The organism is Pseudomonas sp. G11 (genome assembly GCF_029457515.1).
Taxonomy (GTDB): Bacteria; Pseudomonadota; Gammaproteobacteria; order Pseudomonadales; family Pseudomonadaceae; genus Aquipseudomonas; species Aquipseudomonas gorinensis.
Window position 1 is genome coordinate 2,056,921 of the sequence record NZ_CP120377.1, and the last position, 113,178, is coordinate 2,170,098.

General features: G+C 59.1%; 106 protein-coding genes (1 of these 106 only partly in view). 58 read left to right on the plus strand and 48 right to left on the minus strand.

Translation table 11 applies throughout. The annotated features are described in order from the left end of the window. Positions 1-103: 103 nt before the first annotated feature. The 3 genes from P2T68_RS09420 to P2T68_RS09430 all read right to left on the minus strand — a co-directional run bounded on the left by P2T68_RS09420 (position 104) and on the right by P2T68_RS09430 (position 2,411). On the minus strand, positions 104-760 hold the full coding sequence (locus P2T68_RS09420; protein WP_277379276.1) for a Wzz/FepE/Etk N-terminal domain-containing protein: 657 nt from the start codon (positions 758-760) through the stop codon (positions 104-106). Positions 761-885: 125 nt separating this feature from the next. Next, entirely contained in the window at positions 886-1,083 is a 198-nt protein-coding gene (locus P2T68_RS09425) for a hypothetical protein (protein ID WP_277379277.1), read from the minus strand. Between the two features lie 140 nt (positions 1,084-1,223). Further along, entirely contained in the window at positions 1,224-2,411 is a 1,188-nt protein-coding gene (locus P2T68_RS09430) for an MFS transporter (protein ID WP_277379278.1), read from the minus strand. 492 nt (positions 2,412-2,903) lie between these two features. On the opposite strand from P2T68_RS09430, the gene mqo reads away from it, so the two are divergent. After that, positions 2,904-4,550 carry a malate dehydrogenase (quinone) gene (gene mqo, locus P2T68_RS09435; RefSeq protein WP_024074121.1) on the plus strand — a complete coding sequence of 549 codons (1,647 nt, stop codon included), beginning with the start codon at positions 2,904-2,906 and terminating at the stop codon, positions 4,548-4,550. A 77-nt stretch (positions 4,551-4,627) separates the two neighbouring features. On the opposite strand, the gene P2T68_RS09440 is transcribed toward mqo, so the two are convergent. Continuing rightward, positions 4,628-5,299, minus strand: a complete 672-nt coding sequence (locus P2T68_RS09440) for an NADPH-dependent F420 reductase (protein WP_277379279.1) — start codon at positions 5,297-5,299, stop codon at positions 4,628-4,630. 99 nt (positions 5,300-5,398) lie between these two features. On the opposite strand from P2T68_RS09440, the gene P2T68_RS09445 reads away from it, so the two are divergent. After that, a complete protein-coding gene (locus P2T68_RS09445) occupies positions 5,399-6,295 on the plus strand; it encodes a LysR family transcriptional regulator (protein ID WP_277379280.1) in 897 nt (298 codons plus the stop codon). Between the two features lie 203 nt (positions 6,296-6,498). Next, positions 6,499-6,828 carry a YXWGXW repeat-containing protein gene (locus tag P2T68_RS09450; protein ID WP_041160867.1) on the plus strand — a complete coding sequence of 110 codons (330 nt, stop codon included), beginning with the start codon at positions 6,499-6,501 and terminating at the stop codon, positions 6,826-6,828. An 8-nt stretch (positions 6,829-6,836) separates the two neighbouring features. Here the strand turns inward: P2T68_RS09450 and P2T68_RS09455 are convergent, their stop codons facing one another. The 4 genes from P2T68_RS09455 to P2T68_RS09470 form a co-directional block, all read right to left on the minus strand. Next, on the minus strand, positions 6,837-7,211 hold the full coding sequence (locus tag P2T68_RS09455; RefSeq protein ID WP_024074126.1) for a hypothetical protein: 375 nt from the start codon (positions 7,209-7,211) through the stop codon (positions 6,837-6,839). Between the two features lie 35 nt (positions 7,212-7,246). Beyond that, positions 7,247-7,390, minus strand: a complete 144-nt coding sequence (locus P2T68_RS09460) for a hypothetical protein (RefSeq protein WP_190300964.1) — start codon at positions 7,388-7,390, stop codon at positions 7,247-7,249. A gap of 57 nt (positions 7,391-7,447) precedes the next feature. After that, a complete protein-coding gene (gene ppnN, locus P2T68_RS09465) occupies positions 7,448-8,821 on the minus strand; it encodes a nucleotide 5'-monophosphate nucleosidase PpnN (RefSeq protein WP_277379281.1) in 1,374 nt (457 codons plus the stop codon). A 149-nt stretch (positions 8,822-8,970) separates the two neighbouring features. Next, complete coding sequence (locus P2T68_RS09470; protein ID WP_024074129.1) at positions 8,971-9,795, minus strand: aspartyl/asparaginyl beta-hydroxylase domain-containing protein; 825 nt, start codon at positions 9,793-9,795, stop codon at positions 8,971-8,973. Between the two features lie 375 nt (positions 9,796-10,170). Here P2T68_RS09470 and fabV point away from each other — a divergent pair, with 375 nt between their 5' ends. Beyond that, complete coding sequence (gene fabV, locus P2T68_RS09475; protein WP_024074130.1) at positions 10,171-11,364, plus strand: enoyl-ACP reductase FabV; 1,194 nt, start codon at positions 10,171-10,173, stop codon at positions 11,362-11,364. Between the two features lie 189 nt (positions 11,365-11,553). Then, positions 11,554-12,177, plus strand: a complete 624-nt coding sequence (locus P2T68_RS09480) for an HAD family phosphatase (protein ID WP_150293070.1) — start codon at positions 11,554-11,556, stop codon at positions 12,175-12,177. On the opposite strand, the gene P2T68_RS09485 is transcribed toward P2T68_RS09480, so the two are convergent. After that, complete coding sequence (locus P2T68_RS09485) at positions 12,174-13,079, minus strand: LysR family transcriptional regulator (RefSeq protein ID WP_069077374.1); 906 nt, start codon at positions 13,077-13,079, stop codon at positions 12,174-12,176. The genes P2T68_RS09480 and P2T68_RS09485 overlap by 4 nt on opposite strands. A gap of 103 nt (positions 13,080-13,182) precedes the next feature. Here P2T68_RS09485 and P2T68_RS09490 point away from each other — a divergent pair, with 103 nt between their 5' ends. Beyond that, positions 13,183-14,352, plus strand: a complete 1,170-nt coding sequence (locus P2T68_RS09490) for an aspartate aminotransferase family protein (protein ID WP_277379282.1) — start codon at positions 13,183-13,185, stop codon at positions 14,350-14,352. Positions 14,353-14,533: 181 nt separating this feature from the next. Here P2T68_RS09490 and punR read toward each other — a convergent pair whose 3' ends face one another. Further along, positions 14,534-15,448: a DNA-binding transcriptional activator PunR gene (gene punR, locus P2T68_RS09495; protein WP_024074135.1), complete on the minus strand. Its 915-nt coding sequence runs from the start codon at positions 15,446-15,448 to the stop codon at positions 14,534-14,536. Positions 15,449-15,570: 122 nt separating this feature from the next. Here punR and punC point away from each other — a divergent pair, with 122 nt between their 5' ends. After that, positions 15,571-16,767 (plus strand): purine nucleoside transporter PunC, encoded by a 1,197-nt coding sequence (gene punC, locus P2T68_RS09500; RefSeq protein ID WP_277379283.1) that lies wholly within the window; start codon positions 15,571-15,573, stop codon positions 16,765-16,767. Positions 16,768-16,821: 54 nt separating this feature from the next. Here the strand turns inward: punC and P2T68_RS09505 are convergent, their stop codons facing one another. Then, the gene (locus P2T68_RS09505; protein WP_150293074.1) at positions 16,822-17,655 is read right to left on the minus strand and encodes a nucleoside-binding protein; all 834 of its coding nucleotides are present in this window, start codon (positions 17,653-17,655) and stop codon (positions 16,822-16,824) included. A gap of 159 nt (positions 17,656-17,814) precedes the next feature. Between P2T68_RS09505 and P2T68_RS09510 the strand changes: the two genes are divergently transcribed. Beyond that, positions 17,815-19,317 (plus strand): nucleobase:cation symporter-2 family protein, encoded by a 1,503-nt coding sequence (locus P2T68_RS09510; RefSeq protein ID WP_024074138.1) that lies wholly within the window; start codon positions 17,815-17,817, stop codon positions 19,315-19,317. Positions 19,318-19,655: 338 nt separating this feature from the next. Here P2T68_RS09510 and P2T68_RS09515 read toward each other — a convergent pair whose 3' ends face one another. Both P2T68_RS09515 and P2T68_RS09520 read right to left on the minus strand, forming a co-directional pair. Further along, a complete protein-coding gene (locus P2T68_RS09515; protein WP_277379284.1) occupies positions 19,656-20,588 on the minus strand; it encodes a proline iminopeptidase-family hydrolase in 933 nt (310 codons plus the stop codon). A 93-nt stretch (positions 20,589-20,681) separates the two neighbouring features. Next, the gene (locus P2T68_RS09520) at positions 20,682-21,446 is read right to left on the minus strand and encodes a LuxR family transcriptional regulator (protein WP_024074140.1); all 765 of its coding nucleotides are present in this window, start codon (positions 21,444-21,446) and stop codon (positions 20,682-20,684) included. Between the two features lie 183 nt (positions 21,447-21,629). Here P2T68_RS09520 and P2T68_RS09525 point away from each other — a divergent pair, with 183 nt between their 5' ends. The 6 genes from P2T68_RS09525 to P2T68_RS09550 are packed head-to-tail and all read left to right on the plus strand — an operon-like array spanning position 21,630 to position 27,787. Then, on the plus strand, positions 21,630-22,517 hold the full coding sequence (locus tag P2T68_RS09525; protein ID WP_024074141.1) for a proline iminopeptidase-family hydrolase: 888 nt from the start codon (positions 21,630-21,632) through the stop codon (positions 22,515-22,517). A 3-nt stretch (positions 22,518-22,520) separates the two neighbouring features. Then, complete coding sequence (locus P2T68_RS09530) at positions 22,521-23,468, plus strand: ABC transporter permease (protein ID WP_024074142.1); 948 nt, start codon at positions 22,521-22,523, stop codon at positions 23,466-23,468. Next, positions 23,465-24,322: an ABC transporter permease gene (locus tag P2T68_RS09535; RefSeq protein WP_024074143.1), complete on the plus strand. Its 858-nt coding sequence runs from the start codon at positions 23,465-23,467 to the stop codon at positions 24,320-24,322. The genes P2T68_RS09530 and P2T68_RS09535 overlap by 4 nt, the downstream gene beginning before the upstream one ends. Beyond that, complete coding sequence (locus P2T68_RS09540; RefSeq protein WP_150055479.1) at positions 24,319-25,275, plus strand: ABC transporter ATP-binding protein; 957 nt, start codon at positions 24,319-24,321, stop codon at positions 25,273-25,275. Before P2T68_RS09535 ends, P2T68_RS09540 begins: the two co-directional genes overlap by 4 nt. Further along, positions 25,272-26,291 carry an ABC transporter ATP-binding protein gene (locus tag P2T68_RS09545; RefSeq protein ID WP_102624377.1) on the plus strand — a complete coding sequence of 340 codons (1,020 nt, stop codon included), beginning with the start codon at positions 25,272-25,274 and terminating at the stop codon, positions 26,289-26,291. The genes P2T68_RS09540 and P2T68_RS09545 overlap by 4 nt, the downstream gene beginning before the upstream one ends. Beyond that, positions 26,273-27,787, plus strand: a complete 1,515-nt coding sequence (locus P2T68_RS09550; RefSeq protein ID WP_024074146.1) for an ABC transporter substrate-binding protein — start codon at positions 26,273-26,275, stop codon at positions 27,785-27,787. The genes P2T68_RS09545 and P2T68_RS09550 overlap by 19 nt, the downstream gene beginning before the upstream one ends. Before the next feature lie 121 nt (positions 27,788-27,908). On the opposite strand, the gene P2T68_RS09555 is transcribed toward P2T68_RS09550, so the two are convergent. The 4 genes from P2T68_RS09555 to P2T68_RS09570 all read right to left on the minus strand — a co-directional run bounded on the left by P2T68_RS09555 (position 27,909) and on the right by P2T68_RS09570 (position 31,496). Continuing rightward, positions 27,909-28,649 (minus strand): YciK family oxidoreductase, encoded by a 741-nt coding sequence (locus P2T68_RS09555; RefSeq protein WP_024074147.1) that lies wholly within the window; start codon positions 28,647-28,649, stop codon positions 27,909-27,911. A gap of 76 nt (positions 28,650-28,725) precedes the next feature. Then, entirely contained in the window at positions 28,726-29,397 is a 672-nt protein-coding gene (mupP, locus tag P2T68_RS09560) for an N-acetylmuramic acid 6-phosphate phosphatase MupP (RefSeq protein WP_150293086.1), read from the minus strand. Positions 29,398-29,401: 4 nt separating this feature from the next. Further along, positions 29,402-30,100, minus strand: a complete 699-nt coding sequence (gene ubiG / locus P2T68_RS09565) for a bifunctional 2-polyprenyl-6-hydroxyphenol methylase/3-demethylubiquinol 3-O-methyltransferase UbiG (protein ID WP_024074149.1) — start codon at positions 30,098-30,100, stop codon at positions 29,402-29,404. A 70-nt stretch (positions 30,101-30,170) separates the two neighbouring features. Continuing rightward, complete coding sequence (locus tag P2T68_RS09570) at positions 30,171-31,496, minus strand: TRZ/ATZ family hydrolase (protein ID WP_069075513.1); 1,326 nt, start codon at positions 31,494-31,496, stop codon at positions 30,171-30,173. Positions 31,497-31,605: 109 nt separating this feature from the next. On the opposite strand from P2T68_RS09570, the gene mtnA reads away from it, so the two are divergent. The 17 genes from mtnA to P2T68_RS09655 all read left to right on the plus strand — a co-directional run bounded on the left by mtnA (position 31,606) and on the right by P2T68_RS09655 (position 53,454). After that, the gene (mtnA, locus tag P2T68_RS09575; protein WP_150056197.1) at positions 31,606-32,682 is read left to right on the plus strand and encodes an S-methyl-5-thioribose-1-phosphate isomerase; all 1,077 of its coding nucleotides are present in this window, start codon (positions 31,606-31,608) and stop codon (positions 32,680-32,682) included. Positions 32,683-33,105: 423 nt separating this feature from the next. Beyond that, entirely contained in the window at positions 33,106-35,760 is a 2,655-nt protein-coding gene (gene gyrA, locus P2T68_RS09580; protein WP_024074152.1) for a DNA gyrase subunit A, read from the plus strand. Positions 35,761-35,972: 212 nt separating this feature from the next. Beyond that, entirely contained in the window at positions 35,973-37,058 is a 1,086-nt protein-coding gene (gene serC / locus P2T68_RS09585) for a 3-phosphoserine/phosphohydroxythreonine transaminase (RefSeq protein WP_277379286.1), read from the plus strand. Then, positions 37,058-38,152: a prephenate dehydratase gene (gene pheA / locus P2T68_RS09590; protein ID WP_043047445.1), complete on the plus strand. Its 1,095-nt coding sequence runs from the start codon at positions 37,058-37,060 to the stop codon at positions 38,150-38,152. Before serC ends, pheA begins: the two co-directional genes overlap by 1 nt. Before the next feature lie 9 nt (positions 38,153-38,161). Continuing rightward, entirely contained in the window at positions 38,162-39,274 is a 1,113-nt protein-coding gene (gene hisC, locus P2T68_RS09595) for a histidinol-phosphate transaminase (protein WP_024074154.1), read from the plus strand. A gap of 28 nt (positions 39,275-39,302) precedes the next feature. Continuing rightward, on the plus strand, positions 39,303-41,513 hold the full coding sequence (locus P2T68_RS09600) for a bifunctional prephenate dehydrogenase/3-phosphoshikimate 1-carboxyvinyltransferase (RefSeq protein WP_277379742.1): 2,211 nt from the start codon (positions 39,303-39,305) through the stop codon (positions 41,511-41,513). After that, positions 41,510-42,199, plus strand: coding sequence for a (d)CMP kinase (cmk, locus tag P2T68_RS09605; protein WP_003172653.1), 690 nt, complete (start codon positions 41,510-41,512; stop codon positions 42,197-42,199). The genes P2T68_RS09600 and cmk overlap by 4 nt, the downstream gene beginning before the upstream one ends. A 120-nt stretch (positions 42,200-42,319) precedes the next feature. Further along, complete coding sequence (gene rpsA / locus P2T68_RS09610) at positions 42,320-44,005, plus strand: 30S ribosomal protein S1 (protein WP_024074156.1); 1,686 nt, start codon at positions 42,320-42,322, stop codon at positions 44,003-44,005. 158 nt (positions 44,006-44,163) lie between these two features. After that, positions 44,164-44,448, plus strand: coding sequence for a hypothetical protein (locus P2T68_RS09615; protein ID WP_024074157.1), 285 nt, complete (start codon positions 44,164-44,166; stop codon positions 44,446-44,448). 132 nt (positions 44,449-44,580) lie between these two features. Further along, the gene (ihfB, locus tag P2T68_RS09620) at positions 44,581-44,877 is read left to right on the plus strand and encodes an integration host factor subunit beta (protein WP_003218804.1); all 297 of its coding nucleotides are present in this window, start codon (positions 44,581-44,583) and stop codon (positions 44,875-44,877) included. Beyond that, the gene (locus P2T68_RS09625; RefSeq protein ID WP_346772497.1) at positions 44,874-45,128 is read left to right on the plus strand and encodes a hypothetical protein; all 255 of its coding nucleotides are present in this window, start codon (positions 44,874-44,876) and stop codon (positions 45,126-45,128) included. Before ihfB ends, P2T68_RS09625 begins: the two co-directional genes overlap by 4 nt. A 484-nt stretch (positions 45,129-45,612) precedes the next feature. Further along, complete coding sequence (locus P2T68_RS09630; RefSeq protein WP_277379287.1) at positions 45,613-46,647, plus strand: polysaccharide biosynthesis protein; 1,035 nt, start codon at positions 45,613-45,615, stop codon at positions 46,645-46,647. Positions 46,648-46,650: 3 nt separating this feature from the next. Continuing rightward, positions 46,651-47,769, plus strand: a complete 1,119-nt coding sequence (locus P2T68_RS09635) for a capsular polysaccharide biosynthesis protein CapF (protein ID WP_277379288.1) — start codon at positions 46,651-46,653, stop codon at positions 47,767-47,769. Between the two features lie 68 nt (positions 47,770-47,837). Further along, entirely contained in the window at positions 47,838-48,968 is a 1,131-nt protein-coding gene (wecB, locus tag P2T68_RS09640; protein WP_277379289.1) for a UDP-N-acetylglucosamine 2-epimerase (non-hydrolyzing), read from the plus strand. After that, complete coding sequence (locus P2T68_RS09645; protein ID WP_277379290.1) at positions 48,969-50,234, plus strand: glycosyltransferase family 4 protein; 1,266 nt, start codon at positions 48,969-48,971, stop codon at positions 50,232-50,234. It abuts the gene before it with no gap. A 115-nt stretch (positions 50,235-50,349) separates the two neighbouring features. Continuing rightward, complete coding sequence (locus tag P2T68_RS09650) at positions 50,350-51,363, plus strand: glycosyltransferase family 4 protein (RefSeq protein WP_277379291.1); 1,014 nt, start codon at positions 50,350-50,352, stop codon at positions 51,361-51,363. 96 nt (positions 51,364-51,459) lie between these two features. Further along, positions 51,460-53,454, plus strand: a complete 1,995-nt coding sequence (locus P2T68_RS09655; RefSeq protein ID WP_277379293.1) for a nucleoside-diphosphate sugar epimerase/dehydratase — start codon at positions 51,460-51,462, stop codon at positions 53,452-53,454. A 66-nt stretch (positions 53,455-53,520) separates the two neighbouring features. Here P2T68_RS09655 and P2T68_RS09660 read toward each other — a convergent pair whose 3' ends face one another. The 11 genes from P2T68_RS09660 to P2T68_RS09710 form a co-directional block, all read right to left on the minus strand. Beyond that, positions 53,521-54,738 carry a hypothetical protein gene (locus tag P2T68_RS09660; RefSeq protein ID WP_277379294.1) on the minus strand — a complete coding sequence of 406 codons (1,218 nt, stop codon included), beginning with the start codon at positions 54,736-54,738 and terminating at the stop codon, positions 53,521-53,523. After that, positions 54,731-55,528 carry a glycosyltransferase gene (locus P2T68_RS09665; RefSeq protein WP_277379295.1) on the minus strand — a complete coding sequence of 266 codons (798 nt, stop codon included), beginning with the start codon at positions 55,526-55,528 and terminating at the stop codon, positions 54,731-54,733. Before P2T68_RS09665 ends, P2T68_RS09660 begins: the two co-directional genes overlap by 8 nt. A 42-nt stretch (positions 55,529-55,570) precedes the next feature. Beyond that, positions 55,571-56,149, minus strand: coding sequence for an acyltransferase (locus P2T68_RS09670; protein ID WP_277379296.1), 579 nt, complete (start codon positions 56,147-56,149; stop codon positions 55,571-55,573). Between the two features lie 121 nt (positions 56,150-56,270). Next, entirely contained in the window at positions 56,271-57,254 is a 984-nt protein-coding gene (locus P2T68_RS09675) for a glycosyltransferase (RefSeq protein WP_277379297.1), read from the minus strand. Beyond that, positions 57,251-58,561: a hypothetical protein gene (locus tag P2T68_RS09680; protein ID WP_277379298.1), complete on the minus strand. Its 1,311-nt coding sequence runs from the start codon at positions 58,559-58,561 to the stop codon at positions 57,251-57,253. The genes P2T68_RS09675 and P2T68_RS09680 overlap by 4 nt, the downstream gene beginning before the upstream one ends. Further along, positions 58,558-59,490, minus strand: a complete 933-nt coding sequence (locus P2T68_RS09685; RefSeq protein ID WP_277379299.1) for an NAD-dependent epimerase/dehydratase family protein — start codon at positions 59,488-59,490, stop codon at positions 58,558-58,560. Before P2T68_RS09685 ends, P2T68_RS09680 begins: the two co-directional genes overlap by 4 nt. Continuing rightward, positions 59,490-61,205 (minus strand): thiamine pyrophosphate-binding protein, encoded by a 1,716-nt coding sequence (locus P2T68_RS09690; RefSeq protein ID WP_277379300.1) that lies wholly within the window; start codon positions 61,203-61,205, stop codon positions 59,490-59,492. The genes P2T68_RS09685 and P2T68_RS09690 overlap by 1 nt, the downstream gene beginning before the upstream one ends. 3 nt (positions 61,206-61,208) lie before the next feature. Beyond that, positions 61,209-62,522: a lipopolysaccharide biosynthesis protein RfbH gene (rfbH, locus tag P2T68_RS09695; RefSeq protein WP_277379301.1), complete on the minus strand. Its 1,314-nt coding sequence runs from the start codon at positions 62,520-62,522 to the stop codon at positions 61,209-61,211. A gap of 24 nt (positions 62,523-62,546) precedes the next feature. Beyond that, on the minus strand, positions 62,547-63,632 hold the full coding sequence (gene rfbG, locus P2T68_RS09700; RefSeq protein WP_277379744.1) for a CDP-glucose 4,6-dehydratase: 1,086 nt from the start codon (positions 63,630-63,632) through the stop codon (positions 62,547-62,549). Positions 63,633-63,634: 2 nt separating this feature from the next. Beyond that, positions 63,635-64,408, minus strand: a complete 774-nt coding sequence (rfbF, locus tag P2T68_RS09705) for a glucose-1-phosphate cytidylyltransferase (RefSeq protein ID WP_277379302.1) — start codon at positions 64,406-64,408, stop codon at positions 63,635-63,637. 12 nt (positions 64,409-64,420) lie between these two features. Next, positions 64,421-65,410, minus strand: a complete 990-nt coding sequence (locus P2T68_RS09710) for an FAD-binding oxidoreductase (protein WP_277379303.1) — start codon at positions 65,408-65,410, stop codon at positions 64,421-64,423. A gap of 502 nt (positions 65,411-65,912) precedes the next feature. On the opposite strand from P2T68_RS09710, the gene P2T68_RS09715 reads away from it, so the two are divergent. Next, a complete protein-coding gene (locus P2T68_RS09715) occupies positions 65,913-66,245 on the plus strand; it encodes a helix-hairpin-helix domain-containing protein (RefSeq protein WP_150055072.1) in 333 nt (110 codons plus the stop codon). Positions 66,246-66,259: 14 nt separating this feature from the next. On the opposite strand, the gene P2T68_RS09720 is transcribed toward P2T68_RS09715, so the two are convergent. Next, the gene (locus P2T68_RS09720; RefSeq protein ID WP_024074177.1) at positions 66,260-66,838 is read right to left on the minus strand and encodes a TetR/AcrR family transcriptional regulator; all 579 of its coding nucleotides are present in this window, start codon (positions 66,836-66,838) and stop codon (positions 66,260-66,262) included. A gap of 134 nt (positions 66,839-66,972) precedes the next feature. Between P2T68_RS09720 and P2T68_RS09725 the strand changes: the two genes are divergently transcribed. Together P2T68_RS09725 and P2T68_RS09730 are read left to right on the plus strand one after the other, a co-directional pair. Further along, entirely contained in the window at positions 66,973-67,617 is a 645-nt protein-coding gene (locus P2T68_RS09725; RefSeq protein ID WP_102624386.1) for a GntR family transcriptional regulator, read from the plus strand. Between the two features lie 15 nt (positions 67,618-67,632). Continuing rightward, positions 67,633-68,481, plus strand: a complete 849-nt coding sequence (locus P2T68_RS09730; protein WP_150055074.1) for a DUF1989 domain-containing protein — start codon at positions 67,633-67,635, stop codon at positions 68,479-68,481. Between the two features lie 8 nt (positions 68,482-68,489). Here P2T68_RS09730 and P2T68_RS09735 read toward each other — a convergent pair whose 3' ends face one another. Both P2T68_RS09735 and eat read right to left on the minus strand, forming a co-directional pair. Continuing rightward, positions 68,490-68,657, minus strand: coding sequence for a DUF2897 family protein (locus P2T68_RS09735; protein ID WP_012722955.1), 168 nt, complete (start codon positions 68,655-68,657; stop codon positions 68,490-68,492). 111 nt (positions 68,658-68,768) lie between these two features. Next, positions 68,769-70,133 (minus strand): ethanolamine permease, encoded by a 1,365-nt coding sequence (eat, locus tag P2T68_RS09740; RefSeq protein WP_024074180.1) that lies wholly within the window; start codon positions 70,131-70,133, stop codon positions 68,769-68,771. Between the two features lie 404 nt (positions 70,134-70,537). Here eat and kdpF point away from each other — a divergent pair, with 404 nt between their 5' ends. The 6 genes from kdpF (at position 70,538) to P2T68_RS09770 (ending at position 78,519) form a co-directional block, all read left to right on the plus strand. After that, on the plus strand, positions 70,538-70,627 hold the full coding sequence (kdpF, locus tag P2T68_RS09745) for a K(+)-transporting ATPase subunit F (RefSeq protein WP_003218754.1): 90 nt from the start codon (positions 70,538-70,540) through the stop codon (positions 70,625-70,627). 9 nt (positions 70,628-70,636) lie between these two features. After that, the gene (gene kdpA / locus P2T68_RS09750; RefSeq protein ID WP_069075534.1) at positions 70,637-72,331 is read left to right on the plus strand and encodes a potassium-transporting ATPase subunit KdpA; all 1,695 of its coding nucleotides are present in this window, start codon (positions 70,637-70,639) and stop codon (positions 72,329-72,331) included. Positions 72,332-72,336: 5 nt separating this feature from the next. Further along, complete coding sequence (kdpB, locus tag P2T68_RS09755; protein WP_024074182.1) at positions 72,337-74,400, plus strand: potassium-transporting ATPase subunit KdpB; 2,064 nt, start codon at positions 72,337-72,339, stop codon at positions 74,398-74,400. Between the two features lie 65 nt (positions 74,401-74,465). Continuing rightward, complete coding sequence (kdpC, locus tag P2T68_RS09760; RefSeq protein ID WP_024074183.1) at positions 74,466-75,011, plus strand: potassium-transporting ATPase subunit KdpC; 546 nt, start codon at positions 74,466-74,468, stop codon at positions 75,009-75,011. A 128-nt stretch (positions 75,012-75,139) separates the two neighbouring features. Next, positions 75,140-77,791: a sensor histidine kinase KdpD gene (locus P2T68_RS09765; RefSeq protein WP_024074184.1), complete on the plus strand. Its 2,652-nt coding sequence runs from the start codon at positions 75,140-75,142 to the stop codon at positions 77,789-77,791. Between the two features lie 38 nt (positions 77,792-77,829). Further along, a complete protein-coding gene (locus P2T68_RS09770) occupies positions 77,830-78,519 on the plus strand; it encodes a response regulator (RefSeq protein ID WP_041160871.1) in 690 nt (229 codons plus the stop codon). Between the two features lie 21 nt (positions 78,520-78,540). Here P2T68_RS09770 and P2T68_RS09775 read toward each other — a convergent pair whose 3' ends face one another. After that, positions 78,541-79,578 carry a patatin-like phospholipase family protein gene (locus P2T68_RS09775; protein ID WP_024074186.1) on the minus strand — a complete coding sequence of 346 codons (1,038 nt, stop codon included), beginning with the start codon at positions 79,576-79,578 and terminating at the stop codon, positions 78,541-78,543. A 215-nt stretch (positions 79,579-79,793) separates the two neighbouring features. Between P2T68_RS09775 and P2T68_RS09780 the strand changes: the two genes are divergently transcribed. The 3 genes from P2T68_RS09780 to P2T68_RS09790 all read left to right on the plus strand — a co-directional run bounded on the left by P2T68_RS09780 (position 79,794) and on the right by P2T68_RS09790 (position 81,765). Continuing rightward, positions 79,794-80,072: a hypothetical protein gene (locus P2T68_RS09780; RefSeq protein WP_024074187.1), complete on the plus strand. Its 279-nt coding sequence runs from the start codon at positions 79,794-79,796 to the stop codon at positions 80,070-80,072. A 44-nt stretch (positions 80,073-80,116) separates the two neighbouring features. Beyond that, complete coding sequence (locus P2T68_RS09785) at positions 80,117-80,878, plus strand: CHAD domain-containing protein (RefSeq protein ID WP_069075536.1); 762 nt, start codon at positions 80,117-80,119, stop codon at positions 80,876-80,878. Positions 80,879-80,967: 89 nt separating this feature from the next. Continuing rightward, positions 80,968-81,765 carry an acyl-CoA thioesterase domain-containing protein gene (locus P2T68_RS09790; protein WP_102625644.1) on the plus strand — a complete coding sequence of 266 codons (798 nt, stop codon included), beginning with the start codon at positions 80,968-80,970 and terminating at the stop codon, positions 81,763-81,765. Between the two features lie 8 nt (positions 81,766-81,773). Here P2T68_RS09790 and P2T68_RS09795 read toward each other — a convergent pair whose 3' ends face one another. The 5 genes from P2T68_RS09795 to P2T68_RS09815 form a co-directional block, all read right to left on the minus strand. Then, complete coding sequence (locus P2T68_RS09795; protein ID WP_102625643.1) at positions 81,774-82,136, minus strand: Mpo1-like protein; 363 nt, start codon at positions 82,134-82,136, stop codon at positions 81,774-81,776. A gap of 485 nt (positions 82,137-82,621) precedes the next feature. Further along, positions 82,622-83,029 (minus strand): Imm50 family immunity protein, encoded by a 408-nt coding sequence (locus P2T68_RS09800; RefSeq protein ID WP_102642603.1) that lies wholly within the window; start codon positions 83,027-83,029, stop codon positions 82,622-82,624. A gap of 2 nt (positions 83,030-83,031) precedes the next feature. Continuing rightward, positions 83,032-87,741: an RHS repeat-associated core domain-containing protein gene (locus P2T68_RS09805; RefSeq protein WP_277379304.1), complete on the minus strand. Its 4,710-nt coding sequence runs from the start codon at positions 87,739-87,741 to the stop codon at positions 83,032-83,034. A 198-nt stretch (positions 87,742-87,939) separates the two neighbouring features. Next, a complete protein-coding gene (locus tag P2T68_RS09810; RefSeq protein WP_024074195.1) occupies positions 87,940-89,421 on the minus strand; it encodes a methyl-accepting chemotaxis protein in 1,482 nt (493 codons plus the stop codon). Between the two features lie 96 nt (positions 89,422-89,517). Continuing rightward, the gene (locus tag P2T68_RS09815; protein ID WP_024074196.1) at positions 89,518-90,324 is read right to left on the minus strand and encodes a TatD family hydrolase; all 807 of its coding nucleotides are present in this window, start codon (positions 90,322-90,324) and stop codon (positions 89,518-89,520) included. 236 nt (positions 90,325-90,560) lie between these two features. On the opposite strand from P2T68_RS09815, the gene P2T68_RS09820 reads away from it, so the two are divergent. The 3 genes from P2T68_RS09820 (at position 90,561) to P2T68_RS09830 (ending at position 93,088) form a co-directional block, all read left to right on the plus strand. Next, positions 90,561-91,982: a transglycosylase SLT domain-containing protein gene (locus P2T68_RS09820; RefSeq protein WP_024074197.1), complete on the plus strand. Its 1,422-nt coding sequence runs from the start codon at positions 90,561-90,563 to the stop codon at positions 91,980-91,982. Between the two features lie 103 nt (positions 91,983-92,085). Then, positions 92,086-92,520, plus strand: a complete 435-nt coding sequence (locus tag P2T68_RS09825; RefSeq protein WP_024074198.1) for a DoxX family protein — start codon at positions 92,086-92,088, stop codon at positions 92,518-92,520. A gap of 259 nt (positions 92,521-92,779) precedes the next feature. Then, the gene (locus P2T68_RS09830) at positions 92,780-93,088 is read left to right on the plus strand and encodes a hypothetical protein (RefSeq protein WP_041160873.1); all 309 of its coding nucleotides are present in this window, start codon (positions 92,780-92,782) and stop codon (positions 93,086-93,088) included. A gap of 4 nt (positions 93,089-93,092) precedes the next feature. On the opposite strand, the gene P2T68_RS09835 is transcribed toward P2T68_RS09830, so the two are convergent. Genes P2T68_RS09835 through P2T68_RS09850 form a run of 4 tightly spaced genes read right to left on the minus strand, consistent with a single transcriptional unit; the run spans position 93,093 to position 97,473 of the window. Next, complete coding sequence (locus P2T68_RS09835) at positions 93,093-94,781, minus strand: Gldg family protein (protein ID WP_277379305.1); 1,689 nt, start codon at positions 94,779-94,781, stop codon at positions 93,093-93,095. A 15-nt stretch (positions 94,782-94,796) separates the two neighbouring features. Continuing rightward, entirely contained in the window at positions 94,797-95,522 is a 726-nt protein-coding gene (locus P2T68_RS09840) for an ABC transporter permease (protein ID WP_277379306.1), read from the minus strand. After that, complete coding sequence (locus P2T68_RS09845) at positions 95,519-96,442, minus strand: ABC transporter ATP-binding protein (protein WP_277379307.1); 924 nt, start codon at positions 96,440-96,442, stop codon at positions 95,519-95,521. The genes P2T68_RS09840 and P2T68_RS09845 overlap by 4 nt, the downstream gene beginning before the upstream one ends. A gap of 2 nt (positions 96,443-96,444) precedes the next feature. Then, positions 96,445-97,473, minus strand: coding sequence for an IS30 family transposase (locus tag P2T68_RS09850; protein ID WP_019818564.1), 1,029 nt, complete (start codon positions 97,471-97,473; stop codon positions 96,445-96,447). Positions 97,474-97,815: 342 nt separating this feature from the next. On the opposite strand from P2T68_RS09850, the gene P2T68_RS09855 reads away from it, so the two are divergent. Further along, on the plus strand, positions 97,816-98,991 hold the full coding sequence (locus P2T68_RS09855) for a hypothetical protein (protein ID WP_069075554.1): 1,176 nt from the start codon (positions 97,816-97,818) through the stop codon (positions 98,989-98,991). A gap of 126 nt (positions 98,992-99,117) precedes the next feature. Next, positions 99,118-99,591 carry a transcription elongation factor GreB gene (greB, locus tag P2T68_RS09860; RefSeq protein ID WP_041161124.1) on the plus strand — a complete coding sequence of 158 codons (474 nt, stop codon included), beginning with the start codon at positions 99,118-99,120 and terminating at the stop codon, positions 99,589-99,591. Between the two features lie 45 nt (positions 99,592-99,636). Here greB and P2T68_RS09865 read toward each other — a convergent pair whose 3' ends face one another. Continuing rightward, positions 99,637-102,147 (minus strand): ABC transporter permease, encoded by a 2,511-nt coding sequence (locus P2T68_RS09865; RefSeq protein WP_069075553.1) that lies wholly within the window; start codon positions 102,145-102,147, stop codon positions 99,637-99,639. Continuing rightward, complete coding sequence (locus tag P2T68_RS09870) at positions 102,147-102,830, minus strand: ABC transporter ATP-binding protein (RefSeq protein WP_024074206.1); 684 nt, start codon at positions 102,828-102,830, stop codon at positions 102,147-102,149. Before P2T68_RS09870 ends, P2T68_RS09865 begins: the two co-directional genes overlap by 1 nt. 10 nt (positions 102,831-102,840) lie before the next feature. Here P2T68_RS09870 and P2T68_RS09875 point away from each other — a divergent pair, with 10 nt between their 5' ends. The 3 genes from P2T68_RS09875 (at position 102,841) to P2T68_RS09885 (ending at position 104,853) form a co-directional block, all read left to right on the plus strand. Next, the gene (locus tag P2T68_RS09875) at positions 102,841-103,446 is read left to right on the plus strand and encodes an arylesterase (protein WP_277379309.1); all 606 of its coding nucleotides are present in this window, start codon (positions 102,841-102,843) and stop codon (positions 103,444-103,446) included. A 58-nt stretch (positions 103,447-103,504) separates the two neighbouring features. Beyond that, positions 103,505-103,798: a hypothetical protein gene (locus P2T68_RS09880; protein WP_016972348.1), complete on the plus strand. Its 294-nt coding sequence runs from the start codon at positions 103,505-103,507 to the stop codon at positions 103,796-103,798. Between the two features lie 86 nt (positions 103,799-103,884). Further along, a complete protein-coding gene (locus tag P2T68_RS09885) occupies positions 103,885-104,853 on the plus strand; it encodes a L,D-transpeptidase family protein (protein WP_024074209.1) in 969 nt (322 codons plus the stop codon). A 139-nt stretch (positions 104,854-104,992) separates the two neighbouring features. Here the strand turns inward: P2T68_RS09885 and oprI are convergent, their stop codons facing one another. After that, positions 104,993-105,244 (minus strand): outer membrane lipoprotei OprI, encoded by a 252-nt coding sequence (oprI, locus tag P2T68_RS09890; protein WP_024074210.1) that lies wholly within the window; start codon positions 105,242-105,244, stop codon positions 104,993-104,995. A gap of 611 nt (positions 105,245-105,855) precedes the next feature. On the opposite strand from oprI, the gene P2T68_RS09895 reads away from it, so the two are divergent. Continuing rightward, complete coding sequence (locus tag P2T68_RS09895) at positions 105,856-106,137, plus strand: GNAT family N-acetyltransferase (RefSeq protein ID WP_179179330.1); 282 nt, start codon at positions 105,856-105,858, stop codon at positions 106,135-106,137. Between the two features lie 79 nt (positions 106,138-106,216). Here the strand turns inward: P2T68_RS09895 and P2T68_RS09900 are convergent, their stop codons facing one another. Both P2T68_RS09900 and P2T68_RS09905 read right to left on the minus strand, forming a co-directional pair. Next, complete coding sequence (locus P2T68_RS09900; RefSeq protein ID WP_024074212.1) at positions 106,217-107,293, minus strand: 3-deoxy-7-phosphoheptulonate synthase; 1,077 nt, start codon at positions 107,291-107,293, stop codon at positions 106,217-106,219. 131 nt (positions 107,294-107,424) lie between these two features. After that, positions 107,425-107,859 (minus strand): PilZ domain-containing protein, encoded by a 435-nt coding sequence (locus tag P2T68_RS09905; protein ID WP_102625165.1) that lies wholly within the window; start codon positions 107,857-107,859, stop codon positions 107,425-107,427. On the opposite strand from P2T68_RS09905, the gene P2T68_RS09910 reads away from it, so the two are divergent. From P2T68_RS09910 to cysB, 5 genes are all read left to right on the plus strand, one after another. Continuing rightward, on the plus strand, positions 107,858-108,244 hold the full coding sequence (locus P2T68_RS09910) for a hypothetical protein (RefSeq protein ID WP_024074214.1): 387 nt from the start codon (positions 107,858-107,860) through the stop codon (positions 108,242-108,244). The two genes, P2T68_RS09905 and P2T68_RS09910, sit on opposite strands and share 2 nt — an antisense overlap. Beyond that, the gene (locus tag P2T68_RS09915) at positions 108,241-109,194 is read left to right on the plus strand and encodes a putative 2-dehydropantoate 2-reductase (RefSeq protein WP_277379310.1); all 954 of its coding nucleotides are present in this window, start codon (positions 108,241-108,243) and stop codon (positions 109,192-109,194) included. Before P2T68_RS09910 ends, P2T68_RS09915 begins: the two co-directional genes overlap by 4 nt. A 15-nt stretch (positions 109,195-109,209) precedes the next feature. After that, positions 109,210-110,127, plus strand: a complete 918-nt coding sequence (locus P2T68_RS09920; protein WP_024074216.1) for a 5'-nucleotidase — start codon at positions 109,210-109,212, stop codon at positions 110,125-110,127. A 70-nt stretch (positions 110,128-110,197) separates the two neighbouring features. Next, positions 110,198-110,698 carry a universal stress protein gene (locus tag P2T68_RS09925; protein ID WP_024074217.1) on the plus strand — a complete coding sequence of 167 codons (501 nt, stop codon included), beginning with the start codon at positions 110,198-110,200 and terminating at the stop codon, positions 110,696-110,698. A 105-nt stretch (positions 110,699-110,803) separates the two neighbouring features. Continuing rightward, positions 110,804-111,778: an HTH-type transcriptional regulator CysB gene (gene cysB, locus P2T68_RS09930; protein WP_017849520.1), complete on the plus strand. Its 975-nt coding sequence runs from the start codon at positions 110,804-110,806 to the stop codon at positions 111,776-111,778. A gap of 5 nt (positions 111,779-111,783) precedes the next feature. Here the strand turns inward: cysB and P2T68_RS09935 are convergent, their stop codons facing one another. Further along, positions 111,784-112,266 (minus strand): GreA/GreB family elongation factor, encoded by a 483-nt coding sequence (locus P2T68_RS09935; protein ID WP_024074218.1) that lies wholly within the window; start codon positions 112,264-112,266, stop codon positions 111,784-111,786. Between the two features lie 12 nt (positions 112,267-112,278). Continuing rightward, the gene (locus P2T68_RS09940) at positions 112,279-112,647 is read right to left on the minus strand and encodes a hypothetical protein (RefSeq protein ID WP_069075549.1); all 369 of its coding nucleotides are present in this window, start codon (positions 112,645-112,647) and stop codon (positions 112,279-112,281) included. Between the two features lie 132 nt (positions 112,648-112,779). Between P2T68_RS09940 and earP the strand changes: the two genes are divergently transcribed. Further along, positions 112,780-113,178, plus strand: the 5' portion of a protein-coding gene (earP, locus tag P2T68_RS09945; protein WP_024074220.1) for an elongation factor P maturation arginine rhamnosyltransferase EarP. The gene runs 735 nt beyond the window's last position; the window shows 399 of its 1,134 coding nt (coding positions 1-399); the start codon lies at positions 112,780-112,782; its stop codon lies off the right edge, out of view.

The following is a 113,178-nucleotide window of genomic DNA, read 5'->3' on the forward strand; positions in this document are numbered from 1 at the left end:
GAAAACGACTTTTTCCGCGAAATTGTTTATTGTTTTTATTGCTTCACTGTTGGCCGGTACTATTTATTACTTGATTAAAGAATTCGCGTAGTCGTTTTCACGATCAGACGGATGGTTGGTGCTGTCGTTTTAAAAACCTGCCTACTACGAATAAGCTGCCCAGGAAAAAACCTAGAAATGCGCCTAGAAAAGCGTATTTGTTCAGGCTTTTATTGTTGGCAGTTTTAACTTCATCGAGTGCATTGAAAGCACGCAGACTGTCCGTTGGCTTGAGGGTGGGAAGGTTGAGGGCGATTGCTTCAACGTTGGCTGCGCCCAGCGCAGATTGCAGCTGGCTGACAGCCAGTTGCTGAGTGGCAGCGCTGGCGGACGCGATGTACAGAACAGGCTCATTCTTGCCCGTCTTGGGCGCAGCCTCTTTCAGTGCGATGGATCTGGACGCCATGATTCCCATGGCGGTATAGAACGCATCGTTTTGTATGGAGCTGTAGAGCTTGGCTTCCGATGCTTGAGGGGGAACGATGGTCTGAGCGTCTTTGATCGGCACTTCTTTATAGAAACTATAAAGTGAAGGCTTGGTGATATAAGTGCTGGCAACCCATTGTTCGGGTGAGGTTGCATAGGCCCCTAGCGAAATGGCGACGCCCGCTAAAGTAGTGGCGATGATGGTTTTTTTACTTGTCCATAAAGAAAGAAGAATAGGCAACAAGTCTATTTCATCATTACAAGTACGCGTGTTTGGTTTCGTTAGACTGCTCACGAAAAATTCCTATTTTTACATTTTTCGAATTGTAAAATGAAAGTGTTCAATATGCCATTTTTGAATCTAAAAACTGAAAGATGTGAGCCATTCCTATTCAGCGGGAGCCTATTAACGGGCCCGGCTCATTCAAACCTGAAACCCGACTGCGGCTGATAGAAGTTTCCTGATTTCTGAGCACTCACCGGCATACGATCATCCGAACTGCATAATCGCTCACGTTTTGGCCAACCGGGATCTAAAAATGCGCTGAAGCGCGTCAAGGCCATGCTGATCATCGGTACGATGGCGCTGAGCGCCTGTTCAGGCCTCAGCACCAGCACGTGTTTTTCCCTGGGAGCCCAATCGCTTGATGGTCATAACCCCAGCAATGCCAAGTAAGGTGAGTAGTAGCTGCCGCCAGTACAGCTCGGGCATGCTGCACGACGACTGATAGCGCGATGGAGCGAGCGGGTGGGCTTTATTAGTGCCCACCCTGCATGCGCCGCGCGACCAGGTAAATGCCCAGGCCAACCAGTGCCGTTGCCGCGCCGATGTAGCCAGTACTGGTCCACCCATACCCAGCCGTAATCGCCATCCCCCCAAACCACGGCCCCAGTGCATTCGCCAGGTTGAACGCCGCGTGGTTCGACGCGGCTGCCAGGCTCGGTGCCTCATGGGCAATATCCATCAAGCGGATCTGCAACGGTGCGGCCAGCGACACCATGGTGCCCACCAGGCCCATGCTCAGCAGCACGCCCCATAGCGATGAGGCCGCGAAGGAGAAGAACAACAGCACCGCCATCGACCACACCAGAATCCAGCCCACCGCGCGAAACTGCATGCGATCAAACAGCTTGCCGCCGGCGATGTTGCCGATAATTCCACCGACGCCAAACGCCGCCAGGCCAAATGGAATCCATTGTGGCGAGACTTTGGTCACTTCCAGCATGGTCGGCGCCAGGTAGCTGAATACGCAGAACATCCCGGCAAAACCGATGGCGCCAATCGACAGCGCCATCCACACTTGGGGTTTGGTGAAGGCGCGCAGTTCCTTGCGCGGGTCGCTGCGTTGTTCGTCGTGGCGGTGGGGGACGAATTGCCAGACCAGGGCGATGGTGAGGAGGGCTATCACGCTGACCAAGGCAAATGCAGAACGCCAGCCCAGGTGTTGGCCGAGGAAGGTCGCGATGGGGTTGCCGAGCAGCATGGCCAGGGTCAGGCCCATCATGACCCGCGCCACGGCGCCGGCGCGTTTGTGGTTGGGCACCATGCTGGAGGCGACCACGGCGGCGATGCCGAAGTAGGCGCCGTGGGGCAGGCCGCTGATGAAGCGGAAGGCGACCAGCGAGCCGAAGGTCGGGGTGAAGGCGGTGGCGAGGTTGCCCAGGGCGTACAGGCCCATCAGCAACAACAGCATATGTTTACGCAGCAGCTTGGCGCCGAGGATGGCCAGCAGCGGTGCGCCGACCATCACGCCCAGGGCGTAGGCGCTGATGGCGTGACCGACCTGGGGTTCACTCAGGTTCAAGTTGCGGGCGATGTCGGGCATCAGGCCCATGATGGCGAATTCGCCAGTACCGATCGCGAAGGCGCCCACGGCCATGGCAGCTTCCATTTTGGCGGCACTGCGCGCGGGCAGCACGTGCCCGGGTGTTTGCTGGATAGTCATGGGTAACTCTATTGGGATGAACGGCACGAAGGACAGCCGCCGATGCTACGCAAGCAGCGACGAAGGTGTCTAGAACAGCCTTTTTTGACAGAGTTCAGTTTGATTAAACACCCTGTGACCCCACGTCGCGCTTGCCACGCTTGACAGCGGCGCGGCAAAACCCGCGATTTAGAGCTGTCAATTGGCCAAACGACGCATAAACGCCGTTTAGCGTGATATTCTGCGCGCCATCTTGGTCTGGTCTTTCCCCGGTACGTACACCCGTATACGTCCCGGCGGTCGGCTGTCGCCCAGGTAGCTGAAGCCAATAATGATAAGAAGTCAGCGCAGAAGGGACATAAAAGTGAGGTCGATACGTCGGCCTTGTGTGCCCACCCTGCGGTCTTGAAGTGAATGCGCAAACCCCTCGTGCGTTGCCTGGCGCAGCGTGAACGAGGGTTGCCCATCATCAGGGGCAGTGGGGCGGATGGCGTTTTATCATAGGTGCTACCGATGTTTAAGAAAGTAAACACGGCCCTGCTGGGGCTGGCTTTGTCGATGGGGATCACGTCCGTTCACGCGGAAGAGGCAAAGAAAGTCGATGTGCTGCTGATCGGCGGCGGCATCATGAGTGCGACCCTGGGTGTATGGCTCAATGAGCTGGAACCAGGCTGGTCGATGGAAATGGTCGAGCGCCTCGACGGCGTCGCCGAAGAAAGCTCCAACGGCTGGAACAATGCCGGTACCGGTCACTCGGCCCTGGCTGAGCTGAACTACACCCCGGAAGACAAGAACGGCAACGTTGAGATCCCGAAAGCGGTCGAGATCAACGAAGCGTTCCAGATCTCCCGTCAGTTCTGGTCCTGGCAGGTCCAGCAGGGCGTGCTGAAGAACCCGCGTTCGTTCATCAACTCCACACCGCACATGAGCTTTGTGTGGGGCGATGACAACATCAAGTTCCTCAAGAAGCGCTACGAAGCCCTGCAGGCGAGCCCGCTGTTCGCCGGCATGCAGTACTCCGAAGACCCGGCGCAGATCGCCAAATGGGTTCCGTTGATGATGGAAGGGCGTGACCCGAACCAGAAAATCGCGGCCACCTGGACCCCGATCGGCACCGACGTGAACTTCGGCGAGATCACCCGCCAGTTCGTCGCTCACCTGCAAACCACGCCGAAGTTCGACCTGAAACTGTCGAGCGAAGTGCAGGACATCACCAAGAACGCCGACGGTTCGTGGCGTGTCAGCTACAAAAACCTGAAAGACGGCACCAAGACTGAAACCGATGCCAAGTTCGTGTTCATCGGCGCTGGCGGCGGTGCCCTGCACCTGCTGCAGAAGTCGGGCATTCCGGAAGCCAAGGAATACGCGGGCTTCCCGGTTGGCGGCTCGTTCCTGGTCACCGATAACCCGGCCATTGCCGAGCAGCACCTGGCCAAGGCCTACGGTAAAGCTTCGGTTGGCGCGCCACCGATGTCGGTTCCGCACCTGGACACCCGCGTGCTGGATGGCAAGCGCGTGATCCTGTTTGGCCCATTCGCGACCTTCTCGACCAAGTTCTTGAAAGAAGGCTCGTACCTGGACCTGCTGACCAGCACCACCACCCACAACATCTGGCCAATGACCAAAGTCGGTATTCGTGAATACCCGCTGGTCGAGTACCTTGCCGGCCAACTGATGCTGTCGGATGACGACCGCTACAACGCCCTGAAAGAGTACTTCCCGAACGCCAAGAAAGAAGACTGGCGCCTATGGCAAGCCGGTCAGCGCGTGCAGATCATCAAGCGTGACGAAGAGCAGGGCGGCGTCCTGAAACTCGGTACCGAAGTGGTCAGCTCCGCCGACAACACCATTGCCGGCCTGTTGGGTGCATCGCCAGGCGCATCGACTGCGGCGCCGATCATGCTGACCGTGCTGCAGAAAGTGTTCAAGGACAAGGTTGCGACCCCTGAGTGGCAGACAAAACTGCACCAGATCGTGCCAAGCTACGGCACCAAGCTGAACGACAGTCCTGAAGCTGTTGCCAAGGAATGGGCCTACACCGCCGGTATCCTGCAACTGACCCCACCGCCTGCGATTCCGCAACTGACTGCTCCAAAAGCCACCGAGGCTGCCAAGCCTGCGGCCGCGCCGAGCAAGCCAGCGTCTGACCTGGCGCTGTAAGCAACGCCTGATATCAGGTAACGCTTAAAAAGCCCGCTGAACCGGTAACGGTCAGCGGGCTTTTTGTGCGCGGCTGTTTAACTGTGGGTGTGCTCCCGGCTGACCGGAGGCAGTTCAACCGTGCGCTCGGCCGCGGCCAGGGCCGTCCTCAACCCGGCCTTGTCCAGCGGCACGCAATACGCCGGTTTGGCGCGCTCGAACCGCCAGCTTTCATCCAGGTTGCCGGCGTCCACGGCATCGAAGCCCAGCTCGTCGAGTAAGCCGATCACCTGGGCTTTCGCGCCAGCATCATCGGCGGCCACCGGCAATGCGCGGCGGTCAGGGGCACCGTGGGGGCGGGCGTGCTCGGTCAGGTCGGTCGCGAAGATCGCATTGAACACCTTGACCACCTTCGAATGGGAAAAATGCTCGGCGAGCAGCCGGCTGGTGGTGGTTTCAAAACGGTCGAGCGCGGGGAAATGCCCGTCACGCTCGGGGTAGTAGTTGTTGGGATCCAATATTGTCTTGCCCTCCAGCCACTGCGCGGGAATGCTGCGGTAATGCTCAAACGGAATCGCCACCAGCACCACGTCACCGAACTGCGCGGCATCTTGCGCACTGCCCACTTTGACGCCGCGAATACCGCTGAGCACGCTGCTCATGGTCTGCGGGCCACGGGAGTTGCTCAGCATCACCTCATGCCCGGCAGCTAAAGCCAGCTGGGCCACGGCACGCCCGATAAAGCCCGCGCCAATCACGCCAATCTTCATGGTCTTGCTCCTTTTGAACAGGGGAGCCGTTATGATGATTGGCAACTGTTTGGCGATAAATAATTGTTATGGCGTGGGTGTTGTTACTGGGAGTAGGGAATGATGGACCGTCTATCCAGCATGAATGCCTTTGTGGTCGCCGCCGAGTTGGGCTCATACGCCCGCGCTGCCGAGCGCTTGAACATGTCGGCGCAGATGGTGGCCAAACACGTTGCCGCGTTGGAGCAGCGCCTGGGCGCGCGCTTGCTCAACCGCACCACGCGTCGACAAAGCCTCACCGAGTTGGGCAGCGCGTATTACGAGCGGTGCAAACATATCCTGACAGAGGCCGAGGCGGCTGATTCCCTGGCGCAGATCATGAATGACACGCCGCGTGGCAAGCTGAAAATCACCGCGCCGGTCACTTTCGGCTCCTACAGCCTGATGCCGCTGATTACCGCTTTTTTGCGCGATAACCCGCAGGTGCAAATCGACCTGCACCTCACGGATCGTTTCGTCGATTTGGTGGAGGAGGGCTATGAGGCGGCGTTTCGCATCGGCCCGCTGGCCACCACCGGTTTGACCGCCCGGCCACTGGCGCCTTACCGCCTGGTGGTCTGCGCGGCGCCGGCGTACTTGGCGGCCCGCGGCATGCCGCTGGCGCCGGCCGACCTGGAGCACCACGAATGCCTGGGCTACGCCTTCTGGTCACGCCCCGCGGATCGCGAATGGGTGTTTTACCAAGGCTCGACACCGCACACAGTGAAGGTCGCCAGCCGGTTGCAGATCAATGAAAGCCGGGCGTTGATGACAGCCGCGCTGGACGGTTTTGGCATCGTCCTGGGCCCGGAAGACTTTCTGCGCGCGGCATTGGCCAGGGGCGAGTTGGTGCAGGTGCTGCCGGACTTCGAGGCTCCCAGCCGGCCAATGCATCTGGTCTACACCGCCCACCGCCAGCGTACCGCCAAGTTGCGAGGGTTTGTCGAGGCGGTGCTGGAGCGTTTCGGCCCGGCATGAGGGCGAAGAGGTGCAAACGCCGCGGTGTTGCGGGTACGCCTGAAGCGACCGGCCGTCGCGTGCGCTTTTTGAGGCGAGTGGGTTCAGCAACCTGACAGACACCACCTGTTAAAAAAGAACCCAGGCCATGCAGGAGCGCGGCTGGAACCAGGGGGCATTTTTTACTGATACAGGTGTTGGGTGTTAGCGCCCGAGGGGTTTGTATGTTGTTACGTTATGCAGCATTGGCGGCCATGGTTGTCGCCGCATCCGGGTGTGTGCAAGAGCGTGTCGTGCATGAGCGGCGCCCGGTGCAACGTGAGTATGTCGAGGTGGTCGCGCCACAGCCGCCGCCGGTTCAAGTGATTGAAGTCGAGCCTGCGCCACGCTACGGCTATATATGGTCGCGCGGTTACTGGCGTTGGGACGGTGGGCGCTACGTCGCGGTGCATGGCCATTGGGAGCCGGTGCGCGAAGGCTATCGCTACGTGCATCCGCACTGGGTGCAACGCAATGACGGTTTCCACTGGCAGGTGGGTGGCTGGGTTCGCTGAAGCCCTGCCTAGGTCGGCTTCTTCGTACCCAGGAGCCGAACCTCCCGCAACAGTGCCGCCCCCAGTTGGTCGGTGCCCAGTTCCCGATAGCCCACGGCCTTGACCTCACCGTTTTCCTCGGCCTGGATGAGGATCACCGGGGTTTCCTTGCCGGTCGTTTCATCCACATGCATGGCGTACTGGGGAATATCCACTTTGATCGGGGTGCCCGCCGCCTGGCCTTTGACATTGATCAGGAAGGCGGCACACCCGCTGTCGACATCCGCACTCGTGGCGGAGCGGCCGCTGACAAAGCAGGTGGGCGGCAAGTCGGGCCAGGCGATGGTGTCAGCCAGGACGAGGGTCGGCGTCATGACCAGGGCTGCGAGAAGAAGCGTGCGCACGTGAGGCGTTCTCTGGATCAAGGGAAGATGCGGTTTTACCAAAGCCTGCTCGCTGCCGCAACGCTGCGATCGCGGGTGGGCAGCAGGGTCTCCAGTACCCGCCCCCACTCCACGATTGCCTGGGCCGCTTTCTGGATATGGGTGAGTCCGAACAGGTCAAACCCTGGACCGAACGTCACTCACACCCTTCCATCGGGTCCCCAGCGATACAAACCATGGCCGACCGCAGTGCCGGTTTATTGCACCACGCGGTAGCACGGCACATAGGCCGCGCCGCCTGGCAACTTCATGCGGTGCTGGGCGACGAAGGCCTGTAGCAGCTCGTCCAGCGGTTGCATGATGGCCGGGTCGCCGTGGATCTCGTACGGGCCGTTCTGTTCGATCAGGCGAATGCCCTTGTCCTTGACGTTACCCGCCACGATTCCTGAGAACGCACGGCGCAGGTTGGCCGCCAGCTCATGGGGCGGCAGCGTGTGGCTCAGTTGCAGGCTGGCCATGTTTTCGTGGGTCGGGTCGAACGGGCGCTGGAAGCCTTCGTCGATCTTCAACAGCCAATTGAAGTGAAACGCGTCGTTGCGCTCGCGCCGGAACTGCTTCACCGCCTTGAGCCCGGCGGTCATCTGGCGAGCCACTTCGGCCGGGTCATCGATGATGATCTGGTAGTGCGCCTGCGCTGCTTCGCCCAGGGTTGCGCCGACGAAGGCGTGCAGTTGCTGCAGGTACGGCGCGGCGTGTTTCGGCCCGGTGAGGATGACCGGAAATGGCAGGCCACGGTTGTCCGGGTGCATCAAAATACCCAGCAGGTACAGGAACTCTTCGGCCGTGCCGGCACCGCCTGGGAAGATGATGATGCCGTGGCCGACGCGCACGAAGGCTTCCAGGCGCTTCTCGATATCCGGCAGGATCACCAGCTCGTTGACGATCGGGTTCGGCGCTTCGGCGGCGATGATGCCGGGCTCGGTCAGGCCTAGGTAGCGCCCGCCGGTGATGCGTTGCTTGGCGTGGGAAATGGTCGCGCCCTTCATCGGCCCTTTCATTACGCCGGGACCGCAGCCGGTGCACACATCGAGGCTGCGCAGGCCCAGTTCGTGGCCGACCTTCTTGGTGTATTTGTATTCTTCGGTGTTGATCGAGTGCCCGCCCCAGCACACCACGATCTTCGGCTCGACACCCGGGCGCAGCGTGCGCGCATTGCGCAGCAGGTGGAACACGTAGTCGGTGATGCCCTGTGAGTTGCTCAGGTCGATGCGCTGGCTGTCCAGCTCGTTCTCGGTGTAGACGATGTCACGCAAGGCGCTGAACAGCATCTCGCGGGTGCTGGCGATCATTTCGCCATCGACGAACGCATCGGCCGGCGCGTTCAACAGTTCCAGGCGTACGCCACGATCCTGCTGATGAATGCGCACTTCAAAGTCTTTATAGGCGTCGAGGATGGTCTTGGCGTTGTCGATATGCGCGCCCGTATTGAGGATGGCCAGGGCGCATTGACGGAACAGGGTATAGATGCTGCCGGAGCCGGCTTCGCTCAGTTGCTGGACTTCACGTTGGGAGAGTGTTTCGAGGCTGCCCTTGGGGCTGACGGAGGCGTTGATGACTTGACGTTGGGGCATTCTGGTTCCTTGAAAGCGCAGCCACCGCGCCCTTCAGCGGGGCGATGGCTTGAGAATGGTGGGCGCCGAATTCGGTCGCACGAGACGGTTATTCTGGCCGCCTCGCGGGCAGGGCGCAAACACCGTCCAGCACCATCATGCCGCAGAACTTACTGAATCAGCTTCCAGTTTTTGTAGAAAACCCGACGCAGGGTGAATACCAGGCCGGCAAAACCCGCGATCACGGCGTTGAGGACCGAGGGCAGCAAGGTCGGCCGCACGATATCAATGAACAGGCAGTAACGTTTTGCGTCGTTCTTGTTGAAGGACGCATGCATCAACGTGTCATCGAAAATAAACAGCGGGTCGTCGTGCCAGTAATGCTTGTGCTTGCCGACCTGGATATACACGCCGTCATGGTGAGGCGCCGGCGCCATGTTGTAGAGCACCCGGAACATCATGCGCAGGGGCCCGAAGTGAAAGGACGTCGAGCGGTTTTCGTTGAACACCGAAACCCCGATGGTCTTCACGAACGGCAGCTTTTTACGCAGTTCCGGGATGTCCAGGGTGGTTTCGATCGGGCGGCCATACCACTGGAAAAACAGCATGCCGCGTTTCTTCTCGGCCATGCGCTCGTCCAGGTAGCCGATGATTTCATCCTTGTGGGCCATGGCATCGTTGATCACCTGTTGCAGGTCTTCACGCCAGGCGGGCGGCAGGTCGCGCATCGTGTAGACATGGCGATTGCGGCTGCTCAGCAGGTCGAACAGGGTGTTGAACGGCGCCAGCAGCCAGGTATTGCGGCCGCTGCCGATGAAGTATTTCTTGAAGGTATCGCGGTCATACAAGCCGTTACGCAGGAAGTCATAGACACCGCAGACCAGTACCAGGCCGAGAAAGACCGCCGTGGTCAGGGGGAACAGGAAAATAAACAGCAGCACGCCGAGCACCCAGGCGATCGACACTGCTTTCTTGCGTAACGCGGACTTGCTCATGAAACTCAGCTCCAGCTGGACGCCATTCGACAGGTACGGTTCCGTGGCTGCGAGTGGTGGGGTTTTGAAACATATTGAAACAACCCCGCCATGATAAGGCGTTATCAGTCGGTTGGGCGTTTTAAATATTGCAAAATTGTGAAGGGATTGAACAAATTTTCACGAATAGCGTTTGCTGCGAAAACGGCGCAGGACGCGTGGCGATACCCCGGACGTTAGCAGGGATGCGCAGAAAAGCGCGGCGCCGATTGGATTTTGTAAACAGAAGATTTGCGACTATCGTGACGCTTCGGTTTTTTGGACGTCATAGACCGGTACGATTGAAGTTGAATGGCCACCATTGGCCTTCGGCACCTTGGAAGAGGCAGAAATTTTATGATCATCAAACCGCGGGTTCGTGGCTTCATCTGTGTGACCGCTCACCCTGTTGGCTGTGAAGCGAACGTCAAGGAACAGATCGACTACGTGACTCAACACGGCGTCATCGAAGGCGGCCCGAAAAAGGTGCTGGTCCTCGGTGCTTCCACCGGTTATGGCCTGGCCGCGCGCATCAGTGCCGCGTTTGGCTGCGGCGCCGACACCCTGGGCGTGTTTTTTGAGAAAGAAGGCGAAGAGGGCAAGTTGAGTTCCGCCGGCTGGTACAACAGCGCCGCGTTCGAGAAGTTTGCCGTCGAAAAAGGCCTGTACGCCAAGAGCATCAACGGTGATGCGTTCTCCGACGAGATCAAGCGCCTGACCATCGACACCATTAAGAAAGACCTGGGCAAGATCGACCTGGTGGTCTACAGCCTGGCCGCGCCACGCCGTACCGACCCGCAGGGCGTGGTGCACAACTCCACCCTCAAGCCGATCGGCAAAGCCGTGACCCTGCGTGGGATCAACACCGACAAGGGCGTCGTGGTCGACACCACCCTGGAACCGGCGACCCAGGAAGAAATCGACGGCACCGTGAAAGTCATGGGTGGCGAAGACTGGCAGCTGTGGATCGACGCCCTGCGTGACGCCGATGTACTGGCCGAAGGCGCCAAGACCACTGCGTTCACCTACCTGGGTGAGAAGCTGACCCAGGACATCTACTGGAACGGTTCCATCGGCGAAGCCAAGAAGGACCTGGACAAGAAAGTCCTGACCCTGCGCGACAACCTGGCTGCGCTGAAGGGCGACGCTCGTGTGTCGGTACTCAAGGCCGTGGTGACCCAGGCCAGCTCGGCGATCCCGATCATGCCACTGTACCTGTCGTTGCTGTTCAAGGTGATGAAAGAGCAGGGCACCCACGAAGGTTGCATCGAGCAGGTCTACGGCCTGTTCAAGGACAGCTTGTACGGCAGCCAGCCGAAGCTCGACGCCGACGGCCGCCTGCGCGCCGACCTGGCCGAACTGGAGCCGAAGGTCCAGGACGCCGTGGCAGCACTGTGGAACCAGGTGACCGACGACAACGTCAACGAGATCAGCGATTTTGCCGGCTACAAGGCTGAGTTCCTGCGCTTGTTCGGCTTTGAGATCGATGGCGTGGACTACGAGGCTGACGTGAATCCGACCGTTAAGATCAACGGCCTGGTCCAAGCCTAAACACGCTCGAAAAAAATGTGGGAGCGGGCTTGCCCGCGATCGCGGTTTGTCAGTGCTGGATGTTTCGGCTGACACCCTGCAATCGCGGGCAAGCCCGCTCCCACATTCGTTGTGTGTTAAGCCTTTGCCGCTGCCGCCATCGATCTGCCAGACTCCATCGGCTATCAACTCACGCTAACGGAGGATCTGATGACGATTCGTGCAGTCGTTTTTGATTTTGGCGGTGTCCTGTTCGATTGGAACCCGCACCACCTGTACCGCAAGCTGATTGCCGACGATCACGAACGGCAGTGGTTCCTCGACACCATCTGTACCCAGGCCTGGAACACCGAGCAGGACGCGGGTCGTACCCTGGCCGAGGCTACGCGCAGCCTGGTCGCGCAATACCCCCAGCACGCAACCTTGATCACGGCCTATTACGACCGCTGGCATGAAATGCTGCGCGGCCCGTTACCGGAGGGCGTGGCCATTCTCGAGGCGTTGCATCACGCCGACATGCCGCTGTTCGGGCTCACCAACTGGTCGGCCGAGACGTTCCCCTATGCGCGGGCCAACTACCCGTTCCTGCAGTGTTTTCGCGACATCGTGGTCTCCGGCGAGTTGAAGCTGATCAAGCCGGATGCCGCGATCTATCACGCCAGCCTCGCCCAGGTGCGTGCCCACCTGCCGGATATCCAGCCGAGCGAAGTGGTGTTCATCGACGACGTCGCCGGCAATATCGAGGCGGCTGTCACCTTGGGTTGGCAGGGCATTCATCATGTGTCCGCCGAACGCACGGCCGCGCGCTTGCGGGAATTGGGCGTGGGCTTTTAGCGCGCCCACTGTTCCATGACGAAATCCACAAAGGCGCGCAACTTGGGCAGGCGATAGCGATCCTGGGGGTACAGCAGGTGCATGGGGCGGCTGGGCAGTTGGTAGGTGGTCAATAGGGCCACCAGCTTGCCGGTTTGCAGGTCGGGCTGCACCAGGGCATCCGGCAGCATAACGATGCCCATGCCTTGCACTGCGGCCTGGCGCAGGGCTTGCGAGCTGTTGATGGTCAACGAGCCCGATACTGGAATCTCCACCTCGCCCTCATCCCCGGTCATGCGCCACAGTTTGTCGGCGTTGCGCCAATCGTCGGTCGACGGGTAGGCGAATGCCAGGCAGTCATGCTGTTGCAGATGCTCGGGCACCTGTGGCATGCCGTGTCGCGCCAGGTAATCCGGCGAGGCGCACAGAGTCATGGTGTAATCCTGCATGGGCCGTGCGATCAAGCTTGAGGGTTCCAGTTCACCCAGGCGGATCGCCACGTCGAAACCGCTGTCGACCAGGTCCATGCGCTGGTTGCTGAGCACCACGTACAGCTTGATCTGCGGGTAGCGCCGGGAGAACTCGCTCAAGGCCGGTGCCAGGCGTTCGGTGCCGAAGGCGGGGGGCGCCGTGATGCGCAGGGTGCCGCGGGGGACGTCGCTGTGGGCCTGTTCGGCCAATTGCTCGGAGTCGGCCACCAACCCCAGCACTTCCAGGCAACGCTGGTAATACTGCCCACCGAACTCCGTCAGGCTTTGCTTGCGCGTGGTGCGCTTGAGCAGGCTGACTCCCAGCCGTTGCTCGAGCGCGCGCAGGTGGTTGCCGACCATGGTGGTCGACATTCCGCAGGCGTGGGCGGCGGCGGTCATGCTGCCGCTCTCGACCACTTTCACATACACCGACATCGCCTGGAATAAATCCATTATCAAGCCCTGGTTCAAAGTCATTGCAGGAAAGTGCAGTTTATCCAGCTCAGGTGGCTAACGATACTGGGATCGTCCCCACGATGCCCTGGAGCTTGCCACCATGACCGCCGCCTGCCTGATGACCACCTACCAACCCCTGGCCCTGAGCTTTACCCGTGGCTTGGGCACGCGCCTGTGGGACCAGCAGGGGCGTGAATACCTGGACGCGGTGGCGGGCGTGGCGGTGACCAACGTTGGGCACTCCCACCCAAAACTGGTAGCAGCCATCAGCGAACAGGCCGGCTTGCTGTTGCACACCTCCAACCTCTACAGCATCGACTGGCAACAACGACTGGCCCTGCGCCTGACCCGGCTGTCCGGCCTGGACCGCGCCTTCTTCAACAATTCCGGTGCCGAAGCCAACGAGACGGCACTGAAGCTGGCGCGCCTGCATGGCTGGAAAAAGGGCATCGAGCAGCCGTTGGTGGTGGTGATGGAAAACGCCTTCCACGGCCGCACCCTCGGCACCATGGCTGCCAGTGACGGACCGTCGGTACGCCTGGGCTTCCAGCGTTTGCCGGGGGATTTTCTCAAGGTGGGTTTTGGCGACCTGGCAGCCCTGGAGGTGCTGACTCAGCAGTTCGGCCCGCGGATTGCCGCTGTCCTGTTGGAGCCTATCCAGGGCGAAAGCGGCGTGATGGTCGCGCCGCCGGGTTACCTGAAAGCCTTGCGCGATCACTGCTCGCGCCATGGCTGGCTGATGATGCTCGATGAAATCCAGACCGGCATCGGACGTACTGGCGCTTGGTTTGCCTTCCAGCATGAAGGCATTGTTCCGGACGTGATGACCTTGGCCAAAGGCCTCGGCAACGGCGTGCCTATCGGCGCGTGCCTGGCTCGGGCTCACGTGGCCGAGCTGTTCACGCCGGGCAGTCACGGCAGTACCTTTGGCGGCAATCCGCTGGCGTGTCGCGTCGGCTGCACCGTGCTCGACATTATCGAAGAGCAGGGGCTGTTGCAGAACGCCGCGCAACAGGGGGAGCGCCTGCTGGCGCGGTTACGGGTGGAATTGAATGAGCACCCGCAAGTGCTGGCGATTCGCGGGCAAGGCCTGATGATCGGGATCGAGTTGGCCAGTCCTTATCGCGACCTGGCCCAGCGTGCCGCCCAGGAGCATGGGCTGCTGATCAATGTGACGCGGGGCAAAGTCATTCGGCTGCTGCCGCCGCTGACCCTGGAGGCCAAGGAGGTCGAGATGATCGTGCGCGCCATCACGCGTTTACTGGATTGAAATGGGATCTGATGCCCGTCAGTTAAGCGTACATCGCCAGCGGGCTTGCTCGCGAAAAACGTCAACGATAGCGCGTGCTTCCTGAATGGACGCGGCGCCTATGAGTTTTTCGCGAGCAAGCTCGCTCCTACAAAAAACCTTGACGGACTGGCCCCCCCCACACAACGGATCCCGGTGATCTTCAACGGTCACTCCCATTCAACCACTCCTGGTTCATCGTCTCGGTGTCGCCCAAGTACTCCAGCAACCAACGCATGGCGGGGGACACCTTGTTCTGCGCCCACGCCACGCACGACGGGCTGGCGGGGAAGGGGCGGCTCAATTGCAGGGCCACCAGTTCACCGCGTTCGATCCAGGGCAGCACTTGATGCGCTGGCGCCATGCCAACGCACAGGCCATCGCGCAGGCAGTCGATCGCCGAGGCCCAGTTAGGCACCACCAGGCGGCGCTGGTTGTCCAGGGTCCAGGTGTCGCGCTTGGGCAGGTTGCGTGACGTATCGGTCATGCACAGCGAGGCGAAGGGGCGCAGTTGGTCGTCATTGAGCAAGCCTTCGATGCCGGCGAGCGGATGCTGGCTGCTGACCACGCACAGCCAGTTCAACAGCCCCATGTCGCGAAAGGTGAAGTGACTGGCCACCGGCACCGCGCTGGTGGCGCCGATCACAATGTCGGTACGTTCATCGGCCAGGGCGTCCCACACGCCGTTGTACACCTCGTATTCCAGCAGCAATTCCACCTCGGGAAACTGTCGATAGAAATCCAGCACCAATTGCCGGCAACGCTGGGGTTTGACGATGGAATCCACCGCGACCTTCAACTGGCCGCTCCAGCCGTTGGCCACCTGCTGGCACAAGCGCCTTGTGCCGAGCATTTTTTTCATCACGCCCCGCGCTTCATCTATAAATAGACGGCCAGCGGGGGTGAGTTCGACATCGCGATGGCGCCGCACAAACAACGGCACGGCCAGCCACTCTTCCAGTTGGCGCACCGTATAGCTGATGGCCGATGGCACGCGGTGCAGTTCCTGGGCCGCAGCGCTGAAGCTGCCGTGACGCGCGACCGCATCAACTACATCCAGGGAGTATTCGGACCACATACACACTGCCTTCAAAAATATTGATAGATTTGTCCAATTATTATCGCTTCACAGGGATGTTGCCAGCTTCATAATGAGCGGCAGTCAGCAAATAGTTTGATGGCAGGATCTATAAGGCTTCAATGAAAAACTCTTTTGGTTTCACCTGGTATCTGGCGGGGCTGAGCATGCTCGGTTACCTCGCCATGGACATGTACTTGCCGGCGTTTGGCGCCATGGGCGAGCAATTGCAGATCGGCGCCGGCGCGGTGGGCGCCAGCCTGAGTATTTTCCTCGCCGGCTTTGCGGTGGGGCAGTTGCTGTGGGGGCCGTTGTCTGACCGACTCGGGCGCAAACCGATCCTGGTCACCGGCCTGAGCCTGTTCGTGCTGGGCTGCGCGGGGATGTTCTGGGTCGAGACGGCGCCGCAGCTGCTGGCCTTGCGCTTTATCCAGGCGATTGGCGTGTGTTCCGCCGCGGTCAGTTGGCAGGCCTTGGTGATTGACCGTTACCCAGCTGACAAAGCCCACCGTGTATTCGCCAGTATCATGCCGCTGATGTCATTGTCGCCGGCCCTGGCGCCGCTGTTGGGCGCGATGGTGTTGAATCACTTTGGCTGGCAGGCGATTTTCGCGGTGTTATTGGGTGTCTCGCTGCTGTTGCTGCTGCCTACGTTATTCCTACGTGCCTTGCCCAAACGCCCTGCCGCAGAGGGCGAGCCTGCGCGCCTGGGCTACGGGCAGTTGCTCGGCTCTCGGGTATTCACCGGCAACGTCATGATCTTTGCGGCGTGCTCGGCCAGTTTTTTCGCCTGGCTGACCGCGTCGCCCTTCATCCTCGGTGACATGGGCTACAGCCCCAATGACATCGGCTTGAGCTATGTGCTGCCGACCCTCGCCTTCCTGGTCGGTGGCTACAGTTGCCGCAGCGCCTTGCAGCGTTTCCAGGGCAAGACACTGTTGCCGTGGTTGTTGGTGGCCTATTGCATCAGCATGGTGGCGTTGTACCTGGTCGCCACCTTGACCGTGCCGACCCTGACCACCTTGCTGATCCCGTTCTGCCTGATGGCCCTGGTCAATGGCGCCAGCTATCCGATCGTGGTGGCGAATGCGCTGATGCCCTTTGCAGAAAATTCTGGCAAGGCCGCAGCGCTGCAAAACACCCTGCAATTGGGGCTGTGCTTTCTCAGCAGCCTGGTGGTGTCGTCGATGCTCGAGCAGCCGTTGTTGATCACGGCACTGGTGATGCTGGCGACTGCGCCGTTGGCGGTGCTGGGTTACTGGCTGGCGCGGCCGAAAGCAGGCCGCTCGGAACTGGTAACGGATCTGAACCTGAAGTGACACTGCGTTTCAGTCTGTGGGAGGGAGCAAGCCCCCTCCTGCATTTGACTCCCCCTAGAAGGTCACTTCCATATTCACCGTCGGCGTCGATGTGCGGCTGCCCCGGCCGCCATCCACACCGAATTTGTTATGCCAGTACTCGTAGCCCACCCCAAGGTACAGGTTCGGCTTAACACTTTTACCCGGCCGTACCGCCACCATCAGCGCGGTGCGTAGCAGGGTTTCGGCTGCGGTATCGCGGCCGTGGAAGTCCTCGCCCTTGTCTCCGACGTGGTTGATGAACCCCTGGAACCTGGCCCCATGGTTGCCGATCTCGAACGGGCGCATCCAGGTCAGGTTGAGCAGGTAAGTGTCGTCAAACGTGTGGTTTGACTCTTTCGCGCCGGGAATGCCGGTGTGGTTCCGTTCCTTGTAGTACATGAGGCTCAGGTCCAGCACGCCGACGGTGTTGAACTTCAAGGTCGGGCCGAGCACCAGTGCGCGTTTCCTGGCTGAGGCGAAGTTGTTGTTGCGGTTGGCATCGAAGCCCAGGGTGAAGGCGTAATCCTTGATCAACCCGGTACCCAGCGGCGTATCGAAGACGCGAGAGGCATACAACTGGTGCCGATACACCGCGTACACCTCACTGCCGCCGTGGTCGGTGCCCTTGCGCGGGTCGCGGCTGTCGGACAGGAACACATCCAGGTTCAGGAAGTGACTGCCGTACTGGTAGCCGCTGGCGTGGGTAAAGCTGTAGATGCGTTTACTGAATGCATCGGGGTTGTTCGGATTGGTGAACTGCTGGCCGTAGCGAAATCCTACGCTGTTGTTCATCCATTCCATCGCGACGGCCTCCCCACCGCCGAGGAGCGTCAATGCCACGGTTGCGCCCTGTAGTGCCTTTTTCATGGTTTTAGTGTCCTTTGGCGTTCTGGCTCATGTCGGCCGGATTGTTTTTGTAACGCCGATGGAGGGTATCTTGTTCGATTGATTGTATACAACTCTATGGACATCCAGTCCTTACATTGCATACAGTGGCCGCACAACAAAAACAGAGAACCCCTCACCATGACTATCCCGAAGGCGTCACCGCAGCGGCCGGAAGATGAGAATCTTGGCGTCGCCGCCAACCTGGCTTACGGCCTGCAGCATGTGCTCACCATGTACGGCGGCATCGTTGCCGTACCGTTGATCGTCGGCCAGGCGGCTGGGTTGTCGCCGGCGGATATCGGCCTGTTGATCGCCGCGTCGTTGTTTGCCGGTGGCCTGGCCACCTTGCTGCAAACCCTTGGCCTGCCGTTTTTTGGCTGCCAGTTGCCGCTGGTACAGGGCGTGTCGTTTGCCGGTGTGGCAACCATGGTGGCGATTGTCGGCAGTGATGGCGCTGGCGGGGTGCCAGCGATTCTGGGGGCGGTGATGGCGGCGTCGTTGATCGGGCTATTGATTACCCCGGTGTTCTCGCGGATCACCCAGTTTTTCCCACCGCTGGTGACCGGTATCGTGATCACCACCATCGGCCTGACCCTGATGCCCGTCGCGGCGCGGTGGGCCATGGGCGGCAACAGCCGCGCAGCCGACTTCGGCAGCATGCCGAACATCGGCCTGGCGGCGCTGACCCTGGTGTTGGTGTTGCTGCTGAGCAAGATCGGCAGTGCGACTATCTCGCGGTTGTCGATCCTGCTGGCGATGGTGATCGGCACGCTCATTGCGGTATTGCTGGGCATGGCCGACTTCTCCGGTGTCACCCAGGGGCCGATGTTCGGTTTCCCCGCGCCATTCCATTTCGGCATGCCGACCTTTCATGTGGCGGCGATCATTTCCATGTGTATCGTGGTGATGGTGACCCTGGTGGAAACCTCGGCAGATATCCTGGCGGTGGGTGAGATCATCGACACCAAGGTCGACTCCAAACGCCTCGGTAATGGCCTGCGTGCCGATATGCTGTCGAGCATGTTCGCGCCGATCTTCGGTTCGTTCACCCAAAGTGCATTCGCCCAGAACGTCGGCCTGGTGGCGGTGACGGGGGTGAAGAGTCGGTTTGTGGTGGCGACCGGTGGGCTGTTCCTGGTGATTCTCGGCCTGCTGCCCTTCATGGGGCGTGTCATTGCGGCCGTACCGACCTCGGTACTGGGCGGTGCCGGGATCGTGCTGTTCGGCACCGTGGCGGCCAGTGGTATTCGCACGCTGTCCAAGGTGGATTACCGCAACAACATGAACCTGATCATCGTCGCCACGTCCATCGGTTTCGGCATGATCCCCATCGCTGCGCCGAGTTTCTACGATCATTTTCCCAGCTGGTTCGCGACCATTTTCCACTCGGGCATCAGCTCGTCGGCGATCATGGCGATCCTGCTGAACCTGGCGTTCAACCACATCACCGCCGGTAACTCAGACCAGCAATCAGTGTTCGTGGCAGGGACGGAGCGCAGTTTGTGCTTCCAGGATGTGGCGGCCTTGCGCGAGGGGGATTACTTCAGCGGCGGCAAGTTGTTTGATGCACAGGGTCAGGAGATTCCACTGGTGGCGCAGGTGTCGAACAAAGCCGCGAGGCCGGAGACCAGCGACGTCTAGACGGTAGGAGGGGGGGGCGAGCTGCAGTGGCCAGTGGGCTAGTTGAGGCAAGTTGGCTGATTGTGGCGAGCGGGCATGTTGTGGCCAGCGGACTTGCTGTGGCGAGCGGGCTTGCCCTAATGCCGTTCAGTTAAGAGTACATCGCCTTCTGTAGGAGCGAGCTTGCTCGCGAAAAACGTCAACGATAACGCGTGTTTCCTGAATCAACGCGGCGCCTGTGAGTTTTTCGCGAGCAAGCTCGCTCCTACAAAAAAGCCTTAACTGAACGGCATTAGGGCAAGCCCGCTCGCCACAGGGATATTCCAATTTGCTGAGCGATGGCCCTGCACATTTTTACCTCAGCCAGCCTTGAGGGCTGTGTGCGGCGTCGAGCACGCCTCATCCAGGAACTTCACCACCGTGCCCATGCACGCCTGGCGCTCTTCCACATGGGGCATGTGGCTGGAGTCTTCAAACAGCGCCCAGCGCACATCCGCGATTTCGTCCAGGAACGGCTTGACCACCAGCGGCGTCGCCTCGTCATGCCGGCCGGAAATTACCAGGGTCGGCACCTTGATCGCCGACAGGCGGCCGATCACGTTCCAGTCCTTCAGGCTGCCAATCACGTGGAACTCGGTAGGGCCGCTCATGGCGTGGTACACCGTCGGGTCGGCATCGACCGCGGCGAAGGTGCGGGCTACCTCTTCAGGCCAGGGGTTGACCCGGCACACGTGCTGGTCATAGAAAATCCGCGAGGCGGCGAGGTATTCCGGGTCTTGGTAGGTGCCGGCCGTTTCATGCTTGAGCAGGGTTTCATGCACGCCTTCGGGCAGCAGTTTGCGCAGGCGGTTGGCTTCGCTGACCCAGGTGCGCATGCAGGTGGGCGAGTTGGCCGGGATGAAGGCGCGCAGGCCCTTGGGTTGCAGGATCGCATGCTCACTGCCGAGCATGCCGCCCCAGGATTGCCCGAGGATCGCGTAGTCATCGCTGATTTGCAGGTGGTCCAGCAGGTTGTTCAGCTCATCGAGGAACAGGCTGACGGTCCAGAAGGAGGGGTCTTTGTCGGGCAAGTGGGTGGAGCGCCCATTGCCCAGTTGATCGTAGTGGATCACGGCATGACCGCTGGCAGCGACGTCCTTGAAGGCGTCGACGTAGTCATGGGTGCAGCCGGGGCCCCCATGGATGATCACCAACGGTGTGCGGCCGGTGGTCAGGTCGCCAGTGATGCGGTACCAGGTCTGGTAAGCGCCAAAGGCCGCATACCCTTCGCGGATTTTTTCGATGAATTCCATTTCGTACCCTGCTCTGAAAAAAAGGATCAGGGACACGATAATCGGCACGCGATGTTTAGGTAACTAGCAAAACAGCTAGGTTTTGCCGAAGGTTCAGTCTTCCAGCAAGCGATAGTGGGTTGCGCGAACCACTGCCTGGACCCGGTTCTTTGCGCCTAATTTGTGCATCGCCGACGCCAGGTGCAGGGTGACCACTGCCAGGGAACGGCTCAATTGGGTGGCGATTTCGGCGGCGGTCAGGCCATCGGCGGCCCATTTCAGGCACTCGCGCTCACGTTTGGTCAGGCGAATATGCGGGTAGGCACGTAGCTCCTTGCTGAATAATGGGTAGGCCGCTTCCTGCAAGGCATGGGTAATCAGGGCGAAATCCGACAGAGTCTGCTGCGCATCCCGCAGCACCACGCTCGCCTTGCCGGTGCGCAGACCGGTCAGCGAGGCAAAGCCGCCGCGGGGCAGGTGGATCGGCACGCTGACGCCGCAGGTCAGCTGGCGGTCATGCAGGTAAGAAGACACGGGTGCGTGGCAGGGGTCGATGATCTGCTGCAGGGCGGTCTGGGCTTTGGCGTCATAGGACCAGACAAACGGCGAAACCGTGCTCAAGGCCAAGTGCTGCACGGGGTCGATCTGGTAGAACCCTTCGCTGCACCACAAGGCATGCCAGTCGGGCGGGGTGTTGCGCAATTCCAGCACCGAGGGGGTGATGAGCTCGCCATTGAGGTCGATGGGCACCGGGGTGTAGTCATACACCAGCGCATCGAAGCCCAACTGCTGGGCGAGGTCGAACGTATTGTCCATCTGTTCATCCAGGCTCCTGCCCGGCATCAGACGGTTATTGAACGCAGTTAGCTTGGCCAGCATCCGTTCTGCTCCCGAATTCATTTGAATCTCGACTTGCGGCAAGTAGAATGCCACGCCCCGGCGAAGGACTGCCAGGCCAAACCTATAAGAAATACTAGGTTATGGACACACGGCATCCTCGGTAGTGTTGGCCTGATTAACGGCCGCTACCCGCCAGGCCGATACAACACAAGGAATGTATGCATGTGGCGTGAAATTGCCCCCGACCAGCAGTACAACGTGCAAGTCGACGGCCATAACCTCGTGGCCTACAGCTTTGGTGACGGCGATGAGGTGCTGCTGTGCCTCAACGGCGGTCCTGGCCTGCCGTGTGACTACTTGCGTGACGCCCATGGCTGGCTCAAAGACCATAACCTGCGAGTGGTTGCATTCGATCAGCTTGGCACTGGCGCTTCAGCCAGACCGACCGATGTTTCCCTGTGGGAAATCCGCCGTTATGTCGAAGAAGTCGAAACCGTGCGCCAGGCCCTGGGCCTGGGCCGTGTGCATTTGCTCGGCCATTCCTGGGGCGGCTGGCTGGCGATCGAATACGCTATCCATTACCCCGCCGCCCTGAAAAGCCTGATCCTGGAAAACACCGTCGGCGACATCCCGCACCTGTCCCAGGAACTGGAACGCCTGCGCGGCGCCCTGGGCAGCGAAACCGTGGCGATGATGCAACGCCATGAAGCCATGGGCACCCTGGACCACCCGCAGTACCAGGCGGCGATCACCTTGCTCAACTACCGTCACGTGTGTCGTCTGGACGAGTGGCCGGCACCGGTCAAGCGCTCCCTGGATGACTGGAACATGGGGCCCTACGAAACCATGCAGGGGCCGAATGAATTTCTCTATATTGGCAACCTCAAGGACTGGAACCGCATCCCCGAGATGGCCGATTTCAAGATGCCGATGCTGATCACCACCGGTCAGCATGATGAACTGACCCCGGCCTGCGCCATGCGCATGAAGCTGGCGGCTCGCCACGCCGAGCTGCATGTGTTCCCCAACAGCAGCCATATGCCCTTTTATGAAGAGCCTCACGCGTACTTCCCGGTGCTGCTGGACTTTCTTGCTCGCCATCGAGGCTGACGAATGAACCTGGCGCGCTACCGTTTTGTACTGTCCCGGCCCCTGCAATTGTTGCCGGTGCTGTTTGGCATCAGCCTGATCACCTTTGTGCTGGTACGCTCGATTCCCGGCGACCCCGCCCGCGCGCTGCTGGGCTCGCGCAGCACCCCGGACGCCTTGCTGAAAATCCGCGCGCAGTTCGGCCTCGACCAGCCGTTGTGGCTGCAATATTTCTACTTTCTCAAAAACCTGCTCAAGGGCGACCTCGGCCAATCGCTGCTGTACAAGGTCGATGCCCTGAAGCTGATCGTCACCCGCATCGAGCCGACGTTGGTGCTGGTCCTTGGCAGCGTGGTGCTGGCGCTGTTGATCGCGATACCGCTGGCGACCTTGGCGGCGCGGCATAAAGGTGGCTGGGCCGACAACCTGATCCGCGTATTCACCACGGTCGGCCTGGGCATGCCGGCATTCTGGCTGGGCTTGATGCTGATCCTGTTGCTCAGCGTGCAATGGGGCTTGTTCCCGGTGTCGGGCTACGGCCGCACCTGGCTGGACAAGGCGCACCATATGGTCCTGCCATGCCTGACCATCGCCCTGGCGTTGTCCGCGGTGCTGGTGCGCAACCTGCGGGCGAGCATGTTGATGGAGTTGCAGGCCGACCATGTCACCGCCGCCCGCGCCCGGGGGTTGTCGGAGGCTGCGGTGTTTCGCCGGCATGTGTTACCCAATTCCCTGGTGCCGGCGGTCAACCTGCTGGCGGTGAACATCGGTTGGTTGATCAGCGGCACGGTGGTGATCGAAAGCCTGTTCGCCATTCCCGGCATCGGCCAGTTGCTGGTCCGTGGCATCTTTACCCGCGACTACATGGTGGTGCAGGGGGTGGCCATGGTGCTGGCCTGTGCGACGGTGGTGGTCAACTTTGTGGCGGATGTCGTGACCGTCGCCCTCGACCCACGGGTGAAAATGCAATGAACAGCCGCTCGTTGATTGTGCCCTGGCGCTTGCGCTTGCGGTTTGGCTTTCGCAATGGCCGGCTGACCGCCGCGTGGGGCCTGGCGATTCTGTTGGCGTGGTTTGCCTTGGCGCTGTTCGCGCCGTGGATCGCGCCCTATGACCCGATTGCGCAGAACACGGATCTGAGCCTGCTGGGGCCAAGCCTTGCCCATCCGTTTGGCACGGACAATTATGGTCGTGACATCCTTTCGCGGGTGATCTGGGGCGCGCGCATTGACCTGCAATTGGCCATTGTCGGGGTGATTTTCCCGTTCATGATCGGCACCTTTGTCGGTGCGGTTTCCGGCTACATCGGCGGGCGTTTCGACAATTTCTGCATGCGCGTGATCGACGTGGTCCTGGCGTTCCCGTTCCTCGTATTGATGTTGGCGATCATGGCCATCCTCGGCCCGGGCTTGAAGAGTTTTTATATCGCCATGGCACTGGTGGGCTGGGTGTCGTATGCGCGGCTGATCCGCTCGCAGATCCTGGTGCTCAAGGAAAGCGACTTTGCCCTGGCGGCCAAGAGCCTGGGCTTTGGCCACGGGCGCATCCTGTTTCGGCATTTGCTGCCCAACGCCCTGTTTGGCTCGATTGTGTTTTCCATGTCTGACGCCGTGCTGGTGCTGCTCAATGGGGCGGCGGTGAGCTACCTCGGCCTGGGTGTACAACCGCCGACCGCCGAATGGGGCACCATGGTGGCCGAAGGGCAGGCCTTTATCACCACGGCCTGGTGGCTCTGCACCTTCCCGGGCCTGGCCATCGTGACCCTGGCCATGGGCTTCAGCCTGTTGGCCGACGGTGTGGCGCAAGTGCTGGGGGATCGAACATGAGCCTGCTTCAGGTACAGGACTTGAGTGTGATCGCCCATAACGCCGGGCGTGATGTCACCCTGGTCGATCGTGTGTCCTTTGACCTGGCCGAAGGTGAAATCCTCGGCCTGGTGGGTGAAAGCGGCTCGGGCAAGACGATGGCCTGTCGCGGGCTGATGCGCTTGTTGCCGTCGCCCAACCTGCGGGTGCAAGGCGGGGCCGTGCGCCTGGCCGGCCGCGATTTGTTGCAGCTGGATGACGCCGGCATGCGCGCAGTGCGTGGCGGGCAACTGGGTATGATCTTCCAGAACCCCAGCAGCCACCTCGACCCGCTGATGCGCATTGGCGAGCAGATCGCCGAGGGTATTCGCCTGCATCAAGGTGCGTCGAAGAAAGACGCGCGCCTGCAAGCCATCGACGTGCTGCGCCAGGTGGGGATCCCTGATCCCCAGGCGCGGGTCGACAACTATCCCCATGAGTTTTCCGGCGGCATGCGCCAGCGCGCGATGATCGCCGTGGCCCTGGGCTGCAACCCGCAGGTGTTGATCGCCGATGAGCCGACCACGGCCCTCGATGTGACCGTGCAGGCGCAAATCCTGCGCCTGTTGCTGGACCTGCGCGACCAGCGTGGCCTGTCGATCATCATGATCACCCACGACCTCGGCGTGGTGGCGCAGACCTGCGACTCCATCGCCGTGATGTACGCCGGTCGCCTGTGCGAGCACGGCAGCAAATACGACCTGCTGGCCCACCCCCGGCATCCTTACACCGCTGGGCTGATCGACTGCCAGCCTGCCCACAGCAGCGGGCATGCGTTGCTGCGCACCATCCCAGGCCAGCCGCCGCTGCTGGATGCGTTGCCCGCCGGGTGTCGCTTCAACCCACGCTGCCCGCAGGTCGGCGACCTATGCACCCAGCAGCTGCCTGAAGGCTCGCGTGTGGCCTGTCACTATCCTTTGGGAGATCGGCCATGAGCCTGTTGCAGATCAAAGACCTGGAGGTGCGCTTTGCCGCGTCTGGCACTGGCGTGTTGGGTTTGAACAAGCAGTGGGTGAGGGCGGTGAACGGGGTATCGCTGAACCTGGCGGCGGGCGAGACCCTCGGCCTGGTGGGCGAATCCGGCAGCGGCAAGAGCACTCTGGGCCGTGCGATTCTGCACCTCAACCCGATCAGCGCCGGCCAAGTGTTGTTCGACGGTATTGATATGGCCCACGGCAGCGCCATCGATATCGCCCGGCTGCGCCATGAAACCGCGATGATTTTCCAGGACCCGTATGCCGCGCTGAACCCGCGCCACACCATTGGCGAAACCATTGCCGAGGTGCTGCGGGTGCAACGCAAGGTCCCCGCGCAACAGATTCCGGCTCGCGTCAACGAACTGCTCGACCTGGTCGGCCTGCGTCCCGAACTCGCCGAGCGCAAACCCGGCGCGCTCAGCGGCGGCCAGTGCCAGCGCGTGGGCATCGCCCGTGCGCTGGCGGTGGAGCCGCGTTTGATCATCGCTGATGAGTGTGTGGCGGCGCTGGATGTGTCGATCCAGGGCCAGATCATCAACCTGTTGCTGGAACTGCAACAGCGCATGAACCTGGCGATCCTGTTCATCGCCCATGACCTGGCCATCGTGCGCCGCCTGTGCGACCGCGTGGCGGTGATGTACCTGGGCAAGATCGTGGAGGAGGGCCCGGTGGAGGCGGTGTTCACTTCGCCGCGCCATCCGTATACGGCGGCGCTGATCCAGGCGATCCCGGAGATCGATCCGCATCGGCCATTGCCTACGGAACCCTTGCCGGGTGAGCCGCCCAGCCCATTGAATGTCCCCACCGGCTGTGCGTTTCACCCGCGTTGCCGGTATGCCAAGGCCCTGTGTTCCATGGTGTTGCCGCCGACCCATTTCCTGCACGAGCATCGGTACAGTTGCGTGCTTGAAGAACCGTTGACCCTTTCTGCCGTCCATAAACAAGGAGTTATGACATGCAATCCCGCCACTTGAAGTTGCTCGCTGCTGCGACGTTAACCGCCTGGTCCCTCACTGCCGGGCTGGCCCAGGCCGCCGGCGTACTGACCATCGGTTGCCGTGAAGACAGCACCACGTTTGACCCGATCAAAAGTGCGCAAAACCGCGACACCTGGGTATTCGCCAACGTCTACGACACCCTGGTGCGTGTCGATAACCTGGGGACCAAGATGGAACCGGGGCTGGCCGAAAGCTGGGATATCTCCAAGGACGGCCTGACCTACACATTCAAACTGCGCGAGGCGAAGTTCTCCGACGGCTCGCCGATCACCGCTGAGGATGCGGCGTTCAGCCTGTTGCGTATCCGCGACAACAAGGCTTCGCTGTGGAGCGACCCGTTCAGCCTGATCAATACGGCCAAGGCCACCGACCCCAAAACCCTGGTCGTGACGCTGAAAACCCCTGCGGTCGCCTTCCTCTCGCAACTCGCGTCGCCGACGGTATCGATCCTGTCGGAAAAAGCCATGACCAAGATGGGCGAAGACGCCTACGCGGAAAACCCGGTGACCTCCGGTGCGTTTACCGTGGACGAATGGCGCAAGGGCGATCGGGTGATCCTGAAAAAGAACCCGAACTTCTGGCAGGCCAAGAACGTGAGCCTGGATGGCGTGGAGTGGGTGTCGGTCACTGACGACAACACGCGCATGCGCATGGTGCAGAACAACGAGCTGGACACGGCGATCTTTGTACCGTTCTCCCGGGTGGAAGAGCTGAAAAAAGACAAGAACGTGGTGATCCACTCCGACCCGTCGACCCGTGAAGACCACCTGCTGATCAACCACGAGCACGGCCTGTTGGCCAAGCCGGAAGTGCGTCAGGCGCTGGACATGGCCATCGATAAACAATCGCTGGTGAAGACCGCCACTTACGGTCAAGGCACCGTGGCCTATTCCTACATTCCAAAAGGCTCGCTGTACCACTACGCCAACAACCTGCAGCGCCCGTATGACCCCGCCGCCGCCAAGAAGCTGCTGGCCGATGCCGGCGCCAAGGACTTGAAGCTCAACTATGTGGTCAACGCCGGCAACGAGGCCGACGAGCAGATTGCGGTGATCATCAAGGATCAACTGGCCAAGGTCGGCGTCACCGCCAACCTGCAGAAAGTCGACCCGACTCAAAGCTGGCAGATGCTGGTGGACGGTACTTACGATATTTCAGTGATGTACTGGACCAACGACATCCTCGACCCTGACCAGAAGACCACCTTCGTACTGGGCCACGACACCAACCAGAACTACATGACCCGCTACAAGAACGACCAGGTCAAGGCGCTGGTGGCCGCGGCCCGCATCGAGGCCGACCCGGCCAAGCGTGAGCAGATGTATATCGACCTGCAGAAACTGGCGAAACAGGATGTGAACTGGATCGACCTGTACTACAGCCCGTACATCAACATCTCGCGCAAGAATGTGAGCAACTTCCTGCAAAACCCACTGGGACGCTTCACCCTTGAGGAAGTGGTGAAAAACTAAGGCCCAGGGAACACCGCAATAGAAATGTGGGAGGGGGCTTGCCCCCGATGGCAGGGTGTCAGTCACTGTATCTGTGGCTGACCCACCGCCATCGGGAGCAAGCCCCCTCCCACATTTGGTTTTACTGCGCGTCGAACGCCTGCCCATTGATCCCGGTACTGTCCGGCCCCATCAGGTACAGGTACACCGGCATGATTGCTTCCGGTGCCGGGTTATCCGCCGGGTTTTCCCCTGGGTACGCCTGGGCCCGCATGCTGGTGCGCGTGGCGCCTGGGTTGATGCTGTTGGCCCGTACGGGCGCAACTGTGTCGAGCTCGTCGGCCAGGGTTTGCATCAGGCCTTCAGTGGCGAATTTCGACACGCCGTAAGCCCCCCAATACGCACGGCCCTTACGCCCGACGCTGCTGGAGGTGAACACCACCGACGCATCCTGGGACAGCTTGAGCAGGGGCAGCAGCGTACTGGTCAACATGAACATGGCATTCACGTTGATGTGCATCACCCGCATGAAGTTCTCGCCGGACAACTGCTCGATCGGCGTGCGTGGGCCGATGATCGAGGCGTTGTGCAGCAGGCCGTCGAGGTGGCCGAATTCTTTTTCGATCATCGCGGCCAGCTCATCGTATTGATGGGGCAGGGCGGTCTCCAGGTTGAACGGGATGACCACCGGTTGTGGGTGGCCGGCGGCTTCGATCTCGTCATACACCTGGGCCAGGTTGGCTTCGGTCTTGCCCAGCAACAGCACGGTGGCGCCATGGGCCGCGTAGGTTTTCGCTGCCGCCGCGCCAATCCCGCGACCCGCACCGGTCACCAGGATGACCCGGCCTTTGAGCAGTTCTGGACGTGCAGAGTAATCAAACATAAAAAGCCTCGACAGAATTCAGTAGGTTGCAAACACCCACATTGGATCTTCCTTAGTCAGTAGAGCGAGTGAGCCATCAGCAACTGCACAGCGCGTTATCCAGCACCTTGCGCAGTTCCAGCGGGTGATCCACTACCACGTCCGCGCCCCAGTGACGTGGGTTGTCGTCCGGGTGGATATAGCCATAGGTCACCGCTGCGGTGCGGGTGCCGGCATCGCGGCCGGATTCGATGTCGCGCAGGTCATCGCCCACGAACAGCACGCTGGCCGGGTCCAGGTCGAGCATCTTGCACGCCAGGATCAGCGGCTCGGGGTGCGGCTTGCTGTTCGTCACGTGGTCCGGGCAGATCAGCAACGCCGACCGCTCGGCCAGGCCCAGTTGCTGCATGATCGGTTCGGCAAAGCGCACCGGCTTGTTGGTGACCACGCCCCAGATCAGCTTGGACTTCTCGATGTCTTCCAGCAGCTCGGCCATGCCGTCGAACAACGCGCTGTGAATCGCGCAGCCCTTGAGGTAGCGCTCCAGGAATTCCTGGCGCAGCTCTTCAAAGCCTGGGGATTCCGGGTCCATGGCGAAGGTCACGGCGACCATTGCCCGTGCACCGCCGGAAATTTCATCGCGGATGTGCTGGTCGTTGACCGGCGCGAGGCCGCGGTCAGCGCGCATGGCCTGGCAGATGGCGATAAAGTCTGGCGCGGTGTCCAGCAAGGTACCGTCCATATCGAAGAGAACCGCTCGCAACTTCACAGGCTCACTCCTCGCGCAGGGTCTGGATCATGTAGTTGACGTCGACGTCGCTGGCCAGCTTGTAGTGCTTGGTCAGCGGGTTGTAGGTCAGGCCGATGATGTCCTTGACGGTCAGCCCGGCCTGGCGGCTCCAGGCACCCAGCTCGGACGGGCGGATAAATTTCTTGAAGTCATGGGTGCCGCGCGGCAGCAGCTTCATGATGTATTCAGCGCCGATGATCGCGAACAGGTAAGCCTTGGGATTGCGGTTGATGGTGGAGAAGAACACCTGGCCGCCCGGCTTGACCATGCGGAAGCAGGCGCGGATCACCGAGGACGGGTCCGGCACGTGTTCCAGCATCTCAAGGCAAGTGACCACGTCGAACTGCTCGGGCAACTCGTCGGCCAGGGCTTCGGCAGTGATCTGGCGGTATTCCACGCTCACCCCGGATTCCAGCTGGTGCAACTGGGCCACGGCCAGCGGCGCTTCGCCCATGTCGATACCCATCACGGTCGCGCCGCGCTGGGCCATGGCTTCACTGAGGATGCCGCCACCGCAACCGACATCCAGCACCTTCTTGCCGGCCAGGTTGACGCGCTCGTCAATCCAGTTGACCCGCAGGGGGTTGATGTCGTGCAGGGGCTTGAACTCGCTTTCGCGGTCCCACCAGCGGTGCGCCAAGGCTTCGAATTTGGCGATTTCGGCGTGGTCAACGTTGCTCATGGTGCATCCTCTAAAACTGATAAATCGGTTTGCCGGTGCTGAACGCACGGGTTCAGCAGCGGCGTTATGCTTAGTGCCCGCTGATGCGTCTACCCCAGGCAATGGCCGTGGCGGTCAACTGTTGTTCATCCATGCGGGTCAATTGCCGGTCGTCGAGCAACTGCTTGCCGGCGACCCAAAGGTGTTTCACGCAATCGCGTCCGGTGGCATATATAAGTTGTGAGACCGGATCGTAGATCGGTTGTTGCGCCAACCCTGAAAGATCGAAGGCCACGATATCCGCTGCCTTGCCGACTTCCAGCGAACCTATCTCGCTCTCCAGGCCCAGGGCCCGGGCGCCGTTGAGGGTCGCCATGCGCAGGGCGCGATGGGCGTCCAGCGCGGTGGCCGAGCCGGCAACGGCCTTGGCCAGCATTGCAGCCGTGCGGGTTTCGCCCAACAGGTCCAGGTCATTGTTGCTGGCGGCGCCATCGGTGCCGATGGCCACGTTGACGCCAGCCTGCCACAGACGCTCCACCGGGCAGAAGCCGCTGGCCAGTTTCAGGTTCGATTCCGGGCAATGGATCACGCTGGTGTTGCTTTCTACCAGCAAAGCCAGGTCATCCTCGCTGATTTGGGTCATGTGAACGGCCTGGAAGCGCGGGCCCAGCAGGCCGAGGCGGCCCAGGCGTGCCAGCGGGCGTTCGCCGGTCTGCTCCACCGCTTGTTGCACCTCATGCGCGGTTTCGTGCACATGCATATGGATTGCGGCGTCCAGCTCCTCGGCGATCACCCGGATCTTTTCCAGGTTGGCATCGCTCACGGTGTAGGGGGCGTGGGGGCCGAAGGTGATCCTGATGCGTGGGTGATGCTTGAGGTCGCCGAACAGCTCGATGCCCTGGCGCAGGGCTTCATCGGCGGTGCTGGCGCCGGGAATCGGGAAGTCGAGGATCGGAACCGCGATCTGTGCGCGCATGCCGCTGTTGTGCACGCATTCGCTGGCGACCTTGGGGTAGAAGTACATGTCCGAGAAACACGTAATGCCGCCCTTGAGCTGTTCGGCGATGGCCAGGTCGGTGCCGTCGCGCACGAAGGCTTCGTCGACCCACTTGGCTTCGGCGGGCCAGATGTGTTTTTCCAGCCAGGTCATCAGTGGCAAGTCGTCGGCCAGGCCGCGAAACAGGCTCATCGCCGCATGCCCGTGGGCGTTGACCAGGCCTGGGCTGAGCAGCATGCCCGGCAGCTCGCGGACTTCACGGGCCGAAAGCTTCAAGGCCGTCGCCCGTGGCCCGATAAAGGCAATGCGCCCATCGCGAATGCCCAGGGCATGCTCCTTGAGCACCACGCCGGCAGGTTCGACAGGTACCAGCCAGGTCGGCAGTAGCAATAAGTCGAGCGGGGCGGCAGTGGGGGTCATCGAAGGCTTCTTCCTGGGCAGCTATAAAAGAAGCGCGAAGTATACCCGAGCGTCCTGGCTGGCGGATCGCTATAATCGGCGGCTTTTGTTCATGAGAGCGGGGTGAGGGATGCGCGATCGACTGTTGGCCGCGGAGAAAGTGAAGGCCATCGATTGGCGTGATGGCGCACTGCACCTGCTCGATCAGCGTGTGTTGCCCTCGCGGGAAAGCTGGGTGAGCTGCTCCACGGTGGAGGAGGTGGCTGCGGCCATTCGCGCCATGGTGGTGCGCGGCGCCTCGGCCATCGGCATCAGCGCCGCCTATGGCCTGGTGCTCGCCGCCCGCGAACGCATCGCAGAAGGCGGCGACTGGCAGGCCGCGTGGGAAGAAGACTACGCACTACTGGCCGCGACTCGCCCGACCGCCTCGAACCTGTTCTGGGCCCTCAAGCGCATGCGCGACCGCCTGGACCGCGTCAAAAAGCACGCCGACCCGCTGGCGATGCTGGAAGCCGAGGCTATTGCAATCCATGAAAGCGATCGTGAAGCCAACCTTGTCATGGCCCAACTGGGCGTCGAACGGATTCGCAAGCACCAAGGCAATGCCCAGGCGATCCTGACCCACGGCAACGCGGGCGCGTTGGCGACGGGAGGCTTCGGCACGGCCCTCGGCGTGATTCGCGCGGCCTTCCTGGAGGGGTTGGTCGAACAGGTCTACGCCAACGAAACCCGGCCCTGGTTGCAAGGCTCGCGCCTGACCGCCTGGGAGTTGGCGGGCGATGGTGTTCCGGTGATGGTCAATGCGGATTCGGCGGGCGCGCATATTCTCAAGACCAAGGGCGTCACCTGGGTCGTTGTCGGCGCCGACTGTATCGCGGCCAATGGCGATGTGATCGGCAAGATCGGTACCTATCAACTGGCGGTGTGCGCCATGCACCACGGCGTACGGTTTATGGTGGTGGCGCCGAGCTCGACCCTCGACCTGATGATGGCGACCGGCGATGACGTGGCGCTGGAAGAGCGTGATGCCGATGAATTACTGGAAGTCGCGGGCCAGCGCTTCGCCGCCGATGTGAGTGCCTATAATCCGGTGTTTGACGTGACCCCGGCCGACTTGATCGATGTGATCGTGACCGAAAAAGGCATCGTCGAGCGTCCTGACACGGTCAAGCTGGCCAAGTTGATGTGTCGTAAACGCCTGCATTGATGGCTGCGGTGTTTGTGAAATGGCTATCGGGGGCAAGCCCCTCCCACACTTGAATGGTGAGCGCAGTCAAAATGTGGCAGGGGGCTTGCCCCCGATTGGCCCTGAAAGTCAATAAAACCCTCCGATCCGCCCTCAAAAAAAAGCACCACCCCATCTCTGAGCCCCTCTCGTCCTCTTCAAGCCTGTCATCCGTCAAATTACTAGTCTCCATGCGCATCAGGGGGATAGGTGCGTGGCGGCGATTGTGATAACATCCGGCGGTTTCCAGGGTCGCCCCGAGGGGGGATCCTTAACGCGCAGATCCGTGTCATAACTCGTTGATTTGTCGTAAGTCGTTGTCAGGCACCATGCCGGCAGCGACGAGCTTCGTTCGTCCCATATGGATGTGACGAGGTTTCACCCGAAAAAGGAATCAGGCTTCTCATGGGCGAACTGGCCAAAGAAATCCTCCCGGTCAATATCGAAGACGAGCTGAAACAGTCCTACCTCGACTACGCGATGAGCGTAATTGTCGGTCGGGCACTGCCTGATGCGCGCGATGGCTTGAAGCCCGTGCACCGGCGTGTGCTGTTCGCGATGAGCGAGCTGGGTAACGACTGGAACAAGCCGTACAAGAAATCTGCCCGTGTTGTCGGTGACGTGATCGGTAAGTATCACCCTCACGGCGACACCGCGGTGTACGACACCATCGTTCGGATGGCCCAGCCGTTTTCCCTGCGCTACCTGCTGGTAGACGGCCAGGGCAACTTCGGTTCGGTCGACGGCGACAACGCCGCGGCCATGCGATACACCGAAGTGCGCATGACCAAGCTGGCGCACGAGCTGCTGGCCGACCTGCATAAAGAAACCGTGGACTGGGTGCCGAACTACGACGGCACCGAAATGATCCCGGCGGTCATGCCGACCCGTATTCCCAACCTGCTGGTCAACGGCTCCAGCGGTATCGCCGTGGGCATGGCCACCAACATCCCGCCGCACAACCTCGGTGAAGTCATCGACGGTTGCCTGGCCCTCATCGACAACCCTGAGCTGACCGTCGATGAGCTGATGCAATACATTCCCGGTCCGGACTTCCCGACCGCCGCGATCATCAACGGTCGCGCCGGTATCATCGAAGCCTACCGCACCGGTCGCGGCCGCATTTACATGCGTGCCCGCTCGATCATCGAAGACATCGACAAGGTCGGTGGCCGCCAGCAGATCGTTATCACTGAGCTGCCTTACCAGCTGAACAAGGCGCGCCTGATCGAGAAGATCGCCGAGCTGGTCAAAGAAAAAAAACTCGAAGGCATCACCGAACTGCGCGACGAGTCCGACAAAGACGGTATGCGCGTGGTGATCGAGCTGCGTCGCGGCGAAGTGCCCGAGGTGATCCTCAACAACCTCTATGCCCAGACCCAGCTGCAAAGCGTGTTTGGTATCAACGTGGTTGCACTGATCGACGGCCGCCCACGCATCCTGAACCTCAAGGACCTGCTGGAAGCCTTCGTGCGTCACCGCCGCGAAGTGGTCACCCGCCGTACCGTGTTCGAACTGCGCAAGGCTCGCGAACGCGGCCACATCCTGGAAGGCCAGGCGGTTGCGTTGTCGAACATCGACCCGGTGATCGCCCTGATCAAGGCTTCGCCGACGCCGTCGGAAGCTAAAGAAGCGCTGATCAAGATGCCGTGGGAATCCAGCGCCGTAGTGGCCATGGTTGAACGCGCGGGTGCCGACTCTTGCCGTCCAGAGACCCTGGACCCGCAATACGGTCTGCGTGACGGCAAGTACTTCCTGTCGCCGGAACAGGCCCAGGCCATCCTTGAACTGCGCTTGCACCGCCTGACTGGCCTGGAGCACGAGAAGCTGCTGGCCGAGTACCAGGAGATCCTCAACCAGATCGGCGAGCTGATCCGCATCCTCAACAGCGCCGTGCGCCTGATGGAAGTGATCCGCGAAGAACTGGAAGTGATCCGTGCCGAATACGGCGATGTGCGCCGCACCGAAATCCTCGATGCGCGCCTCGACCTGACCCTGGGTGACATGATCCCGGAAGAAGAGCGCGTCGTGACCATCTCCCACGGTGGCTACGCCAAGACCCAGCCATTGGCTGCGTACCAGGCCCAGCGTCGTGGCGGTAAAGGTAAATCGGCTACCGGCGTGAAGGATGAGGACTACATCGCTCACCTGCTGGTCGCCAACAGCCACACCACGCTGCTGCTGTTCTCCAGCAAGGGCAAGGTGTACTGGCTGAAAACCTACGAAATCCCGGAAGCCTCCCGTGCCGCCCGTGGTCGTCCGTTGGTCAACCTGCTGCCGCTGGACAGTGATGAATACATCACCACCATGTTGCCGGTCGAGGAATACACCGAAGGTCATTTCATCTTCATGGCCACCGCCAAAGGCACCGTGAAGAAGACCCCGCTGGAATCCTTCAGCCGTCAACGCAGCGTGGGCCTGATCGCCCTGGAGCTGGACGAAGGCGACGTATTGATCAGCGCGGCCATCACCGATGGCGAGCGTGAAGTCATGCTGTTCTCCGACGGTGGCAAGGTGACGCGCTTCAAGGAATCCGACGTTCGCGCCATGGGCCGTACCGCCCGCGGTGTGCGTGGTATGCGCCTGCCGGAAGGGCAGAAGCTGATTTCGATGTTGATCCCGGAAGAAGGCAGCCAGATCCTCACTGCTTCCGAGCGTGGTTATGGCAAGCGTACGGCCATCAGCGAGTTCCCGGAGTACAAGCGTGGCGGCCAAGGCGTGATCGCCATGGTCAGCAACGATCGCAACGGCCGTCTGGTCGGCGCGGTCCAGGTGCTCGATGGCGAGGAAATCATGCTGATTTCCGACCAGGGCACCCTGGTGCGTACCCGCGTAGCTGAAGTCTCGAGCCTGGGCCGTAACACCCAGGGCGTGACGCTGATCAAGCTGGCCAAGGACGAAAAACTGGTCGGCCTGGAGCGTGTCCAGGAGCCGTCGGAAGTCGAAGGTGAAGAGCTGGAAGGTGAAGAGTTCGAAGGTGAGGTGATCGCAAGCGGCGATGACAACGTCGACGAGCCAACCCTCGACGCTGCCGCAGACGAAGAAGAACCGCAGGAATAAGCGGACATACAGGGGGCGGATGAAGATTCGCCCCCTTGTTGTTTGTCCCCTTTGAAATAACAACGCCGCCCCCTGTAGGAGCGAGCCTGCTCGCGAAAATCGTCAACGATAACGCGGGCTGCCTGATACGCCCTTGCGCTCTCGGGTTTTTCGCGAGCAAGCTCACGCCTACAGTGTTTGATTTCAGTCCCACCAGATCAGAGAGATTGGATGTGAGCAAGAGAGCCTATAACTTCTGTGCCGGTCCCGCGGCGCTTCCTGAAGCAGTCCTGCAGCGTGCGCAGGGTGAACTCCTCGACTGGCATGGAAAAGGCCTCTCCGTGATGGAAATGAGCCATCGCAGTGATGAGTTCGTGTCCATTGCCACCAAGGCCGAGCAGGACCTGCGCGACTTGCTGGACATCCCTTCCGACTACAAAGTGCTGTTCCTGCAAGGCGGCGCTAGCCAGCAGTTCGCCCAGTTGCCGCTGAACCTGCTGCCGGAAGACGGCACTGCCGACTATATCGACACCGGTATCTGGTCGCAGAAAGCCATTGAAGAGGCTTCGCGCTACGGCCATGTCAACGTTGCCGGCACCGCCAAGCCCTACGACTACTTCGCGATTCCAGGTCAGAACGAATGGAAGTTGTCGAAGGACGCGGCCTACGTGCACTACGTGCAAAACGAAACCATCGGTGGCCTGGAGTTTGACTGGGTGCCTGAAGTGGGGGATGTCCCGCTGGTGTGCGACATGTCTTCGGACATTCTTTCGCGCCCTATCGATGTGTCCAAGTACGGCATGATCTACGCCGGCGCGCAGAAGAACATCGGCCCGAGCGGCATCCTGGTCAACATCATCCGTGAAGACCTGCTGGGGCGTGCCCGCTCGGTGTGCCCGACCATGCTCAACTACAAGGTCGCGGCTGATAACGGCTCGATGTATAACACCCCGCCGGCGTTCGCCTGGTACCTGTCGGGCCTGGTGTTCGAGTGGCTGAAAGAGCAGGGCGGCGTGGCTGCCATTGGCAAGCTCAACGAAGAGAAGAAGCGCGTCCTGTACAACTTCATCGACGCCAGCGGCCTGTACAGCAACCCGATCAACCTGACCGACCGCTCGTGGATGAACGTGCCGTTCCGCCTGGCCGATGACCGCCTGGACAAGCCGTTCCTGGCCGGTGCCGACGCGCGTGGCCTGCTGAACCTCAAGGGCCATCGCTCAGTGGGCGGTATGCGCGCCTCCATCTACAACGCTGTCGACATCAACGCGATCAACGCGCTGGTGGCCTACATGGCAGAGTTCGAAAAGGAACACGGCTAATGTCTGAGCAAGAACTCAAGGCCCTGCGCGTGCGCATTGACAGCCTGGACGAGAAAGTCCTGGAACTGATCAGTGAGCGCGCGCGGTGCGCCCAGGAAGTGGCACGGGTGAAGATGGCGTCCCTGGCTGAAGGCGAAGTGCCGGTGTTCTACCGGCCTGAGCGCGAGGCCCAGGTACTCAAGCGCGTGATGGAGCGTAACAGGGGGCCGCTGGGCAACGAAGAGATGGCGCGGTTGTTCCGCGAAATCATGTCGTCGTGCCTGGCCCTGGAGCAGCCGCTGAAGGTGGCGTACCTCGGTCCCGAGGGCACGTTCACCCAGGCTGCTGCCATGAAGCACTTCGGTCACGCGGTGATCAGCAAGCCGATGGCCGCCATCGACGAAGTGTTCCGCGAAGTGGCCGCCGGCGCGGTGAACTTTGGCGTGGTGCCGGTGGAAAACTCCACCGAAGGCGCGGTCAACCACACGCTGGACAGCTTCCTCGAGCACGACATGGTGATCTGCGGCGAAGTCGAGCTGCGCATCCACCACCACCTGCTGGTGGGCGAAAACACCAAGACCGACAGCATCAGCCGTATCTATTCCCATGCCCAGTCCCTGGCCCAGTGCCGCAAGTGGCTGGACGCCCATTACCCGAATGTCGAGCGCGTGGCGGTGTCCAGCAACGCCGAAGCGGCCAAGCGGGTCAAGGGCGAGTGGAATTCGGCGGCGATTGCCGGTGATATGGCCGCTGGCCTGTACGGCTTGACGCGCCTGGCCGAGAAGATTGAAGACCGTCCGGACAACTCCACGCGCTTTCTGATGATCGGCAGTCAGGAAGTACCGCCGACCGGCGACGACAAGACGTCGATCATCGTCTCCATGAGCAACAAGCCTGGCGCGCTGCATGAGCTGCTGGTGCCGTTCCACGACAACGGGATTGACCTGACGCGCATCGAGACCCGTCCTTCGCGCAGCGGTAAATGGACGTATGTGTTCTTTATCGACTTCATCGGCCACCACCGCGATCCGCTGGTCAAAGGCGTGCTGGAGAAGATCAGTCAGGAAGCCGTGGCACTCAAGGTGCTGGGCTCTTACCCGAAAGCGGTTTTGTGAGGCTTTAACATGAGTGGCAACTTCCTCGCCCTGGCGCAGCCGGGCGTGCAACAACTGTCGCCTTACGTTCCGGGCAAGCCTGTGGACGAGTTGGCGCGTGAGTTGAACCTGGACCCGGCGAAGATCGTCAAGCTGGCGAGTAACGAGAACCCACTGGGTCCGAGCCCCAAGGTATTGGCGGCGATTCGTGAAGAACTGGCCGAACTGACCCGTTATCCGGATGGCAACGGGTTTGCCCTCAAGTCCTTGCTGGCGCAAAAGTGCCGGGTCGAGCTGAACCAGGTCACCCTGGGCAATGGTTCCAACGACATCCTTGAGCTGGTGGGGCGTGCCTATCTGGCACCTGGCTTGAACGCGGTGTTCAGCGAACACGCATTTGCGGTCTACCCGATCGTCACTCAGGCCGTCGGTGCCGAGGCGCGTGTGATTCCTGCCAAGGATTGGGGTCACGACCTGCCAGCGATGCTGGCAGCCATCGACGCCCAGACTCGCGTGGTTTTTATCGCCAACCCGAACAACCCGACCGGTACCTGGTTCGACGCGCAGGCGTTGAATGACTTCCTGCAAGACGTGCCTGAGCACGTGCTGGTTGTTCTGGACGAAGCCTATATCGAGTACGCCGAGGGCAGTGACCTGCCGGACGGCCTGGATTTCCTGGCGGCCTACCCGAACCTTCTGGTGTCGCGCACCTTCTCCAAGGCTTACGGCCTGGCGTCTCTTCGGGTCGGCTACGGCCTGTCGACGGCGGTCGTCGCTGATGTGCTGAACCGCGTGCGCCAACCTTTCAACGTCAACAGCCTCGCCCTGGCGGCGGCCTGTGCGGCGGTGCAGGATACCGAGTACCTGGAAGAAGGGCGCCGCACCAACGAAAGCGGCATGCTGCAATTGCAGGAAGGCTTCCGTGAGTTGGGCCTGGGCTGGATTCCGTCCAAGGGCAACTTCATCTGCGTCGACCTCGGCCAAGTGGCCGCGCCAATCTTCCAGGGCCTGCTGCGCGAAGGCGTGATCGTTCGCCCGGTGGCCAACTACGGCATGCCGAATCACCTGCGTATCACCATTGGCTTGCCGGCTGAAAACAGTCGCTTCCTGGAGGCGCTGGCCAAGGTTCTGGCTCGTGGTTGATGTCACTGCATTGCAACCTGTTGTGCCTATGATCGGTCGCCTGGTGGTGGTCGGCCTGGGTTTGATCGGTGGTTCCTTCGCCAAGGGCCTGCGTGAAAGTGGATTGTGTGGCGAAGTGGTGGGTGTGGACCTCGACCCGCAATCGCGCAAGCTGGCGGTAGAACTGGGCGTCGTGGATCGCTGCGAGGCGGACCTGGCGCTCGCGTGCCAGGGCGCGGACGTGATCCAGCTCGCCGTGCCGATCCTGGCCATGGAAAAACTGCTGGCGCTGTTGGCCGGCATGGACCTGGGCCAGGCGATCCTGACGGACGTCGGCAGTGCCAAGGGCAATGTGGTGCGTGCAGCGCAACAGGCCTTTGGCGGCATGCCGTCGCGTTTTGTACCGGGCCATCCGATTGCCGGTTCCGAGCAGAGCGGGGTGGAAGCCTCCAATGCGCAGCTGTTCCGCCGCCATAAAGTGATCTTGACGCCGCTGGAGCAAACCGACCCGGCCGCGCTGGCCGTGGTGGATCGTCTCTGGCGTGAGTTGGGGGCGGATGTGGAGCATATGCAGGTCGAGCGCCACGACGAAGTGCTGGCGGCGACCAGTCACCTGCCTCATCTGCTGGCGTTTGGCTTGGTGGATTCGCTGGCCAAGCGCAACGAGAACCTGGAAATTTTCCGCTACGCCGCGGGTGGCTTCCGCGATTTTACGCGGATTGCCGGCAGCGACCCGGTGATGTGGCACGACATCTTTCTCGCCAATCGCGAAGCGGTGTTGCGCACCTTGGACACCTTTCGCAGTGACCTCGACGCCTTGCGCGACGCGGTGGATGCCGGGGATGGCCATCAATTATTGGGCGTGTTCACCCGTGCGCGGGTGGCACGTGAACATTTCAGCAAGATCCTGGCGCGCCGGGCCTATATGGAAACCGCAGTGAACGCCGATGACCTGACTTTCATCGCCAACCCGGGTGGCCGCTTGAGCGGGCGCATCCGGGTGCCGGGTGACAAGTCGATCTCCCATCGTTCGATCATGCTCGGTTCGTTGGCCGAGGGCGTGACGGAAGTCGAGGGGTTCCTTGAGGGCGAGGATGCCTTGGCGACTTTGCAGGCGTTTCGCGACATGGGCGTGGTGATTGAAGGGCCGCACCATGGGCGCGTGACTATCCATGGTGTGGGGCTGCATGGCTTGAAGCCGGCGCCAGGGCCGATCTATCTCGGCAATTCCGGCACTTCGATGCGACTGCTGTCCGGCTTGCTGGCGGCGCAGCGCTTCGACAGCGTCCTGACCGGCGATGCTTCGCTGTCCAAGCGCCCGATGAGCCGCGTGGCCAAGCCGTTGCGGGACATGGGCGCGGTGATCGAGACCGGACCGGAAGGGCGTCCGCCGTTGACCATTCGCGGCGGGCAGACGCTGAAAGGCCTGGCCTATGCGATGCCGATGGCGAGTGCGCAGGTCAAATCCTGCCTGTTGCTTGCCGGGCTGTATGCCGAAGGTAAGACGTCGGTGACCGAGCCAGCGCCGACCCGTGACCATACCGAACGGATGCTGCGCGGCTTTGGATATCCGGTGGTGGTGGAGGGCGCGACGGCGTCGGTGGAATCAGGCCATGGGCTGACCGCTGCCCACATCGAGGTGCCGGGGGATATTTCGTCTTCGGCGTTTTTCCTGGTGGCGGCGTCGATTGCCGAGGGTTCCGAGTTGTTGCTGGAGCATGTGGGCATCAATCCGACGCGTACCGGTGTGATCGATATCCTGCGGCTGATGGGCGCAGATATCAGCCTCGAAAATCAGCGGGAAGTGGGCGGTGAGCCGGTGGCCGACCTACGGGTTCGTGCTGCTGTACTCAAGGGTATCGAGATTCCCGAGGCGCTGGTGCCCTTGGCGATCGACGAGTTTCCCGTGCTGTTTGTCGCCGCGGCTTGCGCCACTGGGCGAACCGTCTTGCGCGGTGCCGAGGAGCTGCGGGTCAAGGAGTCTGACCGCATCCAGGTCATGGCCGATGGTCTGCTGGCGCTGGGCGTGAAGTGTGAACCCACCCCTGATGGGATTATCATTGAGGGTGGCCCGATGGGGGGTGGTGAAGTCCATGCCCACGGCGATCATCGGATTGCCATGGCGTTCAGCGTGGCGTCCCTGCGGGCGACGGCGCCGATTCGTATCCGTGACTGCGCCAATGTAGCTACATCTTTTCCGAACTTTCTTACACTGTGTGCCCAAGTCGGCATCCGTGTTGCCCAAGAGGCTCAATTGTGAATATCAAAGCACCGGTGATTACCATCGACGGGCCAAGCGGCTCGGGCAAAGGCACGATCGCCGGCATCCTGGCCAAGCGCCTCGGCTGGTGCCTGCTGGACTCCGGCGCGCTGTACCGCCTGCTGGCATTTGCCGCACGCAACCATGGCGTCGACCTGACCAACGAAGAATCCCTGAAACTGCTGGCGGCGCATCTCGATGTGCAGTTCGTCGGCGCGACGGAAGGTCATCCGCAGCGCATCATCCTGGAAGGCGATGATGTGACCGACGACCTGCGTAATGAACAAGTCGGTTCCTGGGCTTCCCAGGTCGCCGCGCTGCCGGCCGTACGCGATGCACTGCTGCAGCGCCAGCGGGCATTCCAGGAGCCACCGGGCCTGGTGGCAGACGGTCGCGACATGGGGACCGTGGTGTTTCCTGAGGCACCGCTGAAGATTTTCCTGACCGCCAGTGCCGAGGAACGTGCTCGCCGCCGCTACTTGCAGTTGAAGGGCAAAGTCGATGGTGTTAGTCTGTCGAGTCTGCTAGATGAGATCCGTGCACGCGATGAGCGTGATACCCAGCGCGCAGTAGCCCCGCTCAAACCGGCGGCTGATGCCATACAGCTGGATTCCACGGAGTTGTCCATCGAGCAGGTGCTGGAACGCATCTTGAGTGAAATCGCCATTCGCGATATCGCCGGGTGATCAAGAAGGCCGCAGGGGACCAGTCATAGTCCTGCGGTGGCTTCTTTTAACTGAAACTGACCCACACCGTCTGGGGTGTGGAGATGGGCGTATTCTTCGCCCTTATCAACAGGAATTAAAATGAGCGAAAGCTTTGCGGAACTCTTTGAAGAAAGCCTAAAAACCCTGAACCTTCAGGCAGGCTCCATCATCACCGGTGTTATCGTTGATATCGATTACCAAGCTCGCTGGGTAACCGTTCACGCTGGTCTGAAGTCTGAAGCTCTGATCCCGCTGGAACAGTTCTACAACGATGCTGGTGATCTGACAATCAATGTCGGTGACGAAGTTCACGTTGCTCTGGACTCGGTTGAAGACGGTTTCGGTGAAACCAAGCTGTCCCGTGAAAAAGCCAAGCGCGCTGAATGCTGGATTGTTCTCGAAGCAGCCTTCGCAGCTGAAGAAGTGGTCAAGGGCGTTATCAACGGTAAGGTTAAAGGCGGCTTCACAGTCGACGTTAACGGCATCCGTGCGTTCCTGCCAGGTTCTTTGGTCGACGTTCGTCCAGTGCGCGACACCACGCACCTGGAAGGCAAAGAACTCGAATTCAAAGTCATCAAGCTCGACCAGAAGCGCAACAACGTTGTCGTTTCCCGTCGCAGCGTGCTGGAAGCAGAGAACTCCGCCGAGCGTGAAGCTCTGCTGGAATCCCTGCAGGAAGGCCAACAAGTCAAAGGTATCGTCAAAAACCTCACCGACTACGGCGCATTCGTCGACCTCGGCGGCGTGGATGGCCTGCTGCACATTACCGACATGGCTTGGAAGCGTATCAAGCATCCTTCCGAAATCGTCAACGTTGGCGACGAGATCGATGTCAAGGTTCTGAAATACGATCGCGAGCGCAACCGTGTTTCCCTGGGCCTGAAGCAACTGGGTGAAGACCCATGGGTTGCTATCAAAGCCCGTTACCCAGAAAGCACTCGCGTCACCGCGCGTGTAACCAACCTGACCGACTACGGCTGCTTCGCAGAGCTGGAAGAAGGCGTGGAAGGCCTGGTACACGTTTCCGAAATGGACTGGACCAACAAGAACATCCACCCTTCGAAAGTCGTACAAGTCGGCGACGAAGTGGAAGTTATGGTTCTGGACATCGACGAAGAGCGTCGTCGTATCTCCCTGGGCATCAAGCAGTGCAAATCTAACCCATGGGAAGATTTCTCTGGCCAGTTCAACAAGGGCGATAAAATCTCCGGCACCATCAAGTCGATCACCGATTTCGGTATCTTCATTGGTCTGGACGGCGGCATCGACGGCCTGGTTCACCTGTCCGACATCTCCTGGAACGAAGTGGGCGAAGAAGCTGTTCGTCGCTTCAAGAAGGGCGACGAGCTGGACACCGTTATCCTGTCGGTTGACCCAGAGCGCGAGCGCATCTCCCTGGGTATCAAGCAGCTGGAAAGCGATCCGTTCTCCGAGTACGTTCAAGAGAACGACAAAGGCGCAATCGTTAAAGGCATCGTGAAAGAAGTTGACGCTAAAGGCGCCATCATCACTCTCGCCAACGATATCGAAGCGACTCTGAAAGCCTCCGAAATCAGCCGTGACCGCGTTGAAGACGCGCGCAACGTTCTGAAAGAAGGCCAGGAAGTAGAAGCCAAGATCATCAGCGTTGATCGTAAGAGCCGCGTGATCCAGCTCTCCATCAAGTCGAAAGACGAAGTGGAAGAGAAAGAAGCTATCCAGAGCCTGAAAGCTGCTCCGGAAGCTGAAAAAGGCGAGACCACCATGGCCTCCCTGCTGCGCGAAGCAATGGCTAAGCAGAACTAAGTTCTGTAACGCTATAAAAAGGGGCGACTTCGGTCGCCCCTTTTTTTGCCTGAAATTTGTTGAATCAACCATCTAGAACCAAGACGTGTTGGCGGCGGTCTGAAGTGACTATAGTCTTCAGAAGCGATCCCCGTGTTGCTGACTCAATAAGGATTTGGATGAACAGGCTTATCGTCATATGTGCAGTGGTAATGCTTGCAGGCTGCTCCGCCACCAGCGCCAAGACCCACGCCAAGCGCGGTGCCAGCGGTATCGAGGTCGACTGCTCGGGCCTTGGCAACAACTGGGATAAGTGCGAGAAGCGCGCCGCCCGTGAGTGCAAGATGCAGGGCTACAAGGTGATCACCCGGTCCAGTGACGCCAAGGATGAGGGGGGTGACTATCTGTTCGGCTGGAACCCGGCAGGGGCGGTGACTCGGACGATGTTGGTGATCTGCAATTGAGGGCGCAATGGAGGTCTTGCGGCTGTTTATCCATCCTGGAGATAGTTTGATACATGGGCTGTTCAAATTCATCAAGTCATGCTAAAACCTTCGAAGCGCTTTTCCTAGCTGCTTGAAAAAGAAGGGAAAAATATGACGAAGTCGGAGTTGATCGAACGAATTGTCACCCATCAAGGGCTGCTCTCATCCAAGGATGTAGAGCTGGCTATCAAGACTATGCTTGAACAGATGTCGCAGTGCCTAGCTACCGGCGATCGGATTGAGATCCGTGGGTTTGGGAGCTTTTCGCTGCATTATCGTGCGCCTCGTGTAGGTCGTAATCCTAAAACAGGTCAGTCCGTCAGCCTAGATGGGAAGTTTGTGCCTCATTTCAAGCCGGGGAAGGAATTGCGGGATCGGGTGAATGAGGATGAGGAAGAGGGCGTTTGATCGACTTTCAGGAGAACGTGATGCTAAGAGCCAGGCGCTTTTTAGTGGTTGTATCTGTTTTATTCTTCGCGCTCGGCGTTGTTTTTTTTGTGCTGGAAAATCAGCAAGGTACGACACTGTCATTTTTCGGCTGGTCTACCGTTGAGCTGCCTGTTTCGGTTTTTACGACCTTGGCGCTAGTGGTGGGGATGATCATTGGCCCGATGTTGGGGTTGGTAGTCGGTCTTAAGAAAGCTCGCCCGAAGACCTGATGCGGTTTGCAGAATACTGTCCTTATGGTCTGGGTGGCCCAGTAGAAGGTCGAGGCGCCCATCCTGTTTTTATGAGAGGGGGCTTTTACTCGTTTAATGGGGTTATTGAGCTTCTATCTGTATGAAATATTTCGCCGTTCCAGGACAGTGGCCGGTCAGCGTTACTCCCCTTCGTGGTGCGGGGATCGATCCCCATCCTCCTCATTGCCTTTAAGGTATATTGTTACGCATCCTGCATCAGTGTTCGCTTTTGACTTTAAGGATGCAGGCCTTAAAATAGCCACCAATTTCCATGCCCTTCATTTTTAACTGCACCACACAAAGCTTATTTTTCGGCTGTTTGCTAACAAGCTTCGACGTTTTCCTTGAACCTCTTCACTGTTGAGCATTCCGGGGCGGCATGTTGGCTTTGTTGGTCTGCAGGCATTGAGGTGAGTGGCCGACTAGAAGCTTGTCGTGCTGTGCGTGTTGCTTAGGACTTAATATGTTCAGCGGAAAAACGCTTCTTATCACCGGTGGCACCGGTTCATTCGGCAACGCCGTCCTAAAGCGCTTCCTCGACAGTGATATTGCAGAAATCCGCATCTTCAGTCGCGATGAGAAGAAGCAGGATGACATGCGCAAGCGCTACGCCGACACCAAGCTCAAGTTCTACATAGGTGATGTGCGCGACTATCAAAGTGTGCTCAATGCCACGCGGGGTGTGGACTACATTTTCCACGCGGCCGCACTGAAGCAGGTGCCTTCCTGTGAGTTTCATCCGATGGAAGCGGTCAAGACCAACATTATCGGCACTGAGAATGTCCTGGAGGCCGCTATCCAGAACACGGTCAAGCGAGTGGTTTGCCTGAGTACCGACAAGGCTGTCTACCCTATCAATGCCATGGGTATCTCCAAGGCGATGATGGAAAAAGTTATGGTTGCAAAGTCCCGTAATGTGAATGATGCCAAGACCGTTATCTGCGGTACCCGCTACGGTAATGTGATGGCTTCACGGGGCTCTGTCATTCCTTTGTTCATTGAGCAGATTCGTGCAGGTAACGCACTGACGTTGACTGATCCAAACATGACTCGCTTCATGATGACGCTGGCGGATGCTGTCGATCTGGTGTTGTATGCTTTCGAGCACGGTCGCAATGGCGATCTTTTTGTTCAGAAAGCACCTGCTGCGACCGTCGAGACCTTAGCCAAGGCACTGACTGCAATGGTCGGCAGACCTGAGCACCCCATCCAGATCATCGGCACTCGCCATGGCGAAAAACTCTTTGAGGCGTTGTTGAGTCGTGAAGAAATGGCCTGCGCTGATGACAAGGGAGATTACTACCGCATTCCCCCCGATCTGCGTGACTTGAACTACTCAAAATTTGTAGAGCAGGGTGAAGAAAAGATCTCCCGTACCGAAGACTACAACTCCCATAACACTGAGCGGCTGGATGTAGCTGGCATGCAACAGTTGCTGCTCAAACTTGAGTTCATGCAAGCGATCCAGCGTGGCGAACTCGCTACGCCGGAGGAATGAGTGATGAAGGTACTGATCACCGGAGCCAACGGTTTTGTCGGCAAGAACCTGATTGCGCATTTGAGCGAGCGTAGTGATATCGAAGTTGTCGCATTTACCCGTGATAACAGCATCGCACAACTGCCAGCGTTGGTTGCCGAGGTGGATTTTGTATTCCACCTGGCAGGCGTCAATCGGCCGCAATCGTCCGATGAGTTCAAAGTGGGCAACACTGACCTCACGCTGGCGCTATGTGAGGCCATCAAGGAAAGTGGCAAGCTCACTCCGGTGCTCTACACCTCGTCGACGCAGGCTGGCCGTGATAATCCCTACGGTGTCAGCAAGTTGGCTGCTGAGCACGCATTGCACGATCTACAGGCGAACTACGGGGCCAGGGTGCATGTCCTGCGCCTGCCCAATGTGTTCGGTAAGTGGGCGCGACCTGACTACAACTCGGCCGTGGCGACTTTTTGCCACAACATCACCCGAGGCCTGCCGATCCAGGTCAATGATCGACAAGCGATGGTCAGCCTGGTTTACATCGACGATGTCGTCGACTGTTTTATCCAGATAATGGACTCGAGTCTACATCACGGCTCTGAGGCTCAGGTGAGCCCGGTTTACAGCATTTCCGTCGGGGAGCTGGCGGATCAGTTGTACGCGTTTCGCGACAGCCGCGACACGTTGATCAGTGAGGCCGTTGGTACAGGCTTGGTGCGAGCGCTCTACTCAACCTACGTCAGTTACCTGCCCGTAGAGCAATTCACTTATGACGTTCCGAAGTATGGCGACCCGCGCGGTGTTTTCGTTGAAATGCTGAAGACCAGGGACAGTGGGCAGTTTTCCTACTTCACCGCGCACCCTGGCGTCACACGTGGTGGTCATTACCACCACAGCAAGACAGAAAAATTTCTGGTAATCAAAGGCAAGGCCTGCTTCCGTTTTCGCCATATCGTATCGGGTGAATTCCATGAGCTGTTCACTCAGGGTGAACAGCCTCGGGTGGTGGAGACGGTGCCTGGTTGGACTCATGACATTACCAATGTCGGCGAAGACGAAATGATCGTCATGCTCTGGGCTAACGAGATTTTTGATCGTGAGCGGCCAGACACCTTTGTGATGCCGGTGGCTACTCAAGCTTGAGCATGGGTGCATCAGGCAATGCATGGTGCGAACAGCTCCGATGCCAATGATTCTGGAAGAGTGTTGAAATGAAAAAGCTGAAAGTTGTCACGGTCGTGGGGACTCGTCCCGAAATCATTCGCTTGTCGCGGGTGATTGCCAAGCTGGATGAACACTGTGAACACATCCTGGTGCATACCGGGCAGAACTACGATTACGAATTGAACGAGATTTTTTTCCAGGATCTCGGTATTCGTAAGCCCGATCATTTTCTCAATGCAGCGGGCGCGAGTGGTGCGCAAACGATCGGCAACGTGATCATTGCGGTGGACCAGGTGCTGGAAGAGGTGAAGCCAGAAGCCCTTCTGATTCTCGGCGACACCAACAGCTGCATGGCGGTGATTCCGGCCAAACGCCGTAAAATCCCGACATTTCACATGGAAGCAGGCAATCGCTGTTTTGACATGCGTGTTCCTGAAGAGATCAATCGCCGCATCGTTGATCACACCGCAGACATCAACCTGACCTATAGCAGCATCGCGCGTGATTACCTGCTGAGCGAAGGATTGCCGCCGGATAGGGTGATCAAGACCGGTAGCCCTATGTTTGAAGTGCTTAATTATTACCGTGATGGCATCGAAACGTCGGATGTACTAGGGCGGCTCAGTCTGGAAGCCGGCAAGTTTTTCGTGGTGAGTGCCCACCGTGAAGAAAACATTGATTCCGACAAAAACTTTATCAAGTTGGTCGGCGTGTTGAACACCGTTGCTGCCCAGTATGATTTGCCGGTGATCGTGACCACGCACCCTCGTACGCAAAAGCGCGTTGACGCGATGGGCGTAACCTTTCACAAGAATGTGCAATTGCTCAAGCCGCTGGGGTTCAAGGACTACAACAAACTGCAACTGACGGCCAAGGCGGTGCTATCGGACAGTGGCACCATCAACGAAGAGTCATCGATCCTCAATTTCCCTGCACTGAATCTGCGTGAGGCCCATGAGCGGCCTGAAGGGATGGAGGAGGCGGCGGTCATGATGGTCGGACTGGAAGTTGAGCGCGCCCTGCAAGGCCTGCAGCTCCTGGAAAGCCAGGCAACTGGGGCGGAGCGGACGTTGCGGTTGGTTGCCGATTACAGCATGCCAAATGTTGCCGAAAAGGTTGTGCGGATCATCCATAGCTATCGTGACTACGTTATGCGCACTGTATGGAAGCAATATTGATTGGATAGCCTCTCCCAGGAAAAACCACTGAAGATTCTGGTGGTGACCCAGTATTTCTGGCCCGAGAACATGCGTATCAACAACATGGTCGAAGGCTTTGTCGCCAAAGGTCATGATGTGACGGTGCTCACGGGTCTACCTAATTACCCGGAAGGGCAGATTTTTGCCGATTTTCGGAGTGATCCTACGCAGTTTTCCAATTATCAGGGAGCCCATGTGATCAGGGTGCCGATGTTGGTGCGAGGTAAGGGCAATTTCACGCTGGCCATGAATTACCTCTCGTTTTTCAGCAGTGCCTCAGTCATTGGCAGTTACAAACTGCGTGGTCAGTCGTTCGACTCCATCTTTGTGTATGGCGTGTCGCCTATCATGGGGGCGATCCCTGCTCTGTTGCTTGGGCGATTGAAAAGGGCTCCGGTACTCATATGGGTGCTGGATCTTTGGCCGGAAAGCCTTAGGGCGGTTGGGGTTGTCGAAAGCCCGAAATTGCTTGGACTGGTTGGCAAGGTGGTGTCCTGGATCTACAACCGTACTGATTACCTGTTGTTGCAGTCGCGTTCGTTTGACCAGAACGTCAAGGAGTACTGCACACGTGCAATTGGCGCCGATCGGTTGGTGTATTTCCCTAGTTGGGCCGAGGATGAGTTTTCCGGAGAGGTGCAGGGACCTTCGGATCTACTGCAGCGTGACGATGCCGTATTTACGATCCTTTTCGCCGGTAACATCGGCGATGCTCAGGATTTTCCAGCCATCATGGCCGCAGTCAAGGCTGTCGAAGCCGATCTGCCTGTACGCTGGGTGATTGTGGGGGATGGTCGGGCAAGTCAATGGCTGACCAAACATGTGGCGGAAAACCGCATGGACAACGTGATGCTGCTTGGTAGGCATCCCTTGGAAAAAATGCCGGCGCTGTTCGCCGTCGCGGACGCCTTGCTGGTTTCGTTGAGGACTAATGATGTTTTCGAGAAAACCATTCCAGGCAAGGTTCAGGCTTACCTGGCTTCGGGGAAACCCGTAATTGCCATGATTGACGGCGAAGCGGCCAAAGTCGTTGTAGAGTCCGGTGCGGGAATGGTGTGTGGTTCGGGCGATGCTCAAGGATTGGCGCGTATCGTGCGCACCATGGGCGTCTTACCCAAGTCCGAGCTTGAGAACATGGGCCTGCAGGGCAGACGTTACTACCTTGAGCATTTTTCCAAGGACACTTTGTTCGACCGTCTTGAGGCGCTATTTAGAAAAGCGACCTTGAGGCGTAATGATCGATGACCAGAACCCTTTGCTCATCAATGCGGTTCATGACGGCGAAGCGTTACCTGTGTAAAGCGCCTGTCAGGTCTAACCAGCCCTTTTGCCCGTATCTGTTTCAGGAATTGTTTGCGAAATGACCATCTGGTTTGTGTTTGCCGCAGTACTCCTAGCGTCGCTTCTGTTGACCTGGGTACTGCGTCGCTATGCTTTATCGCGTAGCTTGATGGACATTCCCAATGGTCGCAGTTCGCACTCTGTTCCCACGCCGCGAGGAGGGGGGGTCGCAATCGTGCTGACTTACCTGGTGGTGTTGGTGCTCGTGGCGCTTGCCGGCTGGGTCAGTTGGAGTGCTGCATGGCCATTGCTGGGGGCGGGAGTATTGATCGCCGTGGTTGGGTTTCTCGATGATCACGGCCATATAGCTGCCCGTTGGCGTCTATTGGCCCATTTCGGCGCCGCCATTTGGGCGTTGTGTTGGATGGGAGGGCTGCCCACGATCAGCCTGAGCGGGGTTGAATTGGACCTCGGGTGGTTCGGGCATGTGCTGGCGGCTCTGTATTTGGTCTGGATGCTGAACTTGTACAACTTCATGGATGGTATTGACGGCATTGCCAGCGTCGAGGCCGTCTGCGCTTGTTCAGGGGCGTGCTTGGTGTACTGGCTGACAGGACTGGAAAGTCTCATGCTCGCACCGATGTTGTTGGCGGTCGCCGTGCTTGGATTTTTGTACTGGAACTTTCCCCCCGCGCGCATTTTCATGGGCGATGCGGGGAGTGGCTTCTTGGGGGGCGTGATCGGCGTGTTGTCACTGCAAGCGGCCTGGGTGGCCCCTCAGATGCTGTGGGTGTGGCTGATTTTGCTGGGCGTATTTGTTGTTGATGCCACCTTCACCTTGGGGCGACGCCTGTTGCGGGGGGATAAGGTATATGAAGCGCACCGCAGTCATGCCTATCAGTATGCATCGCGCCAGGCCGGGCGCCACTTGCCAGTGACGCTGACGGTGATGGCGATCAATCTATTGTGGTTGCTGCCTATCGCTCTCTTCGTTGGCTTGGGCTTTGACGGTGTTATTGGGCTACTGGTGGCGTATGTTCCGCTTATAGTGTTGGCGATCAAGTTTCATGCGGGCGAGTTGGAAAAAGTGTGATTGTTGGTTGGGGCTGGTGTTTGAAAAGGTTGCTGCACACGTACGTGACTGCCATTTTTTGCTGGCAGTACTAGGGACTGAGGTATAAAAGGGTTTATGGATAGTCTACGTGCCCGATTAGTGGGCTTGCCGCGCAGGCATAAACGTTTCTTGCAAGTAGTGACCGACATCGTCCTGGTGTGGGGGGCACTGTGGCTGGCATTTGTCGTTCGCCTGGGGTTTGATGACCTTAACAATCCCTTCGTAGTTCATTTTTGGCTGTTTCTCAGCGCGCCGGTTATTGCCATCCCGCTATTTATCCACTTTGGCATGTACCGGGCGGTCATGCGTTATTTCGGCAATGACGCACTGATTGCAATCATCAAGGCCGTGAGCCTCTCTGCATTGTTGCTGGCGCTGGTGGTGTACTTGTACAGCAATCACCAGACGGTGGTGCCGCGTTCGATCGTATTCAACTATTGGTGGTTGAGCATGGTCATCATTGGCGGCCTGCGCCTGGCCATGCGTCAGTACTTTCAGGGCGACTGGTTTACCGCGGCGCAACACGTGCCGTTCACCAGTCGTGATGATGGTTTGACTAAGGTCGCTATTTACGGTGCCGGGGCTGCGGGTAATCAATTGGTGGCCGCCTTGCGGCTAGGGCGGGTAATGCGTCCGGTGGCCTTCATCGATGATGACAACGGGATCTCGGATCGCATCATCTCGGGGTTACAGGTGTACAAGCCCAAGCGGATCCAGCAGATGATCGATGAGACGGGCGCCGAAGAGCTGTTGCTGGCCATCCCGTCATCTACACGGGCTCGCCGTCGAGAGATACTGGGTTATCTGGAGGGATACCCGCTGCATGTGCGTAGTGTTCCCGGTTTCATGGATCTGGCCAGCGGTCGCGTCAAAGTCGATGACATCCAGGAAGTCGACATTGCCGACCTGCTGGGTAGGGACCCTGTACCTGCGCAGCCCGAACTGCTGGAGCGATGCATCAAGCACCGTGTCGTGCTGGTTTCTGGCGCGGGCGGTTCGATCGGGTCGGAGCTTTGCCGGCAGATTCTCACGCTGGAACCCACCAGCTTATTGTTGTTCGACCATAGTGAGTACAACCTCTACTGCATCCTTTCCGAACTTGAGCAGCGAGTTCAATCAGAATCGTTGAATGTGACGTTGCTACCCATCCTCGGTTCGGTGCGGCATCAGGACAAACTGCTGGAGGTCATGAACACCTGGTCAGTTGATACGGTCTACCATGCGGCAGCCTATAAGCATGTGCCCATGGTTGAGCACAATATTGCCGAGGGTATCCTCAATAATGTGATTGGCACCCTGAATACTGCGCAGGCCGCGTTGCGGGCGGGTGTCGAGAACTTTGTGCTCATTTCAACCGACAAGGCTGTGCGGCCAACCAACGTCATGGGCAGCACCAAGCGGTTGGCAGAGCTTGTGTTGCAAGCCTTGAGCAAGGAGTTGGCGCCGACGTTGTTTGGTGATGCATCGAATATCGCGCGCGTCAACAAGACCCGTTTCACCATGGTTCGCTTTGGCAACGTACTGGGTTCGTCAGGTTCAGTTATCCCGTTGTTTCATAAGCAGATCCAGGCGGGAGGCCCTTTGACGGTGACTCATCCGAAGATAACCCGCTATTTCATGACTATTCCCGAGGCGGCGCAACTGGTTATCCAAGCGGGCTCGATGGGGCAGGGGGGCGACGTTTTCGTGCTGGATATGGGTGAGCCTGTAAAGATCGTAGAGCTCGCAGAAAAGATGATTCATCTCTCGGGCCTGAGTATCCGCTCCGAGAAAAACCCGCACGGAGATATCCTGATTAGTTTCAGTGGGCTGCGTCCTGGTGAAAAGCTATATGAAGAGTTGTTGATTGGCGACAACGTGGCGCCAACCCGTCATCCAATGATCATGCGAGCCAATGAAGAGCTTCTGGGGTGGGAAGTACTCAAGGGTAGGTTGCAGGGGTTATTGACGGCTGTTGAGGAGGGCGATTTTGCGCTCGTCAGGCAACTCTTGAAAGACACCGTCAGTGGCTATAGCCCGGAAGGTGAAATCGTCGACTGGATGCACATTCAGCGACACCGCGAAGTCTGATCATCTTGTCAACGCCCTGATGGGCCTATGTGGGCCCATCAGGCGTCGCGTAAGGGAAAACTTTGGTTAAAGCTTCCAAAGCTTCTTGTTCAGTCTGAAGCTCGAAAGGTAGACGAACAGTCTCGATATGTTCATGAACCTATTAGGGCCTACGATGTAAAGAACAGCCTTTAGTAACGAGTTGATGACCTGAAGTTTTCCAGAATGATTTTGTGCATCACCAAACCCCGCCGATTTGTATGGCCCGCCTGTTTCGAACAAGTAGTTCTTTTTGGCAAATTGGTAGACGGGGCCGCTGGCATCGAAAGGCTCATGGCCAGCAGGCAGCTCATCCAGTACGCTGGCGTAGGCCCTTCTCAGCGTAGGCGAAATGTATTTCCCGTTGCTCATATAATCAAAGGCGTAGACTGCGCTGGAAGGAAAGGCTGAAAAGCTGGAGAGTCGTTCCTTGTAATAGAAACTGACTTCCAATAGGTCTTCACGTTTTTGCTCCCTTCCCGCAAATGCTCGCTTGCTCAAGAGCTCCGGATGTTTCTCGTCAAATGAACTGAAGTGGAAGAAAATCAACGGGAACTCCCCGTTTACCGTATAGCCTCCCTGGCCATCAGGGGACAGGGTGCGCTCATGGCTATTCCAAAAAGCCATGTTGTAGCCAAGATTGAACGATACGTGCAGGGTCGGGAAGAAGCATGGCGCGATGCTGACCCACTTCTGATCGGTCGATAGCCCGAATTGCGTTTCGAAATAGCAATGCTCCAGGCAGCGTTCATTCCACCACTGTAGAAAGCGTATCCCTTCTGGCGTATTGGAAACTGCGTAGAAGCCCAGGTTGAAGGAGCCAAAGCGAAGCATCCCGACATCACCCTCGACATGAGGCGTGACGTAGTGGGGCGTTAGAATGATGTCACGCTTACCGAGTTCGTCCCATAGGCCATCTAGGCGGCTGAATACGCACGTGTCGGGGTCAAGGAAGATAACCTTCTCGTGCTGCTCAAGCAGCTTCAAAGTGATCCAGGGCTTGAGGCTGGTGCTGAACTCCACGATGTCGTATTTGAAGGCGTAGTGCCGGACATCTGGCAATCCGATCTCTTCAACCCAATGGAACTCTGCCAGGTGAGTTGGGAGATCCATCTCGACCTTGCGATCAAAAATATAAATCTTCAGTTTAGGTTGACCGAATTTAACCAGCGACTCGGCCAGCACCAACGCTTTGGACAAGTAAGCTAAGTTACACACAGTAAAAATGGCTGAGCGCTCGACGGTCATGCCTTTTTCATCAGTCACGTTTAAATATTCCTAATGTATTGATTACCCTGACGAGGATCTGAGAAGTGCAATAGAGGGTCAGTAATCTTGTGATTCTGAGCGCGAAGCCGAACTGGCAGCTCATGAGCGCAGAAAAAATAAGTTTTAGGTTCGAGGATACCGTGTCTTTTATTCTGGACCATGAGTACGCCCGCATTGAATACGTGCGACCCGCAATACGGTAGCGGCTGTCAGCCTGCTCGGTGATATGGTCGAAGCCAGGTGTAGCTCCGCAGACGCCAATTCGGTAACCCTTGTTCAAGGAGTCCAGGCAGAGTTTATAATCCACGCTGTCGACAAAGTAGCTGCAATCCATCCAGTCAAGGGCTTTGAGTTTATCCAGGAAATAAAGACTGCCGCTGTTGATCAGTAGGGGCACGTCCCGTACTGACGCGCTTCCATCGGCCTTGAAAGCGATCGCGCTGAACGAATTGTAAGCGTCGAGGTTGTCGGTATAGTTTTTTTCGACATAGGTCAGTGTTTCTTCGTTGAATCCCGTGTCCTGATCAAAAAACAGAAGCGCCGAGTGGCCCCGCTGATAGGCATTGGCACATACTGTTGATATACCGATTCCCAGCCCCAGATTTTTACCACAGGTAAAATAGTGGATCTGCGGAGAATGTTCGGCAAATTCTCGCACGCTGGCATTATCAGGTGAATTGTCGAATATATAGACTTCAAACCCGTTTGCCGAAGTCAATTCAAGCCTGCGCAGTAATTCAACGCCGGCGTGATAGACAACAATCCCTACTGCAATCTTACGTGTCATGCCATACCTTTGATATGTGGAGCCGCCCGAACCAGGTCACGTTTAAACACTTAACCATTTGCTCTCTTTATCGCTCCATACTTTCACGACCCTAGCGGGGCTACCCACGGCGATGACGTTGCACGGGATATCTTTGGCGACGACGCTATTGGCACCGATGATAGACCCACTGCCAATGGAGGTGTTCGGCAATATGACGACATTGTCCCCGATCCATACGTTGTCGCCAATGGTCACAGGGCCACTGCTGGACAACTTTCGTTCGAAAGGTGTTTCGTAGGGGCTGGACTGGTCCTCCCCCGAGTATGAGCCGTGGGAGTGGTCTGTAATATGGATTTTGCTGCCCATCAAAACATTACTGCCGATGGTGACCCCATTACAGCACGCAATATGCAAGTGGTCGCTGGCAGAAAAATTCTCGCCAATTTCGATACAAGGTTGATAGGTGAAGCTGATGTATTGAGAGATGGCATGTAACCACAGCCCTTCACCAACTCTGAAGTTATTGCCTAATGTGATGTGTTCGAGGCCAAAAACCTTGGGGGCGCGGCCAAGGTACGCAAGACGCCCTGCTCTGGGCAAGATGCGAAGATGAATGAATGCACGCCATACCAATAGCATTCGACCTACCAGTAGCGGAATAATGAACAGATGGTGTTGCTTTAGTTTCTCAAGGACGTATGACACCGCAGTTTACTCGTGCTGGCATGCATTGACAGATAAAAGCTGAGTGCAAGGTAACCTAATCGCGTGGCGATGGGGGGGGATTACGCGTCCGCCGCAGGTACAGCTCGGCCAAGCCTTTGAGCAATGGTTGCGGAAAAACGGATATCACCATTACTATCCAGCCAGGGTAGTTCACCGCTAACCTCAAGACCTTCCGATACTCCCTGTAGACGCGGTAGTTTAACAACCCTCGCGACCTCAACGAAACCATGCCTTTGACAGTGAAAGCGCCTGACACTTCGCCAAAGCGCGTGCATGCCTTGAGCTTACTTGCGAGTGAATAACTGACAGGCAATGAGAGGATGAAGTTTACCCAACTAGTCAGGCCGATCTTGAAAATTTTGTCGGTGTGGGCCCAGCTGGTTTTGGTCAATCGCTGGTTTTCAAGTGACTTAATGGAGACTTGGTGTAGCCAGTGGATCATGAATGGGCGTCGTGCAATAGATTCGAAGATGATTCCCGTTTGTATGAAGTTGGAGTCGGTATAACGGGGGAAGTTGGCGCTCGCTATCATCGACTTATTATAGATCAGACAGCTCATGCAGCTCATCAAGCCGCCAAGATCTTCGAGTAATGTATCGGCATCCTGATAGGTGGTGCTTGGAATATCAATTTTCCCCACCAGATTGACCAGCACGGCATCGTATGTCTTATCGGTTGATAGCAGGTTCAAGACGGTTTCAATGTCTTTGGCATGGATTTTCGAAGTGTCACCTAGCAGCCAGGTGTATTCCGTAGTTGAAAGCAATAGTGCGTTTTGGAAGTTTAGGTCGGCTCCCAGGTTTTCACTGTTTCGTGAATAGTGCAGCAGGGGGTAATCGGCTTTCCACTTTTCAACGATCGTTGCCGTGTCGTCGGTCGAGGCGTTGTCCGATATAAATATTTGAATGTTGTGTTTTCTGAATGCTGGTATGTGCTCAGCCAAAGAACAGTCAAGAAAATCTGCACGGTTATACGTGGGCAGGGCGATCGATAACAACGGGTTAGGTTGCAGACTCATGGCGACGGCCTTTTGAATGATCGGAAAATCCAGTAAACCCATGGCAGGACAAGCAGGTAGGCACTGACGAAGCCGGAAAACAGGTATTCGAATGGAAGGTATTTTGCCGCCAGCCATGTCGTGATCGCCACATACAGCCCATTGCTCACCGATACCATCACGAGCGGCTCTTTTTTATGTGCTCTCATATAGATGGCCATCGCGTTGATGGTCAATTGCAGCAACCAGCCTACGCAGACCATCAACAAAGAGGGGGTCGGCAACAGACGGTTTTCTACGAGGGGATGGTCTTTCATAAACCAAGTGAAGGTAAACAGTGCCGCCATGCCTGCGACGTAAGTCATGATGGACAGCGAAATCCCTTTTTTGAAAATTCTATCCAGTTGCAGAGTATTGCTCTGCGCCGCGAAAATATTTATTTTTGGCGTGATAATGGTTATCCAGATATTGGCGATACTGAACATGGCCATACAAACAGCAATCGACAAGCCCACCTGGCCTGCTTGTACTGCGCCGTGATAGTTGAACGTGAGCGGTGTGAAAATCGATAGAACGAAGTATCCACTTATCCAGCTCAGTGCAAACCGCCACATGAGCGGCATGATTTCCTTGAACCATGGATGGCTATTTAGCCTGGCCAGCCTATACAGTTGACTGAGCATGGCCTTGTAGCGACGAAGGATGATCACGGAACCGGCCAGCGCGCTTGCCAATAAAGAAAGGGCCAGTGCATACAGGTTGGCGCCGGTGATCAGCAGACCGACGCTGACTAGGACACTGATGATGCTGATGTGAAAACGAATTTTTTGAATATCGCCTACGCTGTCGCAGCCCTCGATAAACGACAACGCAATGCTGTTGATAAAGACCAGGACTGATGCAGCCCCATAAAGCAGCCATGGGAGCTGCCAATTGAGGGCGACGTTCTTGCCACTTAGGATATAGTAGCCTATCGCAAGCACAGCGGGGAAAACGACCAGTGCCATCACGGTCGCCCACCTCATGGCAAAGGACAGCAGTGTCGCGAGGCGGCTGATATTTTCAGGGGGGCCAGAGAGTTCTTTCTGGCTATTGAATTTAAGGTGAGCGAACTCATGTGAGGCGAATAAAAGCAATACCGCAGAAAACCCCATGTCTGCAAACACGGCGAGTGCAGCCATACTGATAAACGTATACCAGTAGCCTTGCGCTTCAGGTGATAAATAGATTGGCACCAATATCAGCAGGGCTGGGCCCGAGAGCAGTCGCCAAAGCTGATTGATTGCAGTGTTGCGGAAGTCGTGATTGAGTATTTTTTTTAAATTCATTTGAAGAGTTGAGAACGTTCGATTTCATGTGTCAACCCATCAAGGGAGTTGAAGTGGGGTCGATAGCCCAATGTCGCTGCAACTTTGTTCTCGGAGTAGTAGTGCTGCTTGGTGCCGGTGGCATTGAGCGCTGGCGATGCGCCCTCGACAGTGAACTGCAGACCAAAATTTTCGTGAAGATGATTCAGGATTGAAAATTTATCGGTGGAGCCCTTTGTATAGCAATCGACGGCCAGATTGATATCACCACTAAACCTCAGCGTGTTGACTATCAAACCGTAAAAGTCGACGGGTGTTATGTAGTCGCGATATATATTAAGCGCTGACGTAGTCAATACGGTATTTTCATGAATAGCGCGCAGAGCGTCTGTGATGAAATAACGCGCACTCAAGTCCTGCGACCGGCTGAAATAATTGAACACCCGGACGTCAACAATGTTGTGGTCTGTATAAGTCCGATGACGTGCCTCGGCATAAAATTTTGCCACCGCATACCAATCCGTTGCTTTCAGGTTGTTTAGGTCGAATAAAGCAAGGCTTTGAGCATTTACGGGGGCGTCAAAGTTGCAACCATAGGCGGCACCGCTGCTCAGGAACAGGTAGCGGCACTTGTTATTGATTTTAAGATAGTCCAGTGCCAGCTTGTCATATTCATAGGTCACCTCAAAAATGGCTGAACCCATCTTCACCGCCAGAGCAGGATCGCCGATCCCGACAAAGTTGATAATCGCATCGAAATGGGTTTTGGTATTAAATTCGGCGTACTCGAAGACGTTGATTCTTCTCTGTTCTGCCAGCGTCAATCCGGACGCATCGAGTTTGTTCTTGTCGCGCAAAAACAGGCCCAGTGTGCAGTCTGTATCCGCCACCAGAGAGCGAGTCAGGTCTTTGGCAATTTGGCTGTTTGCGCCAAATATTGCGATATGCATCAGCGTGGCGTCCGTGGTTTTTCAGGCAGTTGTTCATCGATCGACCGGCCAAACTCAAGCCGAGGCCGACATTCCCGGGCGTCAGGCATCATCAATTCGATCAGTGCGGGCCGAGGTGACTCAACAAATGACCTGACCTGCGCCGTAAACGCATCGTGTGTGGTGGCCACTGAGGACTCAATGCCATAGGCCTCGCCTATGGCTTTGAACTGAGAAGTGTAGCCATTCCAGTAGGTCGACGAGTTGCGCCCCTCGAAATACATTTCCTGAAAGCCGCGAACCATTCCCAGCGAGTGGTTGTTGAATACGACCACCAGCACGGGCAGCCGGTCGCGCGCGATGATGTCCAGCTCTTGGATATTGAGCTGGGCACCACCATCGCCGGTGATGACGATCACAGGTTTTTGACCTGCGTTGCATACGCCTATGGCGGTTGGAATCGCAAAGCCCATGGTGCCCAGTCCACCGGAGTGATGCATGGATTGGTCACGGCTCAGGCGTAGTGTGTGGGCGGCCCACATCTGGTTATTGCCCACGTCGGCAACATAATCGACGGCGAGCCCTTTGGTCTGCTCGGCCAGAGCCGAAAAAATCACAAAGGGACTGACGGACCAGTCGGTGTACTCGTCGATGAAACTGCGCTCGAAATCAGTTCGTAACTGATCCGTCCACTCAGGCCATGCTGCGTTTTTCGGCAGGTTGGATATAGTGAACCCAGCGAAAAATGTGTTCAGGTCCATCACATGGGACGAATGCGCCTGAACCCGGTTGTTCAGTTGCCCTTCCATCAGGTCGATTTGTACGATCCTGGCCTTGCGCGCGAAGTCCTCGGGTTTTGCACCCGTTTGGCGAACATCCATGCGGCTGCCCAGTACCAGCAGGAAGTCACAGTTTTGCACTGCGTAATTGGCGGCGCGCGTACCATAAGCACCCAGCATTCCTAGGTAATTGGCACTTGCCGGAATCTTTTCCGCCCCTTTCAGGCTGGCGACAAAGGGAACTCCTGATGTTTCCAGTTGTTCGAGCCATTGCGCAAAGCTACGCGTATTGACTGCGCCCCCGCCCAGCAAGATCAACGGTCTCTGTGCGGATGCCAGAGCTCTGCCGACCGCCTCTATGTCAGATGTGTGCATCTTAGTCACAGCCTGTTCGGCCTGAGGGGCCAGCAACGCTTTCACCCGAGCGTCATCAATTTCGGCCCGCTGGATATCCATCGGAATATCCAGCAACACCGGGCCTGGGCGTCCTTTCCTGGCGATATCAATGGCTTCTTGCAAGCATGGGAGCAATTCGTCGACATGTCGGATCTGGTAAGCGTACTTGGTGATGCTGCTGACCAGCGCCACGCTGTCGAGCTCTTGGAAACCCTGCTGACGGATGTTTTTCTCGCCTTTGAGTTCGTAGGTGTTGACCTGGCCTGTCAGGAATACGCAGGGATGGCTGTCTAGCCAGCAATCGGCGATGCCGGTGATCAAGTTGGTGGCCCCCGGCCCGCTTGTGCCCAAGGCGACGCCGAGTATTTCGTGGTGGGTTGCACGCGCGACTGCGGACGCAGCAAACGCTGCTGCCTGCTCATGGTGAACAGAAACCAGCTTGGTCTTGCCCAACTGGTTGATGCTGTCAACCAGGTGCGTGATCATTCCGCCGATCAGTTCGTAACCATACAGAACCTTGTTCTGTGCAAGAACCAGCGCCACTGCATCCGATGCTTTCATCGTTTAGAAACCAATCCCGAAGAATTCTTCCAGTTTCTCGCCAACAAAGTCGAAATGCTCCTGCCCCAACGACGGTTGTACGCCGAGCCAGAAGGTCTGGTTCATGGTGCGATCGGTATTGGTCAGTTCACCCACTACGCGGTACTCCAGGTTCTGGAAGTAGGGCTGTCGGGTCAGGTTGCCGGCGAATAGAAGGCGTGTGCCGATTTTGTGCTGGTCAAGGTACTTGAGCAGGTCGACACGGTTGACGCCACTGCTTTCCTTGAGTGTCACCGGGAAGCCGAACCATGAAGGGTCGCTATTGGGGGTCGCTTCGGCGATCTCGAGGAATTCGGACAGGCTGGACAGACGCTCCTTGAGCAACTTGAAGTTGCGCTTGCGCGTGTCAATGAAATCCTGGGCCCGCTCGAGTTGGGCCAGGCCGCAGGCGGCCTGCATATCAGTGATTTTCAGGTTGTAACCCAAGTGTGCATACACGTACTTGTGATCGTAACCTTGAGGCAGGCTGCCGTATTGCTGGCCGAAACGGTCGCCACAGGTGTTGTCGCAACCTGGCGCGCAGTAGCAATCACGGCCCCAGTCGCGGAACGACTCGGCAATCACTTTGAGCATCGGGTTGTTGGTGAACACCGCTCCGCCTTCGCCCATGGTGATGTGGTGGGCGGGGTAGAAGCTGAGGGTGGCGATGTCGCCGAATGTGCCGACCAGCTTGCCGTCGTAGGTTGCACCCAGGGCGTCGCAGCAGTCTTCCACCAGCCACAGGTTGTACTTGTCGCACAAAGCCTTGACTTTGCCCAGGTTGAACGGGTTGCCCAGGGTGTGGGCCAACATGATCGCTTTGGTTTTTGGGGTAATGGCGGCTTCGATCAGGTCGGCATTGATGTTGTGGGTGGCCATGTCGACGTCGACAAACACCGGGATCGCGCCAAATTGAACGATGGGGTTGACCGTGGTCGGGAAGCCCGCTGCCACGCCAATCACTTCGTCGCCCTTTTTGATCGCCCGCTCGCCAAGTTTGGGCGAGGTCAGGGTGCTGAAGGCAACCAGGTTGGCGGAAGAGCCGGAGTTGACCGACAGCAGGAATTTGACTCCGATGAATTCAGCCAGTTTTTTCTCGAATTCAGCATTGAAGCGGCCGGTGGTCAGCCAGCCGTCCAGGGAAGCCTCGACCATCAGTTGCAACTCTCGCGCACCGATCACTTTGCCGGACGGTGGGATAACGGTCTCGCCGGCCACGAACGGCTTGCTCGCCAATGCGACGTTGGCATATTGCTCGACGAGCTTGCTGATTTCCTGGCGGAGCATATCGGGTGTCATGAAAAATCCTGCTAAAAAATAGAGTTAGTTGCTGTTGGCACGCATGGCGAGCATGTAGGCGTTGATTTCATCCAGGCAATGGGCCTGCATGTCGTTGCCGCTCAACCAGGCGCGATGCCAGGTAACAATCCGGGCGAGCGCGGTTTCAAGGTTCCAGCTGGGCGTCCAGTGCAGGTGCGCGCGTGCCTTGGAAATGTCCAGCTTGAGGTAGTTTGCCTCATGCGGCTGCGGGTCCTGGTCCAATTCCCAACTGGCCCCCGTACCCCAGGCCTGTACCATGTGATCAAGGATCCACTCCACCGGGCGTGCATCTTCATCCTTGGGGCCGAAATTCCAGCCTTGGGCAAAGCGATGCCCAAGAGTCCAGAGGTGTTCAGCCAAGACAAGGTATCCACTGAGCGGTTCCAGCACGTGTTGCCATGGCCGGGTGGCCTTCGGGTTGCGTATTGTGACGGGTTGTCCCTTCTCGAAGGCACCGAGAATATCAGGTATCAGCCGGTCTTCTGCCCAATCGCCGCCGCCAATCACATTGCCCGCCCTGCCGGACGCCAACGCTGCGCCTTGCGGATGGTTGAAAAACGACTTGCGGTAGGCACTGGTGATCAGCTCTACGCAGCCTTTGCTGTTACTGTAGGGATCATGGCCGCCCATGGGTTCGTCTTCACGATAGCCCCATTCCCACTCGCGGTTCTCGTAGCATTTGTCGGTGGTGACGTTGACGATAGCCCGCAGGTTGGGGCATTGCCGCGCGGCTTCGAGCACGTGCAGGCTGCCCATCACGTTGATGGCGTAGGTCTCGACCGGCTCGCGGTAAGACAAACGGACCAGTGGCTGTGCCGCCATATGGATTAGCACGTCGGGGTTGAAGCTCGTCATGCTATGGGTGATGGCCGCAAGGTCGCGAATGTCGCCCTGCTCTGACTCCATGCCTTCGGCCACCCTGGCCTCGACGAACAGGGCAGGGTGGGTTGGCGGCGCCAGGGCAAAGCCCTTCACCTGTGCGCCCATGCTAGTCAGCCACAGTGACAGCCAGCTGCCCTTGAACCCCGTGTGGCCGGTCACGAAGACTCTTTTGCCTTGCCAAAAGGCAGGAGAAACGGTCGACTTCATATTCAGTCCCAGGATTTCCAGGGCGCTTTGCCCGACTGCCAAAGCTCCTCCAGATAGTGTTTGTCACGAAGGGTGTCCATGGGCTGCCAGAACCCCGGGTGTTCGTAAGCCATGAGCTGGCCTTCGGCAGCAAGTTTCATCAGCGGCTCCTGTTCCCAGGTAGTGCTGTCGTCCTCCAGGTACTTGAGCACTGTGGGGCTCAAGACGAAGAAACCGCCATTGATCAGGGCTCCATCACCCTTGGGTTTCTCCTTGAAGTTCAGCACTTGGCCTTTCTGGATATCCAACGCGCCGAAACGGCCGGGCGGGAATGTTGCCGTGAGCGTCGCCGCTTTGCCGTGCGACTTGTGGAAGGCCAGGGTCGCGCTGATATCAAGATCGCTGACGCCATCACCGTAGGTGAAGCAAAAGGCTTCTTCGTCTTTGACGTAGTCGGCGACGCGACGCAGGCGACCACCGGTCATGGACTCGTCGCCGGTATCGACCAGGGTGATGTTCCAGTCTTCGGCGCGTTGGTCGTGCACCTTCATGGTGTTGTCGCGCATATTGAAGGTGACATCGGACATGTGCAGGAAATAGTTGGCGAAGTACTCCTTGATCACATACCCCTTGTAGCCACAGCAGATAATGAAGTCATTGATGCCATGCGCGGAGTACATCTTCAGGATGTGCCAGAGAATAGGCTTGCCGCCAATCTCGACCATGGGTTTTGGACGTACGCTGGTTTCTTCGCTTAGCCGCGTTCCCAGGCCACCGGCCAAAATAACTGCTTTCATGCTGTCTCCGGGTCAATTCGAGCTTACAAAGGCATCAGAATGGAAATGTTTGAGGGGCAGGCCAGCCTGAGTCAGCAGCTCGCGTGCAGCGTGGATCATGGCTTCGGAGCCACAGGCATAGACCGAGGTGTCGGCCAGGTCAAGACTTTCTGCAAGGACGGCCTGTTGAACGTAGCCTGTTGCACCTGGCCATTGTGTGTCCGCGCGTGAGAGCACGGGGCGGTAAGTCAGGCCCAGCGATGGGAAATCAGGCTGCCAGTACAGGTCCTGTTCCGTACGGCCGCCCCAGTAAACGTAAATGCACTTGCCGCGGAGTGTTTCCGGTGCAGCACTCAAGGCTTCAAGCATGGCCTTGACCGGGGCGATTCCGGTTCCGGTTGCCATGAACACCAGATTCGTAGTGCTGGCACCGCGTAGGCAGAAGGTGCCCAGCGGGCCTTCCAGCCTGAGCAGGTCGTTGGCTTGAGCTTCACCAAACCAGTACTGGCTCATGACCCCATCGGGTACGTGGCGGATATGCAGTTCCAGCTTGGCATCCTCACGTACGGCATTGGCGATGGAGTAACTACGGCGCACGCCATCTTTGCCTATGACGTCGATGTACTGCCCCGGAAGGTAGAAGAGTGCGCTTTTTGGAGGGGTTCTGAGGACGACCCGTAGCACGTCGTCCGCCAGGCGTTCCAGGATATCGAGGCGGCAAGGCATGGTTTTGATCTGGATGTCGGCCAGCAAGCCCAGGTCTTCGAGATCCAGCTCGACATCGGTGACGGCAGCCCGGCAGCAAGTCAGGATGGCACCGCAGGCACGCTCTTCTTCCGTCAGCGCGAGTTCCGGTTGCACCACCTCTGTATCGCCTTGAAGCACGTTGGCCTTGCACACGCCACAACGGCCGGTACGGCAACTGTATTCCAGCACTATGCCTTGTGACTTAGCGCAATCCAGAAGGCTCTTGCCAGGGTCAGCCGTAAACGACTTGTGGTTCGACAGTGTAACAATCGACATGCGTCAGGCACCACGCTCAGGGTTGGCGTCACAAGGATTCGATTTATCCGCTGGAATGTGGGGAATGACCCACATCTGCCCAATACTTTTGATACCCATGTACGTATACATCTCCTGTCGTCATTACCCCGAAAGTCATAAAACATTCAGTGCGCAGACTACGCCCCTGGCGGGGACATTTTTCGTAGAGTTTAAAGCGGATAGAAGCTGCTGGCAGTAGGGCGCGCCAGCTGAATCGCATACACAACTCGCGGCAACATCGCGGCACTTTGCTGCTTATTGAATAGCGGACTGCCCATTGGTGGCGGCAATTCTACCTGCTTGGGACCTTAACTGGAAATGCAGGATAACCGGGGGGCTGCGCAGGCCGTTTCACTGGCATTGCGGGTTGGGGTCATACGTTGTTACCCACCTGTTTTTGACTCCTTCCAAACATCACCTAAGTTTGAAAAGCAGCTTCGGAAAGCTGCTTTTCTCTTACCAATGTCATGGAGCGTCACCAATGCAAAACACCTACCTCTCCTCCCTAATCTTCGCCTTCCTCACCACGCTCTCCGTCACCACCACCGCAGCCCCGTCGATCAAACCCGAACCCCCAACCCCCATGGCGGCGCAGATGGTGCAGGCCGAGCAAGCCGCCAAGGTCAACCTGAATGCCGCCGACGCCGAAACCCTGCGTCGTGATCTCTTCGGCATCGGTGCCGCCAAGGCCAAGGCGATCATTGCCTACCGCGAAAGCAACGGGCCGTTCGCGGCGGTGGATGAGTTACTGGAGGTAAAGGGCATCGGCAAGGCGCTGTTGGAGAAGAACCGCGAGAGGCTCTCGATCAACTAAGGGGAGGAGGCCGGTCACTGACCGGCCTTTTCGTTTTCTGGAATCTGCGCCTTCAGGCTCTCCCGTGCCACTTCCATGATGCGCGCGGACAGTTCCGTATTCTCGACACTCCTGGCCAGTACCAATGCACCCACCAGGGTCGACATCATCACCAGGCTTTGCGCATCGCCACGTCCATCACCTAACGCCGTTTCAATCTGCTTGAGCCTTGCGCCAAGCACGTCGTCGGTGGTTGTACTCGGTTGGCCCCTCAGGCCCAGTTCCGAAGACATGGTGGGCAGCGGGCATCCCTGATCCGGTGAGGTCAGGTGCCATTCCGACAGGTAACTATCAATAAATGCCTGCAGCGGCCGTTCCTGGCTGAACAGCATTTCGCAATGGGCATCCAACTCCGCCGCGGCCGCCTGCAGAGCTTTCTCCACCAGTTCATCCTTGGATTTGAAGTGCGCATAGAACCCACCGTGGGTCAGGTTCAGCGCTTTCATCAGCGGTTGCAGGCCGGTGGCGCTTATACCGTCGCGGCGAAAGCGTGCGGAGGCTTCCTTGATGATGCGTTGGTGGGTCTGGGCTTTACGGTCGGGTGAGTAACGCATGAGGTTGCCTCGTGAGACGTGGCGGCACTTTAACGAAAGTTGTTTCTTTTTACACATCTACTCGGCGCTATGGGCTTTGGCATGAAACGTGATTACGTCTTCCGCATGGATTGTTCAACAATCGTGAGGTGATGATGACGCTCAGTTTGTCTTTAGCTGACCAGATTGCCCTGGAGCTGCGGGCCGACATTATCGGTGGCCGGCTTTTGCCAGGGATGGCGTTGGTCGAGGCGGATCTGGTCAGGGCCTACAACGCGTCGCGCAATACGATTCGCGAGGCGTTGCATCGTTTGGGGCAGGAGGGCTTGACCCGCTATGTGCGTAACAAAGGGGTGATGGTCCGCCGATTGGAGCGCGAGGAAGTGCGTGATCTGTTTGTCGTCCGCCGCACCTTGGAGTTGCAGGCTATTGCCCAGAGCGGCGCGCTGACGGGGGATCAGTCCGAGCGCATGCAGAACGCGATCGAGGCCACGACCCTGGCTCGCGAGCGCGAGGATTGGCGGGCGGTGGCGACCCACAGCCTGTTGTTCCATCAACAGATTGTCGGGCTGATGCGCAGCCCTTTGTTCGATGAGTTTTTCGCCCAGGTGATCGCTCAGTTGCGCCTGGTGTTTTGCGCGGCGCCCGATGAGCAGCGCTTCCAGTCGCCCTGGCTGGAGCGCGATCGTGAGATCTACGCGTTACTGGTCCAAGGCGATAAACCCGCGGCAGGTGATGCGATGCGCGTGTATCTGGAGGATTCGGAACGCCTGTCGTTGGCCCTGTTTACCCACCCCTGATCGAGGATCTGAATCATGTACAAAGACTATCCGGCCGCTTATCAGGTCAGCAAAGGTTCGGCGTTGCAGGTCGACGTGGCATTTTACGAGCGCATTCGTGAACGAAAAGACCAGCGTACGTTGATCGAGCAGTTCGAGGTGCCGATTCGCACGGGGAGGGCGTGGAAGGTGCCGGCCGGGCATGTGTTTCGTGTCACCACGCCGGTGGGGCCGCAGGTGGGCGACTTCAACGTGTGGAACGCCAACGACCCGCGCGAACGTCTGTGGGCGGCGCGTACGCGTCAATTGCAGGGCGCGCATGTCAGCACCCATGACCGGCTATGGTCGAACCTGCCATTTCTGCGGCCCCTGGTGACCATCACCGATGACAGCCTGGCGAGTTATGGCATCGACGAGCATGGCGGTCGCCTGCACGATTTGCTCGGCACGCGCTGTGATCCCTATGTGAACCGCATGCTCACGGGGGAGGATTTCCATCATCACTGTCACTCAAACCTGACTCGCGCGGTGCTGCCCCACGGCCTGACGGAATTCGACGTGCATGACGTACTGAATATTTTCCAGTGCACAGGCCTCAATCACGACGATATGTACTTCATGAAAGCCTGCCCAGCGCAGAAGGGCGATTACCTGGAGTTTTTTGCCGAGATTGATTTGCTGTGTGCGCTGTCGACCTGCCCGGGTGGCGATCTGTCGTTGCCGATGTGGGGGCCGGATGCACAGGACCCGCTGACGGTGTGCCGGCCGCTGGGGGTTGAGATCTATCGGTTGGAGGATGAGTTGTTGAACGGCTGGAGCCAGCCGGAGCGTGCTGCCTATAAGGGGCAGCACGGGTTGCATATTGCCAAGGCGGCTTGGGAGTAACCCAAGGTTCAACGATCCTGCGCATCCTTGGCATCCGCCTGGGCATTGCGCTCGGCCACGCGTTTGCGTTGTTCGTCGGTAAGTTCCACCTTGTTGGCGCTGTCACGCAGCATCATCAACCCACCGACGATCGACCCGATCGCAACCACCAAAATCAACCATGCGTACCACGGCATAACGCTCTCCTTGAGGCAGATTGCCGTGGGAGAGTTTTCCCACGGTAATAACTGCTTTGAGTAACAGGCTTTCTGAGTAGTTCAGTGTAGGCCTGTTCCGCCTCATTAACCTTAGAGCCCGGTCAACATTGCGTCCGCTGGCGCATCCGCACGATCCTGCGCGGTCAACTGGAAGTAGATGAAACCCGCCACCATGAAACCCAGGAAGATCAAGCCGATCAGCGCGTTGAACCAGGCCATGGCCACCAGGCATACCACCGCCAGCATCAGCGCAATGCCCGGCACGATCGGATAACCCGGTGCGCGGAAGGTGCGCTCCAGCAGCGGCTCGGTTTTGCGCAGTTTGAACAGGCTGAGCATGCTCATGATGTACATCACGATGGCGCCGAACACCGCCATGGTGATCATCGCCGCGGTCAGTGTCATGCCGCCGAGGTTGATCAGGCCGTCGCTGTAGATCGCCGCGATGCCGACCACGCCGCCGGCGATGATTGCCCGGTGCGGTGTCTGAAAGCGTGACAGTTTGGCCAGGAAAGACGGCAGGTAACCGGCACGGGCCAGGGCGAAGAACTGGCGCGAGTAGCCCAGGATGATGCCGTGGAAACTGGCCACCAGCCCGAACAGGCCGATCCATACCAGCATGTGCAGCCAGCCGGAGCTTTCACCCACCACGGTTTTCATCGCCTGTGGCAGCGGGTCGTTGATATTCGACAGGGTGCGCCAGTCACCCACGCCGCCGGCGAAGAACATCACGCCCATGGCCAGGATCACCAGGGTCAGGATGCCGCTGATGTAGGCCTTTGGAATGGTGCGCTTGGGATCTTTTGCCTCTTCAGCCGCCATGGCCGCACCTTCAATGGCGAGGAAAAACCAGATGGCGAAGGGGATCGCGGCAAACATCCCGGCAATCGCCGGGGCGCCGAAGGTGTCGGAACCGGCCCAGCCGTTCAGTGCGAAATTGCTGAAGCTGAAGGCCGGGGCGACCACGCCCATGAACACCAGAAGCTCGGCGACAGCAAGCACGCACACCACCAATTCGAAGGTGGCGGCGAGTTTCACGCCGAGGATGTTCAGGCCCATAAAGACGATGTAGGCGCCGACGGCCGCGTGTTTGGGGTCCAGTGCCGGAAACTGCACGTTCAGGTAGGCGCCGATGGCCAATGCGATCGCAGGCGGTGCGAAGACGAACTCGATCAAGGTCGCGAGCCCCGCGATCAAGCCACCTTTCTCCCCGAAGGCGCGACGGCTGTAGGCAAACGGCCCACCCGCATGAGGAATCGCCGTCGTCAGCTCGGTGAAACTGAAGATAAAGCAGGTGTACATCGCCGCGACCATCAATGAGGTCACCAGGAAGCCCAGGGTCCCGGCAACGCCCCAGCCATAACTCCAGCCGAAGTATTCACCGGATATCACCAGCCCGACGGCGATGCCCCATAAGTGCAGGGTGCCTAGGGTGGGTTTGAGTTGTGTGTTCATCGTGATGCGCTCCGTGAACGGTTTGGAATGTGATTCAAGGTGTTGCAGCGGACATGCCATGCCTCCCAACCGTGTCGTAAAGCGGCGCAACTGTCGTCTGGGGGATGGTTTGGCGTTTGAAATTTTCCGGTATTGCACCAGATAAGTGCGGGGGTGGCTGGGAGGGCCTCATCGGGGGCAAGCCTCCTCCCACATTTTGACCGGTGTACGCAGGCCAAGTGTGGGAGTGGGCTTGCCCCCGATGAGGCCCTCCAATCCAGCACAACCCCCCCTGTAAACCCCGCATAAACCCACTCTTTACGCCGTCTTTACGCCCCGACCACCCCGTCGCTCTCGTTCCTTTACACCACTCCTGCCGACAATTGCCCCACACGCGGCACTCGCCGCTAAACGGAGAGACTTCCATGAGCGTTCTGGACGGGGTGTCACTGCTATTGGCCGTGGCGCTGTTCATTTATCTGCTGGTTGCGCTGTTACGCGCGGATCGGAACTAGGAGCGGGCTATGCACAGTTATGACTATTGGCTGATCATCGCCTTCTTTGCCGTGGTGCTGGTGCCGGCGCCGTTTCTGGGTCGGTTCTACTACAAGGTGATGGAAGGCCAGCGCACTTGGCTCACCCCCGTGTTCGGCCCGGTCGAGCGTGCGTGTTATCGCATTGCCGGGGTAGATGAGCAGCAGGAACAAAGCTGGCAGAAATACATGCTGGCCTTGCTCGCGTTCAACCTCGCGGGCTTTTTGCTGTTGTTCGCGATCCTGCTGTTCCAGGACTATCTCCCACTGAACCCGCAGAAATTGCCGGGTCAGGAATGGACCCTGGCCTTCAACACCGCGGTCAGTTTCATGACCAACACCAACTGGCAGTCCTACAGCGGTGAAGCCTCCCTGAGCTACCTCAGCCAGATGGCTGGCCTCACCGTGCAGAACTTCGTCAGTGCCGCCACCGGCCTCGCCGTCCTGGTCGCGCTGTGCCGTGGGATCGGTCGCAAATCCACCCAGACCCTGGGTAACTTCTGGGTCGATATGACCCGCGCCACTCTCTATGGTCTGTTGCCGTTGTGCCTGGTGCTGGCGCTGTTCCTGGTGTGGCAGGGCGTGCCGCAAACCTTCGCCCATTACGTGGATGCCGTGACCCTGCAAGGCGTGGATCAAGTGATCCCTCTGGGCCCGGCGGCGAGCCAGATTGCGATCAAGCAATTGGGCACCAACGGTGGCGGTTTCTTCGGCGTCAACTCGGCGCACCCGTTTGAAGACCCGACCGCCTGGGCCAACCTGTTCGAGCTGGCCTCGATCATCCTGATCCCGGTGGCGCTGGTGTTCACCTTCGGCCACTACGTCAAAGACCTGCGTCAGAGCCGTGCGATCCTCGGCTGCATGCTGGCGCTGTTCCTGATCGGCGGCGCGACGTCGCTGTGGGCCGAGTACCAGCCCAACCCGGCGCTGAACAACCCGGCCGTGGAACAGACCGCACCGCTGGAAGGCAAGGAAGCGCGCTTCGGCACCACCGGTACCGTGCTGTGGTCGGTGACCACCACCGCGGCGTCCAACGGTTCGGTCAACGGCATGCAGGACAGCCTCAACCCGCTGAGCGGGATGGTGGCACTGGTCAACATGATGGTCGGCGAAGTGATCTTCGGCGGCGTCGGCGCCGGCATGTACGGGATGCTGCTCAATGTGTTGATTGCCGTATTCCTCGCCGGCCTGATGATCGGTCGCACCCCGGAATACCTGGGTAAGAAGTTGCAAGCCAAGGAAGTGCAATTGCTGGTCGTGACCTTGATGGTGATGCCGATTGGCGTGCTGGTGCTGGGAGCTATTGCCTCCAGTTTGCCTGGCCCGGCCAGTGCCATCAGCAACCCCGGCCCCCATGGTTTCAGTCAATTGCTCTATGCCTATACCTCAGCCAGTGCCAACAACGGTTCGGCGTTTGGCGGTTTCAGTGCCAACACCCCGTTCCATAACTTGATGTTGGGCCTGGGCATGTTGATCGGTCGTTTCGGCTACATCCTCCCGGTACTGGCCCTGGCCGGCAGCCTGGCGATGAAGAAAACCGCACCGATTGGCCAGAACAGCTTCCCCACCCACGGCCCGCTGTTCGTGACCCTGTTGACCGTGACCATTTTGCTGGTGGGCGGCCTGACCTTCCTGCCAACGCTGGCGCTAGGCCCCATTGCTGAACACTTGAGCATGGGTTTCTGAGGGATATGAAAATGAATATGCCTGCAAAAAACGCGACCCCGGTCAAACACCAGGAACCCGCCAAAACCGCTATTTCCGCCCTGTGGCGCCCGGCGCTGGTCCAGGCGTTCGTCAAGCTCGACCCACGCCAGTTGCAACGCTCGCCGGTGATGCTGGTGGTCGAGCTGACCGCGATCCTCACCACCGTGCTGTGCTTTGTGCCGGACACGGCGGTGCCGACCTTCGTCGCCGTGCAGATCGCCGTGTGGCTGTGGTTCACCGTGCTGTTCGCCAACTTCGCCGAAGCCTTGGCCGAAGGGCGTGGCAAGGCCCGCGCCGACAGCCTCAAGGCCGGCAGCGAGGGCTTGAGCGCGCGCCGCAAGGAAGCCGATGGCAGTTTCAAGGTCGTGCCGGCCACCAGCCTGCGCAAAGGCGATGTGGTGCGCGTCGCCGCCGGGGAAATGATCCCCGGCGACGGCGAGGTCATCGAAGGTATCGCGGCGGTCAACGAAGCGGCGATCACCGGTGAATCCGCCCCCGTGATCCGCGAGTCCGGCGGCGACCGTTCCGCCGTCACCGGCAACACACGCCTAGTCTCGGACTGGCTGCTGATCCGCATCACCGCCAACCCTGGCGAGTCGACCCTGGACCGCATGATTGCCCTGGTGGAAGGGGCCAAGCGCCAGAAAACCCCCAATGAAGTCGCGCTGGATATCCTGCTGATCGGCCTGACCCTGATCTTCCTGTTGGTGGTAGTGACGCTGCAACCGTTCGCTCACTTCGCCAATGGCAGCCTGCCCTTGGTGTTCCTGGTCGCCCTGCTGGTAACGTTGATTCCGACCACCATCGGGGGCTTGTTGTCGGCCATCGGTATCGCTGGCATGGACCGCCTGGTGCGCCTCAATGTCATCGCCAAGTCCGGCCGCGCCGTGGAAGCGGCGGGGGACGTGCATGTGTTGCTGTTGGACAAGACCGGCACCATCACCTTTGGTAACCGTCGCTGCTCGGCCGTGGTCGCGGCACCGGGTGTGAGCGGACGGGAGTTGGCCGAAGGCGCACTGCTGGCCTCGCTGGCGGATGACACGGCGGAAGGCAAATCCATCGTCGAATACCTGCGGGCCTTGCACCCTCAGGCCGAGCCGTCCCTGGATGAATTGACCGCCGTCCCGTTCACCGCTGAAACCCGCTTATCTGGCGTCGACTACCAGGGACGCGTGTTCCGTAAAGGCGCCGTGGATTCGCTGCTGGCGTTTATCGGTCAACCACGCAGCGACCTGCAACCCGCGCTATCGCGGGAGATCGACAAGATCGCCCAGAGCGGTGGCACACCGTTGCTGGTGTGCGCCGATGGCAAGTTGCTGGGGGCGATCCATCTCAAAGACGTGGTCAAGCCTGGCATTCGCGAACGTTTCGCCGAACTGCGCAAGCTGGGGATTCGCACCGTGATGGTGACCGGCGACAACCCGCTGACCGCTGCTGCGATTGCGGCCGAAGCCGGCGTGGATGACGTACTCGCCGAAGCCACTCCAGAGAAAAAACTCGCACGCATTCGCCATGAGCAAAATGACGGTCGCTTGGTTGCCATGTGCGGCGACGGTGCTAACGACGCCCCGGCGCTGGCCCAGGCGGACGTCGGCATGGCCATGAACGACGGTACCCAGGCCGCTCGCGAGGCCGCGAACATGGTCGACCTCGACAGCGACCCGACCAAGCTGCTGGACGTGGTGCAGATCGGCAAGGAATTGCTGGTGACCCGTGGCGCGCTGACAACCTTTTCCATCGCCAACGACGTGGCCAAGTACTTTGCGATCCTGCCGGCGCTGTTCGCCTCGATCTACCCGCAATTGGGTGTGCTCAACGTGATGCACTTGCAGAGTCCGCAAAGCGCGATCCTCTCGGCCATCGTGTTCAACGCGCTGATCATCGTGGTGTTGATCCCCCTGGCCCTGCGCGGTGTACGGGTGCAAGCGGCGAGTGCGGCGGCATTGCTGCGGCGCAATCTGTTGATCTACGGGTTGGGCGGGATCCTGGTGCCATTCGTGGGCATCAAGGCGATCGACATGCTGCTGACTGCGCTGCACCTGGTTTGACCCGATACCCGTGGGCACCATCCCCCGTGCCCACAGGTTGCAAAGACCGAATTGAGGAGTTTGAAATGTCCAACATAATCCGCCCGGCCCTGAGCCTGCTGGTGCTCATGACCCTGATCACCGGCGTCGCCTACCCACTGGTGGTAACCGGTGTCGCCCAAGTTGCCTTCCCGGACCAGGCCAACGGCAGCCTGGTGCGCGACGCCAGCGGCAAGGTGCGTGGCTCCAGCCTGATCGCCCAGGATTTTACCGGTGACAGCTGGTTCCACCCACGCCCTTCGGCGGGCGCGTTTGCTACCGTGTCCAGCAGCGCCAGCAACCTTGGCCCAAGCAATCCGGCGCTGGCCACCCGCGTGTTCGACGATGCGAACAAGCAACTGGTGCCGAGCCAGGGCCCAGTGCCTCTGGTGTCGCTGACTACCTCTGGCAGCGGTCTTGATCCACACTTGCCACCCGAGGCGATTGCCTATCAACTGGCGCGGGTAGCGGCCGCGCGGAATGTGCCGGTGTCCACGCTGCAACGCTTGCTGGATGCGCATATCGAAAGCCCGCTGGTGGGGCCGCCGGTGGTGAATGTGCTGGCGCTGAACATGGCGTTGGAAAAACTATGATCCTCTGCAGGCGCGTGCTTGCTCGCGAAGGTCGTTAACGATGACGCGGGCGTCCAGCATGAACGCGGCGCTCTTGAGTTTTTCGCGAGCAAGCTCGCTCCTACCCTAAATTGTTGAAGGACCCCTGCATGAGCGACTCCGGCCGCGCCGATGCTTTCCTAGCCGATCTGCCCCGGGACGGGCGTGGTCGGCTCAAAGTCTTCCTCGGCGCCGCGCCGGGGGTAGGCAAGACCTACGCCATGCTCCAGGCGGCGCACACCCAGTTGCGCCAGGGCGTCAAGGTGATCGCCGGCGTGGTCGAAACCCACGGCCGCGCCGAGACCGAGGCCTTGCTCAGTGGCCTGCCGCAACAACCGTTGCTGCGCAGTGAATACCGTGGCGTGATGCTCGAAGAGATGGACCTCGACGGCCTGCTCGCCGCCAAGCCCCAACTGGTGCTGGTGGACGAACTGGCCCACAGCAACGCCCCTGGCAGCCGCCATGAAAAGCGCTGGCAAGACATCCAGGAGCTGCTCGCGGCTGGCATCAACGTGTTCACCACGGTCAACGTCCAGCATCTGGAAAGCCTCAACGACCAGGTGCGCGGCATCACCGGCGTACAGGTGCGCGAAACCCTGCCGGACTGGGTGCTGCAAGAGGCCGACGAACTGCTGCTGATCGACCTGCCGTCCCGCGAGTTGCTGGAGCGTCTGCGTGACGGCAAGGTGTATGTGCCCGAGCAGGCCCGCGCGGCCATCGACGCATTTTTCACCCAGACCAACCTGATGGCCTTGCGCGAACTGGCGATGCAAACCGCCGCCGCCCACGTCGATGATGACCTGGCCCAGGGGTATCGCCAGCTCGGCCAGGCCGCGCCAGCGGTGCGCGGTCGTTTACTGGTGGGGATTGATGGAGATGCACAAGCCGAGCGCCTGGTGCGACATGCCAGCCGCGTGGCCCAGCGTCGGCATTTGCCGTGGAGCCTGGTGCATATCGACAACGGTCGCGCACGGGACGAACAATCGCGCCTGCGCCTGCAAAATGCCCAGCAACTGGCCGAACGCCTGGGCGGTGAAGTGGTGCTGCTGCGCGCGGGCGAGGTGGCCAAGACGTTGATCCAGCATGCCGCCGAACGTCGCGCCAGCCTGTTGCTGGTGGGGCAGTCACGGCCACGCTGGCGGCGCCGGCTGTTCGGTGGGGGGCTGGCGGCGCGGTTGTTGCGGAATGCGCACGGCCTGGAAATCAGCGTGCTCTACAGCGACGACATGCCGCCGCCGCCTCGCCTGCCGGAGGTGCATGGGCTGGTGTGGTTCGATTACGCTTTGGCGGTTGTCGCGACGGTCGTCGCGGCGGCCGTGGCCTGGGGCGTGTCCAGTGTGTTGCCGCTGCCGAATATCTCGCTGGTGTTTCTCGCTGCGGTGTTGCTGGTGGCGGTGCGTAGCAGCCTGGGGCCGTCACTGGTGTGTGCGGCGTTGTCGTTCCTGACGTACGACTTCCTGTTTATCCCACCCCGTTTTTCCTTCGCCATCCAGCGTGAAGAGGACGTGCTGACGTTGCTGTTCTTCCTGCTGATGGCGGCGCTCACCGGCAATCTTGCTGCGCGACAACGCCGGCAGCTGCAGGCTTTGCGCGATACCCAGGAAGAAACCAGCGAACTGCTGGACCTGTCGCGCAAGCTTACGGCGGCCACGGATCGCCAGGCGGTGATCAGCGCGGCGGCCCATCATCTGGAAGGCTGGAGCGACCTGGACTTGTGCCTGGTCAATCGCGACGGCCAAGGCGATTGGAAAGTCGAGACCGGTGGCCCGCTGGTCTTCACCGAAGCCGAGCGCGCTGCCGCTGATTGGGCCTGGCAGCACGATCAACCCGCCGGCAAAGGCACCGGCACCTTGCCACTCGGGCGTTGGTGGTGGTGGCCGCTGTCAGGTGAAGAAGGCCCGCTGGGCCTGCTCGGTGTCAGTGCAAAACCGGGTCTGGAATTGAGCGGCCAACGCCGTCGCCTGCTGACGGCCTTGAGCCAACCACTGGCGCAGGCGTTGGCGCGGGCGCAACTGGCGCAGGAACTGGAGTCGGCGCGCCTGCACGGCGAAACCGAGCAACTGCGCAGCGCCTTGCTCGCCTCGGTGTCCCATGATTTGCGTACGCCGTTGACCTCCATGCGTGGCAGCATCGACAGCCTCCTGGCGCTGGGTGAAGCTATCCCGCTGGAGGATCGCCGCGAGTTGCTCGAAGGTACCCGTGACGAAGCCGAGCGCCTCGACCGCTACATCCAGAACCTGCTGGACATGACGCGCCTGGGCCACGGCGCACTGAAGCTGGCGCGGGATTGGGTGTCGCCCGGCGATATCGTCGGCAGTGCCCTTGGCCGTCTGCGTGCGGTGCTGGCGCCTTTGCAGGTGAGCACTGATGTGCCGCCGGAACTGCCGTTGCTCTATGTGCATGCGGCCTTGATCGAGCAAGCCCTGGTCAACGTGCTGGAAAATGCCGCGCGGTTCTCGCCGCCCCAGGGACGTTTGCAACTGAGCGCCGGAGTGTCGGGCAACCAGCTGTTTTTCGCCGTGGCCGATGAGGGGCCGGGGATTCCCGAGGACGAGCGCGCGAAGATTTTCGATATGTTCTACACCGCTGCCCGGGGCGATCGGGGCGGGCAGGGCACCGGGTTGGGCCTGGCGATCTGCCAGGGCATGGTCGGCGCCCATGGCGGGCATATCAGCGTCGCCGATGGCATTGACGGGCGGGGCACCTGCATCACCTTGTTCCTGCCGTTGCCGGCACAGCCTGGCCTGGAGCGCGAGGCGTGAGCTACTCTCTTTTTTTTTATGGATTTTGATTGGACACCATGAGCCAGACCGCGACGATTTTGGTCATCGATGACGAACCGCAGATTCGCAAATTCCTGCGCATCAGCCTGGCCTCCCAGGGGTACAAAGTGATCGAGGCCGGCAGCGGCAACGAAGGCCTGGCGCAGGCGGCATTGAGCAAGCCGGACTTGCTGGTGCTCGACCTTGGCCTGCCGGATATGGACGGCCAGCAAGTGCTGCGCGAGTTTCGCGAATGGTCGACGGTGCCGGTCCTGGTGTTGTCGGTACGGGCCAGTGAGATACAGAAGGTCGAGGCCCTGGATGGAGGCGCGAACGATTACGTCACCAAACCCTTTGGCATCCAGGAGTTTCTCGCCCGGGTGCGTGCATTGCTGCGTCAGGCGCCTGCGGGAGAAGCCCAGGAAGCGGCCTTGAGTTTCGGCCCGCTGACGGTGGACCTGGCTTATCGTCGCGTGTTGCTGGATGGCGAGGAAGTGGCGCTGACCCGTAAGGAGTACGCAGTGCTGGCACAACTGGCACGCCACCCCGGGCGGGTGATTACCCAGCAGCAATTGCTCAAGGACATCTGGGGCCCCACCCACATCGAAGACAGCCATTACCTGCGCATCGTGGTGGGCCATCTGCGCCAGAAACTGGCGGACGATCCGACGCAGCCACGGTTTATCGTGACCGAGGCGGGGGTAGGGTATCGGTTGTTGGGGGCTTAGCCCTCAGCCCCAGCACACCGTTCAGCGCTGTTCACTTTCATAGCGATCCAGCGTATCGCTGGCAATCTCCCTGCCCAGGGCGATCAACTCCGGCGCCTTGTAGAACTCGAAAAACCGACACACCCGTTTCGGCACGTTGATCAGGATATCCGGCGGATAGCCGGCGATCTTGTACTGCGCCAACGACGTCTGCATCACCTCGAAGCTCTGGTTGATCAAGTCCAGCAGCGACGCCGGCCCGACGTTATCGATGATGAACGAGCCCGTGGCCGATTTCGGCGCCCCGGCCTTTTCGGGCGCGGCGGCAGGTTGCTGGGATTCGGGTTCAGCCGATTCCAGCCATGGGTTGATCTCGGCCGCCTGGGCCTGCAAGGCTTCCTGTTCCAGCTTCATCAGTTGCTCGGCCTGCTTGCGGCGAAACGGCAGGTGCGAACCCAGTGACTTCGCCAGGCTGTTGAACCGGCTCTTGAATGCCGGCGGGCGTGGGATCACGGGTAAATGGTAGTGCTTCTGGTTGGTGGCGTTGAGGTTCACCGCGATGATCAGGTCGCAATGGCTCGACACCACGGGCACGATCGGCAGCGGGTTGAGCAGGCCGCCGTCCACCAGCATGCGGTTGCCCTGCATCACGGGCGTAAACAGGCTGGGGATCGCCGCCGAGGCACGCATGGCCTGGTGCAGGCAGCCTTCCTGGAACCAGATTTCCTGCTGGTTGGTCAGGTCGGTGGCCACGGCCGTGTAGGGGATGCGCAGTTCTTCGATATTGATTTCGCCAACGATCTTGCGGATTTGCCCGAAGACTTTCTCGCCACGGATCGCACCGAGACGAAAACTGACGTCCACCAAGCGCAAGACATCCAGGTAGTCGAGGCTTTCGATCCAGTTTCGATACTCATCGAGCTTGCCGGCGGCGTAGATCCCGCCCACCACCGCGCCCATGGAACAGCCTGCGATACAGGCGATGTCGTAGCCGCGCCGTTCGATTTCCTCGATCACCCCGATATGGGCGTAGCCCCGGGCCCCGCCGGAGCCCAGCACCAAGGCAACACGCTTTTTCATGGTCGATGTCCTTCATTAAGCAGGCGCTCACAATGCACCCATTGAGGGGGCTGCTTCAATCTTCATGAACCGTGCAATAATTTTCCAGAATAGCGCCTCGGCTCGGGTATGCTCTGGCAATAGGCGCTTCTGATTTCAGGCTATGGATAAGGCACTTTTCCTTGTAGGCAACGTCTACACCGTACGACTGTTTTTCTTATTTTGAGGTGTCATCGATGAAAGCCTGGATGTGTGTGCCTGTGATCATGTTGGCCCTGGCCGGTTGCGCCGGGAAAACCGCATACCGCGACAGCTGCGGCACCCAATTGGATGCAGCGTGGAAAGAGTTGGACCTGGCCAAGGCCGAAGGCTTTGCCGGCACCGTGAGCTATTCCAAGGCCTTGTCCCTGTTGACAGGCGCGAAGACCCAGCAACAGTTTGAAGCGTTCGAAGGCTGCTCCAACAAAGCTGAAAAGGCGCGGTTCTATATTCGTGAGTCGCGCGCTGGGCGTTGATCCCAGGGAGCGAATAGGGTTTTTCATCGAGAAGTGAGGGCAGGATGTCAGCTTTGGTCGATCAGTTAGTCGCTCAGGTCATTGGCCTGGAAGTAGGGTTACTGAGCTGCCAGGCTCGCCTTGCCGCCGTTACCGATGATGAAGCCCTGCATGATTTGCGCACTACCGTGCGACGCCTGCGCAGCTTGTTGCGCCCTTTGCGTGGGCTGCCGGGCGTCGAACACCTTGAATTGGCCGCCAGCACGGTCGGCCAATTGACCACTCCGCTGCGTGACCGTGAAGTACTGGCCGCCTACCTGCACCAGCATGGTCACCACGACGCCGCCGACCGCCGCCTGCGGCTGCAGCCCGATGCCTACCGCCAGGTGGCTCAAGGTCCTGAGTTGGCTCACCTGCTGCAAATTCTCGATGCATTCCCACGGTTTATCCGAGCGTCCCAACACCAGAAATTGCTCAAGGGCTTGCGCCTGCGCATCGAGAAACGCCTGGCCAAGCAATGGCAGAAACTCGACGAAGCACTGAAGGATCCCAGCCATGATCGCCACCGTTTGCGGTTGCTGATCAAGCGCGTGCGCTATGCCGCCGAAGCCTATCCCGAACTGGACAAGCTCCCGGCCAAAGCCCTGTCGCGCCTGAAGGATGCCCAAGGCGCGCTTGGCGATTGGCATGATTGCTGGCAATGGTTGGCCCAGGCCGAACATCAAGCCGATCTGCAGCCGTGTGTCGCGGTATGGCAACGGACCATGGTCAAGGCTGAAGGGCAGGCGGACCGAGTGCTGGATAAGCTCAGCGCCGATTGTTTTTAAACCGGTCCGGCTTTTGGCCGGAATAGGCGCTGTACCTGGCCGTCACGATGGTTAAGATCCAGCATCGGTTTTCTTGATGTGAGGTCGCCATGCGCTTTAGTGATTTGCTCGACGCTGCCCGTAGCCACCCGTTGGATATCACCATCCCCGCAGAATGGGCCCAGGGCCGTGCGACCTTCGGCGGCCTGGTCGTCGCTTTGCAATACGAAGCTTTGCGCGCCCACGTGCCTGCCGATCGGCCATTGCGCTCGCTGGCGGTTACCTTCGTCGGTCCGGTTGCGCCCGATGTACCCGCAAGCTATCAAGTCGAAGTGCTGCGCGAAGGCAAGGCGGTCAGCCAGTTGCTCGGTCGTGTGGTGCAAAACGGCGAAGTTGCGACGCTGGTGCAGGCCAGTTTCGGCGCGTCCCGCGAGTCGCAGATCTTGGTCGGGAGCGAACCGCCACCGACGTTCAAGCATTGGGATGAGTGCCAGGAACTGCCGTATATCAAGGGCGTCACCCCCGAATTCATGCGGCACCTGGCGATGCGTTGGAGTGTCGGCGGCCTGCCATTTACCGGCAATAAATCCCGTGACATGGGCGGCTGGGTTCGGTTACGTGGGGATGTGAAAGAAGAACCACTGACCGAAGCGCACATCCTCGCACTTGTCGACGCGTGGCCACCGGCCTTGCTCCCGCACCTGAAGAAACCGGCGCCGGGCAGCACCCTGACCTGGACCATCGAATTCATCCAGCCGCTGCAAAACCTCACCACCCTCGACTGGTGCCAGTATCTCGTCAACATCGAACACGCCCGCGACGGCTACGGCCACGCCGCCGCTGCGCTATGGAGCCCGACCGGCGAACTGATCGCGATCAGCCGCCAGACCGTGGTGGTCTTCGCCTAAGCCGGCTATCAGTGGTGGTGGCGCTGACGCCAGGCGCGCCACCAGCCACCGCTCAACACAAAGCGCGGGAAGGTCACGAACTGCTCGACAACCAGGCGCTGTACGGCGTCTTTACGGTCACTGAACGGCTCGCTGGCTTGAACTTCCAGGCGATGACCCTGCCGCTGCAAGCCCAGGCCGGCGAGGATACCGACAACACCCACCGCAAAACTGGCCAAGCTCAGGCTGAATACACCGGAAACGATCAACAGGAAGCCGATGATAAACATCGGCACGGCGATCAGGTGCAGCGCCAGGTTTGTCGGGTGCTGATGGTTTTGCGGGTAGTTGCGCCATTGCCAGGCGGGGAGATTGGGATGACGTTTGCCCATGATGGTGAATCCTCTGTCCGTTGAAATAACATGGGGAGAGTTTAGGTGGGGGTGGGGCGCGTGGGCGAATTGGGGTTGGCTATGGGGTCTATAGTTAGCACGAAATAATAGGTATCGACTAGCAGTCCGGTATTCAGCTCTTCTGAGAGGGCACACACGTAAAGTAAATAAAATGAATGTCGCACTCCTAAACTCATTACCTATGGATATATTCGTGAACACCGTTTTGCTGAATTTCTTCCAGGTTTATTTTGTGAATGGTTTCGTTTAGGGAAGGCAAGTGTTTTGAGTGGCAAATGAGCTGGGCGACACTATGTGTTTCTGCATCATAGAACCTGAAGGAAATACGGTAACGGGGACGCCCATTTATTTAATGGAGCAGTGAATCGAATGTTCAGGTTATAAATGGTTCTGCTCCTGTATTCTGTGCTTTTTTCGTTAAGTTCGACTGGGTCGAGTGCGATGCTTTTGGATATGATAAATATTTATTTGAAGAAGTAATCGTCCGGTCCGTTTATGTAAACGTTAGGGTCACTAAGTGAAATGAATTTAGCTTTGAATTCTATCAGCGCACTGTCGTTGGTTGCTTTGAATTTGAAATGGTTATTTTGTTTTTCTATTGTTACAAAAAACTCTTTATGAATAGGTATGTTTTGTATTTTTAAATCTTCGATTTCGTTGCAGGTTATACCTATTCTGCAGGTGTTGTAGCCTTTGTTTTTCCATTTTTCAGGAAGCTTGTCTGGGAATTCGGGTATGTCGAAGCCCAGTCCGACACAAGGCTGATCATTTTCTATTCTTAAAGAAAAAAGAGCAATTTTACCGATTTTTATAGGAAGACTAAAGATCTTACTAAAAAATATGCTTCCGTCTAATTCGTTCCAGTGTTTCATTTTTATTTCCTAAAAGGATAGTGTTTCTTTGCCTTTGGAATATATCCTTTCCGAGGCTTCTCGATGGGGCGCAAGTTGAAGTGCGATGAATGGTCTCCGACGCCATCTATCCTGCCGAATTTGTGGCCGGCAGAGTGGTCTTGAATAAGGATTTTTGAGCCGTCTGGTCGTGTAAATTTATAAACTCTTGTATTAATCGCTCTGCCGGTTTCATCTAAAACTGTTTTTTTGTTTTTGTCCGTCATTTTTTCAATCGTGTATTGTTTGGCTTTTCCAGTTTCTGGATCTACGACGATATCAGGGCTCTGCATCATGGGTATATTGGCATCTCTTTTGGCTTCTCTGAACGCACCTTTGCGAGAAATATCGGGGGCGTCCGGTTCATCCGGTATTTTACAAGCGAGCTGTTTTTTTCCTTTGGGCGGACAGTTGGCGTTCAATCCTAGAGGATCTATCCACCCCGTAGGATTGGGCACGTACTGGTACCCGTTAATCCCACCCGCCAACTTCACCGGATCCGGTGTCAGGTAACGACCAACATCCGGATTGTAGTAGCGATGGCGGTTGTAGTGCAGCCCGCTTTCCTGATCGAAGTACTGACCCTGAAAACGCAGTGGGTTGTCGACTTCTCCGATGTCTAGCCGGGTGATTTCGCCGTAGGCGCGGTAGTGCGCGGACCAGACGATTTCACCCTCGGGGTTGGTGAGTTCCTGCGGGGTGCCGAGGTGGTCGAGTTGGTAGTGGTAGGGCTTCGTTTCTTTTGGACCGAAGCCTTCCAGCAGGGCGAGCGGGCGAAAGCTGTCCGGTTCGTAGAGGTAGCTGCGATGCTTTTCGGCGTGGTGTTCGGCAACCAGTTTGTCGCCTTGCCAGAAAAACTCCGTGGTGATGTTGTCGACCGTCTTGCTGATTCGCCGCCCAAACGGGTCATAGCGATAGCTCGCGGTTTGGCCGTTGGGCTGGGTAATGCCGATCAGCCGATGCTGGCAGTCGTAGCGGTATTCGGTGACGAGTTGGTGACCCTTGTCGCGGCGTTCGCGGATCAGGTTGCCGAAGGCGTCGTAGTCGTAATGGCGGTCGCCCTGGATCATCAGGCGGTTGCCGGCGACGATGTCGGGGCCGGGGCGGTCTTGCATGAGCAGGTTGCCGGCCGGGTCGTGGGCGAAGCGTTCGTGCGGGTCTTGCGTGTGGTCGGCGCGGGTGAGGCGGGCGAGGGGGTCGTAGTGGTAGTGGTGTTCGCCTTTGCGGCTGTCGACTAAACGGGTGAGGTTGCCGCTTTTGTCGTAGTCGTAGTGGCGTTGGTAGAGGGGGGTGTCCTGTTGCGCGACGGTGTGGGCGTGCAGGCGGTGTTGTTCGTCGTAGTGGTAGTGGCTGAGGAGCTGGCCCTGTTGGCGTTGGTGTTCTTGGCCGGCCTTGAAAAGATGAGAGGTCAGCAGTGCGCCATTTAACTCGACGGTGGCGAGGTGGCCGCCTTTGCTGTGGTTGAACACCACGCGGTTGTTGTCGGGCAGGCGCAGGTTTTGAAGCTGACCGCAGGCGTCGTAGCCATAGCGCAAGGTGCCCCAGCCTTGGTGTTCAGCGGTCAGGCGGTTTTGTGGGTCGTATTCGTAGGCTAACGCCCAGTGACCGTCGTCGACGCTGAGGAGGTTGCCTTGGCGGTCGTAGGTATATTCAACAAGGTTACCGTCGGGCAGGGTTTTTCGTACGAGGCGACCGGCGTGGTCTCGCTCATAACGAGTAACGAGCTGACTGCCATCGTCGCCGTGTTCGGTCTTTTCCTGCAGGTTGCCATTGAGGTCATAGGCATAAGCCGTACGCTGCCCATCAAACCCGACTTCCTGTTGAATCAGGCCGTTGGGGTGATAGGCAAGCCGATAGGTCTCGCCAACCTCGTTTTCGATCTCGGTCAGCAGTAACCGGGCGTTGTCGTAGCGGTAGTGGACCTGGGTGCCATCGGCATTGATACGGCGGCTGATCAGGTGCAAGCCGTCGGCGTATTCGTAGCGGGTGACACGCCCGAGTTCATCGCGTTCGGCGGTGATTTTTCCGTAGGGGTTGTAGCTGTATTCGCGCGTAGCGCCGTCCGGTTGAGTTAGCTTGACCAGGCGCCCGGCGGCATCCCATTGGTACTGGGTCAGCGCGCCATGCTCATCCTCGCGGGCAATCTGTCGACCCAAGTCGTCATAGCGATAGCGCCGCACACCGCCATTGGGCAGCGTCTGCTCCAGCAGTTGCCCGTGCTCATTCCACACCAGCCGTTGGCAGCTGTGATCCGGGTGCCAAACCCCCACCAGTTGTCCGTATTGGTCGTAGCTGTAGTCAGTGACATGGCCGTCGGGATCGATCTTACGAATGACATCGCCCTGGTCATTGCGCTCGTACTTCCAGACCGCCAGACCCCGTCTTACAACCCGTACGAAGCCATTGTCATGCTCGTAGGACGTCGGCTCGTCATCCCCCGGAAACAGCGCGACCAAGCGCCCGGCTTCATCGTACTGATACGCCGTCACCGCCCCCAACGGGTCCTGCTCGACCGTCAGCCGACCTTTGTCATCGTAGGATTTGAAGTGCTGCGCACCGTCCGGATCAATCCGCTGCACCAGCCGCGCCCGGTCGTCATGGACATACACTTCCTGACTGCCATCGGCGTTGTGCACCGTGACGCGACCGTCCTCGCCCCAGACATAGCGCGTGTCCATCTGCGAAAAACTGGCCCAATGCCGGACACATCGCGCCGCCTTGCCAGACCGTTCCCACGCCCAAAAGAAACTCGCCCCACCGGCCAAGCCACGCTCAAGAATCACGTGCTGCTCGTCGTACCGATAAATTTCGCTTTCGCCGACGGCATTGGTCGCGCAAACCAGTCGGCCGGCATCGTCATAGGCGTAGGCAACAACGTGCTGCTCCGTCACCCATACGTAGGGTTCATGCCCCTTGGCGCGCTGAACCTGGTAGTCCACCGCCACAATGCGGCCCCGTTCATAGCGCAAAAACAGCGACCGGCCCGCGCCGTTATCCAACCGCTCAATGCGCCCCAATACGTCGCGGAAAATTCGCAGGCGGTTGTCATACGCGTCACTGATCGAGACCAATACACCGTCGCGAAAGTGATAAAACCGCGCCGCCTGGGCCAGCACCAGTTCATCCGGCGAAGCGCCCAGATAGATCGCCGCTTCAGCCAGGCTGTTGGTGATCGCGGGGCGAGCCGCGGTGGGCAGCGGGAACTCAGTCGTGCGGTTTTCATGGTCAATCCAGACGACCGAATCGCCCACCACAGAAAGCCTGTGCGCCAGCGAATGACTCCAGCCAAAGCCCAGCCCGCCATCCACTTCCACCGCACTGGTGCGGTACAACCGGGTCCACTCGAAGGGCAAGATCCCGTCCAGCGTGCCATCGGTGAGGGTGAGCAGCTCCTCGCCGGTAACCATCGACACAGGGCAGCCGTTGGTTACGGTTTTATCCGAAGACGCGGCAGCATCCCCCGCAGGGTTTTTCCCCGAAAGAGGCGCATCATCCACGTGCTCTTGCCGGACCAATACCGTTTGCTGGCGCTTGTTTCGAACCGCCGGCACCGGGTTCGAAACCACGTGCTCCCCAGCCTTCAACGGCGCCACCGGTACAGTCTTGATCGCTGTCGCCGGGCCACCGAGCAGCACAGGCTTCAACGCCTCGGCATGCGCGTCCAACTTCGGCCCCACCAACTGATCGGCCAGCATCTCCATCCACTGGCGCGCTCGTCCGGATTTGATATGCCCCAGCACCTGAGCGCCCAGGCGAATCTGCACGCCCATGCCACGGGTCGCCCAGATCAGCAATAGATTGATCAACACCTCGCCGGTGATCTCGCCCAGCACTTCATACATCTCGGGCGGTGGTAGCAGGCGTATCCAACTGACCATGGCCGACACGTAGATAAACAGCAGCGGCTCATCGCTGAGCACCAACAGCCCCTTTGCGATGGCGTCGTTGCCCAGCCTCAGCAGTTCATCAAGTTCGGCCTGGGTGATGTACTGCAGCAATTTCTCGCCGTTGGCTTTGAGGTTCGCCAGCAAGTCATACAGCTGCGTAATGTTGTCCCACAGGTTGTAGAGCGCCTTGGCTATCCCGGTGGAAAAGGCCAAGCGCTGCATCGCGCTGCGCTCGAACCGCGTAGCGTTGGCGAAGTCGTCCCACTGGGGCTGGAAGGTCTTGGTCCATTCGTCACGCAGGTGACCTTCCAAGCCCGCGATCACCGACTGATAAGACGCATACAGCGCCTTGACGTGATCCTTGGAAACGTTGGGATAGAAGGTGATTTGGTACTGCTGGTTGCGATCACACTCGGTGATTTCGAGGATGCCGCTGGGACCGATGGTTCGATGGAGTGGTGCGCCGAGCGGGCCGCCGTCCTGGGTAATGGCTTGCAGCATCACCGGCGTATTACCGATCGGCACAAACCGAGTGCTTTCGAACATATGCACCAGAGTCAACGATCTCTGGGTATTGCACATGGCGACCGTTTTACTTGGGGCGTTGGAAGAAGCCGGCGCCACCAACGCCACCTCTTCCCCAACTTTGAACACCTGCTCCACTGCCAGTGCCGAAACGCTCCAGAAGCTCTCGGCCCACTCATCAAAGGTGTTCAGGCAACCGCGCAAGTCACGAAAGACGCGCTCAACGTCCGGCGCCTCGGCATCCATGGGGGCCAGGACAAAACTGGCAATGACGGGAATCAAGAGGCAGCCCCGACAACCGGGGCATTAACGGGTGGGTACATCGGCGGTCCCTCGCACTGAATGATCAGGCGAGAGACTTTGGAGAGGTTCGTCAGGTAAAGAAGTCGGCGCTATTCGCCAGGACGGCTAGGAGGGTTCGCCAAAACTTCGGGTAAACGGGGAGTCGATCGTAGGAGTCGGATTATAGGTGGAGAAGCCCTACAGCTTCAGTTGCCCAATCGCCTTGCTCAACTCCCCAGCCAAGGTCGCCAGCTCATTGCTGGTGGTCGCCGAATCCACCGTCTGTTGCACGGTGTTTTCGGTCACATCACGAATGCTCACTACCGCTCGGTTCATTTCTTCGGCCACATGGCTTTGCTGCTCGGCGGCAACGGCGATCTGGGTGTTGCTTTCACGCATCTGCGCCACGGCGCCGGTGATTTCGGCCAGTGCTGCGCCGGCTTCCTGGGCCTGCTGTACGCAGTCGTCGGCCTTGAACGAGCTTTCCTGCATAAAGTCTACGGCGTCGCGGGTGCCGGCCTGGAGGGCCGAGACCATGCGGGTGATTTCGTCGGTGGAACTCTGCACGCGCTTGGCCAGGTTACGCACTTCGTCGGCGACCACGGCGAAACCCCGGCCCATTTCACCGGCGCGGGCGGCTTCGATGGCGGCGTTGAGGGCGAGCAGGTTGGTTTGTTCGGCAATGCTGTGGATCACGCCGACCACGCTGTTGATCTTCTGGCTGTCTTCGGCGAGTTTCTGGATCATCTCGGCGGTCTGCTGCACGCCGCTGGACAGCCCGGCAATCGAGTGTTGCACCCGGGTCACGACTTCCTGGCCGCTGCCGGCGAGGGTGTCGGCGGTCTGGGACAGGTCACGGGTCGCGCCGGCATGTTGGGCGATGTGGTAGACGGTGGCGGTCATCTCGTTGATCGCGGTGGCGGCCTGGTCGGTTTCGCTTTGCTGGCCGAGCATGCCGTGCTGCACCTCGTTCATGCTGCTGGCCAACCGTGCGGCGCCGTCGTCCAGGAGCTTGGCGGTGCGCGCCACGGTGTTGACCACCCGCTGGTAGCCGGCTTGCATGGCGTTGAAGGCGCTGGCCATCTGGCCGACTTCATCTTTGCAGGCCAGAGGCACGCGGGCTGAGAGGTCGCCGGTCTTTTCGACGTGCAGCATCACATCCTTGAGGGTGTTGAGCTGGCTGAGCAGGAAGCGAATCAGCAACTGCGAGGCGCAGAGCATCGCCAGCATCAGGATCAGCACGGCGATGGCGTAGTTGGCGAAGCGTTCACTGAACACCTGGCTCAGGCTCGGTGCGTAGGCGAGCACGGCGACCTGTTGCCCATCGGCGCGCGTGATGACTTCGGCGCCCATCAGTGGGTTTTCGCCGAACAATGGCAGGTGATTGAGTTCGACCCAGCCGCTGGCGCTGTTCAGGGCTGACAGGTCTTGATCGGCCATTTGTGGGGCTTGGCCACGGGCAAATGTCAGCCAAGACTCACCCTTGGGCAGCGCCTTGTCGGCTGGCCACGCACCGAGCAGGCGCGCCTCGGTTTGTGCCGCGGCTTGGGATGCATGGCTGCGCGACTGCTGTTCCAGATGCACTGCATACAGCACCAGGAGCAGGGTGGTGATAAAGGCGACCGCGTTGACGGCCCAGAATTTGTACTTCAGCGAGATATTGCTAAGCCAGGCACCCATGGAAGGTTTTCTCTGATAGCGGAAACAGCATTGGCAAGGTGCCATTATAGTGCCGCTATTGAGGAAAATCATTTTGACGTGGGTCAATGCGCCGCATCAATCCACGACAGGCAGCCCGAAAAAGGCGCGGGCGCAGGCGGTGCTGTGCCGGGCCAGGTCTTCCATGCTTTCGTTGCGGTGCAGGGCAACTTCGCGCAGCACTTCTGGCAGGTAGGCCGGTTCATTGCGACCGTTTTTTGGCTTGGGGCGCAGCGTGCGCGGCAGCAGGTAGGGCGCATCGCTCTCCAGCATCAGGCGGTTTCGGGGTATTTCCCTGACCAGTGGGTGCAGGTGTGTGCCACGGCGCTCGTCGCAGATCCAGCCGGTGATGCCAATGTGCAAATCGAGGTCGAGGTAGCTGAACAACGCTGACTGTTCGCCGGTAAAGCAATGCACCACGGCGGCAGTCAGGTGGTCGCGGTAGTCCTTGAGGATGTCCAGCAGGCGCTGGTTGGCGTCACGTTCGTGCAGGAACACTGGCAACTTCAGTTCGACGGCCAGGGCCAGGTGCGCCTCCAGGACTTTCTCCTGCTGCGGGCGCGGGGAAAAATCACGATTGAAATCCAACCCGCATTCGCCTACGGCGCGAACGCGCGTTTCGTTGAGCAAGCCGCGCAGGCGCTGGTCGCTATCACCGTTCCAATCGCTGGCGGCGTGGGGATGGATGCCGGCGGTGCTGAACAGGCGTTGCCCGCTTTCATCGAGCTTTATGCACAACTCCAGCGCTTGTTCGCTACCCTCGATGCTGGTGCCGGTGAGTACCAATTGTTGCACGCCAGCGGCATAGGCTCGGTCAAGAACGGCCTGGTGCTTCTCGTCGAAACTGGGGTTGGTCAGGTTGACGCCGATATCAATGAGTTGCATGGTGCTATCTCCGCCTGCGGCCGGAAAGCATATCAGAGCTGTAGATTTATAAGAAAAACTAAGAACTACAACGAGTTATAGCTGTCTTTGAACGTCGCAAGCGACATTGTGGTTGGCGAGTCGCCCTGCCTGATGCCGCCGTTGCGTGCCTTGCCAGCGCATAAAGCGCTCTGTTTCTGACCTCCAGTCCTGCGTTTTTCGCGAAGGTGCTGGCCAGTATTCTTTCCGGAGAGCGGATGATCCGACCCTCGGCGTTGCTTATATTGTGCCTGACGTTACTGCTGCCCATGGCGGCGGTCGCGCGTCTGGACGGGCCGCTGGAAGTGACCAAGCCCAGCAAGGTCCGCGACCTGGCGGAGATTCGCTCCAGTCGCACCCTGCGCGTGCTGGTCAACCAAAGCCGCAACAGTTCCGGTGAGATTCAGGGCCAGGCCATTGGTGTCGAATACCATCGCCTGCGCGCCTTCGAGCAATACCTCAATGGCCATGCCCGTGACGGCCAGGAAATCAACCTCAAGATCATCCCCAAGGCCAAGGATCAACTGCTCGGTGCGCTGGCGCGTGGCGAAGGCGACCTGGTGGCGCCAGGTGAGTTGCTGGATATGAAGGCGGCCCACAGGATCAGTACGAGTGACCCGATCGCCAGCGGTGTGCCGTTGTGGCTGGTCGGGGTGAAGGGCGAGCGACGGTTTACCAAGCTGGAGCAACTGTCCGGGCGCACCCTGGCGCTGACCACCGGCAGTGCAGCGGCGGATGCCATCAGCCAGGTCAATCAGAAACTGGCCCTGCACAAGCAGCCGCCGATCAAGGTGGAATGGGTCGACCCGACGCTGGCCGTGGAGGATGTGCTGGAGATGGTCCAGGCCGGGATATTCCACCTGACCATTGTCGAGAAGCCGATTGCCGAGCGCTGGTCAAAGATCCTGCCCAAATTGCGCTTCGACAAACAGGTGGTTATCAACGAGCCGGGTGATGAGTACTGGTTCGTGCGCCAGGATGCTTCGATGCTGCGGGCGAGTATCGATCGTTTCCTCAAGAGCTACCGAACCCCTTCCGATCAGGATGTGGCGTTCCAACGGATCTATCGTCGCCTTTATCAAGTACGTAACCCATTGGCCCGGATCGACCGCCAGCGCCTGGAGAAACTGCGCCCCATCCTGCAAAAACACGCGCGCGAGCAGGGCATGGATTGGCTGAACCTCGCCGCACTCGCCTTCAAGGAGTCGGCACTCGACCCGGGCGCGCGTAACAGCGGCGGGCCCACGGGGTTGATGCAGATCACGCCTTCGGCGGCGCAGCGGGTGGGGGTCAATAATATCGAAAGCCTCGACAGCAACGTGCAGGCGGGGGCGCGCTACCTGGCGATGATCCGCCGCAAGTTTTTCGCCAGCCCCAAGCTTAACGAGCGCGAACGCATGGCTTTTGTCCTGGCGGCCTACAACATGGGGCCGGAGCGGGTGCAGGGCATGCGCACCGAGGCGAAACGCCGGGGGCTTAACCCCAACCAGTGGTTCTTCCAGGTTGAACGCATTGCCATGGAGCAGGTGGGGATGAGCGGCGTCAGCTATGTTAATAGCGTCAATAAGTACTATCTGGCGTTTGATCGGGAACGGGAGTCCCTGGAGCCGTCGGGGCCAAAAATCGCCTCACGAAAATAATCGAATATATCGATATTTATAAGGCATTTTTTCGGCTTTTATCATTGCCTAAACTGATTAATATAGCGGCCAACCAACCCCTACTTTAAAAAGGATTCGCACCATGAGCCCACTGATCAAAAACCTCCTGTCCACCCGTGCCGGTTATGGCCTGACCATTCTACGCATCGTCGTCGGCATCATCTTTGCCGCCCACGGATCGCAAAAGCTCTTTGGCTGGTTCGGTGGCTACGGCTTGGCGGGCACTGCCCAATGGATGGAAAGTATTGGCCTGGCGCCAGGCACCTTGATGGCGCTGTTGTCGGGAGGGACCGAGTTCTTCGCTGGCTTGGCGTTGATCATTGGCCTGTTGGCACGCCCTGCGGCATTGGGCCTGACCATCCTGTCGCTGGTGGCGATCTTCTCGGTGCATATCCACAACGGTCTGTTCATGGCCAACAACGGTTATGAGTTCGCACTGGCCCTGTTGGGCGGCTCGCTGGCGGTGCTGCTGGAAGGCGCTGGCAAACTGTCTGCCGACCGCGCCATCGCCCACTGATCCTTGCGCAAAACCCTGGAAAGGCCCGCCTGTGCGGGCCTTTTCGTTGCCTGGGATTCTTGACACCGCCCCACCGGCTTCTCTAGGATGCTGCCCATGCGCCGATTTAAACAGCTAATTGCGGGGCGCCACTGGGACTCGATGCAGCCCGACAGAAGTCAGCTCTCATTCAAGGAGCGTGCTTCGAAATACCGCTAAAGCGCTGGTTCGGTGTTGCCTCTCACCTGCCCGCAGACTTTTGAGGCAGAGACTCGACACGATGAATGCACTACGCCCCCTCATACGCCTGGCCCCGATCACCGCGGACCTCACCCAACGCAATCCAAAAATACTCCTGGGCGGTAAGCACCAGCCGACGCTATTGCGTTACCTGGACGGCTGGCCACGTCGCACCGGCCGGCCTTCGGCATTCCTGATCCAGTTTGTCGAAGATGGCGATTCCCTCGCACGCTTCGCCAGCAACAGTTTTGACCTTGCGGTGATCCAGGCCCCCACTGCTGGCGACGCTGCCGAGGTGATTCGCCAGTTGACGCGCATTGCACGACAAGGCCTGATTGCGCGCCGTTGAGCCTTCAGTACAGCGCGGTGGCAGGTATCGGCCGATGGCGACGCTGCCATCGAAACAGCCCCGCGGCAAGCAGGCAGAGCAATGCAGGCATGGGTGCTATCACCAACCATTTCACCTTGCGCTCCAGGCGATGCAGCGGCGCGTAGGCCTCCATCCTCAGCGCATGCAGTTCCATCGGTAAGCGCAAGCGCTCTTTGTTGAGTGCTTGCAACTGGGTATTGGTATCGACCACCTCGGTGCCGAGGGCCGTCGCCTCGGGGTTCAGGCGCTGCCATTCCTTTTCGGTTTGCGCCAGTCGTCGCTCAAGATCGTTCGCCCGAGTTTGATAGGCGTGTGCGGTGGTTTCGCGCAGGTTGGCCAGTGTTTGCAACGAACGCGTCATCACGCGTGGTCGAATGTCCGCAAGTACAGAAGGGGCTGCCAGGTTATCCAGTGTGTTCAGTACAAACAGGCTGTTGCCGTGTGGTGCCGAACTGCTGATTTCCTCGCTGAGTACATCCGTGTCGGCAACCACCACGACATGGATCTGGGCGGCTTTTTGCAGGCCGGGTGGCCGCCCGTCAATGCCGTCAGGAAACGCCGAATAAGCCGCCCCCTCAATGCGAGCCGCGATGACGTGATGTTCGCCTTGTGGGACGATTTCGCTGTCCGGTGCGCCCGGTTCCAGCAAGGCTGATTGCTTGGAGCTTTGCAACAGCGGGGTGAAGGTGGTCCGGCTGTTGTCCAGGGGAAGAAGGGCACCGCTGTTTGACACCGTCACCGATTCCAGTTTCCAGGTGCTGACGTCGCTCTCGTTCATCGCTTCTCGCGGCAGCGTCAGCAGGCCGGGTTCATGCTCCGATGAGGCGTAGGTACGATCGAGCAGTATCTTGTCGCTTTGCATATGGATACCCCACGCAACAAGCAGCCCGTCAAGCCTGGAGGCAGTGGGGGGGGGCTCTGGATCCATATCGCTCAGTGGATCGATAAACATCAATAACTTGCCGCCTCCCAGTACAAACTGGTCTACCGCGTAAAGGGTTTGTTCGGACAGCATGCGCGGGTGCACAAGCATCAGGGTTTTGATACGCGCAGGGATAGGGTGGGCACTCGACTCCAACTCGATAAGGTCAAAGTGGCCACGCAGTTCTTGCACGAGCGGCTCGATCAGCTCTCCTGCCGGCAGCCCTGATAGCAGTCCGATAACAGGAGGGGTGGGGTGGAGCAACTGGCTGATCAGGTGGCTGATTTCATACTCCAGTAAGTGTTCCCTGTCCGGTCTGAATGATTCGATGCGCTGTGCGGCCTGACCGTCGCGGGTGCCGATCAGGCCCAGGAAACCCTGCTGATCGTCGAGGCCATAAAGCCCCGCTTTGTAGGCGTCCTCTGAAAAAGGTGCGGGATCAATAATATGCAGGTTGATCCTGCCTCTGGCCGCTTGTTCGAAGGCCTTCAGTTTTGCTTCGACGCGTTTGCCGTACTGTTTCAACGTATTGCTCTTCAAGGCGGGCTTGCTGGCGTTGAAATAGTAAAAGTCCAGTGGGCTGTCCAATGTGGCAAGTAATTGCATTACGGCAGGCGACAACGAATTGTTTTTTTGTTGTGAAAAGTCCCAGCGTAGATCAGGAAGTTTAACAACCCACACCAGATTGAATGCCAGGAAAAGTAACAATATGACACTCAGCGTCATACCGGTGCGCAGAGCGGATCGCATCGAGAACGCTCCTTCTCAGCTGTTTTTATAGTTGAGGGTAATAGTTGTCGCGCAGAGAAAGGCAAACATCATACTGATGAAGTAAAGGCTTTCATGGAGGGTCAGCAAGCCGTGATCGATGATGCTGAAGCGCAACGATGGACTAAGGGACATCAAACTGTCGAGAACCCATATTGGCGCTTGATGTTCAAGAGCATCAAGTACGGAGGCCAAACCACTGGCCGCCGACAGCAGGCTCAGTGTCAATAGGAAAATGACCAGGCGCCGGCTGGTTAATACGCAAATAAAACTACCTACAGACAGGTAACTGCCGGCCAACAACCAACTGGCCAGAAATTGCGAGGCAATCAGCATGTTATCCGCCGGTCCCAGTACATTGACTGCCATCACCATCGGAAACATCAGCACTAATGCCACGCCAGTGACAACCCAGGCTGCGAGAAATTTACCCATCACCAGTGGGGTGGGTTTGATAGGCATTGTTTTTATCAGGTCGCCAAAGCCGCTCCCGTGCTCGTCCGCCCAGAGTTGCGTCGACAGGGCTGGGATCAGTAACAGGTACAGCCAGGGGTGCCATTCAAAGACGGCCTGCAAATCACTGCTGTTTCGCTCCAGCAGTTCGCTGGTGTGCAACCCCAGTGATGCCGAAAGCACCAGGAAGATGGCGATGCTCAGGTAGGTGGCCGGTGAAGAGAAATAGCTTGCAAGCTGGCGCTTGAAAACGGGGAGCAGCAGTTTCAAAGGGAAGCCTCTTGGCTCAAGTGATGAACAACATCATTCAGGCGGCCTGGCTCCAGTTTCAGTGAGTGTATTGGCCAGTGCCGGTCGGTAATCAGTGCGCTGACAGAGGGGTAAATGGTGTGGCCTGGCATTGCGAGAACGGTCACCGTGCCAGGGCTGTGGCGATCCTCTTCGATACCTGCAACGCCTGGTAGTACCGCGAGGGCCAGTAAATCAGGCGCGGACTCCGAGGCCAGGGTCACGGCGCGGAAGTGCCGGGAGCTACGCTGCAACTCGGGCATCGGCGCATCCGCCAGCAGGCGTCCACCGCCGATGACCAGGGCACGGGTGCAGATGCCGGCCAGTGCTTCGCAATCGCGTGAAGCGACGATGACGGTCATTTCTTCGGTCAGGGACTGGATAAGTGTCCTGAGCTTGCCTTGCTGATGCGGCGCCAGGCCGTCAAAGGGTTCGTCCAGCAACAGGACCCCTGGGTCATGCAGGATGGCCTGGGCAATCGCGACTTTGCGCTTGAGACTCGGGGGCAGTGTGTGGATCGGATAGCTGAGTACCGATGACAATTCGAGCCGGGTGACGGCGCGTTCCACCCGACTGCGCTTTTCGGCACCCTGGAATCCGCGGAGGGAGGCGATGTAGTCGAGCAGGTCCCTGATGGACATCCTGAGATGGTTGATGCCGGACTCGGGCTGATAACCGACGGCCATGCGGGCTTGGTGTGCATGGGTTTGGGGATCGAACCCCAGAATGTTCACCTGCCCTGAAGACGGGCGGAGTGAACCCGCTATCATCTTCAGAAGTGTGGTTTTACCTGCGCCCTCCATTCCAAATAATCCAAGGCATTCTTGGCGCTTGGCAGAAAATGAAACATTACTGATGACAGTCTTTTTACCCTGGGCGGTTGCAGAAGCTGAGTGCAACACGGTTATTGATTTGAAGCTGGAGCATGATGCCGCATAGCCATGGCTTCCTGCATCACCTCGCCCATGACTTCGATCGGGCACTTGAAATCGAAGCGTTTACGGGGGCGCATATTCAGCTCCAAGGCGATGGCATTCAATTGCTCTTGACTGTGTACCGACAAGTCAGTCCCCTTGGGCAGGTACTGGCGGATCAGGCCGTTGATGTTTTCGTTGCTACCGCGCTGCCAGGGGCTGTGCGGGTCGCAGAAGTAAATAGCGACCCCTGTCTGCTGGGTGATTTCAGCATGCCGCGCCATCTCCCGGCCCTGGTCGTAGGTCATGCTCTTGCGCATCGCCAGCGGCATGCTGTTGAGCGCTGCACTGAAGCCCTCCATCGCCGAGGTCGCCGTTGCGTCGTTCATCTTCATCAGCATCAGGTAGCCACTGGTGCGCTCCACCAACGTGCCTACCGACGAGGCGTTGGCCTTACCCTTGATCAGGTCGCCCTCCCAATGCCCCGGCATCAGCCGGTCTTCGATCTCTGGCGGGCGAACATGAATGCTGACCATCTCAGGGATCTGGCCGCGCCGATCCACGCCACCAGAGCGCGGCCGGCGCGTCGTCTTGCCTTGGCGCAGGCAGACGATCAGCTCCTTGCGCAACTCGCCGACCGGCAAGGCATAGATCGCGTTATAGATCGTCTCACGACAGACGTAGGCATCTCTGAGGTTGGGTATGGTCATGCTGCGCAGCTTGCCGGCAATCTGCTCGGGAGACAAACGCTTACGCAGCATGTGGGCCACCAGTTCGAAGCGCTCGCTGCCCGGCACAAGCTTGCGCTTGGGGCGACAAACCTGGCGCCGAATGTTCATCTGTTGCTGGGCGCAGCGGGCCGAGTAAGCACCACTACTGCCTCGATTGCGCTTCAGCTCTCGGCTGATGGTCGAGGGCGACCTGTCAATCAGGCGAGCAATGCCGCGCAGGCTGAAGCCTTGAGCTTGACTGAGTTGAATGATGGCGCGCTCTTCGACGCTGAGTTCGGAATAGGACATAGGGGCAGCACCGTACCGGAAAGGTCAGGTGTTGCACTCAGTTTTCGCGGCCGCCCTGGTATTTGGTCAGGCTGCTTATCTCGATCATTATGTTTTTCTGCTGATTGTTCGGGGTGTATATGAAGAGGAAAGCGCCTTGGTTGAGAGGGGCAGGGGCTCGGATTTAAAAATGGTACTTTTAATGTCTGAGATTGGAAATGCTGAATTACGTTAATAAGACAAGTCCTACGTTCAGGATTAGAGTGCGCTGAAACAATCGTTCGGTGACTAATGCGTATTAATGGTCAGATGTTTATCTGATGTTTAAATAAGACTTGCTTATCGTCATGAGGCCCGACAACCATGATGCTTTTACGTACCCTTGTTCTTGAACGCTCCGGTGAGGATGCTCCGGTCAACGGTGCACTGCTCTGTGGTTTCGCTGTTCCTCAAATTGCCTCGAACTTTCTTGTCTATAGTCTCGATGAAGAAACGGAGCCTGGGAACTCGCGGGTATACGTCGCCGCATTGCGTAAGAAACTTGAGCGGTATTTTCTGGGCGGCGTCGACGCTCAGGAAGACCTGCAAGTTGCAATGCGGGTATTTAAACAAATATTGACCCTGGCAGCGTCAGGTGCCAGATCCGGCAACGCTACTGAAACCCAGATTCCCTATCACTTTGTCGATTTGAAAGGCTGCAAGTTGCCCCCTGCCAGGCCAGAGGATCATCATTCCGTAATTATCAAGAAAGCGTTGGTGATGAAGGTGATCACCCTGGGCACTTCTGCTCCTGCATCACCGGCCATCGAAAGTGCCACTTTGATTGTGCCGTCCATTCGTTTTTCTTCGCAGATGGTCTCGCCGCCCAAGGTGGCGAGCCAGCCTGACTCGGCCCAGCCGCCCCTGCTTGAACAACTGGCGGAGCCTCAGCCGGAACCCCAGCCGGAGCCTCCCGTAGTCCCTGCATCAACTGAGCTGGCGCCTGTTCCTCCGGTGCTTGGTGCGCGACCGACGTTGGGCGCCCAGCCGGAACACAATTCGTTGTTTGAGGTGGACAGCACCCTGACGAACCTTGCACGCGTTGCCCAGGATTTGACGCAACAGAAACAGGTTGTTCTCAAGCAAGAGGAGGCACTTGAGCAATGGCGCGTCCGGTTGCAACAGGACCAGGCGGATCTGGAGCAGAAACGTCAGGAACTGGTTAACCGAACATTGGAAAAAGAAGCCACCCTGCAGTTGCAGGCCCAGGCGCTGGACAGCCGTGAAGCCCAGTTGGCGAATGATTCGAGCGCGCAGCAGCATGAGCAGCGCCAACTTGATGAGCGTGCTCATGCCCTTGAAAAGCGTGTCTCCGAGATCAAAAGCCAGGAGTCGTTGGTTCACCTGCGGGCGGAGAAGGTGTCGGTTACGATTGCGCAACTGTCTGGCCTGCGACAAAACCTGCACGCAATGCTGACCGAACTGGATCAGACCCTGGACTGTCTCGCCAAGACTGAGCTGGCTCAACCCAGCGACGATTTTTGGGCGATCTCGGTTTGACCTGATAGTGACCGTCGGCCTGGCAACTTTGTCGCGTTCATTTATCATCACTCTCTGTTCGCTGACGCCTGGCCTTGATGCTGCGGCGTATTGGAATCAATGGACATTGCCTGGGGATGCACGCGTTTGAGTACCAAGCTGATTACCAAAGAAGGTCATGAGGCGCTGAAGAAAGAGCTGGATTACCTGTGGCGAGAAAAGCGGCCGGATACCACACGCAAAGTGACCTGGGCCGCTTCCTTGGGAGACCGCAGCGAAAACGCGGACTACCAGTACAACAAGAAGCTGCTGCGTGAGATCGATCGGCGGGTGCGCTACTTGCGCAAACGCCTGGAAGACATGCGCGTGGTCGAGTACATGCCCGAGCAGGAAGGGCGAGTCTTTTTTGGTGCCTGGGTCGATATTGAAAACGAGCAGGGTGAGACCAAGCGTTTTCGTATTGTCGGCTATGACGAGATTTATGAGCGGATGGATTACATTTCCATCGATTCGCCCATGGCTCGCGCGTTGTTGCGCAAGCAAGTCGATGATGAGGCCATCGTACAGACCCCGAGTGGCGAAGTGTGCTGGTGGATTACCGGTATCGAGTATGTGAAGTAGGCAAGGATGGCCCGTGCTCTGTGAAGAGCACGGGCCATCGGCGTTTCAGCCTTCGCGTAATACCGTCAGTGGGCTGGCATTCAGCGCGCGGCGCGTTCCGAAGACCCCGGCGCCACCGATCAACACGGCACCGATCAGTGGCAGGAGCAACAACCAGGGGTGCGGGTGCCAGGCCAGGTCGAAGGCATAACGGTACAACACCCAGGTCACCAACTCGGTGCCCAGTGCCGCAAGCAAGCCACTGACTGCACCCAGCAAGCCGAATTCGATGCGCCGTGCCTTGACCAGCAACTTGCGTTCCGCGCCTAGCGCACGCAATAACGCGCCCTGACGGATTCGCTCATCCAAGGTCGCCTGCAAGCCGGAGAACAGCACCGCCATCCCCGCGGCCAGGACAAACAGCAGCACATATTCCACCGCCAGGGTCACTTGGGCGAGGATGCTGCGCAGTTGTTCCAGCAGGGCTTCGACCTGCAGGATCGTCACGGCCGGAAAGGCGCGTGACAGGTCGACGATCTGCTGGTCGTGGCCGGGGGCCAGGTAGAAGCTGGTCAGGTAGGTGGCTGGCAAGTCCTTCAAGGTGCCCGGCTGGAAAATCATGAAGAAATTGGGCTGGAAGTTATCCCAATTGATGGTGCGCAGGCTGGTGACCCGCGCTTCACGATTTTCACCGCCGACACTGAACACCAGGTGGTCATCAAGCTTGAGCTTCAAGCTTTGTGCGACCTTGGCTTCTACCGAGACCCCGGGGATATCATCGGGCGCTTGTTGTGCCCACCAGGCGCCGGCGGTGAGGGTGTTGCCCGGTGGAAGGTCGGCAGCCCACGTCAGGCTCAGGTCACGTTGCACGGCACGATCGCCGCTGGAGTCCTTGCTGACAATTTCCTGTACCGGCTCGCCATTGATGCTGATCAGTCGGCCTGGCACCACCGGATACAGCGGCGCCGATTGTGCCTGCAGGTCCAGCAGGCGTGCACCAAAGGCTTCCTTGTCGGCGGGCAGGATGTTCAGCGCGAAGTAGTTGGGGGCGTCCTTGGGCAACTGGTTTTGCCAGGTGTCGAGCAACTCGCCGCGCAGCAGGGCGATCAAGCCCATGGACAAGAGGATCAGGCCGAACGCCAGGGACTGGCCGGCCGCCGCCAATGGGTGTCGCAGCAACTGGCCCAGGCCCAGGCGCCAGGGCAGGGACGCGCGGGCCAACAGGCGGCGCAGGCTTTGCAACAGCAGCAGGAGCAGGCCGCCGAGGATCAGCGCGGCGACCACGCCCCCGCCCAGCAAGGCGAAGGTCAGCACCAGGTCAAGGCTCAGGCGCCACATGATCAGGCCCAGGGCGAACAGCGCCGCGCCATAGACCATCCAGGTGCTGGAAGGAATAGGCAGCAGGTCGCGCCGCAGCACGCGCAGCGGCGGTACACGGCCCAGCGCCGCCAGTGGTGGCAGGGCGAAGCCGGCGAGGGCAACCAGCCCGGTGCCGATCCCGGCAACCGCCGGTAACAGCCCGCCCGGTGGTACGTCTGCGGGGAGCAGGTCGTGGAGGAAATAGAACAGGCCGAACTGCGCCAGCCAGCCGAGCACGGCGCCGGTCAGGCTGGCCAGCAGTCCCAGTACGCTCAGTTGCAGGCTGAACAGCAGCATGGTTTCGCGGCGTGACAAACCGAGACAACGCAACAACGCGCTGGCATCGAAACGTCGGCTGGCAAAACGGTTGGCCGATAGCGCTACGGCGACCCCCGCCAGCAGCACGGCCACCAGGCTGGCCATGTTCAGGTAGCGTTCGGCCTTGCCCAGGGCGCCGCCGATCTGCTGGTTGCCGTCCCGCGAATCCTGCAGGCGCTGGTTGGCGGCGAGCCCTGGCTTGACCAGGTCACGATAGGTTTGCAACGCCGTGCTGCCTTGCGGCCCACGCCACAGTTCGCGGTAGCTGACACGGCTGCCGGGTTGCACCACGCCAGTAGCGTCCAGGTCCGCCAGGTTGATCATCACCCTCGGTGTGAGGCTGTAGAAATTGCCGGCGCGATCCGGTTCGTAGGTCAGTATGCGGGCCAGGCGTAGGGTCTTCATGCCGACATCGATGCTGTCGCCAACCTTGAGGCCCAGTGCCGTCAGCAACCGCGCTTCCACCCAGGCTTCACCAGGTTTCGGGCCGCCGCCTGGGGTTTCATCCCCAAAGGGAGCGGCTGCGCTCTTCAGCTCGCCGCGCAGCGGGTACTGCTCGTTGACCGCCTTGATGCTGGAGAGTTGGATGCCGCTGTCGGCGGCGATGACGCTGGAGAACTCCACGACGCGCGCGTGATCGAGGCCCAGTTCGGTGCCGGAGCGGATCTGCTCCGGGCGTGCGGGCGAGCTGCCTTCAAGTACCAGGTCGGCGCCAAGAAACTCGGTGGCCCGCAACATCATGGCGCCGTTGAGGCGCGCACCGAAGTAACCGATGGCGGTACTGGCCGCCACGGCCACCAGCAAGGCGAAGAACAATACGCGCAATTCGCCGGCGCGGGCATCGCGCAGTAATTGGCGCATGGCAAGACTGAACAGGCGCAACAGCGGCAAACGTGCCATCAAGGCTCCAGGGGCGCGACCATCAGGCCGGCTTCAAGGCGGATCAGGCGTCGGCAACGATGGGCCAGACGCTCATCATGGGTGACGAGCACCAGGGTCGTGCCGTTCTCTTTATTGAGCTCGAACAGCAGGTCGCTGATTCGCTCGCCGGTATGGCTGTCGAGGTTGCCGGTGGGTTCATCGGCAAACAACACGTCCGGTTCGGCGGCGAACGCGCGGGCGATGGCCACACGTTGTTGCTCGCCCCCGGACAGCTGGCGCGGCGAGTGGGTCAGGCGTTGGCCCAGGCCGACGCGTTCGAGCAAGTGCTTGGCGCGCTCGCGAGCGTCTTTGCGGCCATCGAGTTCCAAAGGCAGCATGACGTTTTCCAGGGCGTTGAGGCTGTCGAGCAACTGGAAGGATTGGAAGACGAAACCCACGTGCTCGGCGCGGATGCGCGCGCGCTGGTCTTCGTCGAGGCTGCTCAGGGCTTGGCCGGCAAGGGTGACTTCGCCGCTGCTGGGCAGGTCGAGCCCGGCCAATAGGCCGAGGAGGGTGGATTTGCCGGAACCCGAGGCGCCGACGATAGCCAGGCTATCGCCCTGGTTCAGTTCCAGGCTCAGTTCGTGCAGGATAGTCAGTTCACCTTCCGCGCTGGGAACCACTTTGCTAAGGTTTCGCGCGGTGAGAATGCTTGCGCCCATGGAGAATCCGATGCGAATGTGGTTTTTGAGTGCTGGCCTGGCCTTGATGTGCATGGCCCAGAACGCAGCGGCGGGTACAGTCCTGATCGTTGGCGATAGTATCAGTGCCGGTTTCGGACTGGATACCAGCAAAGGGTGGGTAGCCTTGCTGGAACAACGGCTCAAGCACGAAGGTTTCGACGACAAAGTGGTCAACGCCTCCATCAGTGGCGATACCAGTGCCGGAGGCCTGGCGCGGCTGCCGGCGGCGCTTGCAGCGCATCAGCCGGACGTTGTGATCATCGAACTGGGAGGCAATGACGGCTTGCGTGGGCAGCCTCCCGCACAATTGAAACAAAATCTTGCATCGATGATCGACCAGTCCAAGTCCAAGGGCGCCAAGGTGCTGCTGTTGGGCATGCAGTTGCCACCCAACTACGGCCCGAGATACACCCAGGCGTTCGCCGAAGTCTACGGTGCGCTGGCCAAGGAGAAGAGCGTCCCGTTGGTGCCGTTTTTTCTCGACGGGGTCGGCGGCCATCCCGAGTTGATGCAGGCCGATCAACTGCACCCGGCGGTCGGCGCCCAGGGCAAGTTGCTGGAAAATATATGGCCGACGCTAAAACCGCTGCTATGACGCTTTTCTACCGGCAGGCTTTCGGCTAAGGTGGCGCCCCCCCGATTTGGAGCCCTCGATGTCGCGTCCTGCCTGGTCCTTGTTTAACTACCAACTGATCGAGCCGGACGAGCAGCTGGATCTGTTCGCCTGCCAGGAAGTCCGGGTGCATCTGGTCGCGCGTCAACTGGAGTTGGGGGGCTCGATCGACCGCACGCTCTGCGGCACGTTATTGCCTGCGCAGCCACGCTGGTCGTCGGTGGATCGCTCGATCTTCCAGGACCAGCGGCTGTGCCCTCTGTGCCGGGCGATCCTCGAATCCCAGAAGCGCGGCACGCCGCCAATCTGGCCGGAGCTGCGTTTCGAGCTGTAGGGGCCGCGACAAGCTTGCAGCTAGCCGCCCGCTTCACGTATACAATCGATTTTTACCTACCCGTCGTTCTGCGAAGGATTTACCGGATGTTGTCGCGCCTTTCCGTCGTCACCTGCTGCCTGTCTCTTGCTGCCCTGTGTGCGTCTGGCTCTGCCGCCGCCTTGCAGTTGCCCTTGCCACCACCCGGTGAAGACATCGTCGGCCAGGTCCAAGTGATCAAGGCCAAATACGAAGACACCTTTGCCGACCTGGGTACCACCTACGACCTCGGGTACTCGGAGATGGTCGCCGCCAACCCGGGCGTCGATGCCTGGTTGCCCGGCGCGGGCACCGAGATCGTGCTGCCGACGCAGTTCATCCTGCCGCCAGGCCCTCGCGAAGGTATTGTGATCAACCTCGCCGAATACCGTCTCTACTACTATCCGAAGGGCCAGAACGTCGTCTACACCTTCCCGCTGGGGATTGGTCGTGAAGGCTGGGGCTCGCCGGTCGCCCATACCAGCATTATCGCCAAGACGCCGAACCCGACCTGGACCCCGCCCGCCTCGATCAAGGCTGAGCATGCCGCCGAGGGCGACCCGCTGCCGAATGTTGTGCCCGCCGGCCCGGACAACCCCCTGGGGCCGTTCAAGTTCACGTTGGGCACGCCGGGTTACCTGATCCACGGTTCGAACAAGAAGTTCGGTATCGGTACGCGTACCAGCCATGGCTGCTTCCGCATGTTCAACAACAACGTGCTGGAGATGGCCAGCATGGTGCCGGTGGGCACGTCGGTGCGCATCATCAACGATGCCTACAAGTTCGGCAGCCGCGGTGGCAAGGTGTACCTGGAAGCGCATACGCCCCTGAACGACGACGGCACCCCTTCGGTGGTCGACAAGCATACAGCGGTGATCAACGCCCTGCTCAAGCGTGAAGACCTGGCCAATCACCTGCGGGTGAACTGGGATCAGGTGCGTGATGTGGTGGCTGCCGAAGATGGCCTGCCGACTGAGATCGGTGTGCCGAGCGCAGCGCCGATGGTGTCGAGCACGCCGATCGACCTGCAGCAGTAAGCCTGCTTGACCCAAATCCCGCTTCGGCCTTGCGCCGGGGCGGGATTTTTATTGCCTGTTCCCGCCGGGAGCGTGAAATTCAGGCAATAAAAAAGCCGATCCAAAAATGGATCGGCTTGATAACAACCCCGAAGGATTATTACTTCTTGCTTGCTTTTTCAAGCATGCGCAGAGCGCGCTCGTTAGCTTCGTCAGCAGTCTGTTGTGCTTTTTGAGCAGCAGCCAGAGCTTCATCAGCTTTACGGTAGGCTTCGTCTGCACGAGCCTGGGAGCGAGCTGCTGCGTCTTCAGTTGCAGTCAGACGAGCTTCGGTTTCTTTGGAGACGCTGCTGCAACCGGTAGCCAGAACTGCGGCCAGAGCCAGAGCAGAGAATTTCAGAACGTTGTTCATCGTGTTCCCCTTCAAGGACTTTCTATTAAATGGCTACTTTCTCAGGGTGAGCTAATAGCCGGCGTACATACTACCCATTACTTGTAGTAAGTAAACTGACGTAGCGCAAGAAGCAAAAAAAATTCTTGTGCCGAATCTATTTTGGCTAATCTTTTGGCAGTTTGTATAAAAAGTGTTCAATTTTTTGCAGTCGCAGGAGGATTGAGGCCGGGCTGAAATCGCCGCCCCGCATGCGTTAGGCCTTGTAAATAGATGAAGATTTATATAAAGAAGCTGACACTTTCGTTCCGGTCACCGTTACCGCCCCAGGCATCTTTTGCGCATGTAGAGGTGACTTTAAGAGCGGCAGTTCGTCTCAAGGTTCAACTGCCGGCAATGTTCAGGCTATCGGTCACCGGTTGATCGAGGCTCTTTCTATATCCACCAGTGGCAGGGATGACGAGCGCGCCTTGAGCAATTGCGGGATTGGTGCCTACTATTCTCTACGTGCTGGTTGTGAGCGCTCAGGGTTTTCTCGTTGTCGAAACCGGCACGGGGTGGCGTAGATGTTCCTTCGCCGGAAAAACATCGGTAAGGTAGGGGTCAAAATTCAAGACCCGCGAGGAGTAGTGATGAGCGAGGCGTTGTCCATCCACCATGACCAGGCTGGTCATCAGTTCGAGACCAATGTGGACGGTCATCGTGCCTACCTGACCTACATGGACCTCGGGAAGCAGACCCTGGATATCTATCGGACCTTCGTGCCCAACGCACTGCGAGGCCGTGGCATTGCGGCCGCGTTGACCGAGGAGGCGCTGAAGTTCGCCGAAGAAGCCGGTTATACGGTGATCCCGTCGTGCTCCTATGTCGAACGCTACATGGAGCGGCATCAGCGCCACTCCGCTAAACTGTAAGGCAGTGACAGCACCATGAAAAACGCCGGGCCATGGCCCGGCGTTTTTGTGTGCGCCCAATTCAGATACAGGTGCGGTCTCAGTTGCGTTTGCGCTTGGGCAATACGTCCTTGAGCTTGGCATGCATGCTGCGCAGGGTGTTCTCGGTGGCAGTCCAGTCGATGCAGGCATCGGTGATCGACACGCCGTACTGCAGGTCGGCGAGGTCCTTTGGAATCGCCTGGCAACCCCAATTCAGGTGGCTCTCGACCATCAGGCCAATGATCGACTGGTTGCCCTCGAGGATCTGGTTGGCAACGTTTTCCATCACCAACGGTTGCAGGGCCGGGTCCTTGTTGGAGTTGGCGTGGCTGCAATCGACCATGATGTTCGGCTTGATCTTGGCCTTGGCCAGCGCCTGTTCGCACAGCGCAACGCTGACCGAATCATAGTTGGGCTTGCCGTTGCCACCGCGCAGCACCACGTGACCGTAGGCGTTGCCCTTGGTGGTGACGATGGAGACGCCGCCTTCCTGGTTGATCCCCAGGAACCGGTGAGGGCTGGAAACCGATTGCAGCGCGTTGATCGCTACGGTCAGGCCGCCGTCGGTGCCGTTCTTGAAGCCCACGGCTGAGGACAGGCCGGACGCCATTTCGCGGTGGGTCTGGGATTCAGTGGTGCGCGCGCCGATGGCCGACCAACTGATCAGGTCCTGCAGGTACTGCGGGGAGATCGGGTCGAGGGCTTCGGTGGCAGTGGGCAGGCCCATTTCGGCCAGGTCCAGCAGCAACTTGCGACCGATATGCAGACCGTCCTGGATCTTGAACGAGTCGTCCAGGTACGGGTCGTTGATCAAGCCTTTCCAGCCGACGGTGGTACGCGGCTTCTCGAAATACACGCGCATCACCAGGTACAAGGTGTCGGACACTTCCGCCGCCAGCACCTTGAGGCGCTCGGCGTATTCGTGGGCAGCCTTGAGGTCGTGGATCGAGCAAGGCCCGATGACGACGAAGAGGCGGTGGTCAGTGCCGTCGAGAATGTCACGGATGACTTCGCGACCCTTGGTGACGGTCTGCAGGGCAGCGTCGCTCAAGGGGATTTCGCGCTTGAGCTGATCAGGTGTGATCAGCGTCTCGTTGGATTCGACGTTAAGGTCATTGATCGGTAAATCAGCCATCGTGTTACTCGTCAGGGTCACGGGTGCCGGCCGCCAGCCATCCCCGTGCGGCGGAGCACAGCATGATTTGAATGCAGGGGGGAGGAACCTTAGCGCGTAACACGGGCCCGCGACAATGGGCAAAGCCGGCTTTAATCCAGTGCTGGCTGCACGAGCGCCTCATGGGAGAACTCGCCGGCATGGCGCGAAACCCATTCGCGGGCCAGTGCCTCGACCTGCTGGGGCGTCGGCTCTGTGTCTACGTGCAGGCGGCAGTAGCGTTCGATCTGGCACACTTGCTCGCCCATTCTTGCACCGAACAAGGCATGTTCATCGGTAAAGGCAACCCCCACGCGATAGCCACTGCCAGCCTTGCGACACCACGCCACATAGCCCGGATAACGGGCGCTGGTGCCCAGTGAGGGAATGCGAAACTCGATCGCGGTACCCTGGCGCCAGGCGCGCGGGCAATTGCAGGCGATGCCACTCAGGCCGATAGTGTGCAGGCGTTGGCGGGGAAGGGGGGGAGCGGGACGTTGGATCAACAGGGCAGCGACATCATCAGGGTGAGGTAAAAAACGACCCATGTACACGGACTCCGAGCACCGTTCAGTTGACGGCGGTGGCAGCAGTATAGTGAAGGAACAGGTATTGACCGACCTGGATATTGACCAGCAATTGCTGGCTTTGCCAGGCATTTCGCTCGTCGTGTTCGTCAGCGAGGGGTGTTCCAGTTGCCGCTGGGCACGCCAGCAGGTGCCGGGCTGGCGTTTGCCCGTGGACCGGGTGTGCTGGGTCGATGCCGGGCACAACGGCGGTGCGGTGGAACGCTACGAGATCTTTCATTTGCCGGCGCTGTTCGTGGTGTGCGAGGGTCAATTCCTTGGGCAAATACACACACCGATCGTGGCTGCCGAGCTTGCCGACGCCATTAATCAAGCACTTACCCGTACTCCAGAGGATTTGCCATGACCGTACAGTCGCCCCGCATCGGTATTATCGGCACAGGTGCCATCGGTGGTTTCTATGGCCTGATGCTGGCGCGCGCCGGGTTCGACGTGCACTTCCTGCTGCGCAGCGAATATGCGGCGGTCAGCGAACGTGGCCTGCACCTCAACAGTACGGTGCATGGCCGCTTGCACCTGCACCCGATGCAGGCCTATGCCCGCGCCGCTGACATGCCGCCGTGCGATTGGCTGCTGGTGGGCACCAAATCCACCGGTAACCCGGAGTTGGCCCCCACCCTTGCTCAGATCGCGGCGCCGGACGCCAAGGTCGTGTTGCTGCAAAACGGCCTCGACGTCGAAGACAGCCTGCGCGAGCACTTGCCGTCGTCGCTGCATCTGCTCGGCGGCCTGTGCTATATCGGCGTGCATCGCTCCGGGCCCGGCGTCGTCGAGCATCAGGCCCTGGGCCGGGTCAACCTGGGGTACCACAGCGGTACTGCAGCCAACGATGAAGCCCGTCAGAAAGCGATTGTCGAAGAGGGCGCCGCGTTGTTTCATCAGGCGGGCATTGAGTCTCAGGCCATGGCCAACGTGCACCTGGCGCGCTGGCATAAACTGGTGTGGAACGTGCCCTACAACGGTCTCTCCGTGCTGTTGGGCGCGGGAACCACGGCCATGATGGCGGACGAATCCAGCCGGGAACTGATCCAGGCGCTGATGGCCGAAGTGGTGCAGGGCGCCCATGCCTGCGGCCATCAAATCCCGGCCAGCTATGCCGAGCAGATGTTCACCATGACCGAGACCATGGACGACTACCTGCCGAGCATGTACCACGACCACGTGCACAAACGCCCGTTGGAGCTGGCCGCCATCTACGCCCGGCCACTGGCCGCCGCCAAGGCCGCCGGTTGCGAATTGCCGCGGATGCAGGCGCTGTACCAGGCTTTGAGTTTTATTGATCGGCATAACCGCTGATTCGGAGGAAAGCACATGGCGAATGGACTGGGCGACAAACTGGTGCTGGCGATTTCATCGCGGGCGCTGTTCGACCTGAGCGAGAGCCATAAGGTCTACCTGGCCGAAGGGGTCGAGACCTACCGCAAATACCAGATCGAACATGAGGAAGAAATCCTGGAGCCCGGTGACGCCTTCCCGCTGGTCAAGAAGCTGCTGAGCCTCAATGCCAGCCTGGGCCGCGCCCGGGTCGAGGTGGTGCTGGTGTCGCGCAACAGTGCCGACACTGGGTTGCGCGTGTTCAATTCGATCCAGTATTACGATCTGGATATTTCCCGCGCAGCCTTCGTAGGAGGGCGTAGTCCTTATCCTTATTTGGCGGCATTTGGTTGCCATCTGTTTCTTTCCACCCATGCTGAAGATGTGCGCAGTGCCCTTGACGCCGGGTTTGCCGCTGCGACGATTTTGTCGGGCGGTGCACGCCGGGCGTCGAGCGAGGAATTGCGGATCGCGTTTGACGGGGATGCGGTGCTGTTTTCCGATGAGTCCGAACGTGTCTACCAAAGCGGTGGCTTGGCGGCATTCCAGGCCAGCGAGCGCGAGTCGGCGCGCCAACCGTTGCACGGTGGTCCGTTCAAAGGCTTCCTCGCCGCACTCAACCTGTTACAGCGTGAGTTTCCCGACGAGGCGTGCCCGATTCGCACGGCCTTGGTCACAGCCCGTTCAGCACCGTCCCACGAGCGCGTGATTCGTACCTTGCGCGAATGGGATATCCGCCTGGACGAATCGTTGTTTCTTGGCGGGTTGGAAAAATCCGCGTTTCTGGAGGCCTTCGCCGCCGATGTGTTTTTCGATGACCAGGCCGGTCATTGTGAGAAAGCCAGAGAGGTGGTGGCCACCGGGCATGTGCCCCATGGCATCAGTAATGAGGTGAAGATTCAGGCCGAGAGCTAAGTCAGTCGAACTCGCCGAGGCGCTGCTAAGCTCATTCAATCCCCGCCATCCTGGCAGTCCAGGAGGTTCTATGATTCGTTCGATGCTGTACGCCACGGACCTTGGTCTGTATGCGCCTTATGTGATGCAACATGCACTGGCGCTGGCGCGAACGTTCAAGGCCGACCTGTATGTGATCCATGTGGTCGAGCCCATCGGCTTGTTCGCCGAATCGGTGTTGCAGAGCTACCTTGATGAGAAAGCCCTGAACGAATGGCAGAGCCAGGGGCTGACCACGGTGATGGCGACGATCGAGCAGCGTGTGCTGGAGAGTTTTCGCGAAGAGTTGGGGGAAGGTGCGCTGGACCTGAAGTTGATCCGTTCGGTACGAGTGATCCAGGGGGACCCTTGCGAAGTGATCCTTGGTCAGTCACAGAAACTCTCCGTGGATTTGCTGATCGTAGGTAGTCATACCCAAACCGTCGGGGTGGCAACACCCTTGGGGCGAACCGCTGCGCGAGTGCTCCAGTTGTCCCAGGTACCGGTCTATCTGGTACCGCTGTTGCAGCGTCGGCGCAGTGATGACATGTGATCGGTCAATGAAGGATAAAAAGTTCTAGATTTATCTGTCGAACCTTTAATATAGTTATATACCGTCGCTGATACCCGTGGCGTCTATCTGCTTTGAGGGACACATATGAAGCTTCAACAACTGCGCTACATCTGGGAAGTGGCGCACCACGACCTCAACGTTTCCGCTACCGCTCAAAGCCTTTACACCTCGCAACCCGGTATCAGCAAGCAGATCCGCCTGCTCGAAGACGAGTTGGGCGTCGAAGTGTTCGCACGCAGCGGCAAGCACCTGACCCGTGTCACTCCAGCCGGTGAGCGCATCATTACCACCGCTGGCGAGATCCTGCGCAAAGTCGAGAGCATCAAGCAGATCGCCCAGGAGTTCTCCAACGAGAAGAAGGGGACCCTGTCGATCGCCACCACCCATACCCAGGCGCGTTATGCATTGCCGCCGGTGATCCGCGATTTCATCAAGCAGTACCCGGACGTGGCCCTGCACATGCACCAGGGTTCGCCGATGCAGATCGCCGAAATGGCGGCTGACGGCACCGTCGACTTTGCCATTGCCACCGAGGCCCTGGAGTTGTTTGGCGACTTGGTGATGATGCCGTGCTACCGCTGGAACCGCTGCGTTGTCGTGCCCCAAGGTCACCCGTTGGCCAAGCTGCCGAAGCTGACCCTGGAAGCCCTGGCGGAATACCCGATCGTGACTTACGTGTTCGGTTTTACCGGCCGTTCCAAGCTCGACGAAGCCTTCAGCCATCGCGGTCTCACGCCGAAAGTGGTGTTCACCGCGGCCGATGCCGACGTGATCAAAACCTATGTTCGCCTGGGCCTGGGCGTGGGGATTGTCGCCAAGATGGCGGTCGACACGCAGCTCGATAAAGACCTGGTCGTGCTCGACGCCAGCGAGTTGTTCGAGTCCAGCGTGACCAAGATCGGTTTCCGTCGCGGTACTTTCCTGCGTGGCTTCATGTGCGACTTCATCGAGAAGTTCGCTCCGCACCTGACCCGCGAAGTCATGGCCAAGGCGATCCAGTGCCACAACAAGCAGGAACTGGAAGAGCTGTTCGACGGCGTAGAATTGCCCGTCCATTAAGTGGTTTATCTGGCCTCGGTAACCGTAAAGTGTTGCCGGGCGCCTGCCACCAGAATCTCCACCTCATCACCTTCGAACTTGCCCAGCAGGCTTTTGCCCAGCGGGGAGCGCGGGGTGATGACGGTCACCGGTTGCCCCACCACATCCACCTTCAAGCCCGCCGCATCCGGTGCCAGGAACAGCCACTGCTGGCGGCCATTCTCGTCCTCCAGGCCCAGTAGCGTGCCGACTTCTATGCCACGTTGATCATCGTACGCACGCAGTGGCAGGTTCTGGCACAGCGCCAGCGACTGCTTGATTTCCTCGACGCGTTTGGCCTGTCCGGCCGCCAGGTAAGATGCCTCCAGTCCGAGGGTGTCGTATTTGTTTTCGGCGATATTTTCTTCGTGGGTCGCGGTTTCGTAGGCGGTCTGCGCGGCGCGCTGTGCAATATCGAGGTCGACGGTGAGTTTTTCCAGAATCAACTGGAGGACGGCGTGTTTATTCATGGCTGTGCTTGATCATTCGCAAAATTGCAGGACATTGGCCTTGCTCTTTTCATTCGGCGCGTTCTGGTCCTGTTGCAACCAGAACTGGCATTTTGGGTTGGACAGGTTGCGCGCATTGTTGCGCGCCTGGTCCAGGGTCTGCTGTTGTTCCTGCTTGCGAAGGTTGTCTTGATACTGCTCGAACATACGGTTGGGTGGTTCCGGTGCAGCAGGGGCCGGTTTGCCGAGTTGCTGAACGGCCTGGGCTACGGGGGCCAGGCTTTGCGGGAACAGGTAGCGCGACGCCAGCCAAGTGGTCAACGCAATGGCGATGAACCCCAGCCACACGCCGAGGGCGATGGCGACACACAGCTTGAGCAACGACAATGGGCGATCAGACATGGCGGCCTCCTGGCAGGCATTTGTGGCGTGGCGGCGATTGTCGCACAGCCACTGTGCAGAATAATCGCGATCAAGCCTTCTGCATCAGGGCATTTATGCGGACAATCGAGCCTTTGAGCGTTGGAGCCCGGAATGAAAGCCCGCTGGGATATTTTTTGCAGCGTCGTCGACAACTATGGCGACATCGGCGTGACCTGGCGCCTGGCCCGGCAACTGGTGGTAGAGCACGGTTGTGATGTGCGTTTGTGGGTCGATGACTTGCGGGCGTTCGAGCGCCTGTGCCCTGAGATTGACGTGCAGTCGGGGCAGCAATGGCAAGAGGGCGTTGACGTGCATCATTGGCCGGCGGATTGGGCTGCCACGCCGTCCGCCGATGTGGTGATCGCCGCTTTTGCCTGCCAATTGCCCCCTGACTACATGGAAGCCATGGCCGCGCGCGCGCGTCCGCCGTTATGGATGAACCTCGACTACCTCAGTGCCGAGGACTGGGTGGTGGGTTGCCATCGCCTGCCTTCGGTGAAGTTCAAAGGG

What these genes read in the sequence shown, in the direction of transcription:
- P2T68_RS09430 (WP_277379278.1), bottom strand. Translation starts at nt 2,411, where the DNA reads ATGACTATCCAGCAAACACCCGGGCACGTGCTGCCCGCGCGCAGTGCC.
- mqo (WP_024074121.1), top strand. Translation starts at nt 2,904, where the DNA reads ATGTTTAAGAAAGTAAACACGGCCCTGCTGGGGCTGGCTTTGTCGATG.
- P2T68_RS09440 (WP_277379279.1), bottom strand. Translation starts at nt 5,299, where the DNA reads ATGAAGATTGGCGTGATTGGCGCGGGCTTTATCGGGCGTGCCGTGGCC.
- P2T68_RS09445 (WP_277379280.1), top strand. Translation starts at nt 5,399, where the DNA reads ATGATGGACCGTCTATCCAGCATGAATGCCTTTGTGGTCGCCGCCGAG.
- P2T68_RS09450 (WP_041160867.1), top strand. Translation starts at nt 6,499, where the DNA reads ATGTTGTTACGTTATGCAGCATTGGCGGCCATGGTTGTCGCCGCATCC.
- ppnN (WP_277379281.1), bottom strand. Translation starts at nt 8,821, where the DNA reads ATGCCCCAACGTCAAGTCATCAACGCCTCCGTCAGCCCCAAGGGCAGC.
- P2T68_RS09470 (WP_024074129.1), bottom strand. Translation starts at nt 9,795, where the DNA reads ATGAGCAAGTCCGCGTTACGCAAGAAAGCAGTGTCGATCGCCTGGGTG.
- fabV (WP_024074130.1), top strand. Translation starts at nt 10,171, where the DNA reads ATGATCATCAAACCGCGGGTTCGTGGCTTCATCTGTGTGACCGCTCAC.
- P2T68_RS09480 (WP_150293070.1), top strand. Translation starts at nt 11,554, where the DNA reads ATGACGATTCGTGCAGTCGTTTTTGATTTTGGCGGTGTCCTGTTCGAT.
- P2T68_RS09485 (WP_069077374.1), bottom strand. Translation starts at nt 13,079, where the DNA reads ATGGATTTATTCCAGGCGATGTCGGTGTATGTGAAAGTGGTCGAGAGC.
- P2T68_RS09490 (WP_277379282.1), top strand. Translation starts at nt 13,183, where the DNA reads ATGACCGCCGCCTGCCTGATGACCACCTACCAACCCCTGGCCCTGAGC.
- punR (WP_024074135.1), bottom strand. Translation starts at nt 15,448, where the DNA reads ATGTGGTCCGAATACTCCCTGGATGTAGTTGATGCGGTCGCGCGTCAC.
- punC (WP_277379283.1), top strand. Translation starts at nt 15,571, where the DNA reads ATGAAAAACTCTTTTGGTTTCACCTGGTATCTGGCGGGGCTGAGCATG.
- P2T68_RS09505 (WP_150293074.1), bottom strand. Translation starts at nt 17,655, where the DNA reads ATGAAAAAGGCACTACAGGGCGCAACCGTGGCATTGACGCTCCTCGGC.
- P2T68_RS09510 (WP_024074138.1), top strand. Translation starts at nt 17,815, where the DNA reads ATGACTATCCCGAAGGCGTCACCGCAGCGGCCGGAAGATGAGAATCTT.
- P2T68_RS09515 (WP_277379284.1), bottom strand. Translation starts at nt 20,588, where the DNA reads ATGGAATTCATCGAAAAAATCCGCGAAGGGTATGCGGCCTTTGGCGCT.
- P2T68_RS09520 (WP_024074140.1), bottom strand. Translation starts at nt 21,446, where the DNA reads ATGCTGGCCAAGCTAACTGCGTTCAATAACCGTCTGATGCCGGGCAGG.
- P2T68_RS09525 (WP_024074141.1), top strand. Translation starts at nt 21,630, where the DNA reads ATGTGGCGTGAAATTGCCCCCGACCAGCAGTACAACGTGCAAGTCGAC.
- P2T68_RS09530 (WP_024074142.1), top strand. Translation starts at nt 22,521, where the DNA reads ATGAACCTGGCGCGCTACCGTTTTGTACTGTCCCGGCCCCTGCAATTG.
- P2T68_RS09535 (WP_024074143.1), top strand. Translation starts at nt 23,465, where the DNA reads ATGAACAGCCGCTCGTTGATTGTGCCCTGGCGCTTGCGCTTGCGGTTT.
- P2T68_RS09540 (WP_150055479.1), top strand. Translation starts at nt 24,319, where the DNA reads ATGAGCCTGCTTCAGGTACAGGACTTGAGTGTGATCGCCCATAACGCC.
- P2T68_RS09545 (WP_102624377.1), top strand. Translation starts at nt 25,272, where the DNA reads ATGAGCCTGTTGCAGATCAAAGACCTGGAGGTGCGCTTTGCCGCGTCT.
- P2T68_RS09550 (WP_024074146.1), top strand. Translation starts at nt 26,273, where the DNA reads ATGCAATCCCGCCACTTGAAGTTGCTCGCTGCTGCGACGTTAACCGCC.
- P2T68_RS09555 (WP_024074147.1), bottom strand. Translation starts at nt 28,649, where the DNA reads ATGTTTGATTACTCTGCACGTCCAGAACTGCTCAAAGGCCGGGTCATC.
- ubiG (WP_024074149.1), bottom strand. Translation starts at nt 30,100, where the DNA reads ATGAGCAACGTTGACCACGCCGAAATCGCCAAATTCGAAGCCTTGGCG.
- P2T68_RS09570 (WP_069075513.1), bottom strand. Translation starts at nt 31,496, where the DNA reads ATGACCCCCACTGCCGCCCCGCTCGACTTATTGCTACTGCCGACCTGG.
- mtnA (WP_150056197.1), top strand. Translation starts at nt 31,606, where the DNA reads ATGCGCGATCGACTGTTGGCCGCGGAGAAAGTGAAGGCCATCGATTGG.
- gyrA (WP_024074152.1), top strand. Translation starts at nt 33,106, where the DNA reads ATGGGCGAACTGGCCAAAGAAATCCTCCCGGTCAATATCGAAGACGAG.
- pheA (WP_043047445.1), top strand. Translation starts at nt 37,058, where the DNA reads ATGTCTGAGCAAGAACTCAAGGCCCTGCGCGTGCGCATTGACAGCCTG.
- hisC (WP_024074154.1), top strand. Translation starts at nt 38,162, where the DNA reads ATGAGTGGCAACTTCCTCGCCCTGGCGCAGCCGGGCGTGCAACAACTG.
- P2T68_RS09600 (WP_277379742.1), top strand. Translation starts at nt 39,303, where the DNA reads ATGATCGGTCGCCTGGTGGTGGTCGGCCTGGGTTTGATCGGTGGTTCC.
- rpsA (WP_024074156.1), top strand. Translation starts at nt 42,320, where the DNA reads ATGAGCGAAAGCTTTGCGGAACTCTTTGAAGAAAGCCTAAAAACCCTG.
- P2T68_RS09615 (WP_024074157.1), top strand. Translation starts at nt 44,164, where the DNA reads ATGAACAGGCTTATCGTCATATGTGCAGTGGTAATGCTTGCAGGCTGC.
- ihfB (WP_003218804.1), top strand. Translation starts at nt 44,581, where the DNA reads ATGACGAAGTCGGAGTTGATCGAACGAATTGTCACCCATCAAGGGCTG.
- P2T68_RS09630 (WP_277379287.1), top strand. Translation starts at nt 45,613, where the DNA reads ATGTTCAGCGGAAAAACGCTTCTTATCACCGGTGGCACCGGTTCATTC.
- P2T68_RS09635 (WP_277379288.1), top strand. Translation starts at nt 46,651, where the DNA reads ATGAAGGTACTGATCACCGGAGCCAACGGTTTTGTCGGCAAGAACCTG.
- wecB (WP_277379289.1), top strand. Translation starts at nt 47,838, where the DNA reads ATGAAAAAGCTGAAAGTTGTCACGGTCGTGGGGACTCGTCCCGAAATC.
- P2T68_RS09650 (WP_277379291.1), top strand. Translation starts at nt 50,350, where the DNA reads ATGACCATCTGGTTTGTGTTTGCCGCAGTACTCCTAGCGTCGCTTCTG.
- P2T68_RS09655 (WP_277379293.1), top strand. Translation starts at nt 51,460, where the DNA reads ATGGATAGTCTACGTGCCCGATTAGTGGGCTTGCCGCGCAGGCATAAA.
- P2T68_RS09665 (WP_277379295.1), bottom strand. Translation starts at nt 55,528, where the DNA reads ATGACACGTAAGATTGCAGTAGGGATTGTTGTCTATCACGCCGGCGTT.
- P2T68_RS09670 (WP_277379296.1), bottom strand. Translation starts at nt 56,149, where the DNA reads ATGCTATTGGTATGGCGTGCATTCATTCATCTTCGCATCTTGCCCAGA.
- P2T68_RS09675 (WP_277379297.1), bottom strand. Translation starts at nt 57,254, where the DNA reads ATGAGTCTGCAACCTAACCCGTTGTTATCGATCGCCCTGCCCACGTAT.
- P2T68_RS09680 (WP_277379298.1), bottom strand. Translation starts at nt 58,561, where the DNA reads ATGAATTTAAAAAAAATACTCAATCACGACTTCCGCAACACTGCAATC.
- P2T68_RS09685 (WP_277379299.1), bottom strand. Translation starts at nt 59,490, where the DNA reads ATGCATATCGCAATATTTGGCGCAAACAGCCAAATTGCCAAAGACCTG.
- P2T68_RS09690 (WP_277379300.1), bottom strand. Translation starts at nt 61,205, where the DNA reads ATGAAAGCATCGGATGCAGTGGCGCTGGTTCTTGCACAGAACAAGGTT.
- rfbH (WP_277379301.1), bottom strand. Translation starts at nt 62,522, where the DNA reads ATGACACCCGATATGCTCCGCCAGGAAATCAGCAAGCTCGTCGAGCAA.
- rfbG (WP_277379744.1), bottom strand. Translation starts at nt 63,632, where the DNA reads ATGAAGTCGACCGTTTCTCCTGCCTTTTGGCAAGGCAAAAGAGTCTTC.
- rfbF (WP_277379302.1), bottom strand. Translation starts at nt 64,408, where the DNA reads ATGAAAGCAGTTATTTTGGCCGGTGGCCTGGGAACGCGGCTAAGCGAA.
- P2T68_RS09710 (WP_277379303.1), bottom strand. Translation starts at nt 65,410, where the DNA reads ATGTCGATTGTTACACTGTCGAACCACAAGTCGTTTACGGCTGACCCT.
- P2T68_RS09715 (WP_150055072.1), top strand. Translation starts at nt 65,913, where the DNA reads ATGCAAAACACCTACCTCTCCTCCCTAATCTTCGCCTTCCTCACCACG.
- P2T68_RS09720 (WP_024074177.1), bottom strand. Translation starts at nt 66,838, where the DNA reads ATGCGTTACTCACCCGACCGTAAAGCCCAGACCCACCAACGCATCATC.
- P2T68_RS09725 (WP_102624386.1), top strand. Translation starts at nt 66,973, where the DNA reads ATGACGCTCAGTTTGTCTTTAGCTGACCAGATTGCCCTGGAGCTGCGG.
- P2T68_RS09730 (WP_150055074.1), top strand. Translation starts at nt 67,633, where the DNA reads ATGTACAAAGACTATCCGGCCGCTTATCAGGTCAGCAAAGGTTCGGCG.
- P2T68_RS09735 (WP_012722955.1), bottom strand. Translation starts at nt 68,657, where the DNA reads ATGCCGTGGTACGCATGGTTGATTTTGGTGGTTGCGATCGGGTCGATC.
- eat (WP_024074180.1), bottom strand. Translation starts at nt 70,133, where the DNA reads ATGAACACACAACTCAAACCCACCCTAGGCACCCTGCACTTATGGGGC.
- kdpF (WP_003218754.1), top strand. Translation starts at nt 70,538, where the DNA reads ATGAGCGTTCTGGACGGGGTGTCACTGCTATTGGCCGTGGCGCTGTTC.
- kdpA (WP_069075534.1), top strand. Translation starts at nt 70,637, where the DNA reads ATGCACAGTTATGACTATTGGCTGATCATCGCCTTCTTTGCCGTGGTG.
- kdpB (WP_024074182.1), top strand. Translation starts at nt 72,337, where the DNA reads ATGAAAATGAATATGCCTGCAAAAAACGCGACCCCGGTCAAACACCAG.
- kdpC (WP_024074183.1), top strand. Translation starts at nt 74,466, where the DNA reads ATGTCCAACATAATCCGCCCGGCCCTGAGCCTGCTGGTGCTCATGACC.
- P2T68_RS09765 (WP_024074184.1), top strand. Translation starts at nt 75,140, where the DNA reads ATGAGCGACTCCGGCCGCGCCGATGCTTTCCTAGCCGATCTGCCCCGG.
- P2T68_RS09770 (WP_041160871.1), top strand. Translation starts at nt 77,830, where the DNA reads ATGAGCCAGACCGCGACGATTTTGGTCATCGATGACGAACCGCAGATT.
- P2T68_RS09775 (WP_024074186.1), bottom strand. Translation starts at nt 79,578, where the DNA reads ATGAAAAAGCGTGTTGCCTTGGTGCTGGGCTCCGGCGGGGCCCGGGGC.
- P2T68_RS09780 (WP_024074187.1), top strand. Translation starts at nt 79,794, where the DNA reads ATGAAAGCCTGGATGTGTGTGCCTGTGATCATGTTGGCCCTGGCCGGT.
- P2T68_RS09785 (WP_069075536.1), top strand. Translation starts at nt 80,117, where the DNA reads ATGTCAGCTTTGGTCGATCAGTTAGTCGCTCAGGTCATTGGCCTGGAA.
- P2T68_RS09790 (WP_102625644.1), top strand. Translation starts at nt 80,968, where the DNA reads ATGCGCTTTAGTGATTTGCTCGACGCTGCCCGTAGCCACCCGTTGGAT.
- P2T68_RS09795 (WP_102625643.1), bottom strand. Translation starts at nt 82,136, where the DNA reads ATGGGCAAACGTCATCCCAATCTCCCCGCCTGGCAATGGCGCAACTAC.
- P2T68_RS09800 (WP_102642603.1), bottom strand. Translation starts at nt 83,029, where the DNA reads ATGAAACACTGGAACGAATTAGACGGAAGCATATTTTTTAGTAAGATC.
- P2T68_RS09810 (WP_024074195.1), bottom strand. Translation starts at nt 89,421, where the DNA reads ATGGGTGCCTGGCTTAGCAATATCTCGCTGAAGTACAAATTCTGGGCC.
- P2T68_RS09815 (WP_024074196.1), bottom strand. Translation starts at nt 90,324, where the DNA reads ATGCAACTCATTGATATCGGCGTCAACCTGACCAACCCCAGTTTCGAC.
- P2T68_RS09820 (WP_024074197.1), top strand. Translation starts at nt 90,561, where the DNA reads ATGATCCGACCCTCGGCGTTGCTTATATTGTGCCTGACGTTACTGCTG.
- P2T68_RS09825 (WP_024074198.1), top strand. Translation starts at nt 92,086, where the DNA reads ATGAGCCCACTGATCAAAAACCTCCTGTCCACCCGTGCCGGTTATGGC.
- P2T68_RS09830 (WP_041160873.1), top strand. Translation starts at nt 92,780, where the DNA reads ATGAATGCACTACGCCCCCTCATACGCCTGGCCCCGATCACCGCGGAC.
- P2T68_RS09835 (WP_277379305.1), bottom strand. Translation starts at nt 94,781, where the DNA reads ATGCGATCCGCTCTGCGCACCGGTATGACGCTGAGTGTCATATTGTTA.
- P2T68_RS09850 (WP_019818564.1), bottom strand. Translation starts at nt 97,473, where the DNA reads ATGTCCTATTCCGAACTCAGCGTCGAAGAGCGCGCCATCATTCAACTC.
- P2T68_RS09855 (WP_069075554.1), top strand. Translation starts at nt 97,816, where the DNA reads ATGATGCTTTTACGTACCCTTGTTCTTGAACGCTCCGGTGAGGATGCT.
- P2T68_RS09865 (WP_069075553.1), bottom strand. Translation starts at nt 102,147, where the DNA reads ATGGCACGTTTGCCGCTGTTGCGCCTGTTCAGTCTTGCCATGCGCCAA.
- P2T68_RS09870 (WP_024074206.1), bottom strand. Translation starts at nt 102,830, where the DNA reads ATGGGCGCAAGCATTCTCACCGCGCGAAACCTTAGCAAAGTGGTTCCC.
- P2T68_RS09875 (WP_277379309.1), top strand. Translation starts at nt 102,841, where the DNA reads ATGCGAATGTGGTTTTTGAGTGCTGGCCTGGCCTTGATGTGCATGGCC.
- P2T68_RS09880 (WP_016972348.1), top strand. Translation starts at nt 103,505, where the DNA reads ATGTCGCGTCCTGCCTGGTCCTTGTTTAACTACCAACTGATCGAGCCG.
- P2T68_RS09885 (WP_024074209.1), top strand. Translation starts at nt 103,885, where the DNA reads ATGTTGTCGCGCCTTTCCGTCGTCACCTGCTGCCTGTCTCTTGCTGCC.
- oprI (WP_024074210.1), bottom strand. Translation starts at nt 105,244, where the DNA reads ATGAACAACGTTCTGAAATTCTCTGCTCTGGCTCTGGCCGCAGTTCTG.
- P2T68_RS09895 (WP_179179330.1), top strand. Translation starts at nt 105,856, where the DNA reads ATGAGCGAGGCGTTGTCCATCCACCATGACCAGGCTGGTCATCAGTTC.
- P2T68_RS09900 (WP_024074212.1), bottom strand. Translation starts at nt 107,293, where the DNA reads ATGGCTGATTTACCGATCAATGACCTTAACGTCGAATCCAACGAGACG.
- P2T68_RS09910 (WP_024074214.1), top strand. Translation starts at nt 107,858, where the DNA reads ATGTACACGGACTCCGAGCACCGTTCAGTTGACGGCGGTGGCAGCAGT.
- P2T68_RS09905 (WP_102625165.1), bottom strand. Translation starts at nt 107,859, where the DNA reads ATGGGTCGTTTTTTACCTCACCCTGATGATGTCGCTGCCCTGTTGATC.
- P2T68_RS09915 (WP_277379310.1), top strand. Translation starts at nt 108,241, where the DNA reads ATGACCGTACAGTCGCCCCGCATCGGTATTATCGGCACAGGTGCCATC.
- P2T68_RS09920 (WP_024074216.1), top strand. Translation starts at nt 109,210, where the DNA reads ATGGCGAATGGACTGGGCGACAAACTGGTGCTGGCGATTTCATCGCGG.
- P2T68_RS09925 (WP_024074217.1), top strand. Translation starts at nt 110,198, where the DNA reads ATGATTCGTTCGATGCTGTACGCCACGGACCTTGGTCTGTATGCGCCT.
- cysB (WP_017849520.1), top strand. Translation starts at nt 110,804, where the DNA reads ATGAAGCTTCAACAACTGCGCTACATCTGGGAAGTGGCGCACCACGAC.
- P2T68_RS09935 (WP_024074218.1), bottom strand. Translation starts at nt 112,266, where the DNA reads ATGAATAAACACGCCGTCCTCCAGTTGATTCTGGAAAAACTCACCGTC.
- P2T68_RS09940 (WP_069075549.1), bottom strand. Translation starts at nt 112,647, where the DNA reads ATGTCTGATCGCCCATTGTCGTTGCTCAAGCTGTGTGTCGCCATCGCC.